Source organism: Pseudomonas sp. 2725 (assembly GCF_050434585.1).
Taxonomy (GTDB): Bacteria; Pseudomonadota; Gammaproteobacteria; order Pseudomonadales; family Pseudomonadaceae; genus Aquipseudomonas; species Aquipseudomonas jessenii.
The window spans coordinates 113313-228655 of sequence record NZ_JBNDIV010000003.1 but is presented as its reverse complement, the minus strand read 5'-3'; the positions used below and the strand labels follow the sequence as shown (position 1 = coordinate 228655).

Here is a 115343-nt window from a genome sequence, read left to right as displayed (position 1 = left end):
ACCTTGATCAACACCTCATCCGTGGCGATTCCTGGCGCGCAGCTTTGCAACAGCGCTTCACGCACCAGTTGAATGGAGATGGTGTCTTTTTCCGACATGGATCGCGGCAAGCCCTGTTCTTGTTCGAGTGGGGGGCATCTTAGCTGAAACAGTATCCCTGTTGATTGATCCACCGCTATCGCGAGCAAGCTCGCTCCCACACTGGATCTGCGTTGTTCACAAATGCTGTGAACACCCGGATTCCTGTGGGAGCGAGCTTGCTCGCGATGGCTTTTCTGAATTCACAGAATGCGGTAGAGCAACCGTTCGATCCGCACACGACTCACGCGCTTGAGGAACTTGGCCACGCCCGCCGGGTATTCGGCCAGGGTTTCCAGGTTCTGGAAGTGCTCGATTCGCCGGGTGTGCTGGAAGATCTCCGCCAGCTCTTTGCCACGCGGTTCCAGCAGTTCGCCATGGGGATCATCGAGCAACAAGGCGTTTTCCAGATCGAGTCGAAACGCCCGCGGGTTGAGGTTGTTACCGGTCAGCAAGGTATAGCGCCGGTCGATCCACATGCCCTTGAGGTGGTAAGTGTTGTCACCGTCACGCCACAGGTGCAGGTTCAACTGCCCGCTGTCGATGTTGCGCTGATGACGCTTGGCAAACCGGCGCAAGCTGATTTCGTACAGGTACGGCAGCGCCGAAATGACCCGGAACGGTTCGCTCGGCGGAATGTAGAAGTCGTTGGCCGTCTTGTCGCCGACCACGATGTCGATCTTCACCCCGCGGGCCAGCGCGCGGTTGATCTCGCGGATGATCGCCAGCGGCAGGTTGAAGTACGGTGTGCAAATGGTCAGCTGCTGCTGGGCGCTGGCGATCAGTTCGCAGATCACCCGGTTCAGCGGATTGTTCTTGCCGACGCCGAGCAGCGGGCTGACGGACAAACCGGTCCTGTCGGTGGTGCCCTGCGTGGTGTCGTACGCCGCGTGCTTGAGGCGGCTGCGCAGGTCACCGATGTCATTGCGCAGGCTGCGGGTGGTCGGCAGGTTTGGCAGGTCGAGGCGGTGCACCGCTTTGGAAGCCACCAGGCCGTGCTGCACCAGATGTTGCATCGAATCAGCCAGTTCACGATTGTGCAGCAGGTGATAGCGGTCGTAGCGGTACTTGTCGAACTTGTGCAGATACACGTTGTTCAGGCTCGCACCGCTGTAGATCACGCAGTCATCGATCACGAAGCCTTTAAGGTGCAACACACCGAACAGTTCGCGGGTTTGTACCGGGACGCCGTAGATCGGCACTTCGCTGGCATGGGTGCGGGTCATTTCCTGATACCAGGCGGAGTTGCCCGGTTGCTTGCCGGCACCGATCAGGCCGCGCTGGGCGCGCAGCCAGTCGACGACCACCACCACGTCCAGTTCCGGACGCGCCAGTTTGGCGGCGTGCAAGGCATCGAGAATTTCCTGGCCGGCTTCATCCTGTTGCAGGTACAGCGCAACGATGTAGATGCGCCGGGTCGCGCTGGCGATTTTCTCCAGCAGGCAACGACGGAATTCGGCAGCGCCGCAAAGGACGCCAACGGCATCGGCCGTCAGCGGAAAACTGCGCAACTTGGGCAGCAGGGAGCGTTTGAAAAGCGACGGCATAGGGCTCGCAATGGGTCGAATCCGAAGAACCAGAGAGCTTACACCATCGATGGGTTCGGGTCTTGTTACTGTCTGTAATGACGCCATCGCGAGCAAGCTCGCTCCCACGGAAAAGCGCGCGTCAAAGTGTGGAAGCGGGCTTGCTCGCGAAGACCATTTGTCAAACGCCACAAAAAACCGATTGACCAAGGAGAACGATCATTCTACTGTTTGCAGCATGAACGAAATCACTAGCAACGACACACGCAACATCATTCTGGATGTCACCGAAAAGTTGATCTACAAAAGCGGCATAGCCGCCACTGGCATGGATCTTCTGGTGAAAACCGCCGGCGTCTCCAGAAAAAGCATCTACCGCTACTTCGCCAACAAGGACGAACTGGTGGTGGCCGCCCTGCAACGCCGGGACCAGCGCTGGATGCACTGGTACAGAGGCGCAGTCGGCCAGGCACAAACCCCGGCCGAGCGACTGCTCAACCTGTTTACCGTACTCAAATCGTGGTTCGCCTCCGACGGTTTCCGCGGCTGCGCGTTCATCAACACCAGTGGCGAAACCGGCGACCCGCAAGACCCGGTGCGCCTGGTCGCCAAAGAACATAAACAGAAGCTGCTCGACTACGTGTGCGAGCTGTGTACCGAACATGGCGCCGAGGATCCGCAACTGCTGGCCAAACAGCTGCTGATCCTGATCGACGGTGCCATTACCGTGGCGCTTGTCATGGGTGATCACAGTGCCGCCGATAATGCGCAATGCATGGCGCGAAAGTTATTGGACCTGTAGCAACCTGATCAAGCTCGACTGTTGTTTTAACTTTAACTTGATACGGAGACTTTAAATGTCTAATGCCGAAGTTCGTCCGCCATTACCCCCTTTCACCCGTGAATCGGCCATTGAAAAAGTTCGCCTGGCCGAAGACGGCTGGAACTCCCGGGACCCGGAGCGGGTGTCCCTGGCCTATACCCTGGACACTAAGTGGCGCAATCGCGCCGAGTTCGCCTACAACCGCGAAGAAGCCAAAGGCTTCCTGACCCGCAAGTGGGCCAAGGAGCTTGATTATCGGTTGATCAAGGAGCTGTGGGCGTTCACCGACAACCGAATTGCCGTGCGTTATGCCTATGAATGGCATGACGACTCGGGCAACTGGTTCCGCTCCTACGGCAACGAAAACTGGGAGTTCAACGAGGATGGCCTGATGGCCCGCCGCTTCGCCTGCATCAACGACATGCCGATCAAGGAAAGCGAGCGCAAGTTCCACTGGCCGCTGGGTCGTCGACCTGACGATCATCCGAGTTTGTCGGATCTGGGCTTGTAATTCAGCTTCACGCTAAACCCTGTGGGAGCGAGCTTGCTCGCGATAGCGGTTGTACATTCAACAGATCTGTTGCCTGTCACACCGCCATCGCGAGCAAGCTCGCTCCCACATTGGTTTTGTGTTGTACAGATGAGTAAGATGCTGCCCTTCCCTGCAGCCCTTTCTGCACCCGCCGAATAAGCCGATCCCATGCCTTTCGAACTCAGCGTTGACCTCTCCACCCTGGCCATCCTGGCCTTAGTCGCTTTTGTTGCCGGTTTCATCGACGCCATCGCCGGTGGCGGTGGGCTGTTGACCACCCCGGCCTTGTTGACCGCCGGCCTGCCGCCGCATCTGGTGCTGGGCACCAACAAACTCAGCTCGACCTTCGGCTCGGCCATCGCCAGCTTCACCTTCTACCGCCGCAAGCTGTTCCACCCCGCGCAATGGATTCATGCCATCGTCGGCACCCTGGTCGGAGCGCTGACCGGTGCGGTGGTCGCGCATTACCTGCCGGCGGAATGGCTGAACAAGATGCTGCCGGTGATCGTCTTCGCTTGCGGTGTCTATCTATTGTTTGGCGGCACGCCAAAAGCGCCACTGGACAGCGAGGCACCGATCAAGAAAAAGTGGCAGTCGACCCAAGGCTTCAGCCTCGGCTTCTATGACGGTGTGGCGGGTCCCGGCACGGGCGCGTTCTGGACCGTGAGCAGCCTGCTGCTCTACCCCATCGATCTGGTGAAAGCCAGCGGTGTGGCACGCAGCATGAACTTCGTCAGCAACGCGGCGGCGCTGTCGATCTTCATCTTTTCCGGTCAGGTGGACTGGATCATCGGCCTGTGCATGGGCTTGTCGTTGATGGTCGGCGCCTTCTTCGGCGCCCGCACCGCCATCAGCGGCGGCGCGAAATTCATTCGTCCGGTGTTCATCACCGTGGTGCTGGGGCTGACCGTGCGCCTAGCCTGGCAGCACTGGTTCAGCGTGGCCTAAGCGCCGCGCCACGTAGACGTCGATCAGGTAACGGGCAATCGAGCGTGACGCCGGCAACGGCGGCAGCTCGTGCACGTTGAACCACTGGGCGTCCTCGATCTCGTCTTCCTGACAGACGATCTCGCCACCGGCATATTCGGCGTGAAAGCCGAGCATCATCGAGTGCGGGAACGGCCAGCACTGGCTGCCCATGTACTGGATGTTCCTGACCTCGATGCTCACCTCTTCGCGAACTTCGCGAATCAGGCAGTCCTCGGCCGATTCGCCCGGCTCGGCAAACCCCGCCAGGGTGCTGTAGACACCGCTGACAAAACGCGGTGAGCGCGCCAACAGCACTTCATCGCCTCGGGTCACCAGTACGATCATGCTCGGCGAAATCCGTGGGTAGCTGCGCAGATCGCACGGCTGACAATACATCGCCCGCTCGCGTGGCACCTGGGTCATGGCCTGACCGCAGTTACCGCAATAGCGGTGTTCACGGGCCCAGGTGCCGATCTGTGCGGCGTAACCGAGCACCTTGTAGAGCGTGTGATCGCCTTCGAGCATGAACGCCCGCAGGCCTTTCCAGTTGCAACCCGACACTTCGCTGTGACTGCGCAACTCCAGCAGATAGACCGGCTCGCCATCGAGATGACCGATGCCATGCTCGGCAAGAATCGACAGGTCCTGGCGCTTGAGCCATTCGCGAGCGAACAGTGCGCCGTTGTCATCGAACAGAAAGCCTTCGGGGCTGCGCGCGATGGCCCAGCCGCCGGGTTGATCGGTGTCCAGTACTGCGGTGGTCCAGCGAGGAATCATGGTTAATCAATCCAGAAATTCGGGTTTCTGTTTGCTCATATGGGCGGCCATGGCCACGCGCAGATCGGTGGATTGCAGCATGGCGGCGTTCCAGGTGGCGATGTATTCGAGGCCGTCATCGATGCGATGGTCGCGCATGTAGCTGATCATTTCCTTGGTGCCGGTGACGGCGATCGGCGACTTGCTGGCGATTGCGTAGGCAATGCCCATGACGCCGTCGAGCAGGCTGGCGTTGTCGCTGTAGACGCGATTGACCAAGCCCATGCCTCGCGCTTCGTCGGCGCCGAAGGTGCGACCAGTGTAAGCCAGTTCCCGCAGCATGCCGTCACCGATGATCCGCGGCAAGCGTTGCAGCGTGCCAACGTCGGCGGCCATGCCGATGTCGATTTCCTTGATCGAAAACTGTGCGTCCTCGGCGGCATAACGCATGTCGCAGGCGGCAATCAGGTCGATGGCGCCCCCCAGGCAGTAACCCTGAATGGCCGCAAGCACCGGTTTGCGGCAGTTATCGACTGCATTGAAGGACGCTTGCAGGGTGAGGATCTTGCGCCGCAACAGGCGCGCATTGCGTCCGACGTCCTTGCCCAGCTCATTGGCCACACCGGCCAGCATCATCAGGTCGATCCCCGAGGAAAAATGCTTGCCTGCCCCGCTGAGGACCACCACGCGCACTTCATCGGTGTCGTCGATCCACTGGAAGATCTCGACGATCTCGCTCCAGAACGCTGCGTTCATCGAGTTGATCTTCTCCGGGCGGTTGATCTGTACGTGGGCGATTTTATCGACCAGCTCGACGTTGAACGCGCTGTATTGAGACATGCCAATGATCCTTTTGCGGGCAAAAATGAGGCCCGAACTATAACAAGGCATCAACGTGGGCAGTAAGGCAGCGGTTCGGCCAAATGCGGGACTCAAACCAGTGCACCAGAACAGTGCGCCCCTGATAAATCGTGTCGCACATTTATATGACTGCCCAGTGACTTTTTGAGGCCAAAACGCAAAAAAACATGCACTTCGTCGGGGCGTTTGCACCTAGATCAGGCACGTCCGTACCGCTACAAACCGATTGTCGAACAATTTTGCCATCCGGCCTTTACCGCTCTAAGTTCTGGCCTAGACTCATTTTCTCGAAGCGAAACCGGTCGGTCACAAAGTGGAAAAATAGTCGAAACTTTTTCCAATCCCGATCGGTCCTCTGACAAGAAGGTGCGTTGCGACTGGTGCAATCCTTGCAATGGCTCATTCACCCCTTTTGCTTCGACGCATTGGGCAGCGCTTGCTCACTGATGCGTAGCGCGATTGCGCCCGGCCACAGCAATTGGCCATGAAACACCGTTTGCCAGACCTAAGAATTAGATCAACAACACGGGAGATTCATATGATCAGTACGGCTTTGGAAATACAGGGAGAGCGTGCTCATCAGGTCGGCGAATCGAGCGCCGCAACTGCCGCAAACACCCAACCCGTCGGCGTTCCTGGCACCAGGACGCTGACTCCGGCAGCCAACCAGAATCCGAACCGTAAAAAAGTGTTGTTCGTCACCTCGGAAATTGCCGACCTGGTGAAGACCGGTGGCCTGGGCGACGTTTCTGCAGCGCTGCCACGGGCCATGGCCCATCTGCACGATGTGCGGGTACTGATCCCGGGTTACCCGCAGGTGCTGAACAGCGAAAATCCGATCCATATCATTGGCGAGCTTGGCGGTCATGCTGCGCTGCCACCGTGCAAGATCGGGCGCATGGACATGCCCGACGGTCTGGTCATTTACGTACTGATCTGCCCCGAACTCTACGAGCGCGAAGGTTCGCCCTACGGCGCCAACAACGGCCGCGACTGGCCGGACAACCATATCCGTTTCGCCCGTCTGGGCCTGGCGGCGGCCGATATTGCCGCCAACCTCGCGCAGATCCATTGGTGCCCGGATCTGGTGCACGCCCACGACTGGCCGGCCGGCCTGGCCCCGGCCTACATGCACTGGCGTGGGCAGCGTACGCCGACGCTGTTCACCATTCACAACCTGGCCTATCAAGGCGTGACCAGCCTGGGCTCGTGCCCCGAACTGGGCATTCCCCATCACGCGCTGCAACAGGAAGGCATGGAATTCTACGGCAAGATGTCGTTCCTCAAGGCCGGCATGGCCTATTCGAGCCACATCACCACCGTCAGCGCAACCTACGCCCAGGAAATCACCACCCCGGATTTCGGCTGCGGCCTGGACGGTTTCCTCGCCGCCAAGACCCAGCAAGGCCTGCTCAGCGGCATTCCCAACGGCATCGATGAAAGCTGGGATGCGGCGACCGATCCGCACCTGTTCTGCCCGTTCAACATCGGCGACTGGGATGGCAAGGCCGTTAACGCTGCCCATGTCCGCGAGCTGTTCGGTCTGGAAGATTCCCAAGGGCCGCTGTTCGCCGTGGTTTCGCGCCTGGTCTACCAGAAAGGCCTGGACCTGACCGAAGCGGTGTCCGAGTACATCGTCAAGTCCGGCGGCCAGATCGCGATCATCGGCCGTGGCGAACCGGAAGAAGAACAGTCGATGCGCCAGCTTGCCCTGCGTTTCCCCGGGCAGATCGGCGTACGCATCGGCTTCAACGAAACCGACGCCCGGCGCATGTTCGCCGGCAGCGACTTCCTGCTGATGCCTTCGCGTTACGAGCCATGCGGCCTGAGCCAGATGTACGCCCAGCGCTTCGGTTCGTTGCCGGTGGCGCGCAACACCGGTGGCCTGGCCGACACCATCGAAAACGGCGTGACCGGTTTCCTGTTCGATGAATCCACGGTGCAGAGCTACCAGGAAGCCCTGAGCCGCGCGTTCAAGGTGTTCGCCTTTCCCGACCTGCTGCACGCCATGCGCTGCCGGGCCATGGCGGCGCCGTTCAACTGGTGCAAGGCGGTCGAACCCTACGCCGAGCTCTACGAACAGCTTGTGGCTAAGGCATTGGGGAAATCGCACAAACAGTAAGAGGCTTTCAAGATGCCGTTACGGACCCTTGAGACCTGGCCCCACGGCGCAATCATGCTGGACGCAGAGCACACGCGATTCGCGTTGTGGGCGCCAGATGCGTTCTACGTCAGTGTCGAACTGGAAAATGGACAGTCCTTGCCGTTGCTGCCCCAGGCCGACGGCTGGTTCGTGAGCAACATCCGATGCACGGCGGGCACGCGTTACCGCTACAGCATCGACGGCGAACTGGAAGTGCCCGACCCGGCCTCCCGCGCTCAGGCCGGCGATATCGACCGGCACAGTGTGGTGGTCGATCCGCTGGTCTATGCCTGGCAACACAGTGCCTGGCTGGGACGGCCATGGAACGAAGCGGTGATCTACGAACTGCATGTCGGTGCGCTCGGCGGCTTCAGCGCCGTCGAGCAGCATCTGGCGCGGCTGGTCGAACTGGGTGTCACCGCGATCGAACTGATGCCCGTCGCGCAGTTTCCCGGTGAGCGCAATTGGGGTTATGACGGCGTCCTGCCCTACGCGCCCCAGGCGTCATACGGCTCCCCCGAGCAGCTCAAGCACTTGATCGACACCGCCCACGGCCACGGCCTGGCGGTGATTCTCGACGTGGTCTACAACCACTTCGGCCCGGATGGCAATTACCTGCATCGTTATGCCAAGGGCTTTTTTCGCGAAGACAAACACACGCCGTGGGGCGCGGCCATCGACTTGCGCCGTCGCGAAGTACGGGACTTCTTCATCGAAAACGCCTTGATGTGGCTGCTGGAATACCGTTTCGACGGTTTGCGCCTGGACGCGGTGCACGCCATCGAAGACCCGGATTTCCTCCAGGAACTGGCACGACGGGTGCGCCAGCAGACGGGCCCGACGCGGCATGTGTGGCTGATGGTGGAGAACGAACACAACCAGGCCAGCCTGCTCGAACAGGGTTACGACGCGCAGTGGAACGATGACGGCCACAACGCCCTGCATGTATTGCTGACCGGGGAAACCGACGCCTATTACGCCGATTACGCGCAAAACCCCACCGAACAACTGGCGCGCTGCCTGAGCCAGGGTTTCGTGTTCCAGGGCCATCTCAACCGCCATGGTGTGGCGCGGGGTGAACCCAGCGGGCATCTGCCGCCCAGTGCATTCATCCTGTTTTTGCAGAACCATGACCAGATCGGCAACCGGGCCTTCGGCGAGCGCCTGCATCAACTCGCCCACCCGCAAGCGCTGCGGGCCGCCACGGTGCTGCTGCTGTTGTCGCCGATGATTCCGCTGCTGTTCATGGGCGACGAATTTGCGGTCGAGCAACCCTTCCTGTTTTTCACCAGCCATCATGGTGAATTGGCCAAGCAGGTTCGCGACGGCCGGCGCAGCGAGTTCGCGGCGCTCAGCGCCTTTGCCGACCCGATCCTGCGCGAACACATTCCGGACCCGAATGATCCGCAGACGTTTGCAGCGTCCCGCCCGGTCCTGCCATCGACCGGCCATTGCGAGATGCACGACCTGTATTGCCGCCTGTTGCAGATCCGTCACCGGCACATCATCCCGCGCCTGCCGGGCGCCCAGGCACTGGGAACCGATGTGCTGGGCGAAGGCGCGGTCAGTGCATCCTGGCGCTTGGGCGATGGCAGCCAGCTGCGCATTGACCTGAACCTCAGCGCCAGGCCTGTAGTCCATACCTCACAGACCGATGCCATGCGCTTGTTCGAATACCCGCCACAGAACCCCGACCTGCCGGCTACAAACACTCTTGCCCCGTATTGCGCGCTCGTCAGCCTCGCCGCCGCAGTCCCCTTTGCTACCTCGTTTGGAGAGCGTCCATGAGTGATGCGCAACTGGAAATCCTGGCCAGCCGTGCCGGCCTCGCCGTCGACTGGATCGACGCCAACGGCCGCCCGCAAAAAGTCGCGCCGTCCGTGTTGCGCAACGTGCTGGCCGGCCTGGGCCACCCGGCCGGCAGTGCCCAGGAAATCGACGCCAGCCTGCTGGAACTGCAAGAGGCGCAACAGACCCATCATTTGCCGCCATTGATCACCGCCGATGCGGGGATGGGCCTGGACCTGGCGCGTTTTTTCGAGCCCGGGACCCCATGCGAAATCCACCTGGAGGACGGTTCGCGGCTCAACCTGAAACTGGACGCCAACGCGGTGCTGCCGGGGCTGGTACCGGTCGGCTATCAACAGATCAGCATGGACGGACAAAACTTCACCCTGGCCGTGGCCCCGGCCCGTTGCTACAGCGTGGCCGATGCCGTGGACAACCCGATCCCCCGAGCCTGGGGCCTGAGCGTGCAGTTGTATGGCCTGCGCCGCCCCGGCGACGGCGGGTTTGGTGACACCCAGGCGCTGGAGGACCTCGCCCGGGTAGCCGGCGAGCGTGGTGCCGAGGCGCTGGCGATCAGCCCGCTGCATGCGATGTTTTCCAGTGATACCCAACGCTACAGCCCCTATTCGCCGTCCAGCCGTTTGTTTCTCAACAGCCTTTACTGCGCCCCCGGCACCATTCTCGGCGAACGCGCGCTGCGTACCGCCATCGATGCAACCGGGCTGGCCATTGAACTCAAGGCGCTGGAAGAGCGTCCGCTGATTGACTGGCCGGCCGCCGCCGAAGCCAAGCATCGGCTGTTGCAGTCGCTGTACGAAGGTTTCGTCCAGGGTGAACACCCCTTGCACGAAGACTTCAGCAGCTTTCGTCACGCCGCTGGCGAAGCGCTGGAAAACCACTGCCGCTTCGAAGCCATCCAGGAGGCACGCGCCGCCCGGGGTGAACACCTCGACTGGCGGCAGTGGCCCGAACCCTGGCGCAACCCGCGCAGCGCCGAACTGGCGGCATTCGCCGAAGAGAATGCCGGGCGCATCGGCTTCTTCGCCTTCTGCCAGTGGCTGATCACGCGCTGCCTGGAGCGCGCGCAAACCGCCGCCCGCGCCAGCGGCATGAGTATCGGCCTGATCGCCGACCTGGCCGTTGGCGCCGATGGCGGCGGCAGTCAGGCCTGGAGCCGTCAGGACGAACTGCTCGCGTCCCTCACCGTCGGCGCGCCACCGGATATTCTCAACCGCACCGGCCAGGGCTGGGGGATTTCCGCGTTCTCCCCTGAAGGCCTGGTGCGCAATGGTTTCCGGGCCTTCATCGAAATGTTGCGGGCCAACTTCGCCCACTGCGGCGGCTTGCGCATCGATCACGTCATGGGCTTGCAGCGTCTGTGGGTCATCCCCAACGGTTCGCCGCCAGCCGACGGCGCTTACCTGTATTACCCCGTGGACGATCTGCTGCGTTTGCTGACCCTGGAATCCCATCGTCACCAGGCCATCGTCCTCGGCGAAGACCTCGGCACCGTGCCGGACGGCCTTCGGGAAAAACTCATCGCCCGTTCGATGCTGGGCATGCGGGTATTGCTGTTCGAACAGGACAACACGCACTTCAAGCCGATCCTCGACTGGCCCGACAACGCCCTGGCCACCACCAGCACCCATGACCTGCCGACCCTCAACGGTTGGTGGCATGGTCGCGATATCGACTGGAATGCCCGGCTCGGCATGGTCGATGCCGGCGGTGAAATCGAATGGCGCCAGCACCGCGAACGCGAGCGCGAAGGCCTGCGTCGGGCGTTGAGCCAGGACCCGCAGAACTTCCGCGAAGAGTCCCACGAAACCGACCAGGTGCTCGATGCCAGCGTGCGCTTCCTCGGTCATACCCGGGCACCCTTGGTGCTGCTGCCCCTGGAAGATGCCCTTGGCGTCGAACAGCAAGCCAACCTGCCCGGCACCACCGACACCCACCCCAACTGGTCGCGGCGCTTGCCCGGTTACAGCGAAGCCCTGCTCGATGGAGCGGATGCCGCACGACGCCTGGAATTGCTCGCCTGCGCGCGGCTCCAGGCGGCCGAGCGTGATCGATGACCCAGGTGCCGACCCGACCACTGCGCGCCACCTTGCGCCTGCAATTTCACAAAGGCTTCACGCTCGAAGATGCGGTGCCACTGGTGCCGTATTTCGCCCGCCTCGGCATCAGCCATGTCTACGCCTCCCCGCTATTGCGCGCCCGCGCCGGGTCGATGCATGGCTACGACGTGGTGGATCCGACCAGGGTCAATCCGGAACTGGGCGGTGAGGCGGCGCTGAACAGCCTGGTCAGTGCTCTGCATGGGCACAACATGGGGTTGATCCTCGACGTTGTCTCCAACCATATGGCGGTCGGCGGCAACGATAATCCCTGGTGGCTGGATTTGCTGGAGTGGGGACGCCTGAGTCCTTACGGAGAGTTTTTCGATATCCAGTGGCACTCATCCGACCCGTTGATGGAAGGCCAGTTGCTCCTGCCGTTTCTGGGCAGCGACTACGGCGTCGCGTTACAGGAAGGCACCCTGCCCCTGCGATTCGATGCCTGGCACGGCACCTTCCATGTCGAGCACTACGAACACCGCTTTCCCATTTGCCCCAGCGATTACGGGGAGTTGCTCAGGACCGATGCACCGCTCGATACGCAACAGGCCGAACAACTGAAAAACCTGGCCGATCGCTTCAGCACCCTGAGCTACCAGACCGACGCCCACAGCCTGGCCCTGCCATTGAAAGCAGAACTTCGCGATCTGGTCAGCGATCCGGCCATTGCCCAAGCCATTGAGCAGCACCTGAACAACTACGTCTCACTGACCGGCGAAGGCTTCCAGCGCCTGCACAACCTGTTGGAACGCCAGAGCTATCGCCTTGCCAGTTGGCGCACCGCCGCCGATGACATCAACTGGCGGCGCTTCTTCGATATCAATGAGTTGGGCGGACTGCGCGTCGAGCGTCCCGCCGTGTTCGAAGCCACCCACGCGAAGATCTTCCAACTGGTGGCTCAAGGGCTGATCGACGGGTTGCGCATCGACCACATCGACGGCCTCGCCGACCCGCGGGGCTACTGCCGAAAACTGCGCCGCCGGGTCGACAGCCTGTCAGCGGGCCGCCACCTGCCCATCTATGTGGAAAAGATCCTCGGCGAAGGGGAAACCCTGCATCGCGACTGGTCGGTGGACGGCACCACCGGCTACGAATTCATGAACCAGTTGTCACTGTTGCAACAGGATCCGCGGGGCGCGCAGACACTGGCCGAACTCTGGCATCGTCACAGCGAGCGGCCCGCCGACTTCTGCCAGGAAGCACAACTGGCCCGTCAACAAATCCTCGGTGGTTCCCTGGCCGGAGATTTCGAAAGCGTCGCCCAGGCCCTGCTGCAAGTGGCCCGGGACAACCTCATGACCCGCGACCTGACCCTCGGCGCCATTCGCCGGGCCTTGCAGGCGCTGATCGTGCATTTCCCGGTGTACCGCACCTACATAGGCCCCCTTGGCCGTTCAGCCCGGGACGAGGCGTTTTTCCGCCAGGCCATGGACGGTGCCCGCCAAACCCTGGGCGAAGCGGACTGGCCGGTGCTCGACTGCCTGGCCGGCTGGCTCGGCGGTGAACCCTGGCGTTCGCGCCCGGCCGGGCGTGAACGCAAGCGTCTGAAGCACGCCTGCGTACGTTTCCAGCAACTGACCTCGCCGGCGGCGGCAAAATCGGTGGAAGACACCGCGCTCTATCGATCGGCCGTCCTGCTCTCGCGCAATGACGTTGGCTTCAACACCGAACAGTTCAGCGCACCGGCCGCCGACTTTCATCAGGCCTGCATCGAGCGCCTCGACACCTTCCCGGACAATCTGCTGGCCAGCGCCACCCACGACCACAAGCGCGGCGAAGATTCACGGGCGCGGCTAGCGGTACTGAGCGAGCGCAGCGCCTGGTACGTCGACCAGATCGGCCTGTGGCGCGCCCTCGCCCGGCCCTTGCGCATCGACGATCAAATGCCATCGTCGGGCGATGAAATGATTCTGTACCAGACGATTCTCGGCAGTTGGCCGCTGGAGTTGGGGATCGATCATCCGCCGTCCCTCGAGGACTATGCAAAACGTATCTGGCAGTGGCAACGCAAGGCCCTGCGTGAAGCCAAACTGCAAAGCAGCTGGAGCGTGCCCAATGACCCTTACGAGCAAGCGACAGAGGACTTCATCCAGCGCCTGTTGCTCAGCCCCGAAGGTGAGCTGTTGCGTACGGCCCTGGCCAAGGCTGCCCGTTCGATTGCCGCCCCCGGCGCACTCAATGGTTTGGCGCAAACCTTGCTGCGCATGACCGTGCCCGGCGTGCCGGATTTGTATCAGGGCAACGATTTCTGGGACTTCAGCCTGGTCGACCCGGACAACCGTCGTCCCGTGGATTACGCCAGCCGCCAGCAGGCGTTGCAGCAAGCGGTGGACCTGCCGGACTTGTTGCAGAACTGGCGTGACGGGCGCATCAAGCAAACCTTGATTGCGCGCACCCTGGGCCTGCGCGCCGAGCATGCCGAGCTGTTTCGGCGTGGCACCTACCAGGCCCTGGAAGTGGTGGGCAGCGAGGCCCATCGAGTGCTGGGATTTGTCCGTGAACGGGAGGGGAAACGCGCCATTGTGATTGTGCCGATACGTTGTGCCGATCTGCTGGAAAACGGTGCCGAACCACAGGTCCACGCGCCGCGGTGGGGCGAAACCCGGGTCAAACTGCCGTTCGCCGACCCTGACGAACATCTGCAGGGACTTTTTTCCGGCATCACAGTCACAAAACACAGGGAGCTGTTGATCAGCGCCGCGCTGGGGGATTTCCCGGTCAATCTCATTATTCAAACTACCCACACTTGAGTTCAGTTCAGGAGCATTGCGATGAGTACCGACGAAAAACGCATCCGCGAATTTGCCTATCAGATCTGGGAATCCGAAGGAAAACCCGAAGGCCAGGAAGCCCGCCACTGGGAGATGGCGTGCAAACTGGCGGACGCCGAAGCCCTGGCCCCGAAAAAACCGGCCAAGGCTGCCCCGAAAACCCCGGTCAGCAAAACGGCCAATGGCAAGGCTGGCGATGCCAAGGTCGCCGCGCCAAAAGCCAAGGCCAAACCGGCAGCGGCTTCAAAAGTGGTCCCACCGGGGGAAAAGGCCGTCGAGAAAAAGCCCCGGGCTGCGCGAAAACCGCCAGCGGTTTGACCCGCACAGCGTTTGCCCTGATTGATTTCGTGGCACACCTGTTCGCCCCGAAAAACACCTGTAGGAGCGAGCTTGCTCGCGATAGCGGAGTTTCAGCCAACATGGATTTGAATGTTGAACCGCCATCGCGAGCAAGCTCGCTCCTACAGGTACCCCGTTTACAGGAGTACCTATGACCAGTCCGAAGAAAGCCGCCGCGCCAGCCCCTCGTGCCGAAACCACACGAATCCGCGAAGGCCTGCCCTTTCCGCTGGGTGCCACCTGGGATGGACTGGGAGTCAACTTCGCCCTGTTTTCCGCCCACGCCACCAAGGTTGAACTGTGCCTGTTCGACGACGCCGGCGAAGTGGAACTCGAACGCATCGAACTGCCCGAATACACCGACGAGATTTACCACGGCTACCTGCCCGACGCCCATCCGGGGTTGGTTTATGGCTATCGCGTCTACGGTCCGTACGACCCGGCCAACGGCCATCGCTTTAACCCCAACAAACTGCTGATCGACCCTTACGCCAAACAACTGGTGGGCAAGTTGAAATGGTCCGAAGCGCTGTTCGGCTACACCATCGGCCACCCCGACGCCGACCTCAGCTTCGATGAGCGGGACAGTGCGCCCTTCGTGCCCAAATGCAAGGTCATCGACCCGGCGCACACCTGGGGCCACGATCATCGTGTCAGCGTGCCGTGGGACAGGACGATCATCTATGAAACCCATGTGCGCGGCTTCAGCATGCGTCACCCTGCCGTCCCCGAGAATCTACGCGGCACCTTTGCCGGGTTGATGGTCGATGAAGTGGTCGAGCACATCCGCAAACTCGGTGTGTCGACCGTGGAGCTGCTGCCGATCCATGCGTTCGTCAACGACCAGCATTTGCTGCACAAGGGCATGACCAACTATTGGGGCTACAACAGCATTGCGTTCTTCGCCCCCGACCCGCGGTACCTGGCCAGTGGCAAGATTGCCGAATTCAAGGAAATGGTCGCGCACCTGCACGAAGCCAATCTGGAGGTGATCCTCGACGTGGTCTACAACCACACCGCCGAGGGCAATGAACAAGGCCCGACCCTGTCCATGCGCGGCATCGACAATGCGTCCTACTACCGCCTGATGCCCGATGACAAACGCTTCTATATCAACGATTCCGGCACCGGCAACACCCTGGACCTGAGCCACCCGTGCGTGCTGCAAATGGTCACCGACTCCCTGCGCTACTGGGCCACGGAAATGCACGTGGACGGCTTTCGCTTTGACCTCGCAACCATCCTTGGGCGCTATCACGACGGTTTCGACGAGCGCCACAGTTTCCTGGTGGCCTGCCGCCAGGACCCGGTACTGCGCCAGGTCAAACTGATCGCCGAGTCGTGGGACTGCGGCCCCGGCGGTTATCAGGTCGGCAATTTTCCGCCGGGCTGGGTCGAGTGGAACGACAAGTTCCGCGACACCGTGCGCGCCTTCTGGAAAGGCGACGACGGGCAACTGGCGGACTTTGCCAACCGCCTGACCGCTTCGGGCGAAATGTTCAACCAGCGTGGCCGGCGGCCTTACTCATCGGTCAATTTCGTCACCGCCCACGACGGTTTCACCCTCAACGACCTGGTGTCCTACAACGACAAGCACAACGAAGCCAACGACGAAAACAATCAAGACGGCAGCAACAACAACCTGTCCTGGAACCACGGCGTCGAAGGCCCCACCGACGATCCCGAGATCAACACGCTGCGCCATCGGCAGATGCGCAATTTCTTCGCCACCCTGCTGCTGGCCCAAGGCACGCCGATGCTGGTGGCCGGCGACGAGTTCGCCCGCACCCAGGACGGCAACAACAATGCGTACTGCCAGGACAGCGAGACCGGCTGGGTCAACTGGGACCTCAGCGACGACGGCAAGGCCCTGCTCAAGTTCGTCAAACGCCTGATCAAATTGCGCCTGACCTACCCGGTCCTGCGGCGCGGGCGTTTCCTGGTGGGCAATTACAACGAGGACATCGGCGTCAAGGATGTGACCTGGCTGGCGCCGGACGGTACGGAAATGACCACCGAGCATTGGCACGATGCGCACAATCGATGCCTGGGCATGCTGCTCGATGGCCGCGCCCAGGAAACCGGCATTCGCCGCAAAGGCGTCGACGCGACATTGATGCTGGTGGTCAACGCACATCACGACATCGTCAATTTCCGGCTGCCTGAAGTGCCTGACGGCGGTTTCTGGACATGCATGATCGACACCAACCAACCGTCGATCCGCGGCCAGGAGCGCTTTGAGTTTGGCCACGAGTACTCGGTCACCGGCCGTTCGTTGCTGCTGTTCGAATTGCAGCATGAGGAAGAAGAGTAAAAGAGACGCCAGGTATTCATAGCCGTGACACCGCAGGGCGGAAATATCATTGCGGACAACTTCACGACGCGACGAATAGCGTTACATGAGCAATACTCGATTTGCGGCAATCCAGGGTTTGGCTTGTCGCGCCGCTATCCACCAGCCCTCAAGGGTCTGCCGGGCTTGTCCCATGCACGACTGAAGGCGACGCAGAACAAGGACGTATCCACCATGAAACCCGTTTCCCTGAGCGAAGTCAGCCTGCCCTCACAGATCTGGAACAGCGCCCCGCAACTGGACAGCATTCCGGTCATCAACACCCAATCCCTGGTACCCACCGGCGCACGCGTGGTGCTCATTGCCCCGCACCCTGGCGATGAAGTCGTGACCTGCGGCGGCCTGCTGCAATTGCTCAGTAACCTGGGCCACCCGCTGCAATTGATCTCGATCACCGACGGCAGCGCCAGCCATCCGGGGTCACAGCAGTGGTCGGAAAAACGCCTCAGCGTGTTTCGTCCCCAGGAAAGCGTGGAAGCCATACGTCGACTCGGGTTGCCGATGCACAGCCTGAAGTGGATTCGTGGCGGGTTTACCGATAACGCGCTGGCGGAACAGGAAGATCAGATCGCCCGATTCATCACGCGCTACCTGCGCCCAGGTGATGTGGTGTTCAGCACCTGGCGCCAGGACGGCAATGTCGACCACGACACTGTTGGCCGCGCGAGCGCCAGGGCGGCGGCCAATATCGGGGCCTCCTACAACGACGTACCGTTCTGGGCCTGGCACTGGCCGGCACGGGACCGGGAGCTGATTCCCTGGCACCGTGCCCGCAAGGTGCGCCTCGATACCTGGACCGTCGCCCGCAAGAGTCACGCCACCCACGCCTACGCCAGCCAACTGGACGGCGAACCGGCCATCGGCCTCGCGCCGTTGCTGCCCCGGCCGCTGCTGGAGCGTATCCGTTTGCCTTATGAAATTGTGCTGGTTTGAAAACGCAGCCCATTGGACTGAACTGCCTGCTATCGCATCAGTCGCATACATAAGCAGCCCTGAGTCAGAGGAGTGCATGTGGCCAGTCATTCAAAACCGCAGGTAACCGAATCAATGCCATTGAACACGCCCCCCGCGATTCATCGGCTTCGCGTGCTGACGGTCAACACCCATAAGGGTTTTACCGCACTCAACCGGCGCTTCATCCTTCCTGAATTGCGTGAAGCGGTGCGCAGTACGTCGGCAGACCTGGTGTTCCTGCAAGAAGTCGTCGGTGAGCACGACCGCCACTCCTCCCGCTACAACGATTGGCCACAAACCTCGCAATATGAATTCCTCGCCGACAGCATGTGGAGCGACTTCGCCTATGGGCGCAATGCCGTCTACCCCGACGGTCACCATGGCAATGCCCTGCTGTCGAAATATCCGATCCGCGAGTATCGAAACCTGGATGTTTCCATTACCGGCCCGGAACGCCGTGGCTTGCTGCACTGCGTGCTGGACGTACCGGGTCATCGCGAAGTGCATGCGATCTGCGTTCACCTCAGCCTGCTGGAAAGCCATCGTCAGCTGCAATTGCAGTTGCTCTGTCAGCTCCTCGAGTCCCTGCCGGATGATGCGCCGGTGATCATTGCCGGCGACTTCAACGACTGGCAGATGCAGGGCAATGCCACCCTTGCCCGCCGCGACTACTTGCACGAAGCCTTCGAACGCCACCTGGGTCGTCCTGCCAAAACCTACCCCGCGCGGTTTCCCTTGCTGCGCCTGGACCGCGTCTACCTGCGCAACGCCAGCAGCCATGAGCCGCAAATACTGGGAAACAAGCCGTGGACGCACCTGTCCGACCATTTGCCGCTGGCGGTGGAAGTGCATCTCTGAATCACGGCCATTCATTGCCAGGTGTCGGCGTCGATAGCACCGGCCCCTTCGCGAGCAAGTCGAATCGTCGCACCGCCGCTCCCACACTGGATTGATGCCGTACTCAAAACCAGTGTGGGAGCGAGCCTGCTCGCGAAAGGCAGCAACGCGGCTCTGGATCAGCCCTGCGGCCTTAACATCAACACCGCCAACGGCGGCAAATTCAGCACCAGTGACAACGCCTGGCCATGGCTCGGCGTTTCCTCGGCAACCGCCCCGCCACTGTTGCCGTAGTTGGAACCGGCATAGATGGACGAGTCGCTGTTGAGCACCTCGTTCCACTGCCCGGCAAACGGCACCCCGACGCGATAAGCCTCGCGTGGCACGGGCGTAAAGTTGGCCACCACCAGCACCGGTTCGCCGTCCTTGCTCCAGCGCAACCACGCATAAACGCTGTTGATCGCGTCATCGCCGATCAGCCATTGGAAACCCTGCGGCACGTCGTCCTGCTCATGCAGCGCCGGCTCTTCGCGGTACAAGCGGTTGAGGTCGGCCACCAGTTTCTGCACCCCCTGGTGCTCGGGGTATTGCAGCAGGTACCAGTCCAGTTGCTGGTCATGGTTCCACTCGCGCCACTGGCCGAACTCGCAGCCCATGAACAGCAGTTTCTTGCCCGGATGCGCCCACATGAAACTCAGGTAGGCCCGCAGGTTGGCGAATTTCTGCCAGCGGTCGCCTGGCATCTTGTCGATCAGCGAGTGTTTGCCGTGCACCACTTCATCGTGGGAGATCGGCAGGATGAAGCGCTCGGACCACGCATATACCAGGCCGAAACTCAGTTCGTTGTGGTGATGGGCGCGGTACACCGGGTCCTGCTGGATGTAATGCAGCGAGTCGTGCATCCAGCCCATGTTCCATTTGTAGGCAAAGCCCAGGCCGCCCTGTTGCGTGCCCTGGCTTACACCGGGCCATGCGGTGGATTCCTCGGCGATCACCAGCGCACCGGGCGCTTCGAGGGCCACCACGTCATTGAGGTGACGCAGGAAGTCGATGGCTTCCAGGTTCTCCCGCCCGCCATGGCGGTTCGGCACCCACTCGCCGGCCTTGCGCGAGTAGTCGCGGTAGAGCATCGAGGCCACCGCATCGACCCGCAGGCCGTCGACGTGGAAATGCTTGAGCCAGTGCAGCGCCGACGCCAGCATGTAACCATGCACTTCGGTGCGACCCAGGTTGTAGATCAGCGTGTCCCAGTCCTGATGGAAACCTTCCTGCGGGTTGCCGTACTCGTACAGCGCCGTGCCGTCGAACTGGGCCAGGCCGTGGGTATCGGTGGGGAAATGCGCCGGCACCCAATCGAGAATCACCCCGAGTTCGGCCTGGTGGCAGGCGTTGATGAACGCGGCGAACTCGTCCGGCGTGCCATACCGCGCACTCGGCGCGAATTGCGACAACAACTGATAACCCCACGAGCCGCCGAACGGGTGCTCCATGATCGGCATCAGTTCGATGTGGGTGAAACCGAGGTCTTTGACATAGGGAATCAGCCGCTCGGTCAACTCGGGCCAAGTGTACTGGCGGGCCACTTCGCCCAGATCGTCCAGCTCGCATTGCCACGAGCCGGCGTGCAATTCGTAGATCGACAACGGCGCCGTCACCCGCTGGCGGTCACCACGGGTCATCATCCAGTCCTGATCCTGCCAGTCGATGTTCAAGGGTGAAGCGACTTTCGAGGCGGTGTCCGGTGGCAGGCTGGTGGCCAACGCCACGGGGTCGGCCTTCAACGGCAGGATGCCGTGGGCGCCGAGAATCTCGTATTTGTAGGTGTCCCCGGCTTGCAGGCGCGGGATGAACAATTCCCAGACGCCTGTGGGGTGACGCAGGCGCATCGGGTGCCGGCGCCCGTCCCAGACGTTGAAATCACCGACCACCGACACCCGCCGGGCATTCGGCGCCCACACGGCGAAACGCACGCCGTCGATGCCGTCCACGGTTTTCAGTTGCGCGCCCAGGCACCCGCTGAGGTCGCGGTGATTGCCTTCGGCAAACAGATACAAATCCATTTCGCCCAACAACGGACCGAAGCTGTAAGGATCTTCTGCCGTTTGCTCGCCGCCGGCCCAACGGGTACGCAGCAGATACGCTTGCGCACGTTCGAAATGCCCGACAAACAATCCCGGCGTCTCTGTGGCTTCAAGTTGGCCGAGCTCTTGTCCGGTATCCCTGGCCAGCACCTGCACACTCAAGGCACCCGGCAGATACGCGCGAATGAATTGCCCGCCAGCGCCATCAGCGTGGGGGCCAAGAATCGCAAAAGGATCGATATGCTCAGCGCGCACCAATGCGTCGATATCCCGCGCCCTGGGCAGCAGCGCTTCTTTGTGATGACCCTGTTCCTTGTTCGAGACACTCATGACTACTCTCCACCAAGATCGGAAAAGGGTTTAAGCCCACTCAATAATCCATATAAACCGTGCAACGGCACGGGCAACCAGGCGGGGCGATTTTCCGCCTCATAAGCCACTTCATACGCCGCCTTCTCCAGACCGAACAACGCCAGCGCGGCATCCTCGCCTTCGGGATCTTGCCATGCATGGGCAAGACTAGCTGCCGCCAGCCGATAAGCGTCGACAAATGCTTGCCGCGCCTCGCTCAAGTAGCGATCGGTGACCCGCAAGCGCGCGGCATCGGCCGCTGCGGTGTTATCGACGCTCTGCACGTTGATCGCCATCGCCGCCGCATAGTCGAAGGACCGCAGCACGCCGCTGACATCCTTGTACGGGCTGTGTTTGCCCCGTCGTTCATGCAATGGCCGGGCCGGTTCGCCTTCGAAGTCGATCAGGTAGGCATCGCCCTTGATCACCAGCACCTGCCCCAGGTGCAGGTCGCCGTGTACACGAATGCGCAAGCCGCCCGCGATCTTTTTGCCCAACGCCTGTAAATGGCCGAGGATGGCTTTCTTGTTGTCCAGTAAACGACCGACCAGGGTCTGGTCCGCCGGGTCAAGTTGATGTTTATGCTGCTTGAGCAAGTTCAGCGCGCGCTCGATTTGCGCCGCGACATCCTTGGCCGAGGCCAGCGCCTCCTTCTGCGTAGTGACCTGGGGCAAAAAGTCCGGGTTGGCACTCGGCGCCGCCAGCACCTGGTGCATTTCCCCCAGACGCTGACCAAGCATAGCGGCGAAATCTTTCAGTTCGCCGAGCGCGTTGTAATGCTGTTCCTGCTCGGACACGGCGTCGGCCAGTTCATCACGAAGCGCCCGTTCGAGGTTGTTCTGGGTCCATTCCCAGGCGTCGCCCTGATTGCTCAGGTAGCCTTGGGCGATCATCAGCAAATTATCTTCACCCGCCCCGTCCCGGCGCACCACGGCCCCCAGCAATGGTGAAATATTGCTGAACCCGGCTTGCGTCAGGTACGCGCTCATTTCCAGCTCAGGGTGCACGCCGCAGGCGACCTTGCGGATCAGCTTCAGCACCAGGCTGTTGCCGATCACCACCGAGCTGTTGGACTGTTCGGCCGACAGGTAACGCACCGGCGACTCGGCATTGAGGCCGAGTTTTTCCAGTTCGGCGGTGGACTCGAAGCGAATGTCGCCATCGCTGGAGGCCAATACGGTGCCGGCCTGAATGCCCTGCAATACGGCATGCACAAAGGTGTCCAGGCTGAAGGCATCGGTGATCAGGCCGACCTGGCGCCCACGCCGTACCCGCGACAATGCCAATTGCTGCGGCAAGGGAGTACCGACCTGATCTTCCGAGATAAAACCGAACGGCAACTGGTAGCGGCTGCTCTGGCCACCGCTGGTGACATTGATCTCGCTGAACAGCACCGGGTGCTGCGGATCGCCGAATCGCACGCCATAGGCCAGTTCGACCTGTTCGATGGCGGCGTCCTTACCTGCGAACCAGCGGCGGTTCTGCAACCAGTTGGGCAGGATGCTTTGCTCCAGCGTGGTGCGTGACGGCGCTTCGAGCAGTTCCTCCATGCGTTTTTTCAGTACCAGCGTGGTGAAGTCCGGCAGGCTCTGTGCGGGTTCCACGTGCCAGCTCGGCATCTGATTTTCCGCGGCGAGGCCGAACCAGTAAAAGCCGTAAGGCGCCAGCGTGAGGAGGAAATTGAGCTGGCCGATGGGCGGGAATGCGTTACCCCCGAGCATTTCCACCGGCACCATGCCGACGTAGGCCGACAGATCCAGCTCGGCGGCCTGGGCGCTGCGCGACACGTTGGCCACGCACAGAATGATTTCGTGTTTGCCGTCCACCCCGGTGTATTCACGGGTGTAGGCCAGAATCCGCCGGTTGCTGGGCGACAGCATCTTCAACGTACCGCGCCCGAAGGCCTTGGAATGCTTGCGCACGGCAAGCATGCGCCGGGTCCAGTTCAATAGCGAATGCGGGTCGCCAGCCTGGGTTTCGACGTTGACCGACAGGTAGCCGTATTGCGGGTCCATGATCGGCGGCAGCACCAGACTCGCCGGGTCGGCTCGGGAGAAACCGCCGTTGCGGTCGATGGACCATTGCATGGGCGTGCGCACACCGTCGCGGTCGCCGAGGTAGATGTTGTCGCCCATGCCGATCTCATCGCCGTAATACAGGGTCGGCGTGCCGGGCATGGACAGCAGCAGGCTGTTGAGCAGCTCGACCCGACGGCGGTCGCGTTCCATCAGCGGCGCCAGACGCCGGCGAATCCCCAGGTTGATCCGCGCCCGGCGGTCGGCGGCATAGTAATTCCACAGGTAATCGCGTTCCTTGTCGGTGACCATTTCCAGGGTCAGCTCATCGTGGTTGCGCAGGAAGATTGCCCATTGGCAGTTGGCGGGTATATCCGGGGTCTGGCGCAGAATGTCGGTAATCGGGAAACGATCTTCCTGGGCCAGCGCCATATACATGCGCGGCATCAACGGGAAGTGAAAGGCCATGTGGCATTCATCGCCGTTCAGGCCTTTCTTGTCGGTGTCGCCGAAGTACAACTGAGTATCTTCCGGCCACTGATTGGCCTCGGCCAGCAACATGCGGTCGGGGTAGTTGGCGTCGATTTCCGCACGGATCTTTTTCAGGACGTCGTGGGTTTCCGGCAAGTTCTCATTGTTGGTGCCGTCGCGCTCGATCAGGTAGGGAATCGCGTCCAGGCGCAAGCCGTCGATGCCCATGTCGAGCCAGTAACGCATCACCGACAGCACCGCTTTCATGACTTGCGGGTTATCGAAGTTCAGGTCCGGTTGGTGGGAGTAGAAACGGTGCCAGAAGTATTGGCCGGCGACCGGGTCCCAGGTCCAGTTGGACTTCTCTGTATCGAGAAAGATGATGCGGGTGCCATCGTATTTTTGATCGTCATCGGACCACACGTAGAAGTCCCGCGCCGCCGATCCGGGTTTGGCCTTGCGCGCCCGCTGGAACCACGGGTGCTGGTCGGAGGTGTGGTTGATGACCAGTTCGGTGATCACCCGCAGGCCGCGTTTGTGCGCCTCGGCAATGAAGCGCCTGGCATCGGCCATGGTGCCGTAGTCGCTGTGTACGCCCCGGTATTCGGCGATGTCGTAGCCGTCATCGCGCCGTGGCGAGGGATAGAACGGCAACAGCCAGATGGTGTTGACGCCCAGGTCGGCGATGTAATCGAGCTTGGCGATGAGGCCGGGAAAGTCGCCAATCCCGTCGTTGTTGGAGTCGAAATACGATTTGACGTGGACTTGATAGATCACCGCGTCCTTGTACCAGAGCGGGTCCTTGATGAACGTGGCTGCCTTGGGTTTCTTCGCCATGTGCAACTCCTGGTGAATTCGACTTGGCCACAGGCTGAGGATCCCCTGTGGTGAGGATGCTTACCTGTGGCGAGGGGGCTTGCCCCCGTTCGGCTGCGAAGCAGTCGTCAATACAGCGACTTGGTGTGTTGGAAAGAAAGAGCGGGGCCGCTTCGCGACCCAACGGGGGCAAGCCCCCTCGCCACAGGCAGCCCCCTCGCCACCGGCAAGCTCGCTCCCACAAGTTCAGCGTCTACGCGGTAATGCGCCAAATCCCGAACGGCTGGTAAGCCGGGTCGATCCGCATGAACTGCTGCTTGCCGTGCCAGGTCCAGCGATGACCATTCATCAAATCTTCGCCCTGGGTGCTGGCGTAGTCAGGCAAGCCCATGTCCCACAACGGCAACTCGAAGTTCGCTTCCTGCACGTTGTGCGGATCGAGACTGACCGCCACCAGAATGAAATTGACCCCATCGGCGCTGCGCTTGCCGAAGTACAGGATGTTGTCGTTCCAGGCGTTGTAGACCTTCAGGCCCAGATGCGTGTGCAACGCCGGGTTCTGCCGTCGGATGCGGTTGAGCTGGGCGATCTCGGCAATGATGTTGCCCGGCGCATTGAAGTCCCGCGGGCGGATCTCATACTTCTCGGAATCGAGGTATTCCTCCTTACCCGGTACCGGTGCCGACTCGCACAACTCGAAACCCGAATACATGCCCCACAGGCCCGAGCCCATGGTCGCCAGCACGGCGCGAATGAGAAACCCGGGACGCCCGGATTCGTGGAGGAACGCCGGGTTGATGTCCGGTGTATTGACGAAGAAATTCGGCCGGTAGCATTCTCGCCACGGCGATTCGTTGAGTTCGGTGAAGTAGGTCGCCAGTTCGGCCTTGGTGTTACGCCAGGTGAAATAGGTGTAGCTCTGGGAGTAACCGACCTTGCCCAGGCGCGCCATCATTGCCGGGGTGGTAAAGGCTTCGGCGAGGAAGATCACCTCGGGGTACAGCGCCCGTACATCGGCGATCAGCCATTGCCAGAACGGCAACGGCTTGGTGTGCGGATTATCGACGCGAAAGATCTTCACGCCCTCCTCGACCCAGCCCACCACGATGTCGCGCAGTTCCACCCACAGGCTCGGAATCGCCTCGGGGGTATAGAAGTCGACGTTGACGATGTCCTGGTATTTCTTCGGTGGGTTCTCCGCATATTTGATCGTGCCGTCCGGTCGCCAGTTGAACCAGCCGGGGTGTTGCTTGAGCCATGGATGGTCCTGGGAACACTGGATGGCAAAATCCAGGGCGATTTCCAGACCATGGGCCGCGGCGGCCGCCACCAGTCGGCGAAAGTCTTCGCGGGTACCCAATTGCGAGTGAATCGCCTCGTGCCCGCCTTCCTCGCCACCAATCGCATAGGGGCTGCCCGGATCATCGGGACCCGCCGTCAGCGAGTTGTTCGGGCCTTTGCGGTAGCTGCGCCCGATCGGGTGGATCGGCGGGAAATACAGCACATCGAAACCCATGTCCTGGATCATCGCCAGCCGCGTATGCACGTCATTGAAGGTGCCATGGCGCGTCGGGCTGTCGGTGATCGAGCGCGGGAACAATTCATACCAACTGGCGAACTGCGCCAGTTCGCGCTCGACATCCACCGGGTACTCCGGGCTCAGGCTCAGGTAGGCGCGATGATTGACGCGGGCCATGAGATCGGCGCTACGCGGGTGCAAAAACAGTGCGACCTGCTCGGTTTCGAGCAGTCCTGACAGTTCATGGTGCAAGGCCGCCAGTTGCTCGCTGAGTAGCCCTTCGCTACGTTCGGCAGCCTGCTGGACATGAATCCGCCCTTCCTGCAATTCCAGACTGACGGGTACTGCCGCCGCATGCTTCTTTTCCAGCTCATGGCAAAAACTGGCGAACTGATCGATCCAGGCTTCGATACAGAACAGATAACGGCCCTGGCTGTCGACCCGGAACTGCCCTTGCCAGCCGTTATTGCCCAGGTCGTTCATGGCCGCGCTTTGCCAGGCGTCCTCGTCCTCGGCCCGCCAGCGCACGCGCACCGCCAGCTTGTCATGCCCGTCGGCGAAGACCTTGGCCGTCACCACCACGTCCTGCCCCACCACGGCCTTGACGGCGAATTGTCCGCCTTCAAGGATCGGCATGATGTTTTCAATGACGATACGCGGCAGCAACAACGCCTGCGACAGCGGCATGTGCGGGTTGTAGCTCAACTCAGTCGGTTTTTCAGCCGTCATCGAGCCTCTCTCCTTACGCCCCATGGACGCGCTTGTGTCTGGTCGCCACCCCGCCGGGCAATCCGCCCCGGGATGCACTCACTTAGGTTCCGAGCGACAGCCGCCGGGAAAGTTTCATCGGCAATTATCGGAATCAAGTCCTTCGCGCCGCGGTCAACCAATCAGTCCACCTACTTAAGCACGACTCACGCCATGTGCCACCGGAGGCTTGAACAATGAACAATCCATTCCCGGCTGAAACCCCCGATCCCAACATCGACAACCCGGTGATCCCACCCAGCGATCCGCAACCGGTGCCCGAACAGGATCCGCCCGGCACGAACCCGCCACCAAGGGAAGAACCGCCAACGACGATGCCGCCGGTGATTGTGCCCCCTGAATGACGACAGTTGATCGCTCCCATACTGACGGGGAACGATCTCATTGGTGATCCTTGTCGATCAGTTTCACAATCCCCGGCATCACACTGAACACTCCCAGCGCCAACAACGTACTGAACACCGCCGTCGCCTCCCGGCCCAGCCCGGCCGCGACGCCGATGGCGGCGGTCATCCACAGGCCGGCGGCGGTGGTCAGGCCCTTGACGTGCCCCTCATCGCCGTCGCGGTTTTTCAGGATAGTGCCAGCCCCCAGGAAGCCGATCCCGGCAATCACGCCCTGCACCACCCGGCTCATGGCATCGGCCTGTGAGCCGGACATCTGCGGCACCAACACGAACAGCGCCGCCCCCATTGCCACCAGCATGTGGGTGCGCACGCCGGCGGCCTTGCCCTGGTGTTCACGCTCGAACCCGAGAATTCCGCCCAGCACCGCGGCCATCAACAGGCGCACGGTCACTCGCGTCAATTGCGAGGCATCGCCAATGTCGGCGAACTCGCCTTGCAGCGTCACCCAGACTTCGTGCCACCAAGTGTTCATGGGATTGTCCTTGTGAGGGGCCATGGACGGTGGACCGCAGCGACCATTAATCAGTTGCACAGAACGATGACCGGCGGTTGCGGCCTGAAACTTTAGTTTCCACTGAAAAAAGGATCCCGCCATGACCGTACGCATCGAGAACCAGACCTGCTTTTTCACCACTGAAAATGGCGAACTCATTCGTCTGTGTCCCGACGTGACCATCATCACCGACGGTGCCATGGCCATGTCGGCAGTGGACATCGAAGGCGAGCGCATCTACATCACGGAAGCCGAGGCCGACGCCTTGACCGTCGCAGGCGCGGTGGATGGACGCCGGCACCTGAAAGCTACCGACAGTGGTTCGGTGATTTGACCGGGTTTGATCCGCACTTGCCGCCGCTGCTTTGCAAAGCTCCATGGACCCTGCAGCGGTGGCTGCTTCAAGTTGTCGCAGTCCGTGCAAACATGGCCATCTGATCCGCTTTTTAATGCAATACCTGAGTCTGTTATGCAAACAGATCGCCGCTCATAGTGCTCATGCCTGATGGAGGCTGATGAGCGAATGACCATGAGCGAAAGAATCCCCGTCCGAACCGTAGAAACATTCGAGCCTTCGCGCCCCAAGATGAAGGCCAAATCCAGCGACAACCTGATCCACACCCGCAGCTTCACCGGGCTATACCGCAACCTGCGCATCAGCGGCGCCGGTTTTCTGTTTGTGCTGTTTTTCGGCACCGTGTGGCTGAACTGGGGCGGCCGCCAGGCGGTGCTCTGGGATCTTTCGCAAAGCAAGTTCCATATCTTCGGCGCGACCTTCTGGCCACAGGATTTCATCCTGCTCTCGGCGCTGCTGATCATCGCCGCGTTCGGCCTGTTTGCAATCACCGTGTTCGCGGGCCGGGTCTGGTGCGGCTACGCCTGCCCACAAAGTTCATGGACCTGGATCTTCATGTGGTGCGAGAAGCTCACCGAAGGCGAACGCAACCAGCGGATCAAGTTGCAAGCCGCGCCGTGGGGCCTGAACAAGCTGATGCGCCGCGCGGCCAAGCACACCTTGTGGCTGGCCATCAGCCTGCTGACCGGCCTGACCTTCGTCGGCTACTTCACGCCTATCCGGCCGTTGGCCGAAGAGCTGCTGACCTTCCAGATGAGTGGCGTCAGCCTGTTCTGGGTGCTGTTTTTTACCGGCGCCACGTACATCAATGCCGGTTGGCTGCGTGAAGCGGTGTGCATGCACATGTGTCCCTACGCGCGGTTCCAGAGCGTGATGTTCGACAAGGACACCCTGACCATTTCCTACGACGTGGCCCGCGGCGAGAGTCGTGGCCCACGCAAGCGCGAAGTCAAACCGGCCGAGGTCGGGCTGGGTGATTGCATCGACTGCCAGCTATGCGTACAGGTCTGCCCCACCGGCATCGATATCCGCGACGGCTTGCAGATGGAATGCATCGGTTGCGCGGCGTGCATCGACGCCTGTGACTCGATCATGGACAAAATGGGCTACGCCCCAGGGTTGATCAGCTACACCTCCGAGCATCAGTTGCAGGGTGGCAAGACGCACCTGCTGCGCCCACGTCTTGTCGGCTACACCGCCGTGCTGCTGGTGATGATCGCAGCCCTGGTGATGGCGCTGGTGGAACGACCGATGGTGTCCCTTGATGTCAGCAAGGACCGGGGCCTGTTCCGCGAGAACAGCCAGGGGCAGATCGAAAACATCTACAGTCTGAAGGTGATCAACAAAACCCAGCAGCGTCAGGACTATCAATTGAGCCTGGTGGATGCCGATGATTTCCAGTTGCAGGGCAGGACCGAATTCAGCCTGGCGCCGGGCGAAATTGTCGATGTGCCGGTGTCGGTGGCGATGCTCACGGAGCGTCCGGCCAGCAGTTCACAGAGCCTCGGCTTCAAGGTGGTCGACAGCGATGACCCTGGCGTCTACAGCGTGGCGAAGAGCCGGTTTGTGGCGCCAATGAATCGCTGAGCCTTTAAGATGCTGACCTTGGTGAAGTGCAGTCTTGTTTTGGCAATGCAAGCCCCCTCGCCACAATTAATCGAACAGACTCCATTGCGGGACACCGATGAAACGCTACGAAAAATTCGCCGACGACATCGCAGAACTGATCCGCTCCGGCGTCCTGGGTCCCGGCCAGCGGGTGCCGTCGGTGCGCTACGCCAGCCAGACCTACGGGGTCAGCCCGTCGACGGTGTTCCAGGCCTATTACCTGCTGGAGCGTCGCGGCCTGATCCGCGCTCGGCCGCGCTCCGGCTATTTCGTCAACGCCCACGCACCCCGGCCGTTTTCCGAGCCGGTGATCAGCAATGAGGTCAACGAGTCGACGGAAGTAGACGTCAGCGAACTGGTGTTTTCGGTGCTCGACTCGATCAAGGACCCGAACACCGTGCCCTTCGGCTCGGCGTTCCCCAGCCCGACGCTGTTTCCCCTGCAACGTTTGTCCCGCTCTCTGGCCAGCGCCAGCCGCGACATGGATCCGCGCATGGTGGTCACCGACATGTCGCCGGGCAACCCGCAACTGCGCCGGCAAATCGCCCTGCGCTATATGGTCGGCGGGCTGATGTTGCCCATGGAGGAACTGCTGATCACCAACGGCGCCCTCGAAGCCTTGAACCTTTGCCTGCAAGCGGTGACCGAACCCGGCGATCTGGTGGCCATCGAAGCCCCGGCGTTCTACGCCTGTCTGCAAGTACTCGAACGCCTGAAACTCAAGGCCGTGGAAATTCCCGTGCACCCGCGCGATGGCATCGACCTTGGCGTGCTCGAGCAAACCCTGGAGCGGCATCCGATCAAGGCCTGCTGGTGCATGACCAGTTTCCAGAACCCCATGGGCGCGACCCTGCCCGAGGCCAAGAAACAGCAGCTTGTGGAATTGTTGCGGCGCCACCAGGTGCCGCTGATCGAAGACGATGTCTACGCCGAACTCTATTACGGCCAGCAAGCCCCGAAACCGGCCAAGGCCTTTGATACCGAAGGCCTGGTGATGCACTGTGGTTCATTCGCCAAGAGCCTGGCCCCTGGCTACCGCATCGGCTGGGTGGCTGCCGGGCGTTACGCACAGAAAATCGAACGGCTGAAACTCATGACCTCGCTGTGCGCCTCGATGCCGGCCCAGGCGGCAATCGCCGATTACCTGCAACACGGCGGCTATGACCGGCACCTGCGTAAATTGCGCCACGCCCTGGAAGACCAGCAAAGCGCCATGCTCGCCGCCATCGCCCGCTATTTCCCGGCGCAGACGCGGGTCAGTCAACCGGCCGGCGGGTACTTTCTGTGGCTGGAATTGCCGCAGCAGATGGATTCGTTGAAATTGTTCCAGATGGCATTGGCGCAAGGCATCAGCATTGCACCGGGGCCGATCTTTTCACCGACCCAGCGCTTCAGGAATTGTATTCGGTTGAATTACGGCAGCCCGTGGACCGAGGACTCGGAGAAGGCGATGGAGACGTTGGGGCGGATTGTGCGGTCGTTCTGACAGCGCCATGTCGTTTTATAAATTGCTATCGCGAGCAAGCTCGCTCCCACAGGTTTCTCTGTACACACAAGATTTGTGAGCACTTGAGATCCACTGTGGGAGCGAGCTTGCTCGCGATGAGGCCAGCGCAGACAACGCTCGTCTCAGGAACTAACGCCCACCACCAAGATCAACAAAAGTCCCCGTCGCATAAGAAGCCTTGTCCGACAACAACCAGACAATCGCCTCCGCCACTTCATCCGGACGGCCGCCCCGCGCCATCGGAATCGCCGATTCCAGCTTGCTGACCCGATCCGGATCGCCGCTCAAGGCATGGAAATCGGTGTAGATGTAACCCGGACGCACGGCGTTGACCCGAATCCCCTCACCCGCCACTTCCTTGGACAGGCCGATGGTGAAGGTGTCCAGCGCGCCTTTGGACGCTGCGTAATCCACGTACTCGTTGGGCGATCCCAAACGCGAGGCGACCGACGATACGTTGACGATGCTGCCGCCCTGCCCGCCGTGCCTGGGCGACATGCGCAGGATCGCGTGCTTGGCACAGAGCATCGGCGCCAGGACGTTGGTTTTCATGATTTTGAGAATGCGGAACTCGGACATCTCGTCGACCCGGGACTTCTGCCCGACGGTGCCGGCGTTGTTCACCAGCGCGGTGACCCGCCCCAGTTCACTGTCCACCCGATTGAACAGCGCGATCACTTCGTCTTCGATGCTGACGTCGGCCCGTACCGCAATGGCTTGCGCACCGAGGGCGCGGACTTGCTCCAGCACGCCGAATGCAGACTGTTCGTCCGCCTGATAGTTGATGCAGATCCGATAGCCCTGCGCGGCGGCCAACAGAGCGGTGGCGGCACCGATGCCGCGGCTACCGCCAGTGATGACGATGACTTTGTCCATGCGAGCTTTCCCCCAATCAAAGCTTAAGCGGTCGGGGGCAAGAATAACCGCCATTGGCGGTTTTTGCATGGCTTCACATCAGCTGTCATGTCATCGACATCTCGCGCCTGGCACTGGCTTTCAACTGCTCGACCAACTGCTCCCCGCGATGGATTTCCACCATGAAACCTGCGGCCGGCAGCGGATGCCCCAGCAGGTAACCCTGCAACGAATCGCAGCCGAGCTGAGTCAGGAAGTCCTGCTGCACACCGGTTTCCACGCCTTCGGCGACGATGCGCAACCCCAGCGCTTGCCCGAGGGCGACGATGGCCGAAACGATGGCGGCGTCATCGCTGTCGCGCTCCAGGTCCCGGACAAAACCGCGGTCGATCTTCAGCTCGTTGGCCGGCAGGCGCTTGAGGTACATCAAGCTCGAATAGCCGGTACCAAAATCGTCGATGGACAGGTCGACACCCATTTCCGACAGTTCCTGCAGCACCGTCATGCTCGCATCGGCATCGCTCATGGCGGTGGTTTCGGTGATTTCCAGGGTCAGGCTGTTGGGTGGCAGATGGTGCGTCGCCAGCGCCCTGGCGACGCTCTGGACCAGCCCGGCATGGCAAAACTGAATGGCCGAAAGGTTCACCGCGATGCGCCAGTCGGTGTAGCCCAGCACGTACCACTCGCGCATCTGACGGCAGGCTTCGTTGAGCACCCACTCGCCGATCGGAATGATCAGCCCGGTTTTTTCCGCCAGTTCGATGAATTTGTCCGGCAACAGCATTCCTTGAGTCGGGTGTTCCCAGCGCAACAAGGCCTCGGCGCCCACCGGCCGGCCATTGGCGGCGTCGAACTTGGGCTGGTAATGCAGGCTGAACTCCTGCTGTTCCACGGCATTGCGCAGATCCTGCAGCAATTGCAGCTGTTTGCGGGCGTTGTTGTTCATCGAGACATCGAAAAAGCTGTAGCCGTTTTTACCCGCGCCCTTGGCGTGGTACATCGCCGCGTCGGCGTTCATCAGCAGTTCGTGGGCGGACTGCCCGTTACCCGGGTAGAGCGCGATGCCGACGCTGGCGGAAATGTGCAAATCATGTTCGGCAACCCGGAACGCGCGCGCGATCAACCCGACCTGACGGGCCGCCAGGTTCAAGGCGTCGTTCTGTTCGCTCAATTGCACCAGCAACACGAACTCATCGCCGCCGATCCGTGCCAGGGTGTCCTGGCTGCGCAAGTCTTCGCGCAGGCGCAGGGCCACTTCGCGCAACAACAGATCACCCATGTGGTGGCCGAAGGCATCGTTGACCGGTTTGAAACCGTCCAGATCGATGAACATCAGGGCAAAGCACCCCCCTTCTTCCCGGACCCGCGACATGGCCTGATCGATTCGATCGGCGAGCAACGTCCGGTTCGGCAGCCCGGTGAGGGTGTCGTGCAGGGCCAATTGGGTCAGTTCACGGTTGGCCTCGGTCAGCGACTGGGCCAGGCTCGCGGTGCGAGCCTCCAGGCGTGCATCGAGGATCGAGGTCAGCAGGGCAATGCTCAGCACCGCCAACGTGGTGATCAGCACCAGGTTGTCCAAGCCATTGCCGCTCAATCCATTGACCGCCGCGCCACAGAAACTGCCGTCGGCAAAGCGTGCGGCGGCCATCCCGGTGTAGTGCATGCCGACGATGGCGATACCCATGATCACGGCGGCACCACCACGGATCAGACGGACATAAGGCGTGTGCTGGCGCAGATGGAAAGCGATCCACAATGCTGCGCCCGAAGCACCGACAGCGATCAGCAGCGAGGCGCCGAACAGCGTCGGGTCATAGTCGATTCCCGGTTGCATGCGCATGGCAGCCATGCCGGTGTAGTGCATCGCGCTGATGCCGGCGCCCATGACCAACGCACCAAAGGCCAGTTGCCAGGCCGGCAATTGCGGCTGGCTGACCAGCCACAGCGCAAAGCCGCTGGAGAGCACGCCGATCAGCAACGACAACAGGGTGATGGTCCCGTCGTACCCCAGGTCGATCGGCAACTTGAACGCGAGCATGCCGATAAAGTGCATCGACCAGATGCCGATGCCCATGGCAACGGCCCCGCCCGCAGTCCACAAATGCACGGCGCGGCCTTTGGCGGTGGCAATGCGTCCGGTCAGGTCGAGTGCGGTGTATGAGGCGAGAATCGCTACACAGAGCGAAATAATGACCAGGGTGGGGGAATAGCTGCCGATGAGCATGGAGACTTCTCGCGAAAGCCCCCTTGTTAATGGCTTTCATTCTCGGGTGGGGGCAAATGCGGCGATTGTACTGATTCCAAATGAGAACGCACTCACAAAATGAGCAAAGGGCCATCAGCCCGATGAAACGCTTGTTTTAAGGTTTTACATTAACTTGCTTCAAGCTGCCGGCACCTGACAAAACCTGTGGGAGCGAGCTTGCTCGCGATAGCGGTGGGTCAGGCAACATCCATGCTGAATGTGACGCAGCCATCGCGAGCAAGCTCGCTCCCACAGGGATTACGCTATCGGTTTTCGCTCACCTCAAGCTGCCCGTCCCAGCCACCCCCCAACGCGGCAATCAACTGCACACTGGCTATCAGGCGGCTTTGCAACAGGTCCAGGTTGCTGCGTTCATTGTTCAGCGCCGCCGCCTGGGTCACCACCACATCGATGTACGCGATCAAACCGGCCTTGTACTGGTTCTGGGTCAGGCGCAACGATTCACGGGCGGCATCCAGTGCCTGTTGGCGCACGACGGCTTCATCCTCAAGCACCTTGAGCTGCACCAGGTAGTTTTCCACTTCGCGGAATCCGTCCAGTACGGTCTGGCGGTACTTGGCCACCGTTTCGTCATAGGCCGCTTCACTGCGGTCGACTTCCGCCGAGCGCTGGCCACCGTCGAACAGGGTCATGGCCAATTGCGGTCCGACCGACCAGAAGCGGTTCGGCAGGCTGAACAAGTCTTTCGAGGTACTGCTGCTGTAACCACCGTTCAAGCTCAGGGTCAGGTCCGGGTAATAGGCAGCCTTGGCCACACCGATGTTGGCGTTGGCGGCCATCACCGAGCGCTCGGCCGAAGCGATGTCCGGGCGACGCTCCAGCAACTGCGAAGGTAGCGCCAGCGGTACTTGCGGCAATTGCGGGATGTCCTGGCTTTGCGCCAGGCTGAACTCGGCCGGCGGCAGGCCGATCAGCACAGCGATGGCGTTCTCGAACTGGGCGCGTTGCCAGATCAGGTCGATCATATCGGCTTCGGTGCTTTTGAGCTGTGTCTGGGCCTGGGCCACCGCGTCCTTGCCCGATACGCCTGCGCGGTACTGGTTTTCGGTCATCTTCAACGAACGCTGATATGCCTCGACCGTGTCCTGGAGCAAGCGTTTCTGGCCATCGATCACGCGCAGTTGCAGGTAATTCTGCACCAGCTCCGACTGTTGACTCAGGCGCATGGCCGCCAGATCGGCAAAGCTTGCCTGGGCATTGGCGGTGTCGGCTTCGAGGCCTCGGCGCAGCTTGCCCCATACGTCCGCTTCCCAACTGACGCCCGCCTGGGCCGAGTACGTGTCGCGAATACCGCTGGACGAACTGCTCAGGCTGGAACTGCTGCTGCCGGTGCCCTGGCTTGAACGGTTCTTGCTGACGTTCAGGTCCACCGTCGGGAAAAACGCCCCGCGTGCACTGCGCACCAAGGCCTGGGCCTGGCGGTACTGCGCTTCGGACTGGGCGACGGTCTGGTTGGCGCTGTTGAGTTTTTCGATCAGGTCGTTGAGCTGCCGGTCGCCATACAACTCCCACCACGCGCCACGCGCCAGGGCATCACTCGGGTTGGCCTGACGCCAGCCCTCCGCTGCCTTGTACTGCGCAGGCTCCGCGGTTTGCGGGCGCTGGTAATCCGGGCCGACGGCGCAGGCACTGAGCATCGCCACGCACAGTGACAGGCTCAACAGGCGCGAGCCTCGAGCCGTGATCAGCGGTGCAGCCAGGTTGAAAAGCGAACGGTCAGTCATAGCGGAGTTTCCAGAGCAACATCAGTACGCACCCCGCGCCATTTATTGAAGCGATGGCGCAGGTTGTCGAGATAGAGGTAAACCACCGGGGTGGTGTAAAGCGTCAGTACCTGGCTGAAGATCAGCCCGCCGATGATGGTCAGGCCCAGCGGCTGGCGCATTTCCGCCCCTTCGGCGCGGCTCAGCAGCAACGGCAAGGCACCGAGGATCGCCGCCAGGGTGGTCATCAGGATAGGTCGCAAACGTTGCAGGCAGGCGCTGCGGATCGATTCCAGCGGTGCCATGCCCTGGTTTCGTTCCAGTTGCAACGCCAGGTCGATCATCAGGATCGCGTTTTTCTTCACCACGCCGATCAGCAGAAACAGCCCCAGCAACGAAATCAGGCTGAACTCGCCGCCCAGCGCATAGATCGACAGCAACGCGCCGACCCCGGCCGACGGCAGGGTCGAGAGAATCGTCAGCGGGTGAATGTAGCTTTCGTACAGCACACCCAAGACCAGATACACCGCCACCAGCGCCCCCAGAATCATCCACGGCTGACTTTTTTGGGTCGCCGCGAAAGCGTTGGCTGTGCCGGCCATTTTCGCGATCACGTCTTCCGGCAGGCCGACCTTGGCAATCGCCCGCTCGATGGCGGCACCGCCCTGCTCCACGGTCACGCCTTCGGCCATGTCGAAGGCAATGCTCTCCGAAGCAAACTGGCCTTCGTGGCTGACCCGGTCGTTTTCCAGGCTGTTTTCGTAATGGGCGATGGTCGACAGCGGGATTCGCGCGCCGTCAGCGGTGATCACCTGGACTTGCGTGAGGGTGATCGGGTCCTGGGCGTATTTCGGATTGACCTCCATCACCACCTGATACTGGTTAAGACTGTCGTAGATGGTCGAAATCTGCCGCTGACTGTAGGCGTTGTTCAGCACCGCCGTGACCATGTCCATGTCGACACCCAGGCGCTTGGCCTGGTCACGGTCGACGATCAGGGTCACTTGGCGGGCGCCCCGGCCTTCCCGCGCATCGATCGCCGTCAGCTCCGGCAAGGCCCTGAGCGCGGTGACGACTTTCGGATACCACTCGCGCAATGCCCCCAGATCCCCGCTCTGCAGGATGTACGAGTATTGCGAGGTGGTCTGCTCACGGCCACCACCGAATTGCAGGTCCTGGTCCGCCATGAGCATCAGTTGTGCCCCGGGAACCTTGGGCATTTCCTTGCGCAGGCGTTCGATGACTTTCTGCGCGGAAATGCTGCGCTCCTTGATCGGCTTGAGGCGCACCAGCATGAAGGCGTTGTTGGTGCCGTTATTGCCGCCAATGAACCCGGCGACGCTTTCTACCGCCTCATCCTTCAACACCGCCCGACGGAAAATCTCCATCTTCGGCTGCATCACGCTGAACGACAGGCCGTCGTCGCCGCGCACGAAACCGATCAGTTGACCGGTATCCTGCTGAGGTAAAAACGTTTTAGGAACAACCACATACAACGCAATATTCACGCCGATTGTCACGAACAGGCTGAGCAAGGTCAGGCGCTTGTGGCGCAGCACCCAGTCGAGGCTGGTGGCGTATTTGCCGACCATCCAGTCGTTGGTCCGCCGGCTCCAGCGTTGCAGGCGGTTCTCCTGCCCCGGCGTGTGCGGCTTGAGCCAGCGAGCGCAGAGCATCGGGGTCAGGGTCAACGACACCACCAGCGAGACCACGATGGCCGCCGCCAGGGTGATGGAGAATTCGCGGAACAGGCTTTCGATGATCCCGCCCATGAACAGGATCGACAGGAACACCGCCACCAGCGACACGTTCATCGACAGCAAGGTAAAACCGACTTCCTGGGCGCCGAGGTACGCGGCCCTCATCGGCCGCACGCCTTCGTCGATGTGCCGGGAAATGTTCTCCAGCACCACGATGGCATCGTCCACCACCAGCCCGGTGGCCAGGATCAGCGCCATCAGCGACAGGTTGTTCAGCGAAAAACCGTAGAGGTACATCACGGCAAAGGTGCCGACCAGCGACACCGGCACCGCCAAGGTCGGGATCAGCGAGGCACGGAAGTTACCGAGGAACAGGAACACCACCAGGATCACCAGCGCCACGGCGATCAGCAGGGTCATTTCCGCCTCGTGCAGCGTGGCCTTGATCACCGGCGAGCGGTCCATCGCCAGGTTCAGCTTGACGCTGGCCGGCAGCACCGCCTGCAACGCCGGCAGCTGGGCCTTGATCTCGTTGACCGTCTCGATGATGTTAGCGCCGGCCTGGCGGTTGATGACCAGCAGCACTGCCGCGTCGTCGTTGAAGAAACCGCTGTTGTAACGGTCCTCGACGCCATCGCTGACCTTGGCCACATCCTTCAGGCGCAGGGCCGCGCCACCGTTGTAGTGGATGATCAGCGACTCGTAGTCCTTGGCTTTTTCCAGCTGATCGTTGGCCTGGACCTGCCACAGCCGCTGATCGTCTTCCACCGAGCCCTTGGGCCGGCGCACGTTGGCATTGGCGATGGTGTTGCGTACATCGTCCAGGGCCACGCCGTACTGGTTCAATGACTGCGGTTCAAGCTCGATGCGTACCGCCGGCAACGAACTGCCGCCGATCTGCACCTCGCCGACGCCCTGCACCTGGGACAGGCTCTGGGACAGGATGGTCGATGCCAGGTCATAGAGCTGGCCTTTTTCCAGCACGTCCGACGTCAGCGACAGCACCATGATCGGCGCCTGGGACGGGTTGACCTTCTTGTAGGTCGGCATGCTGCGCATCCCGCTCGGCAGCAGGGTGCGCGAGGCGTTGATCGCTGCCTGCACTTCCCGCGCCGCGCCGTTGATGTCGCGGTCCAGGTCGAATTGCAGGATCACCCGGGTCGAACCCTGGCTGGACCGGCTGCTCATGGTGTTGACCCCGGCAATGCTGCCGAAGGAGCGCTCCAAAGGCGTGGCCACGGTCGACGCCATCACCTCGGGGCTGGCCCCGGGCAGGCTGGCCTGGACCACGATCACCGGAAAGTCCATTTGCGGCAGCGGCGACACGGGCAGCAAACCGAAGCTCACGCCGCCCAGCAGCATGATCGCCAGGCTCAGCAGCATGGTCGCGACCGGGCGCTTGATGAAAGGTCCCGAAAGGTTCATGGCTGCTCTACCGCTTCCACGGACTCAGGCTTGCGGCCCCAGCGCCGACCGAGACGGTCGAAGTACAGATAGATCACAGGCGTAGTGAACAGCGTCAGAATCTGGCTCAGCAACAGGCCGCCGACCATCACCAGACCCAGCGGTTGGCGCAGTTCCGCGCCGGAACCGGTGGCCAGCATCAACGGCACGGCACCGAACAAAGCCGCCAGGGTGGTCATCAGGATCGGCCGGAAACGCAGCAATGCTGCCTGATAGATCGCCGTTTGCGGGTCCATGCCCTGGTTGCGCTCGGCGTCAAGGGCGAAGTCGATCATCATGATCGCGTTCTTCTTCACGATGCCGATCAACAGGATGATGCCGATGATCGCGATCATGCCCAGGTCGTTGCCGCTGAGGATCAACGCCAGCAAGGCGCCCACCGCCGCCGAAGGCAAGGTCGAAAGAATGGTGATCGGGTGGATGTAGCTCTCGTAGAGCACCCCCAGCACGATGTACATGGTCACCACCGCCGCCAGAATCAGCAGCAAGGTGCTTGACAACGAAGCCTGGAACGCCTGCGCTGCGCCCTGGAACTGGGTCTGCACGCCAATCGGCATGCCGATGTCCTTCTGCACCTGCTCGATGATCTCGACCGCATGCCCCAGCGCCACGCCGGGCGCGAGGTTGAAGGACATCATCACCGCCGGGAACTGGCCGATGTGGGTGATCGCCAGTTGCGCCTGACGCTCCTCGACATGCGCCAGGCTGGACAGGCGCACCTGACCGCCATCGGTGGTCTTGACGTGAATCTGCTCCAGCGCCTGCGGGCCGATCTTCTCACCGGACTGCGATTGCAGCACCACGCGGTACTGACTGGCCTGGGTATAGATCGTAGAAATCTGCCGCTGACCAAAGGCGTCGTACAGCGCGTCGGTGATGTTCGACACCGACACACCGACCCGCGACGCCGCATCGCGGTCAATCACCAGATAGACCTGCAAGCCCTTGTCCTGCAAATCGCTGGCGACGTCGGTCAATTCCTGCCGGTCGGCCAAAGCCTCGACCAGACGCCCGCTCCACAGGCTCAGCAGCTCCGAGTCCGGCGACGACATGCTGAACTGATACTGCGTGCGGCTGACCCGGTCTTCGATGGTCAGGTCCTGCACTGGCTGCATGAACAGGCGGATGCCGACCAGTTTGTCCAGTTCCGGTTGCAGGCGGGCAATCACTTGCATGGCGCTCAGGTCGCGGTCGTTGTGCGACTTGAGGTTGATCAGCAACCGGCCGCTGTTGAGGGTCGAGTTGTCGCCATCCACGCCAATGTAGGAGGACAGGCTCTCGACCGCCGGGTCGGCCAGGATGACCTTGGCCAGTTCCTGCTGGCGCTCGCTCATGGCGGCGAAGGAAATCGATTGCGGCGCCTCGGAAATGCCCTGGATGACGCCGGTGTCCTGCACCGGGAAGAAGCCCTTGGGCACCACCATGTACAGCAACACCGTCAGCGCCAAGGTGCCAATGGCCACCATCAAGGTCAGCGGCTGGTGCTTGAGCACCCACTGCAACTTGCGCCCGTAGGCGGCGATCATCCAGTCGATGAACGCACCGCTGGCACGGTAGAAGCGGCCCTGCTCTGCTTCCTTGGGTTCACGTTTGAGCAACCGCGCGCACATCATCGGCGTCAGGGTCAGGGAAACGACCAGGGAAATCAGGATCGCCACCGCCAGCGTAATGGCAAATTCGCGGAACAAGCGACCGACCACGTCCGCCATGAACAGCAGCGGAATCAGCACGGCGATCAGCGACAACGTCAGGGAGATCAGGGTGAAACCGATCTGCTTGGCGCCCTTGAGCGCCGCGTTCAGCGGGCTGTCGCCCTCTTCGATAAAACGCGAAATGTTCTCCAGCATGACGATCGCATCGTCCACCACGAAACCGGTGGCGATGGTCAGGGCCATCAGGGTCAGGTTATTGACCGAGAACCCAGCCAGGTACATCACGCCGAACGTACCGATCAGCGACAGCGGCACGGCCACCGACGGAATGATCGTGGCGCTGGCGCGACGCAGGAACAGGAAGGTGACCATGACCACCAGGGCGATGGCGATCAGCAATTCGTGCTGCACGTCCTTGACCGAGGCGCGGATGGTCTGGGTGCGGTCGGTCAGCACCACCACGTCGAGGCCGGCTGGCAGGTTGTCGGTGATGCTCGGCAGCAGGGCCTTGATCCGGTCCACCACCTCGATCACGTTGGCGCCGGGCTGACGCTGGATGTTCAGCAGCACGGCCTGGTTCTCGTTGGCCCACGCCGCGAGCCGCTCGTTCTCGGCGCCGTCGACGATCTCCGCCACGTCCTTGAGCCGCAACGGTGCGCCGTTGGCGTAGGCCAGGATCAGGTTGGCGTAGTCCTTGGGCGACGTCAGTTGATCGTTGGCATCGAGCATCGAGACCCGGGTCGGGCCGTCGAAGTTGCCTTTGGGCTGGTTGACGTTGGAGGCGCCGATCAGCGTGCGCACATCCGACAGGTTCAGGCCGTTGGCCGCCAAAGCCTCGGGATTGACCTTGATCCGCACGGCCTGGCGTTGACCACCGGCAATGCTGACCATGCCGACGCCGCTGATCTGGGCAATCTTCTGCGCCATGCGCGTATCGACCAGATCGTTGAGCTTGGGCAACAACATGGTCTTGGAAGTGATGGCCAGGGTCAGCACCGGCGTATCGGCCGGGTTGACCTTGTTGTACACCGGCGGTGCCGGCAGGTCCTTGGGCAACAGGTTGGTCGCGGCGTTGATCGCCGCCTGCACTTGCTGCTCGGCCACGTCCATGTTGATGTCGAGGCTGAACCGCAGGGTCAGCACCGACGCGCCGCCGGAACTGGTGGACGCCATTTGCGTCAGGCCGGGCATCTGCCCGAACTGCCGCTCAAGTGGCGCGGTCACCGCGCTGGTCATGACATCCGGACTGGCGCCGGGGTACAAGGTCATGACGCGAATGGTCGGGTAATCGACCTGGGGCAACGCCGACACCGGCAGCAACCGGTAGGCGATGACGCCGGCCAGGATAATCGCCAGCATGCTCAGCGTGGTGGCTACCGGGCGAAGGATGAACAGCCGCGAGAGATTCATGCGCCGCCCTTTTTCGCCTTGTCGGTGGTCGCAGGCTCAGCCGCGTTGACCGCCGATTTGCCTTGCAGGTGTTCGGTCGGCGTGGTCGGCACGTCCTGGCTGTCGTTGACCACCTCCACATCGCTGCCGTCTTTCAGGCGGTCAGTGCCTTCCAGTACGACCCGATCGCCCGCCGACAGTCCTTCGGTGACCACAGTGTTCAGGCCGTCGCTGGCGCCGACTTTCAACTGACGGATCTTGACCTTCTTGTCACCGTCCAGGACATAGGCGAACGTGCCGTTGGTGCCGAACTGGATCGCGGCGGAAGGCGCCAGTACCACGTCTTTGAGGGTGTCGGCCAACAGGCGCACATTGACGAACTGGTTGGGGAACAGCGACTGATCGCGGTTCTCGTAACGGGCCTTGAATTTCAGGGTGCCGGTGGTGACGTCGATCTGGTTGTCCAGGCTCTGCAGCACGCCCGTGGCTTGCAGTTTGGTATCACCGCGGTCCCAGGCTTCAGCCGGCAGTTTGGCGCCGCTGCGATAACGGGCCAGCACGGTGTCAAGGCTGTTTTCCGGCAGGGTGAAGGCCACGCTGATCGGTTGGGTCTGGGTGATGATCGCCAATGCAGTGGTGTCGTTGGCCGCTACCAGGTTGCCGACGTCCAGTTGACGCAGGCCGACGCGACCGGTAATCGGGGCGCGGATCCTGGTGAATTCGAGGTTGAGCCTGGCGTCGTTGACCGCCGCCTGATTGGTCTTGACCGTGCCCTGGAACTGACCGACCAGCGCTTCGGCGGTGTCCAGGGTCTGCTTGGCAATACTGTCTTCGCGGTACAGGCCGCGATAACGCTCGACGTCGACCTGGGCGTTTTTCAGCTGCGCCTGATTCTGCAGCAAGGTGCCCTCGGCCTGAAGCAAGGCATTCTGGTAAGGGCGCGGGTCGATTTCGACGAGCATGTCGCCGGCCTTGACCATCTGCCCTTCTTCGAAATAGATCTTGACCAACTCACCGCCAACGCGACTGCGGACATTGATGGTGTTGAGCGCCGTGACCGTGCCCAGAGCCTTGAAATACAGCGGGAAGTCACCGGTGACTGCCGGAGCCACTCGCACCGGCACCGGCCCGGACGCGCCACCGAATCCCGGGCGCATCCCGCCCGACCTGCCGGTATGCCCGGCGACGGCTTTCTGCCCCGCAGCCTCTTTGGGTGCAGCGCTGCCGGGCCAAAATTTCCAGCACAGGCCAGCGATGACCAGCAGGACAAGCAGGCCGAACAGCCAGCGACGAGGACTACGGGAAGCGGAGGATTGCATTGAGTGATCAACCATTGGGCGCGTGGGCTTTTTTACATGAGGCTGAACGATAAGCACTGGCGGGTCTTAAGCAAAGCGCCTTTACCGGCAATTTACCTTCGGCTTACGTAGCAGGTGTTTTATCCAAGACACTGAATCACAAATGAAAACGGCCTGGACAGAGGGTAATGCTGCTCAATGCAGGAGCGAGCTTGCTCGCGATGGTTGTTAACGATAGCGCATGTCTACTGACGAAACGCGGCGTTCTTGAGTCCATCGCGAGCAAGCTCGCTCCTACAACAGCATTTTTGACAGCGGGGGGGTGTTAACAATTGTAAAGGCGCTTACTTATTTCAGAACAGCAAGTGCCGCGTCATAGTTCGGCTCGTCAGCGATTTCGCCAACCAGTTCGCTGTGCAGCACGTTGTCGTTTTCGTCCAGAACCACGACGGCGCGAGCGGTCAAGCCTTTGAGCGGGCCGTCGGCGATGGCCACGCCGTAGTTCTGGATGAACTCGGCACCGCGCAGGGTCGACAGGTTCTGTACGTTTTCCAGGCCTTCGGCGCCGCAGAAACGCGCCTGGGCGAACGGCAGGTCAGCGGAGATGCACAGCACGACAGTGTTGTCGACGCTGCTGGCCTTGGCGTTGAACTGGCGCACGGAGGTGGCGCAGGTCGGGGTGTCAACGCTTGGGAAGATGTTCAGCACTTTGCGCTTGCCGGCAAAGTCCTTCAGGGTGACGTCGGACAGATTGCCGGCAACCAGGGAAAAGGCTGGCGCCTTGGAACCGGCTTGTGGCAGTTGGCCGTTGACTTGAACCGGGTTGCCTTTGAGAGTGACTTGAGCCATGAACGGAGTCCTTCTGAACGTTGTGGTGGAGAATTTTGACGAGGCCGAAGTTAACCACGAAATTGTCCGACGACCTATGGCCAAACATAAATTGTCATGTATCAGCACACAAAATTGGATACACGTGCCCTCCCATACACCACAAGACCCTGTGGGAGCGGGCTTGCTCGCGAATACGGCAGCACATTCAGCATCGCCGGGACTGACAGATCGCTTTCGCGAGCAAGCCCGCTCCCACAGGGACAGCGGTGTTATTTGAGCAACCGCAACATATTGCGATGGCGCGCCTCGAAAATCCGTCGCATATAGCCATTGACCAGCAACCACTCCACCGGCGCGCCGCCAATCGCCGAATACGTCACCCGGTCGGTGTATAGCGTACCGCCCTCTCCCGCTGCTACCCGATGTTCATGACGAAAGGCACGCATCGGTCCCTTTAGCATCTCGTCGATGAAATGCATTTCACCGACTTCACGGATCACCACCGTCCAGTCCGACGGAATCACATTGAACATCCAGTGGCGAAAGCGGAATTGCCGCCCGGCTTCAATCCGCAAGTTGTTCAGATCGGTATCGCCCAGCGGGGTAATGCGTTCGGGAAAAATCCTTGGGAAATTGACGCCTTCCAGGCAGAAATCGAGGACCTGTTCGGGCGTGCGACCCGGGATGAGTGTGGTGAGTTCCAGAATTGGCATACAGAAAACATTCCTTTGATCGTTGGACAGGCGCGCCAGAAATACGGTGTAGCGAAATGGCGGTCGAAATGAAACCTGCCAAAGTGTCTGCTACGACAATTTTTTCGAGGGGCTGTCGATTTGCAACGCAGCCATTCGACCATTAAGCGAATCACTCAATTACAACGGAGACATCACCATGCGATTCATGATCATCATCAAGGCCAGCCATGATTCAGAGGCCGGCGTCATGCCCAGCCAGGAACTGCTGACCGCCATGGGTAACTACAACGATGAACTGGTCAAGGCCGGCATCATGCTCGCGGGCGAAGGCCTGCACCCGAGCAGCAAAGGTGCTCGTGTAAAGTTTTCAGGTGACAAACGCACGGTGATCGACGGCCCCTTCATCGAAACCAACGAACTGATTGCCGGTTTCTGGTTGTGGAAAGTGAAGTCCAAAGAAGAAGCCATCGAATGGGTCAAGCGCTGCCCCAACCCGATGCCGGGCACCGAGGCCGAGATCGAGATTCGCCAGGTGTTTGAAGCGGAAGATTTTGGTGCAGAGTTCACACCGGAACTGCGCGAGCAGGAACAGCGGGTTTGGGAACAGGCGAAGAAGAACTGAGGTTGACTGAACCGGCTGTTGCTTCAGTTTCCTGTGGGAGCGAGCCTGCTCGCGAAGAGGTCGTCATATCCACCACTCATATTGACTGACAGGCCACCTTCGCGAGCAGGCTCGCTCCTGCATCGGCTAGATGGCCACTTAACTTGTTTCGACAAACGCTTGATCCGTATTAACTTTTTAGTACACGAAATTAACGAGAAACTGCCCATAAAACGAAAGAATTAATCCTTCCTACTGGTTAACCCGCAGTTAACTGCTAAGTTCATCTGACGAGTCCTACAGGCTTGATCGGAAAGGGATTACGCAGTTACGGCCAGATTCAGGGGCCGTCTGCCCAATCAGCCACCAGGGAACGGGGGGATTAATGTCTAGGAATTTGCGGAAGTACGCCTTTGTATGGGTGACTTCACTCGCACCTGCTTTTTGTGCTCACGCGGATAACGCCGAGACCGCCAACAAAAGCAACAACCCGCTGAACCTGGCACCAGGTATCAACCTGCAGGATTACTACACACCCAAGCTGTTCGATACCAACGCTCACACCAATGATGCGCTGCTGCGCGGCGCCCTTCCGATGGCAGCCAATGACGTCATAGGCGTCCCGCAGTTGCTGCGCGTCACGCTCCCCGTCAGCACCCGACCCGATCCGCACAACGGCTACAGCACCGGCATCGGCGATCTGAACGTATTCGACATTTTCCTGCTCAAGACCGAAGGCGTGCAGCTGGGCATCGGCCCGCAAATCACTGCGCCGACCGCCGAGCAGGATGAACTGGGAACCGGCAAGTGGCAGGCCGGCCTGTCCGCCATCGCCATCGACTCCTCGCCACGCGGACTCCTCGGCGCACTGGTGCAATACCAGAGTTCGTTCGCCGGTGATCACGACCGCCCTCACGTGGAATCTGCGACCTTCCAGCCGTTCATCATCCATAACCTGGAAAAGGGCTGGTACCTGCGCTCCACCGGCACCTGGACATTCGATCTGAAAAACGACACGCACTACATCCCCATCGGTTTGGGTGGCGGCAAAGCGTGGAAATCCGGCACCAATATCATTAACGCCTTCGTCGAACCGCAATGGACCGTGGATCACAAAGGCGAAGGCCTGCCGCAGTTCACGCTGTACGCAGGGATCAACGTGACCTTCGGTAAATAAGGATTCTCTCTATGCACGGTGCCATTCGCGCAGCCGGTTTCAGCCTGATGACCATGTTCGTCAGTTGCGGGGTCGGTGCCCAGGACCTGGACACCCGTATCGGCAAAATCGCCATGGAGGGCGAACTGCCGACCCATGAATCCATTGCCAGACTGTATGCGGAACTGGATTTCCAGCAAGCGACTCAGAGTTACCTCTGGGCGTTGCCGCTGGTGTCTTACGCGCAATGGCAGGAAGAGTTCCGCGACAAGCTGGGCGCCCGCAGCGGCGACCTGATGGTGCTCAACAGTTACGAAGACAAGCTCGGCGTAATCACCGCCAATGCCACCACGCCGTACATCCTCGGCTTCGTCGACCTCAACGAAACCGGGCCGCTGGTGATCGAACTGCCACCCGGCCCGACTGCGGGCGGTATTGGTGATTTCTGGCAACGGTCGATCATCGACATGGGCCAGACCGGTCCGGATAAAGGCAAGGGCGGCAAGTACCTGGTACTGCCACCGGGCGCCGAGCCGCCGGCCGATGCCGGTAAATATTACCTGGCCAAGTCGGAAACCATGAATGTGCTGGCAGGTTTCCGTGTGCTCGACCCGGACCCGGCCAAAGGCAAGGCACTGGTCGAGCAATTCAAGATGTACCCGTACGCCAAAGGCGCCGAGCCGACCAAGACCAAACTGCTCTCCCCCGCAGGCAAAGCCTGGTCCGGCACCCAGCCGCGAGGCCTCGCATACTGGGAACGCTTGCACCAGATCCTCCAGAAGGAACCGGTCAACGAACGCGACCGTTTCTACATGGCCATGCTCGCCAGCCTTGGGATCGAGAAGGACAAGCCGTTCAATCCCACCGAAGCCCAGCGCAATGCCCTGGAACAAGGCGCGCAGGTCGGTGAGCTGATCGCCAAGGCCAATACCTTCGCCAAGCGTTTCCCCGGTGCCCAGTACTGGCCGGACCGGCAATGGGACACCGTGCTGAACATCGCCGAGCCATCACAGCGCGTCGCCTACTATGACCAACTGTGGGAACGCAGCGCCTGGTTTTACGAGGCAGTGACCAACACCAAAGGCATGGTTTCGAAAACCCCGGGGCTGGGCCAGACCTATCTCGGTGCCTACACCGACGCCAAGGGCAACTGGCTCGACGGCGGCAAGAGCTATCGGCTGCACGTCGGCGCCAACCCGCCGGCCAAGCAGTTCTGGTCAATGACCGTGTACGACATCGCCAGCCGCTGCCTGATCGACAACCCGCAGCGCAAGGCCGATTTGTCGTCCCGTCAAGATCTGAAAAAGAACGCCGATGGCTCGGTGGACCTGTACTTCGGTCCGACCGCGCCACAAGGTTTCGAGAGCAATTGGGTGCAAACCCTGCCGGGCAAACACTGGTTCAGCTACTTCCGCCTGTATGCCCCGACCGAAGCCTATTTCGACAAGAGCTGGAAACTCGACGACATCACGGCCGTTGAATGACGCCCGGACATTCACCAAGGAAGTACGATGAATAACCGCAATCTGCTGCTGACCGGCCTGACCCTTGCCCTGAGTACCAGTGCCTGGGCCGACTTCACCGCCACCCCGGAAGAAGCCCGGGGCATTGCCAGGGAAGCCTATCTGTACGGCTTCCCGGTGGTTGAGATGTACAAGACGCTCTACACCCAGGCCGTGGACAGGAAGAGCCCGAACTTCAAGGCGCCGTTCAACCAGATCGGCAACACGGCCAAGGCTTTCACCGCCAGGGACACCGCGTTCGTCACGCCGAATGCCGACACGCCCTACTCCTTCGTCTGGATGGATTTGCGCGCCGAGCCGGTGGTGCTGACCCTGCCGGCCATCGAAGAACACCGCTACTACTCGGTGCAGCTGATTGATGCCTACACGCAGAACTTTGCGTACCTGGGCACCCGCAGTACCGGCAACAACGGCGGGCACTTCATGGTCGCCGGACCGAACTGGCAGGGCCAACAACCGCTGAACATCGACCGTTTACTGCGCAGTGAAAGCAACATTGCCTATGCGCTGTATCGCACCCAGCTGTTCGATGAAAAGGACCTGGCCAAGGTCAAGCAGATCCAGAAGGGTTACAAGGTTGAAAGCCTGAGCCATTACGACAAACGCAAAGCCCCGCCTGCCGCGCCGAAGATCGACTGGCCAAAACCCACGCCGACCATGAGCGAAACCCCGGACCTGTTCCGTTACCTGAACTTCATGCTGTCGTTCGCTCCGGCCCAGGATGTCGAGAAGGACCTGCTTGCGCGCTTCGCCAAAATCGGTGTCGAAGCCGGCAAGCCGTTCAAGCTGACCGACCTCAGCGCCGAGCAACGCAAAGCGCTGGAGGACGGCATCAGCGATGCCAAGGCTGAGTTTGCCGAGTTCAAGAAGACCAAAGTCGATACCCACGAGGTCAGCAGCGACGATCTGTTCGGCACCCGCGATCACCTCAAGGGTAATTATCTGTACCGCTACGCTGGCGCCAACATGGGGATCTTCGGCAACTCCGCCGAAGAGGCCAACTACATCGGTTATTTCGTCGACAAGGACGGCAAGCCGGTCGATGCGTCGAAAACCGACTACACCCTGCACTTCGACAAGGGCGCCCTGCCCCCGGCCGATGCGTTCTGGTCGCTGACCATGTACGACGGCAAGAACAAATTGCTGGTGGCCAACCCGCTCAATCGCTACCTGATCAACTCGCGCATGCTGCCCGACCTCAAGCTCGATGCCGACGGCGGCCTGACCCTGTACGTGCAGCACAAGGCACCGGCCAAAGACCTGCAAAGCAACTGGCTACCAGCCCCGGGTGGTCCGTTCTACGGGATTTTGCGTTTGTATCTACCAAAACCGGAAGTCACCAACGGCCAATGGCACATGCCGTTGCTGACCCCTGTCACCCCAAAACAATAAACGGAGTCAGGCATGTTCAGGCCTCTCGTAGTGCGCCCCTTGTTGGCGCTGTGCATGGTCAGCGGTAGTCCATTGGTACTGGCGGCCGAGGGTGGTGTCGGTCGCCCCATCACCGGGCAGCAAGTGTTTTCCAACGCAGGGATCGTGCCCCCGGAGCCGGGTTGGGTCATGTCCCTGACCAGCATCTGGTACGACGGCGAACTCAAGGGCAGCGCTCAAGTGCCGATCGTGGGTGCCATCAGTACCGGGCTGGACATGAAGGTTTCCTACACCATGGCCAACTTCACCCATGTCTGGGACACCGGCAAGGGTCCCTGGAACTACGCCTCGGCCATAGGCGTGCCAGTGCAGTACACCGACATCACCGCCAACGTGACCGGCCCCCGTGGCCGTACCCTGGGCACCTCGGACACCGGCACCCAGTTCGCCGACATGCTGGTGACCCCGATTGCGGCCGGCTACCACTTCGACGAACTCAACCACATCTCGTTCTCGCTACCGATCTACGTGCCGACAGGCGCGTACAACGTCGATCGCCTGGCCAACCCCGGGCAGAACAATTACACCTTCATGCCTACCGTGGCGTTCACCCACCTGGATGGCAAGGGCGGCGAATTCACCCTGTCGAGCGGCCTGGAGTTCTACACCGAGAACGACGCCACGGATTATCGCAACGGCAACATTTTCACCCTCGATGCACTGTGGACCCACGGATTCGGCAACGGCTGGAACGCCGGCATGGTGGCAGGCTATATCCAGCAGCTCACCGATGACTCCGGATCCGGCGCAACCAGTGGCTTTCGCGGGCGCTCCGTGGGCGCTGGCCCAACAGTGGGCTGGACCGGCAAGTTCGCCGACGCCCAGGCCAATATCAGTGCTCGCTGGGTCCCGGAGTTCGATACCAAGAACCGACCTGAAGGCAATGGTTTCAGCATCAATATGACCCTGGCGTTTTTCTAGGAGACCCCATGACCGCACTCAACGACCTCAATGCCCTGCAAGCCAGCATCGCCGAAGCCGTGCTCGGCCAGGATCAGGCCATTCGACAAATCCTTGTGGGCCTGCTGGCCAACGGTCATCTGCTGCTGGAAAGCCTGCCCGGCCTGGCCAAGACCCGCACGGTGAAAGCATTGGCCAAACACCTGGACGCGAAGATGAGCCGCATTCAGTTCACCCCGGATTTGCTGCCGTCGGACATCACTGGCGCCGAGGTGCTGCATCAGGTCGAAGGCAAGAACGAAATCCGCTTCCAGCCCGGCCCGCTGTTCGGCAACCTGATTCTCGCCGACGAAATCAACCGTGCACCGGCCAAGGTCCAGGCGGCGTTGCTCGAAGCCATGGAAGAACGCCAGATCACCGTGGCCGGCAACAGCCATGCGCTGCCGGAACTGTTCATTGTGGTAGCGACTCAGAACCCGATCGAACAGGAAGGCACGTACCCGCTGCCGGAAGCGCAGATGGACCGCTTCCTGATGAAAGTGTTGCTCGATTACCCGAGCGCGGAAAACGAAAGCCAGGTGCTGCGTCTGCTGCGCGAAGAAGAACAGGCCCTCGGCGCCAGGACCGCTGCGGTGCAGGGATTCTCGTTGTCTCAGGACGTGGTGTTCGCCGCGCGCCGAGAAGTCAGTGCCGTGCACGTCTCCCCGGCCATCGACCGTTACCTGATCGACCTGATCAACGCCACTCGCCACCCTGTCGATTACGACGCCGACCTCGGGCGCTGGATCAGCATCGGCGCCAGCCCTCGCGGCGGCATCGGTCTGGACCGCTGCGCCCGGGCGGACGCCTGGTTGCAGGGCCAGGATTTCGTTTCTCCGGACAACGTCCGCGCCGTGGTGCACCCGGTGCTGCGCCATCGTCTGCAACTGAGCTACGACGCGGTGGCCGATGGTGTGAGCGCCGATCAGGTGCTCGACCGTCTGCTCGATAAAGTGGCGATTCCTGCGTGAACACCGACGGCCTGGTGTATGTCTCTCTGGCGCAGTTGATGGCCCTGGAGTTCAAGGCCCGCGACCTGAGTTTTCTGGCGCGTCAGCCCCAGGGCAGCATCCTGGCCGGCAACCACGCTTCACGCTTGCGTGGTCGGGGCTTGAACTTCGATGAACTGCGGCGCTATCAGCCCGGCGATGACCTGCGTCACCTCGATTGGCGCGCATCCCTGCGCACCGGCAAACCGGTGGTACGGACATTCACCGAAGAGCGCGACCGCCCGGCGCTGATCCTCGTCGACCAGCGCATGTCAATGTTCTTTGGTTCGCAACGCAGCTTCAAATCCGCGGTCGCCGCCGAGCTCGGCGCCCTGGCGGCGTGGATGGTGTTCAACGCCGGCGACCGCGTCGGTGGACTGGTCTTCAACGATCAACGCATCGACAGCATCGCCCCGCTGCGCAGCCGCAAACGGATCGAAGCGCTGTGCAGCCGCATCGCCCAGCAGAACCAGGCGCTCAATGCCGCCAACCCGGACGCCGAGGGCGAAGACCAGCTCGACAAGGTCCTGCAGCATTGCCTGGCCGTGGCCGGTCACGATCACCTGATCTGCATCGTCAGCGACTTCGCCGGGGCCGGCGAACGCACCTTGCAACTGATGCGGCAACTGGCGGCGCACAACGATGTAATTGCCATGCAGGTGTATGACCCGCTGGCGCTTAACCTGCCGAAAAACGGCCGCGTGCTGGTCACCCAGGGGCAATTGCAGGTGGAGCTGGCGGTGGATCGGCAACAGGTGCACCAGCCGCTTGGGGATTTTCTCAGCGGGCGGCTCAAGGATGTCGCGACTTTGCTGCGCCGCAGCCAGGTGCCACTGATGATGTTCAGCACCGCAACAGAAGCCGACGAACAACTGCGCGCCGAACTGGGCAAGCTTACCGGAGGGCGCCGATGAATCCCGCTATCCCGAGCATCGACCAGCTCAAGGAAATGGCGCTGCCGGTGCCGGTCAGTTATGCACCGCAAACCTGGGGGTGGTGGGCGTTGCTGACGTTGTTGATCGTTACGTTGGTGGTGACCGGTGCGCGGCGCTACCGGCAATGGCGGCGCGATCGCTATCGGCGCGAGGCGTTGGTGCGGCTGGAGGAATTGCAGCAGCGCAGCAATGACCTGAGTGCGTTGCGTGAGCTTCCGGAGCTGCTCAAACGGGTCGCGATCTCTATGCCTTACGCAAAACCTGTGGGAGCGAGCTTGCTCGCGATGGCGTCCGGTCAGTCACCACCACCTTTGATTGCAAGCTCGCTCCCACAGGACTCTCCAGCGGGGTTGGGGAAAGAGGACTGGCAGGCATTTTTGCAGCGGCACAGTAAACAGCCGCTACCCGTCGACTTCAGCCAACAACTGTCGCTGCTGGCCTACGCCCCCGACGCAACATTGCGGGCCATGCCCAATGAACAGCGCCAACAGCTGTTCAGCACCTGCAAAACCTGGGTGGAGCGCCATCATGTGGCAGCTTGATTACCCTTGGCTGCTGATCCTGCTGCCGCTGCCGTGGTTCGGCTATCGCTACCTGTCCGACTACCGCGAAGCGCGCAGCGCCGTGCGTGTACCGTTTTTCGGGGCGATGAGCCGCGCCGTCGGCCAGGCACCGAGCCAGGCCGGCACCCGCAGCAACGGCTGGCAATTGCTCCTGAATCTGCTGGTCTGGGCACTGCTGCTGGTGGCGGCGAGTCGGCCGGTGTTGGTGGAAAAACCCATCGAGCGCCAGCAGCCGGTGCGGGACCTGATGCTGGCCATCGACATTTCCCAGTCGATGGAAACCACCGATTTCACCGACGCCAACGGCCAGAAAATCAATCGCCTGGCCGCAGTCAAGGAAGTGGTGCACGGGTTCATCGACAAACGTAAAGACGATCGAATCGGACTGATCGTGTTCGGCACAGGTGCCTATCCACAGGCACCGCTGACCCTCGACCACGCCAGCCTGTCGCTACTTCTGGACGACACCGGCATCGGCATGGCCGGCCCCAACACCGCCATCGGCGACGCCATCGGCCTGAGCCTGAAACTGCTGGCCCAGGCCCACGAGCAGGAAAAAGTGCTGATCCTGCTCACTGACGGCAATGACACCAGCAGCGCCATTACCCCGGATCACGCGGCCGCCATGGCCGCGGCCAAAGGCGTGGTGATTCACACCATCGGCATCGGCGACCCGACTGCCGAGGGCGAAGCCAGGGTCAACCTGCAAGGCTTGCAGGACATTGCCCAAGCCACGGGCGGGCGTTTCTTCCGCGCCGAAGACCGCAACGCCCTGGATCAGGTCTACAGCACCCTGGACAAACTCACCCCGCATCAGGTGAAAACCCTCAGCCACCAGCCCAAACGCGACCTGTTCTGGTGGCCGCTGGGCGCTGCCATTGCCCTGCTGGCGCTTTATCACCTGGGCGCCCTGCTGCTTCCACGGCTGATGCTCGCCCGTCAACGGCAGGAAGCCTGACATGGACATCAACCTCAGCGACTTCCATTTCCTGCGCCCACTGTGGCTGTTGCTCGCGGTGTTCGGCGCATTGCTGCCATTGCTGTGGCGGCGCAACCAGGACCTGCAACGGCGCTTGCGCAGCAACATCGCCGCGCACCTGCTGCCGCATCTGCTGATCACCCCGCAGGACCGGCAACGCCTGCGTCCCGTGCACCTGGTATGTGCACTGCTGGTACTGGGCGCCATCGCCGCCGCCGGGCCGACCTGGGAACAGGATCGGCCGGACTTTCTGGAAAACCGTGCGCCGCTGATCATTGCCATCGACCTGTCGCCCTCCATGGACGCCAGCGACGTTCCACCCAGTCGCCTGGAAGCGGTCAAGCACAAGCTCCACGACTTGATCCAGCGCCGCGCCGGTTCGCGCAATGCCTTGATTGCCTACGCCGGCAGCGCGCATCTGGTGTTGCCCGCCACCGACGACCCGGCGCTGCTCGATACGTTCATTCAGGCCCTGAGCACCGACCTGATCAGCAAACCGGGGAAAAATGTCAGCGCGGTCATCGATCAGGCCAAGCGCCTGCTCGCCGCCGAGAAAACGCCCGGCACCCTGCTGTTGATCACCGATGGCGCCGACATCTCGGCACTGGCCGGGCTGGACAAGCAACTGGCAGACAGTGCGCTGCAAGTGCTGATATTGGCGGCCGGCAGCAGCGACGGCGGGATCATCCGCGATGCCAGCGGCCAGCCACGCACCGACAGCGACGGTCGCCCGCAACTCGGCAGCTTCGATCAGGACGCCCTCAAGCAGTTTGCCTCAACGCTGGACGCCCCGCTGGGCAGCCTGACCCTCAACGATGACGATCTGGACTGGATCGAACTGCACGCCGAGCAGCACTTCCAGGCAGCCAGTGACGAGCAGCGCGAATTGCACTGGAAAGACGCCGGTTACTGGCTGTGCTGGCCGCTGTTGTTGCTCGCCTTCTTCAGCGTACGCAAGGGCTGGAGCCTGAACTGGATGGCTGGATTCCTGCTGGTCGTGAGCCTGGGCCTGCAACCGGCGCCGGCACAGGCCAACGCACTGACCGATGCCTTTTTCACCCGCGACCAGCAAGGTCGCTGGGCCTTCGAACATGAGCACTACCCTCAGGCAGCGGCGCTGTTCGTCGATCCGTACTGGAAAGGCGTGGCCGCCTACAACGCCGCCGATTTCGATCTGGCACTGGCCAGCTTCGCTCGGCTCGATACACCGCAGGCGTATTTCTACCTGGGCAACATCTACGTGCGCCGCTTCAAGTTCGATCAGGCCATCGCGTCCTATACCCAGGCGCTGAAATTGCAACCGCAGTTCCCGGAAGCCACGGCCAACCTGGCCCTGGCCATTGCCTTGCAGAAAGACACCGAAAGCGCCGAGAAAAACACGCCAGAGGTCAAACCCGACGAAATCAAGATGGACAAGGCGCCGGGTAAAGGCCAAAGCAAAAAGGTGGAGACCCAGCAAGCGGCCTCGGATGAGCAATGGTTGCAGAATCTCACCACATCGCCGGCGAAATTCCTCAAGCAGAAATTCAGCTTGCAGGATCAGGCGGGGGTCAAGCCATGACCTACCTTCAGGACCGAGTCGCTGCCATCGCGGGCAAGCCCGCTCCCACATTTGATCCAAGCACCCCACAAATCCACTGTAGGAGCGAGCCTGCTCGCGATGGCGCCAGATCAATCACCACAACACTCTGCGCCCTGCTCATTAGCCTGATCAGCCTCAACACATTCGCCGCCGACCCTCAGTTGAAAGTCCAGGCCACCCTGCAACCCGCCGACCCCGTCATGGTCGGCAGCCTGGTCAAGTTGCAACTCGATGTCTTCACCGACTCCTGGTTCACCAGCGCCCCCACCCTGCCCGACCTGAAACTGCCCGGCGCATTGGTGATGCCACCGGACGGCCATGCCCAGCACATCAACCAGACCTTCGACGGCCAATCCTTCAGCGGCATGCGCTACAGCTACCTGATCACCCCGAGCCTGGCCCAGGGCTTCGACATTCCGGCACTGACGGTACAAGCCACACCGGGTCAGGCCAGTCACGAACTCAGCGCCCAAAGCCAGCCTTTGCACTTCAACGCCGCGCAACCACCGGGGTTCCAGCCCGGTGAGGCAGTGCTGGTGGCTCAAGGGCTGCGGTTTACCCAGAAGACCGTCAATTCGGCCACGCCGCTGAAGGTCGGCGACAGCATCACCCGGGAACTGACCTTGCAGGCCGACGGTGCCCTGGCCATGTCACTGCCGACACCGACGCAGGATGTCATCAAGGGCCTGAGCCGCTACCCGAAAGCACCGCAGATCCGCAATCTGGATGACGGTCGCGGCAACTTCAATGGCGGCCAGCGTATCGACAGCGTGACTTATCGAATCGACACCGAAGGCCACTACAGCCTGCCATCCGTCGAAATCAAATGGTGGGATGCCAGCAGCCAGCAAACCCGCACGGCCACGGTGCCTGCCGTGACCTTCGACGCGGTGGCCAACAGCGCCTACAAGCCGGTGTTTTCCATCACCGAAGATCTGAAAAAACTCGGCCAGCAGAATCGCCTGCACCTTTCCGGGCACTGGTTCGGACTATTGACACTGGTGTTGGCGGTAATGGCACTCGGCTGGTTCAGTCGCCCGCTCGTACACCGCACGCACCTCAAGTGGCAAGCCCGACGCCGCGCCCGACATGCCGCCTGGCTGGAGTCCGCCGACTACGCGTGGCGGCAGATCCCGCCGCAGATCGAAGGCAAACCGGTGCAACTCAGCGCCCTGTACCTGTGGACCCGACGCAGCCGCCGGGGCCTGAAACTGACCGGCCTCGGCCCGCGCCTGCAAACCTTCCTGCGCGCCTGTTATGGCCGCGAACCGGACAAAGACCAGGCGCTGCGCCAAATCAGGGAATCCTTGTCTACGCTGCATAGTCAGGCCGAGCGTGACAGGGAATCAGTCGCACCTGCCCTGCGCCCACTCAACCCGGTTCACGAGAAGGAATTCCCATGACAAATCCGATGACGTTTCGCCACCCGGGCTTCAAGTTTTTGCTGACCCTGGCCTTGAGCCTGCCGCTGCTGGTGCAGGCAGCCGAGCCACTGCCCTCCTGGAACGACGGTCCGTCGAAAAAACAGATCATCGAGTTCGTGCAGACGGTCACCGATCAAAACAGCAAGGACTTCGTCAAACCCGAGGACCGCATTGCCGTGTTCGACAACGACGGCACCTTGTGGAGCGAGCAACCGATGTACTTCGAGTTGCTGTTCGCCCTGGAAGAAGTCAAACGCACCGCGCCGCAGCACCCGGAATGGAAAACCACCCAGCCGTTCCAGGCCGTGCTGGAAAACGATCACAAGGCACTGGCCGCCACCGGCATGGAGGGCCTGCTGAAGATCTTCGGTGCGACCCACACCGGCATGACCACCGAAGCGTTCGATGACTATGCCAAGACCTGGCTGAGTCAGGCCAGGCATCCGAAAACCGGCAAGCCGTACACCGAAATGATCTTCCAGCCGATGCTGGAGATGCTCGACTACCTGCGCGGCAAAGACTTCAAGACCTACATCGTCTCCGGTGGCGACACCGGGTTCATGAGAGCCTTCGCCGAGAAGGTCTATGGGGTACCGCCCGAGCAGGTTATCGGCACGACCTTCGTTACCAGCTTTGAATACAAGGATGGCAAGGCGTCGATCCTGCGCACACCGAAACTGGCCCACAACGACGATGGCCCGGGCAAACCGGAAAGCATCGACGCGGTGATCGGTCGTCGGCCAATCCTCGCCTTCGGCAACTCCGACGGCGACTTGCAAATGCTCCAGTGGACCGCCGATGGTCCCGGCAAACGATTCATGGGCCTGGTGCATCACACCGACGCCAAACGCGAATGGGCATACGACCGGCAGTCGCAGATCGGTCGTCTGGACAAGGCCCTGGACGAAGCAAACAAGCGTGGCTGGACGGTCGTCGACATGGCGTCCGAATGGCGTCGTATCTACCCGTTCGATGCCGCCACTTCCGAGCAAGTGCAATAAAAAGACGTTACGCAGGACCGCAATAAACGTTTGTCGCAGCACGCGACGCAAGTGAGCATAAGGAGCCAGTCAGATGACTCGCATACGTAAGTGGATACCGAAACTCGCCCTGGTGGCGACTACGGTCATGGCGTTTTCGGCAACCGCCGGGGCCGCTGAGAAACCCAACATTCTCGTGATCTTCGGCGACGATATTGGCCAGACCAACATCAGCGCCTACTCCATGGGCGTGGTCGGCTACAAGACTCCGAACATCGACCGGATTGCCAAAGAAGGCATGATGTTCACCGACTACTATGCGGAGAACAGCTGCACCGCCGGCCGGTCGACATTCATCACCGGACAGTCGGCGCTACGTACCGGGCTGTCGAAAGTCGGGATGCCGGGTGCCCCGGTCGGCCTGCAAAAACGCGACATCACCATCGCCCAGGCCCTCAAGTCCCAAGGCTACGCCACCGGTCAGTTTGGCAAGAACCACCTGGGCGACAAAGATGAATACCTGCCGACCAACCACGGATTCGACGAATTCTTCGGCAACCTGTATCACCTCAACGCCGAAGAAGAACCCGAGCGTCCGTACTGGCCCAAGGACGACCCCGCGTTCGTCAAGGCCTACTCGCCGCGCGGCGTGATCCACAGCTTCGCCGATGGCAAGATCGAAGACACCGGCCCGCTGAACACCAAGCGCATGGAAACCATCGACGACGAAACCACCGCCGCCGCGCAGGCGTTCATCGAGAAACAGGCCAAGGCGGACAAGCCGTTCTTCGTCTGGATGAACACCACCCGCATGCACTTGTTCACTCACGTGCGTGAATCGATGAAGGGCCAGAGCGGCATGCCCGGCAACGATTATGCCGATGGCATGATCGAGCACGACGGCGACGTCGGCAAACTGCTGAAAACCCTCGATGACCTGAAAATCACCGACAACACCATCGTCGTCTACACCACCGACAACGGCCCGAACCAGTTCTCCTGGCCGGACGCGGCGACCACGCCGTTCCGTAACGAGAAGAACTCTAACTGGGAAGGTGCGTACCGCGTTCCGGCGATGGTCCGCTGGCCAGGCAAGATCAAGCCGGGCGAAGTGTCCAACGAGATGTTCTCGGGCATGGATTGGTTCCCGACCTTGCTGGCCGCCGCTGGCGATGCCGACGTGAAAACCAAGCTGCTCAAGGGGTGGGCACCGACTTCCGGCGGCACCAACTTCAAGGTGCATCTGGACGGTTACAACCAACTGCCCTACCTGACCGGCCAGGCGCCCAAAGGTGAGCGCAAGGAGTTTTACTACTTCAACGATGACGGCGTGCTGGTGTCGATGCGCTTCGACAACTGGAAAGCCGTGTTCTGCGAACAGCGCGCACCGGGCGGCTTCAAGGTCTGGAGCGAACCGTTCGTATGCTTGCGCGTACCGAAGATCTTCAACCTGCGCATGGACCCGTATGAACGTGCCGACGTGGTTTCCGACCAGTATTACGACTGGCAAACCAAGAACGTCTACCTGGCGGCTGTAGCCGTCGAAAAATCGGCAACGTTCCTGCAGACCTTCATCGAGTATCCACCCAGCCAGAGACCGGCCAGCTTCAGCATCGACCAGATCCGTGCTGCGGTAGACGCCAAGATCGCTGAAAAAATGAAAGCTGCACAGTAAGACCGCTGGACCGCCGCTCGCCTTCATTGGCGAGCGGTACTGTTTCCGAGTTGGGACCGTATTGGCCCCAATCGCGGGCAAGCCCGCTCCCACATGGATTTAGTCGTACCGAAGATCCAGTGTGGGAGCGGGCTTGCCCAAGATGGGGCCCGTACAGTCGCAGTTTTCTTGAATTGCAAAGGCAATCCGCAATGACCTCACGTGTCGCCAGCAAATCGTCGGCCATACCTGCCCCGCAAGTCGCCTCCCCGGCACTGTTGATCCCTGCCCTGCTGCTGTTTGTCTCCGGCGCCGCGGCGCTGGTGTATCAGGTGCTGTGGATCAAGCAGTTGTCGTTGGTCGTAGGCGTCGAGGTCTATGCCATCACCACCGGGATCAGCGCGTTCTTTGCCGGGCTGGCCCTGGGTGGCTTGCTGTTCGGGCGCTGGGCGGACCGGATGCAGCAACCGGTTGTGCTGTACGCCGGGTTGGAAGTGCTGGTGGCCGTGCTCGGTGTCTCTGCAACCTTTGCCATGAGCCTGGCGGCCAGCCCGTTTGCCTGGCTGGAAGCACACGTGGGCTTGCTGGCCTGGGTGCTGCCGTTCGCGTTGGTGGGTATTCCCGCCCTGTTGATGGGCGGCACCCTGCCGGTGCTGGTTCGCTCCCTGGCCACTGACCCGCAACACCTGGGCAAGGCCGGCGGGCAGCTGTATGCGGCGAACACCGCCGGGGCCATCGCCGGCACCCTGCTCGCCGCGTTCGTGCTGATTGCCACCCTCGGTGTGCGCGGCAGCGCGCTGGCCGCCGCCATGCTGAACCTGCTGGCCGCCGCAGGGGCCTTGTGGTTCCAGCGCCAGCGCTTGGCACCCGTCGATGCCCCGGTGAAACATCACACTGAAAAAGCCCCCGACCGCCTGGCCCTGTGGCTGTATTCCATTGCCGGTGGTGTAGCCCTGGGTTACGAAGTGGTGTGGTCGCAATCGATCGTGCAATTCATGAGCACCCGCACCTACGCCTTTGCCGTGGTGCTGGCGACTTACCTCACCGGCTTGTTCCTGGGCAGCATGCTGCTGGCCCGTCGGGTCGATCGCCTGCGCGATCCCTGGGGGGTGTTCGGCGTGCTGATTGCCGCAGCCGGCGCGATTGCCTTGCTGGAAGTGGCGTTGCTCGGACGCTGGCTGGTGCTCGCCCAGACCCTGGCCGAATCCTGGGTATTGTCATTGGGCGGCAGTGAACTGGCTGGCATGAGCACGCGGTTTGCGGTGGCTGCCTTGAGCATCGTGTTTGTGCCGACCCTGTTGTTGGGGGCTGCGTTCCCCTTGGCCCTGCGCTTGAGCGTCGGCGGCGAACAGGTGGGGCGCCATGTCGGCGAAGTCGTCGCGTTCAATACCCTTGGCGGGATTGTCGGCGTGATGCTCTGCGGCTTTGTCCTGATCCCGATGCTGGGTCTGGTACGGACCCTGGGCCTGCTGGCGCTGATTGCCGCCGGTATCGCGTACCTCGCCGTGCGCAAGGGCCATGGTGTGAAGAAAGGCCGGCGTCAGGCGGTGATTGCCATCGGCCTGGTGTCCCTGGCGCTCGCCGTGTTCACGCCGGTCAACAAGCTCGCCAGCCTGCTGCCGGGCGCGCGCAATGGCACGCTTACGTTCTACGAAGAAGGCCGTGGCGGCACCGTCGCCGTGGTCACCCAGGGCAAGGGAGAAAGGGCATTCCAGCGTTTGTACATTCAGGGCGTATCCAATACCGGTGACGCCATGCCGTCCCTGCGCTACATGCGGATCCAGGCGCTGCTGCCCCTGCTGATCCACAACGGTGAGCCGCGCTCGGCACTGGTGATCGGGTTCGGTACCGGCATCACCGCGGGCGCCCTGACCCGCTATCCCGGCCTGGAACATCGCGTGGTTGCCGAACTGCTGCCTTCGGTGGTCAAGGCAGCCCCCTTGTTCAAGGGCAATTTCAACGCCGCGGCCGATCCGGGGGTCGATGTGCGCTTGCGTGACGGTCGCCAGGAACTGCTGCGCAATCCGCAGCGCTACGACCTGATCACTCTCGAGCCGCCACCGCCCTCCGCTGCCGGCGTGGTCAACCTGTATTCCCGGGACTTCTATCAATTGGCCGCCAGCCGTTTGCACAACCAGGGCCTGGTCGCCCAATGGCTGCCGCTGCCGACGCAGAACATCGACGACTCGCGCTCACTGGTGCGCAGCTTCCTCGACGTGTTCCCGTACGCGACCCTGTGGACCAGCGAATTCCACGAGATGCTGCTGGTGGGTTCGATGGAGCCGATTGAACTGGATGCGGCGAAGATCAACGCGCGCTTCCAGCAGGACAGCGTTCGCAGCACCTTGCAGGATGTCGGCGTCGGTTCGGCCGCAGCATTGCTCGCAACATGGGTGACTGATCGTGTGGGGCTTGAACGCTTCGCTGGCGATGCGCAACCGGTGACGGACGATCAACCGCGCATCGAGTACGCACCCTGGGTTCGCTCGAAAGAGATCAGCCGCGTGTTGCCCGCCCTGCTCGCCCTGCACCAGTCGTCAGCCGTGTTGAACGCCGACGCCGGGTTCATCGAGCGCATGAACACCCAGCAACAACGCCTGATGCAGTTCTATCGGGCGAGCCTGCATGCGTACGACGGAAACCGTGACGCTTGGGCCAGGGATATGCGCGAGGTGATGCGTGGGGATTCGGGGAATCCGTATTACCGGTGGTTTGTCGGGGAGTGACGTGGCGCCTGACAGATCGCCTTCGCGGGCAAGCCCGCTCCCACAGGTTCGGTGTCGATCACAACATTTGTGCACGACACAAGACCTGTGGGAGCGAGCTTGCTCGCGATGGGGCCATCAGCCTCAAAACAATGCCATTTGACACACGCCGACCATCCGGCAAAGCTGCATCGAGCGCCATCGAGCGCCATCGCGCGCCGCAAGGCAATCGCACCTGGACCATGGAAGTCGTAATGCCGAAGCATAAAAATAAAGCTGCAACCCCAAACCCTGATTCGCAACCGACCCTGATCAACCGTTATCTGTTCCCTGTCACCATCGGCATCCTGCTGCTGGCTGTGGCGGGTATTGGCTGGTTTTTGCTGGGCAGTACACCGACGCCGCTCAAACCAGTCCCGGTCAGCGCGCCTGGCGTGCAACCGGCCAAACCGCAACCGGTCGCTGTCAAGCCTGCGAAAATGGTCGATGAGCAACAATGCCAGGGCTGCCACGGCGAGCAGGTCAAGGACTGGCAAGGCTCCCATCACCAACTGGCGATGCAGCAAGCCAACGCGGACACCCTGCTCGGCGACTTCAACAACGTCACCTTCAAGGCCGAAAAAGAGACCACGGTGTTCTCGCGCAAAGGCGACGAATTCTGGGTCAACACGCCGGGTATCGATGGCAAGAATGCCGATTTCAAAGTCGCCTACACCTTTGGCATCGCCCCCTTGCAGCAATACCTGATCGAAGTCGGCGAAGGCCGGCTCCAGGCCCTCGGCGTGGCCTGGGATACCGAGAAGCAGCGCTGGTTTCACCTCTATCCGGGTCAGGGCGTGACCTTCAAGAACCCGTTGCACTGGAGCAAGCCGAGCCAGAACGCCAACTTCATGTGCGTCGAGTGCCACACCACCGGTTACAAGCGCAATTTCGATGCGGCGAAAAACACCTTCGACAGTCACTGGAACAGCCTCGGTGTCGGCTGCCAGGCCTGCCATGGCCCGGCGTCCAATCACCTGGAATGGACCGCGAAGAAAACCGACCTGATCCACGTAGGCTTTGCCGTCGACCTCAAGGACAAGAACGCCACCGCCGAAATCGAAACCTGTGCCCGCTGCCACTCTCGCCGCGCGCCCCTGGACGATGGCTACACGGTCGGCAAACGGCTGATGGATGACTACCTGCCGAGCGTCCTGACCCGCGAGTTGTACGCACTGGACGGCAAGATCAAGGACGAAGTGTTCGAGCACGGCTCCTTTGCCCAGAGCAAAATGTTCGACAAGGGCGTGCGTTGCAGCAACTGCCACAACCCCCATAGCACTCAGTTGAAGGCACCCGGCAACGGCGTTTGCCTGCAATGCCACAACACCGCTGGCAAAACCACCGTGGAAGGCGTCGACGGCAAGGGCCTGCAAGCGAAAAACTACGATTCCATCGAACACACTCGCCACACCATGGGCCAGCCGGGTTCGCAGTGCGTGGATTGCCACATGCCCGGCAAGTTCTACATGGGCAACGACTTGCGGCATGACCACAGCTTCAGCATTCCCAATCCTGAGCGAGCAAAGAAACTCGGTACGCCTGACGCCTGCCTGACCTGCCACAAAGGCAAGGCCGGCGACAAGGTCACCGAGCAGTTCAAGCTGTGGAACACCGCCAACGCCAGCGCGGTACAAGCCCCTCGCTACGACGAAAGCCTGTGGCTGATTCGCAACGGCCAGCCCGGCGCCGCGCAGGCGTTGTTCGAGCAACTGCAACGCAGCAACCTGCCGGCGATTCAGCGCGCGACGCTGCTGGCCGAACTGCCGGCGTACCCGAGCGAACAGGCGTTGAAACTGGCTACCAGGGACCTGGGCAACCCGGCGCCACAAGTCCGCGAGAGCGCGGTGCGGGCGGTCAGCGCCTTCCTGCCGCCAGCGGAGCGCGCGCCATTGCTGACGCCGTTGCTGAGTGACCCGGTGCGGGCTGTACGCATCGCCGTCGCCCGGGACCTGCTCAGCGCGGCACGCAATGGCTTGGGCAGCGCCCAAGACGCCTGGAATGCCGCCATTGCCGAGTACGAAGCGGTGCAAAAAAGTCTGGCCGAGCGTGCCGAGGCCAACCTGAACCTGGCTATGCTCTATCAAGCCAATGGTCGCAGCGCAGAAGTCGAAGCTTTGCTGCGTACCGCCCTGCAGCGCGATCCGGACTTCTACCCGGCACTGGTCACCCTGGTGCAATGGCTGGAGGCCAACGGTCGCAGTCAGGAAGCCCATGCCCTGCTGGCGCAAAGCCTCAAGGACCACCCCGACTCTGGCCTGTTGCAACACACCCAAGGCCTGGCGCTGATTCGTGCGGGCCAGGCCGCTCAAGCCATGCCTTACCTGCGCAAGGCCGCGCAACTGGAACCCCAGAGCGGGCAGTTCGGCTATGTGCTGGCAGTGGCCCTGCATGACAGCGGCAAGATTGACCAGGCGTGCGCCGAACTGGAACGGCTGTTGAAGGTGCAGCCGGCCAATCGCAATGCCCGGTTGTCGTTGATCCAGTATTACCTGGACAACGGGCAGGAGCCCAAGGCGCAAGTGCTGTTGCAGGGCTGGAAGAAAATGAACATGGGGGATCCGGCGTTGAAGTGACGGGAGATTCTTGTAGGAGCGAGCTTGCTCGCGATGGCGTTACAGGCGACGCGTTTATCCAAAAAAATCGCGTTTTCGTTGACGTCCATCGCGAGCAAGCTCACTCCTGCAGGGACCGAATTCAGCGGCGCCTGAACAACGGCCGCGGCTCAATCACCGAACGCCCGTACAACACGCTCATCCCCGCCAATCCCTTCAATGCATCTTCTGCGGATTTGTCTTCACGCACGGCAAAGCTGTCGAAACCGCATTGGCGCATGTGGCTGAGTTGATCGCGCAAGACATCGCCGATGGCGCGCAACTCACCGGCCCAACCCAATCGCGCACGCAGCAGATACGCCTGGCTGTACCCGCGGCCATCGCGAAAGCTCGGAAAATCCAGGGCGATCAAGGGCAGTTGGGTAAACCATGGCTGAAGGCTTTCCACTTCATCGTCCGGCCCCAGCCACACGCCGTTTTGCGACGGGTTTTCCAGCCAACGGCTCAGCGGCAGAATCGTCGCACCCACGGGCAGCGGTGCTTGCGGGTCGCGCACGAGCTTCCACGGATCATCCGCGACAATCCGCGCCACGCCCGCTTCCAGCCGCAACAGATTGTTCATGCCGACACCTCCAGCACTTTCGCATAGACCGCCTCCTTGAACGGCTCTAGCCCGATCCGTTGGAAGGCGTCAACGAACAGTTCTTCGCTCTCGCGATAACGCACGAAGGTGTCGATGATGCGCTCGATCACCTCGGGCACTTCGGTGGAGCTGAAGGACGGGCCAATGACCTTGCCCAACGCGCTGTTCTTGCCCTGGGCGCCGCCGAGGGTGATCTGGTACCACTCGGAGCCGTTCTTATCGACCCCCAGAATGCCGATGTTGCCGATGTGATGGTGACCGCAGGCATTCATGCAGCCGGAAATGTTGAGGCTGATATCGCCCAGGTCGTGCAGGTAGTCGAGGTCTTCGAAGCGTGCGGCAATAGCCTTGGCGATGGGGATCGACTTGGCGTTGGCCAGTGCGCAGAAGTCACCACCCGGGCAGGCGATGATGTCGGTGAGCAATCCGGCGTTGGCGCTGCCCAGATTGTGTCCGCAGGCCAGGCGCCACAGGGTGAACAGATCGGCCTTGGACACGTCCGGAAGGACGATATTCTGCTCATGGGCAATGCGGATTTCACCGAAGCCAAAGCGCTCGGACCACTCGGCCACCGCCTCCATCTGTTCGGTGGTGACATCGCCCGGTGGCGCAGCGCTGCCGGGCTTGGTCGACAACACCACGCTGGCATAGCCCGATATTTTGTGCGGCTGCACGTTACGCTGCACCCAGCGAGCGAACGCCGGGTTTTCGGCCAGGTGCGTGCCGAAATCGAGACTGGTGTCGGACAGATCACGATAGGGCGGTGCGACGAACGCACTGGCCACCCGCTCGAACTCGTCAAGGGTCAGTTGCGCGGGGCCGTCCTTGAGGAACTGCCACTCTTCTTCCACTTCCCGGGCGAAGGCCTCGATGCCCAGGGCTTTGACCAGAATCTTGATTCGCGCCTTGTACTTGTTGTCCCGCCGGCCATGGCGGTTATACACCCGCAGCACCGCCTCTACGTAAGACAGCAGGTGCTGCCACGGCAAGCCTTCGCGGATCTGCACGCCGAGGATCGGCGTGCGCCCCAGACCGCCGCCTACCATGACTCGCAGGAGCATGTGCCCTTCGGAGCCTGGGTAAAGATAAAGGCCGATGTCATGCATCATGATCGCCGCGCGGTCCTGCTCGGCCGAGCAGATGGCGATCTTGAACTTGCGCGGCAGGAACAGGAATTCCGGGTTGATGGTCGACCACTGCCGCAGAATTTCCGCCAACGGTCGCGGGTCAATCATTTCGTCGGCCGCAACCCCGGCAAAGGCTTCGGTGGTGATGTTGCGCACACAGTTGCCGGAGGTCTGGATCGCATGCATTTCCACCTCGGCCAGGCGTTCGAGGATCGACGGCACCTGGGCCAGTTCGATCCAGTTGAACTGCATGTTCTGCCGGGTGGTGAAATGGCCGTAACCGCGATCGTAATCCCTGGCGATGCTCGCCAACGTACGCATCTGCCGGGCACTCAGCGTGCCGTAGGGAATCGCCACTCGCAGCATGTAGGCATGCTTTTGCATGTACAGGCCGTTCTGCAGGCGCAATGGCAGGAACTCTTCTTCGTTCAGCTCACCGGCCAGAAAGCGCTCGACCTGATCACGAAACTGCGCAACTCGTTCGAGCACCAATGCCCGGTCGTAGTCGTCGTACTGATACATCTGGCTACCTCATCAGAATTAGGCACAGAACCCTGTAGGAGCGAGCTTGCTCGCGATGGAGGTCAACGAAAACGCGAACCTCCTGGATAAACGCGTCGTCCTTGACTCCATCGCGAGCAAGCTCGCTCCTGCAGGGGGCGCAAGTCGGGCTCTGCGGCTCGTTTCGAGGTAACGACTATGAGCTTGCGGCGCAGTACGTTACAGATTCACTTGAACTCTAAAAAACCGTATCAGATCACGGTGGACCTCCGCAGGAGTGCCGAAAAATCTGATCCGCACAAATGAATTTTTCCTGAGTCTGTTTTGTTTTTACCGGTGTTTTTACAGTGCACGGCATTGCAACCGAGGAAGCATTGACCATGAGCACAACAACTATCGGACAGGCCTATAACTACAAGGTCGTCCGCCAATTCATCGTGGCGACCGTAATCTGGGGCATCGTGGGGATGGCGATGGGCGTGTGGATCGCCTCGCAACTGGTGTGGCCGCAGATGAACCTGGACCTGCCGTGGACCACCTTCGGCCGCTTGCGCCCGCTGCACACCAGCCTGGTGATTTTCGGTTTCGCCGGCAGCGCGCAATTCGCCGCCAGCTATTACGCGGTGCAACGTACCTGCCAGGTACGGCTGTTCTCGGACACACTCGCTGCCTTCACGTTCTGGGGCTGGCAGTCGGTGATTGTGGTGATGTTGATCACCCTGCCGCTGGGCTACACCACCACCAAGGAATACGCCGAAATCGAATTCACCGGCGCGGTGTGGATGACCGTGGTCTGGGTTGCGTACGCCGTGGTGTTCTTCACTACCCTAGTGCAACGCAAGACCAGACACATCTACGTCGGCAACTGGTTCTTCGGTGCATTCATCGTGGTCATCGCCATGTTGCACGTGGTCAATCACCTGTCGATTCCAGTCGACTGGTTCAAGTCCTATCCGGTGTATTCCGGGGCTACCGACGCCATGGTGCAATGGTGGTACGGGCACAACGCCGTGGGCTTTTTCCTGACCACCGGTTTCTTGGGGATGATGTATTACTTCGTGCCGAAACAGGCGGGCCGGCCGGTGTATTCCTATCGCCTGTCGATTGTGCACTTCTGGGCGCTGATCACCCTGTACATCTGGGCTGGCCCGCACCACTTGCACTACACCGCGCTGCCGGACTGGGCGCAGTCGCTGGGCATGGCCATGTCGCTGATCCTGCTGGCGCCGAGTTGGGGCGGAATGATCAACGGCATGATGACCCTGTCCGGTGCCTGGCATAAGTTGCGCACCGACCCGATCCTGCGTTTCCTGGTGTTGTCCCTGGCCTTCTACGGCATGTCGACCTTCGAGGGGCCGATGATGGCGATCAAGACCGTCAACGCCCTCTCCCACTATACCGACTGGACCATCGGCCACGTGCACGCCGGAGCGCTGGGCTGGGTGGCGATGATTACCTTCGGTGCGACCTATCACATGGTGCCGAAGGTATTCGGGCGCGATCAGATGCACAGTACGCCGCTGATCAACCTGCACTTTTGGCTGGCGACCATCGGCACCGTGCTGTACATCGCCTCGATGTGGGTCAACGGCATCACCCAGGGCCTGATGTGGCGCGCGATCAACGATGACGGCACGCTGACCTACTCCTTCGTCGAAGCCTTGCAGGCAAGCCATCCGGGATTCGTCGTGCGTTTTGCCGGCGGGGTGTTCTTCCTCAGCGGCATGCTGCTGATGGCCTACAACGTGTGGCGCACGGTGCGGGTAACGGACGTGGCGATGGCCGAACGCGAGGCGCGGTTTGCCTGATGATTGAAGTCATATTGAACATTCTGGGTGTGGCATTTTTGTGGTTCGCCGTCGAGTATTGTCTGCGCCACCAGACCGCCGAGAGCCTGGACGATGCAAGCCTGATCCCGTTTGCGGATGACCCGGAAGTGGCGCGGCGGGTGGAATTGGCGACCGGAAAAACCGTTAGAACACTGCCGCCGCAAGAGGCGAACCCGGATTGGGAAACCCTCGATATCTGATGTGGCACCGATTACTGTGGGAGCAAGCTCGCTCCCACAGGGTTGTATGTCGAGATTTCAGGCACGCTCCCGGGGAATCAGGCTTTGCAGTTGTTGCGCCAGGAAGTTTGCATCGAACTCAAAAGTGTCCGGGTCTTTCAAGCCATTGGTCTTGCGCCACTGCCAGCCAGTGGATGGCGGCAGGCACACCAGTGACACGCTGCCATAACGTGCTGCTGTAAAGCCCATCACCGCCACGGAAATCTGCCCGCCGACACCCATCACCTCCGGCACGAATTCCACCGGTTTGCCAGTGATCAGGATGCTCAGCTTTTCGGTCTTGAACGGAGAGCTCTCCACCGGAACACTCGGCCCCGACGCGACGTACACTTCGCGGTTCACTACGAGCAGGTCAGGTGCCTTGACCGGTTCCAACCACTGCTGGATCTGATCGAACAGCGCACCAATGCGCTTCGCCCACTCGGCCGATTGCGACTCGAACACTTGCTTTTTGTGCGCTTCGCTTTCGGCGTAGTGGCGAAGCATTTCGCCCAGTTGCTGTACATCGTCCATAGCGGTGTTCCTTTGGTTGAAACGGTGTTGCGGACATTAAGCATGGCAGATGCGCGTGGCGGGCGTACGAGTAAAAGCGTGAGCGGTACTGCCACCGCCGGACTGAATGCGCAGGAGGCGGTGGCCTTCGCCCTGGGCGACTGACTCAACCGGCCTTGGGCGTGCGGCGCAGGCGCGCCATGCTCAAGGTGTCCACCAGCACGCCGTCACGCACGGCGTAGTCGCGGAACAGGCCCTCGGTTTCGAAGCCGAACTTGCGGTACAGGGAAATGGCCGCTTCGTTGTCGGCATACACCGAAAGCTCGATGCGCTGCAGATTCATCCAGTTGTCGGCGATATCCAGCGCCGTCGCGAGCAGCTTCGAGCCCACACCCTTGCCCTGCCACGCCACTGCAACGCCCATGCCGAAACTGCCAGCATGGCTGCGACGAATGCGTGAGAACTGCTCCAGGCCAATGTTGCCGATGACCGTGCCTTGATGCAGGGCCACCACTTTCACCAAGCGTTCGTTATCCAGCGCCAGGCGACTGCGCCAGAGTTCGGTGGACTGAAACGGCATTTGCAGGGTTTGACGGGCGATGGCCGGGTCGTTGTACAACGCCGCAACGCCTTCGATATGGGATTCGTTGAAGCGTTCGAGGGTAATGACGGGTTCGGTGGTTGGCATGGGTGAATCATCCTTGAAGCAGACATGGCCGTTCACTCTACAACGCGACCTTCGCGTGTGGCGAGAACCAATGTGGGAGCGGGCTTGCTCGCGAAGGCGGTTGACCAGTCGTCTTCAATGTCGGATGTGATGGCGCCTTCGCGAGCAAGCCCGCTCCCACATTTTAATCATGCTCAGCTTTCGAACCACTCCCGGCGCTCGCTGAAAGTGTTTTCGATCAATTCGACGAACATCCGTACCTGCTCGTCGTCCCCGGAATCAGCATTGACCGCCATCCACACCTGACGCCGCATAGGCTGGTCAAACAGGCCCGGCAAGGCAATCAGCCCGCGGTCGAAGTGGCTCATGTAGTGCGGCAGCAGGCCGATGCCGGCACTGCAACGGATCATCTCCAGCATCAGCTCCCAGGATTGCAGTTGCACCACCCCGGCCGGGCGCTGCTCCACCAGCGTATTCCATGGCCGGAAGCTCTCAACCTGGCCGTCCTGCCGCCATTGCACCAGGAGAAAATCGGCCAGGTCATCCAGGCATTCCGGCCTGGAGGCAACCCGCGAGTAGCGCTTGGCAATGTGCGGCAGGTAATCGAGTTGCGCCAGGCGCCGGGGTTCGGTGGTGGCAAAGCTCGGTCCCGGCAACGGCGATCCGGTCTCGCCCAGCCACACCACCACGTCGGCGCTGACTGCCTGCAAAGCCAACTCGCTGTCGAGCGTCATGATCTCCAGCCGAACGCTGGCGTTGCGCCGCAGCAGTGCAACCAGGTCACGTCCGAGAATGTCATGCAGGATCGAATCCGCCACGGCCAGGCGAATCAACGGCTGCTCGACCACCGGCAAACCGCGCTCATGGGCCAGGGCGATCAATTGTGCGTGCAAGCGCAAGCCATCGCGGCTGAGGCTCAAACCATTGTCGCCATGGTTGAACAGCGAACATTGGAGCTGCGTTTCCAGCAGCACCAGTTGCCTGCGCAGGCGGGTGGTCTTGATGTTGAGACTGCGGGCGGCCTGCATGAAGCAACCGCAACGGGCGCTGACGGTGAAACACAGCGCCAGTTCGGGGTCGATAGCCGCCGCCAGCTGGCGCCAGGACGCGTTTTTATCAATAGCTACACGATATTCCGCAGCCCCCTGGTGGGCGCTGGCTTCCATGAATGACATCGAGGACTCCCTGTCGATCTGACACTGACAGGTGCATCCTGCGGATCGTTCATGAACCTGCTGTGACAATGACTCAGGCGCTGGGTGTCTGCCGAAAGCTCACGGCCAGGCGATTCCAGCTGTTGATGGTGGTAACGGCAATGGTCAGGTCGACCATTTCGCTTTCACTGAACTGCTCCCTGGCTTGCGCGTAGACATCGTCCGGCACATGGCTTTCGGAGAGCAAGGTGACCGCCTCGGTCCAGGCCAGCGCGGCTCTTTCCCGAGGATTGAAAAAGTTGCTGTCGCGCCAGACCACAATGGAATACAGACGCCGGTCGCTTTCGCCCAGGCGCCGTGCATCCACCGAGTGCATATCGGTGCAAAAGGCACAGCCATTGAGCTGCGAAGCACGAATCTTGATCAGGTGCAGCAGGCCCTGCTCGATACTCAGGCTGCTGGCCAGGGCCTCCATGGCGATCATGGCTTTCATCGCTTTGGGCGACGCGCTGTAGTAATCCAGGCGGGGGTTCATGGGGCGATCTCGTGCAGGCGTGATGTGAACTTCACGGTAGTCGCTGGCTCGGGGGCATGACAGATCCAATCAGGCGATTTCCCCGGGGACCACCGCCGCCAGACCAATTGACGGTTTTTCCACTGCACAACTTCTGTACCACAAGCGGATAGGGGTAATCTTGCGCGACGCACACGCGCCCAACAGCCCCGGAGCCTCGCCGGTATGGAACTACATGTTGTCATCAACGGTCGCAAGGACCTGGCCGGCCAGCTGTACAACCAACTGCGCAGCGCTATCGAGTCCGGTCGCCTGACCGCCGGGACACAACTGCCCCCCAGCCGCTTGCTGGCCGAACAACTGGGTATTTCGCGCAAGACCATTTCCGACACCTACGCCCAACTGACTTACGAAAACTTCCTCACCGGGGTGGTCGGCAAAGGCACCTATGTCAACGCGCGCTCATCGAAGGTGCAGCGTAAACAGAACCACACCGAACTCGGCGGCTTCGAGGTGATCGAGTACTGGCGCAACCTGCCGGTGTTTCTGCGTCATCCGACCCTGGAAGGCTCGCTGCGCTACGACTTCATTGGTGGCGCCACCAGCAAGGGCCAGTTTCCCCAGGATGACTGGCGGCGCTGCACCTCTCATGCACTGCGCCAGATTGCCGGTTCCAAGGGCTTATACAGCCAGCCCGAGGGCTTGCCGGCGCTACGTAACGCCATTGCGCAGCACATCGCGTTCTCCCGCGGGGTCAATTGTCAGGATGAGGATGTGGTGGTGTGCAACGGCGCGCAGCAGGCGCTGGACCTGATTGCCCGGGTGCTGATCAGTCCGGGCAGCCTGGTCGCCATGGAAGACCCCGGCTACCCGCCGGCGCGCCTGCTGTTCGGCACCCATGGCGCCACGGTCATTGGCGTACCGGTGGACGCCGAAGGCATTGTGGTGGACCAGATTCCTCGAGGCACGCGCCTGATCTACGTCACCCCGTCGCACCAGTTCCCGCTGGGCATGCCGATGAGTCAGGCGCGCCGGGAAGCACTGCTGGCCAAGGCCCATGAGTTGGGTGCGATCATCATCGAGGACGACTACGACAGCGAGTTCCGCTATGAAGGCCGCCCCACCGATTCCCTGCAAAGCATGGATGAACGGGGAATCGTCGCGTACGTCGGGACGTTCTCCAAAACCCTGTTACCGGAACTGCGGCTCGGCTACGGGATCCTGCCGCCGGCGATCCTCGAGGCCGTGGTGCGCGCCAAGCAGCTCACCGACCTGCACACCTCGACCCTGCCCCAATGGGCGCTGGCCAAGTTCATCGCCGAAGGTTGCCTGCTCAAGCACATCCGGCGCTGCCATACGATCTATGCCGGGCGCCGTGAGCGGATCCTGGCGCGCATGGCCGGCGATCTTTCGCCCTGGCTGGAGGCGGTACCGTCCACTGCCGGCTTCCACATGGTGGTGATGTGCAAAGTGCCGATGGATATTCCATTGGTGATCGAACTGGCGAAAAAAGTCGAAGTCGGGCTATATGCCATCGACAGCTTTTTCTATCAGGAAACGCCCAGGGCCGGGCTTTTTTTCGGTTTTGGCGCCATCGAAACCCTCGACATCGACATCGCCCTGGACCGATTGCGCGACATCCTGCAGCAAGTGGCCTGACGGATTGGCCTGCGGTTTTATCCGGGGATTGGCTATTGGCGGTCCCGGGGGCCGGGCCTATCCTGCATAGGCGTTATCCCTCAATGAGCAGGATTCGTCCGGCCTGATTCAGGAGTGTGAGCAATGTCCCATGAAGTGATCAATACCGTACAGGTACAAGCCGCCGCCGGGCGCTCGGATGAACTGGGTAAGCAACTGCAAAAGATTGTCGAAACCCTGCGTGAACTTCCCGGGTGCGAATCCTATATGGTCGACCGCTGCCCCGAGGACACCAATCGCTGGACCGTCAGCGCCCACTGGCAATCGGAAGAGGCCATGCGATCGCATTTCAACAGCCCGCAAGTCCAGGGTTTCATCGACCTGATCGATTGCCAACTGGCCAACTCCGTCGACTTCAACAGCTTTCCGATCCGCTAGGCCCCCCCTTGTAGGAGCGAGCTCGCTCGCGATGGTCGTCAACGATAACGCGTGCTTCCTGGTTAAACGCGGCGAATCTGAATCCATCGCGAGCAAGCTCGCTCCTACAGAATTACCCCCCGCTGGAGCGAGCTGCCCAGACATTGGTCCCCTGGCCTTCCCGAATATTGGCTGTTTGATTGCCCCTCGCGGCGGACTAGATTGGTTCCTGACCACTTATCCAACGCAGGTAATGAACCATGAACGTTTTGCGCTTCTGTGCCGCTCCCCTTGTTGCCCTGACCCTGGCCGTCGGTGCCCCGGCATTCGCCCATGAAGCCGGTGACCCCTCGGAAAAAGTCACGGTATTGCAGGACCACATGCTGAAAAACGTGCCGGGCAAAAAAGCGCTGATGATCGAAGTCGACTACAAGCCCGGCCAATCGTCCATTGCCCACAAGCACGACGGTACAGCCATGGCCTACGTCCTTTCAGGGTCTGTCACCTCTCACGTGAAAGGCGAGAAAGCCGTGACGTACAAGGCGGGCGAATACTGGTACGAAGCAGCCGGCTCCGAGCATCTGGTATCGAAAAACGCCAGCGTTACCGAGCCTGCCAAGTTGCTGGTGTTCATGGTGTTGTCGCCGGACGAACAGGTGCTGGTCCCCCTGAAAAACTGATCGCTGATCGAATAGCCATAAACAAACACGCCCAAATTTGCTATTCGGGCGTTTTTATTTCCCGGGGCAATTAACCCGACTTATTTAAATCAAACAAAACTATAGGTCGACTGATATCCACGCAATCGGCTATTTCATTCTGCGCTTCCCGTTTTAGTCTGGAGCAACTGCCGATCAATTCCGGCAGTTTCAACTTCCTTACTGATGTTGTTTCACTGGAGTAACACAATGAAACTTGCATTTGTCAGTACGCTTACCCTATCAGCTGCGCTTTTGGCTGGCTGCTCGGTTCCCACCGCACCCTCTGCGGGGCCTTCGCTGGAAAGTGTGTTCACCGAACCGGTCGGCCGCAGCAACGCGACTCGTATTCCCAACGGCAGCAATGTGGCCTTGGGTGTGGTGTACAGCCAAAACACCCAGGCTAACCGTGCCTATCTACAGGATTACCAGGCCAATGCCGGCACGGGTTTCGGCCAGAGCCTGCTGGTACGGGAGATCCACGACGCCTACGTCGCCACCTCCAAACCCGACCTTGCGGTGGATTGGGTCAAGGCCTCGCTTCAACGGCAATTCGGATCGGTCACCGTGTACCCGGACATGCAGAGCCTCAAGGCGGCGAAACCGGATGTGGTAGCCATTGTCGACAGCCGCAGCCAATTGATCACCTCGCGCAGTTCGGACGTCGAGTCCAAAGTCAGTGCCGATTTCTATGACAGCCACTTCAACTACATTGGCACCGCACAAGGTTATGACGCCAGAGCGCTCAGCCCGGTATGGGCGGACTATAAACGCAGTGAAGAGATTGTTGCCGATATTAACGAGCAACAAAACGTGCAAGTAAGGGCATTGCAGAAATTTGACCAGTCGCTCAGTAATTTATTGACCAGCCCGACAAGTAACGTCTCGATGATCCACCAGACCTCAGAGCGGAAATTGTATTAAGACTAAGGCAGATAATGTGAGTAAACCCTGACCAGGACAGGAAGGGTTTGCTCACAATTAATCAAAACCATGACTTTAGATTAGCGCTATCTTTAGATCCGCGTTAAAGCGCGACCAACCATTTTCTACAGACAGGGAAGTCTCAATGACTAAAGACCAGGAAAGATCCTTCATTGCCCGCATCAAGTGCAATGGAGTAAACATGACATTTTTTGACCAGATATTGAGCTCGAGGCATTTTGAACCTCAGAGACTCAAATCGCCGATCCCGCCAAATATAGTGTCTACCTTCGAAGCCTATGAACCTGCAAGCCGAGAACTGCTCCCTGTAGGTGGCAGAAAAAGGCCGGCCATGGTCATCCACTTCTGGTGTTATGACGACTACTACAACATGCAGATTTTGAGCGAAGCCTACTATCAAAAATATTTTAGCAAGAACGAACATGGCGTCCTGGGCGCCTTCCCGGCCGCCGGCGGTGATACCACCTCCTTCAATTTGCTGGACAGCAATCAGCAAATCATCACGCTTGATGATTTGAGCGGTGACACAGCCACCGTTCACTTGAAAGCACGCAACGCCGCCATTATCAAAAAAGAAATCTGGCGTGATCCGGCGTACAGCAGGTGCTTCACCGACAAGTCCGGCGACATTGCCACGTTCGAGCTGGAAATTCTGGAAAGGCAGGTCTCTTCGCCCGCAAGCTCTACACCCTACAGCTGAGTTCCAAACATGGGCCGGCGTATTGGCTTGCCCCTTGAATGAAAAAAGCCCCGCATCTCTCGATGCGGGGCTTTTTCATTCAACGCCTGATCAGGCAGCCGGTTCCAGCTCGGCGGCGGCGACGGCGGCAGGCACTACCGCTTGCCCACTCAACGCCAGGTCCAGCAGTTCACGGTTGGCCACCGCGTACATGGCGTAGTCGGTGCCGCTGGCGGCACGGATTTCCACCAGCATGGCACGCCAGCGTTCGATCATGCCTTCATGCTGCTGCATCCACAGGTCCAGGCGTGTTTCCACCTCCTGGGAACCGTCGCCCTGTTGCAGGACCGAGATGGTGATCGCACGTTGCTGCCAGTCGACATCATCACGGAACGCTTCACGGGCCAGGGCCTGCCAGTTGTTTTCAACCGGCAGAGCGCTGATCTGTTGCAGGTACCAGGTGATGTCCAGTGCACTGCCCACGGCGAAGTAGGCCTTGGCCACGTCGGCAGGATCCTGGCCAGTCACGTCGGAAGCCTCGATGATCGGCAGCAGCGTATACAGGTGCGTGGTGCCAGCCACCATGCGCGCCAGCAACTCCGGCACACCGGCTTCGACGTACGCCTGATAACGGGTCTGCCAGGTTTCGCGGATCTCGCCACTGAGCAATTCGTCGAGTTTGAGGCCCAACGCCGCCAGATGCGGACCGAAGTGCGCGACGTCACGGGCAGCGTTCTGCTCGTTGCGACGGGCACGCAGGAACCAGCGCGTGGCGCGACGGCCCAGGCGCATCAGCTCGTCCATCAGTTCCAGTTGTACGTCAGCGGAAACCTTGTAGTCCAGGTTTTCAATCTGACGGAACCAGTGCGGGAGGTGGAAAATGTCACGCACGATCACATAAGCACCGGCCACGTTCGCCGGGCTCATGCCGGTCGACTCTTTGAGTCGTTGAACGAAGGTGATACCCATGTGGTTGACCAGATCGTTGGCGATCTGGGTGCTGACGATTTCGCGCTTCAGACGGTGACGACGCATCGCCGCGGAGAACTTGCTCACCAGTGTTGGCGGGAAAGCGGTTTCCATGTCGCGGGTCAGGTAGTCGTCGTCCGGCACCAGGGAGCCCAGCAACTGCTCCTTGAGGTCGATCTTGCTGTACGAGATCAGCACCGACAGCTCGGCACGGGTCAGGCCATGACCTTCGGCGATGCGCTCGTTGATCGCTTCTTCGGCCGGCAGGAACTCGATGGCGCGATCCAGCTTGCCGCGACCTTCCAGGTCGTTCATCAGGCGCTTGTATTCGGCAATCCGCGGCAATGCACGGCGGGCTGCCAACGACAGGGCCTGAGTCTGCTTGTAGTTGTTACCCAGCACCAGACCACCGACTTCGTCGGTCATGCTCGCCAGCAACTCATTACGTTGCTTGTCGGTCATGTCGCCGGCCTGAACCACTTCGTTGAGCAGGATCTTGATGTTCACTTCGTGGTCGGAGCAGTCCACACCACCGGCGTTGTCGATGAAGTCGGTGTTGGAACCGCCGCCATTGAGGCCGAACTCGACGCGACCCAGTTGGGTCATGCCCAGGTTACCGCCCTCGCCCACGACTTTGCAGCGCAGTTCGTTGCCGTTCACCCGCAGTGCATCGTTGGCCTTGTCGCCGACATCGGCGTGGCTTTCGCTGCTGGCCTTCACGTAAGTACCGATACCGCCGTTCCACAACAGATCCACCGGTGCCTTGAGCAAGGCGTTGAGCAGTTCGGTCGGGGTCAGCTTGTCGGCCTGGATATCGAAGCGTTCCTGCATTTGCGGGGAAATCGCAATGCTCTTCGCGCTACGGGAGAAGATGCCGCCGCCTTCGGACATGAGGCTGGTGTCGTAGTCCGACCAGGCCGAACGTGGCAGGTCGAACAGACGCTGACGCTCGGCGAAGCTCGACGCCGGCTCAGGGTTCGGATCGATGAAAATGTGCAGGTGGTTGAACGCTGCGACCAGTTGCAGCTTGTCGGACATCAGCAAGCCGTTACCGAACACGTCACCGGCCATGTCGCCGACACCGACCACGGTGATGCTGTCTTCCTGGACATTGATGCCGCGCTCGCGGAAGTGGCGCTGTACGCCGACCCACGCGCCCTTGGCGGTGATGCCCATTTTCTTGTGGTCGTAACCGGCCGAACCACCGGACGCAAACGCGTCACCCAGCCAGAAACCGTAGTCGATGGCGATGCCGTTGGCGATGTCGGAGAAGGTCGCAGTGCCCTTGTCCGCCGCTACGACCAGGTACGGGTCATCGTCGTCATGACGCACGACGTTGGCCGGCGGCACCAGGGCGCCGTCCTTCAGGTTGTCGGTGATGTCCAGCAGGCCCGAAATGAAGATGCGGTAGCAGGCGATGCCCTCGGCCGCGATCTCGTCACGGCTGCCGCCCAGTGGCAGGCGACGCGGCAGGAAGCCGCCCTTCGCACCCACCGGCACGATCACCGAGTTCTTCACTTGCTGGGCTTTTACCAGGCCCAGGACTTCGGTACGGAAGTCTTCTTCACGGTCGGACCAGCGCAGGCCACCACGGGCCACGTTGCCGAAGCGCAGGTGCACGCCTTCGACGCGCGGCGAGTAAACGAAGATTTCGAACTTCGGTACAGGCTTGGGCAGTTCGGGAATCAAGTGCGGGTTGAACTTGAAGCTGAAGTACGACTTGTTATGGCCGTTGGCGTCAGTCTGGTAGAAGTTGGTGCGCAGGGTGGCCTTGATCAGGTCCAGGTAGCGACGCAGGATGCGGTCTTCGTTCAGTACCTGAACGTCGTCCAGGGCGCTGAGGATCGCGTGTTCCAGGCGTTGCTGCTTGTCTCCCAGATCTTCGCCGGTCAGCTTGCGCGCCAGGTAGAAACGGGTCTTGAACAACCGGGTCAGCTCGTGAGCGATGTCGGTGTGGTTGTTCAGGGTGCTGGCGATATAGCCCAGGTCGAAGCCCAGACGAATCTGCTTCATGTAGCGGGCGTAGGCACGCAGCAGCGCCACGTCGCGCCATGGCAGGCCGGCGGTCAGTACCAGACGGTTGAACCCGTCGTTCTCGGCATCGCCACGCACGATGTGGACGAATGCGTCCTGCAGCGTGTCGTTCAACTGCTGGATGTCGAGTTCCAGGCCTTCGGCGGCGGTGAACGCGAAATCGTGAATCCAGAACTCGCGGCCACTGTTGTGGCGCAGGCGATACGGGAACTCACCCAGCACGCGCAGGCCGAGGTTTTCCAGGATCGGCAGCACGTCGGACAGTGCCAGCGGGGTATCGGCGTGGTACAGCTTGCAGTGCAGCATGCGCTGGCCGGAAACCTGACCCAGCGGCTGGTAGAAGCTCATCACCAGCGGATTTTTTTCGTTGAGGCTCAGCAGGTGCTGCATATCGACCACAGCCGAGTGGGCTGCGAAACGCTCGCGGTAACCAGCCGGGAAGCCTTTCGGGAAGTCGGCCAGCACGTTGGTGCCATGGGCTTCACCGAAGCTTTCAACGGTCAGGGCGGCGTAGTCGTCCTGCCAGCTGCGGCAGGCCTGCACCACTTCTTTTTCCAGCAGCAGCGGGTCGATATCGAGGCGGTTTTTCGGGTCGACGCGCAGAATCAACTGTACACGGGCCAGCACGGACTCGGAGAAGAAGGTCCAGAACTCGCAGTCCGAGGCTTTCAGGCGATCCATCAGCACCTGCTGGATCTTCTGGCGCACTTCGGTGGAATAGATGTCACGCGGCACGTAAGCCAGGCAGTAGCAGAAACGGCCGTACGGGTCTTTGCGCAGGAACACGCGAATCTTGTTGCGTTCCTGGATCTGCACGATCGACATCACGGTGCTGAACAGCTCGTCCACCGGGGTCTGGAACAGATCGTCGCGCGGCAGCACTTCGAGCACCTGCGCCAGTTCCTTGCCCAGGTGAGCCTTGGCCTGGAAGCCGGAACGGCGTTCGATTTCCTCGACCTTGCGGCGGATGTACGGGATCACCCGCACGCTCTCGCCATACACCGACGAGGTGTACAGGCCCATGAAACGGCATTCCTTGATGACCTTGCCGTCGGCGTCGATTTCGCGGATCGACACGTAGTCCGGGTAAGCCGGACGGTGTACACGGCTTGGGTGCGCGGCCTTGGCGAACGACAGCAGGGTCGGTTCGCGCAGGTAGTTCACGGCGTAGTCTTCGATGCGCAGGTCATCGTAGGTCAGGCCAGCACGCAGCAGCTTGGTCAGGCCGAGGAAGGAGTCCTTGTCATAGACGATATGGCCGCCATCAGCTTCGTCGCTGACCACGAACTCTTCGTAGCCGAGGAAGGTGAAGTGGTTGCCCACCAGCCATTCCAGGAAGCTCTTGATTTCATTCTTCTCGTCGCCATCGACGGCGAACTGGCTGTTGTCCAGCTTGGTCAGGATGTCCTGGACCTTGGCCTTCATCGGCTCGAAATCGCCGACGGCCACGCGGACTTCACCGAGCACCTGCTCCAGCTCCTTGCTCAGCACATTGAGCTCGGCGGTGTTGGCGCAGCGGTCGATCTCCAGGTACATCAGCGACTCTTGCTGAATGTCGTCGCCCTGGGTGCCTTTAGGCAGGATTTCCAGCAACTCGCCCTTGCTGCCACGACGCACGCTCAGCACGGTGGTTTGCAGGGTATGGATGCTGTAGCCGCGGCGGTTCAGCTCGGTACGCACCGAGTCCACCAGGAAAGGCAGGTCGTGGTGCAGCACTTCGACCGCGGTATGGGTCGACTGCCAGCCGTGGCGTTCGTAATCAGGGTTGTAGACGCGCACTTGCGGCTGCGCGTGATCAAAGCGCTCAAGCATGCGCCATGCAGAAAGGGTGCAGCCAGCAAGGTCGGACAACCGACGCTGGGTCAGCTCGTCAAGGGAAATGATGCCGAAGAATTGTTCAGAAAACAGCGCCACTTGTGGCAGTGCCTGTTCACTGATGTGCTGCGCCAGTGCCGCTTGCAGTTGGTGCTGGAAGTCGGCTTTGCTGGCTGCGGTGAAGAACGCCATCTGTGGTACTCCGCTTGGGCTTGTTATTGATGAAAGCGTCGCGTGCAAAACCCCTTTCGGGGTGGTCCGTCACCCGGTTCCTGATTCTCGGGCAGAGGAAACAGGGTGACAGGTGGGTGAAGCTGGACGAGACACTCAGGTCACATTCACCTTCCGTGAATGGGCATCTGCAAAAACGACTGGACTGCGTGCAGCGCAATGTCTTTACGGGTGCTCATCCGTTGCGCAGCTTAACGAGTGCGGCAAGGCCCGTGCTTGCGGTGCTGCGACATATTCGGTCAACGGTACGCTGCTCAACGCATGCGCATCGAACAACACTAGCATTCGCACAGGAAAATGACGGTTTTCTGTCCGGTTTTACGGGACATGCGTACCAGAAATGACCAGTAACACTCTGGCCGTCCACGACCCGGTCATTGACACTCGGACAAGCAGAAATGTGCGCGGGCTGGCAGAATCGCCCGTTATTGCGTTTACCACGCTCGTCGAACCAGGAATTTCCCATGAAAATGAAAACTGCCCTCTTGATCGTCAACCCTTGCGACGACGAAGAAGACAACATGGCCATGCTCTGCTGCCACAGCGACCAGGGCGAAATGTTCCTGATGAGCCGCTACCCGGATGAAGACGAGCTGGAAATCACTCTGGACGGCGAGCCTTCGACCCTGAACGGCGTGAAAGTCACCCTGAGCCCTTCCCTGCTGAAGATCGAAATTGCCGCGGCTGATGCCGATGCGCTCAACGGCGACGATGTACTGGAAATCACCTTTGATGCCGACATGGTGGATATGGATGAAGTTGAGCTGACCTTGAAGAACATTCTTGAAGGCACTGGCACCTTCATTAGCCAGCTCTGAATATCAGCGCCTGTTCCGACCTCATCGCGAGCAAGCTCGCTCCCACATTTGATTGCATGCCTCAGTGACGGCGTGGTCCCCTGTGGGAGCGAGCTTGCTCGCGATGGCGTCAGTAAGCCCGCCACAATACTGAAATGGAACGAACCTCCAACAATTTCACCCATCTTTTCCCGCACTTTGCGCAAAATGCCGTTAGTCGCCACCCCCCGCGATGGATTAAAGTAACGCCCCCAGCCCTGGCGCATTTCGAACGTCCTCGGCCACCCTTTTGCAGGAACAGTCATCGATGGAACATCGTGAAGCGCTGCTAGCGCTGCGAACCTTTCTTTCAACGCAGATTCTCGGCCAGGAAAAACTCATCGAGCGATTGCTCATCGCCCTGCTCGCCGACGGCCATATGCTGGTCGAGGGTGCTCCTGGCCTGGCCAAGACCAAAGCCATCAAAGAACTTGCCGAAGGCATCGAAGCGCAGTTCCACCGCATCCAGTTCACTCCTGACCTGTTGCCGGCCGACATTACCGGTACGGAAATCTACCGCCCGGAAACCGGCAGCTTCGTGTTCCAGCAAGGCCCGATCTTCCACAACCTGGTATTGGCGGACGAAATCAACCGCGCCCCGGCCAAGGTCCAGTCGGCCTTGCTCGAAGCCATGGGCGAGCGGCAAGTCAGTGTCGGGCGCAGCACCTACGAGCTGTCGCCGCTGTTCCTGGTGATGGCCACGCAGAACCCGATCGAGCAGGAAGGCACCTACCCGTTGCCGGAAGCCCAACTTGACCGGTTCCTGATGCACGTGAAAATCGGCTTTCCCGATGCCACTGTCGAGCGCCGGATTCTGCAGCAAGCCCGTGGAGAAGCCCTGAACGGCGAAGCGAAGCCTGAGCGTCGGGTTACTCAACAGACGATTTTTGTCGCACGCAAGGAAATCCTCGGTCTGTACATGGCCGACGCCGTGGAGGAGTACCTGGTACAACTGGTCATGGCCACCCGCACCCCGGCCAAATTCGACCCGGAGATGGCCGAGTGGATCGCCTACGGCGCCAGTCCCCGAGGTTCGATTGCCCTGGACCGCTGCGCCCGCGCCCACGCCTGGCTGGCCGGGCGTGATTTCGTCAGCCCGGAAGACATCCAGGCCGTGCTGTTCGACGTGCTGCGCCATCGCATCATTCTTTCCTTTGAAGCCGAAGCCGCTGGCATCGATCAGGACCGTGTGGTCCAGCGGATTCTCGACGTCGTAGCCGTCGCTTGACCCCGATGAACGCCAGCCTGCCGCCCGAGCCGGGCATCCGTGTCAGCCTCGCCGACCTGATCGAGATGCGCCATCGCGTGCGCGAAGTGCAGCTGTTTTCCACGCCTGGCCAACGCAGCCCGCTGATCGGCCTGCACCATTCCAAATTGCGCGGGCGTGGCGTCGACTTCGATCAGGTGCGGGTCTATCAGGCCGGCGACGATGTGCGCACCATTGACTGGCGTGTGACCGCGCGCACCCAGGAGCCTCACACCAAACTGTTCCACGAAGAACGTGAGCGACCGATTTTCATCATGGTCGAACAAAGCCACCGGCTGTTTTTCGGGTCGGGCCTGATGTTCAAGTCGGTGCTCGCCGCCCAGGCCGCGAGCCTGATCGGTTGGGCAGCCCTGGGCCACAACGACCGGGTCGGCGGGCTGGTGTATGGCGACAATGAGCACTATGAAATCAAGCCTCGGCGCAGCAAGCAAAGCCTGCTGCAGTTGCTCAACCGGCTGGTGCGGGTCAACCGGTCGCTGACCACCGAGGGCGAGCCGGACCGCGACGCCTTTGGCATTGCCTTGCGCCGAGCGCGTGAGGTGTCACGTCCGGGCAGCCTTGTCATTGTGATTTGCGACGAACGCGCGCTATCGGAAAGCGCCGAGCAACAGCTGAGCCTGTTATCGCGTCATTGCGATCTGTTGCTGCTGCCGGTGTCCGATCCGCTGGATCATGCCCTGCCCGCCGCCGGCCTTTTACGTTTCGCCGAGCGCGGAGCGCAATTGGAACTCGATACGCTGAATTTCGACCTGCGCCAGGCTTACCGGGCCCAGGCTGAAGTGCGTATCGCGCGCTGGGAGCTGCTCGCGCAAAAACTGCGGGTGCTGATGATGCCGTTGAGCACTCAGAGCGAGATGGTCGAGCAATTGCGCGAATACCTGAACCCACAGAAACCAGGGAAAGGTCGATGAGCAGCCTTGATCAACTGCAACCACTGATATCCCCGCCACCGGTGGAATTCTGGCCTCCGGCACCGGGTTGGTGGTTGTTGCTTCTGTTGGTGCCGCTGATCGGTTTGGGCCTGTGGAAGCTACGTCGTTTTATTCCGGACAGGCGCCCCGTGGTGCGTGCAGAACAGCCGCTTGACCCGGTGCGTCTTGCCGCCCTGGCGGAGCTGGCCTTGATGCCCAAACCCTACGACGGTGCGCCGGCCGGTGCCTGGCTGCAGCAACTCAACGGTTTGCTCAAACGCCTGTGCCGCAACCACTACCCCTACAGCCAGAGCCACACCCTCAACGGGCGAAAATGGCTGGCGTTCCTCGACAATCGCTGCCCGGCCGCTGGCCTGACTCGCTGGATGGTGCTGGTCGAAGGCGCCTACAAACCCGAATGCAAACTCGACGACAAGGCCATCGCTGGCCTGACCCAGGCCGTCGACACATGGATTCGCAAGCATGTTTGAGTTCGCCTGGCCGTGGATTTTTGCCCTTCTGCCGCTGCCGTGGCTGATGCGCATCGTCTTGCCGGTGGCCGACAGTGGCGAACCGGCGCTCAAGGTCAGTTTCCTCAGCGACCTGGAAGGCCTCGCCGGGCGTCGCGCCCGGGCCAACCTGCCAGCATGGCGCCAGCAGGCACCGTTCATAGTGCTGTGGCTGTTGCTGCTGGTTGCGGCGGCACGCCCGCAATGGCTCGGCGAACCCTTGCCGATTGCCGCCAGTGGCCGTGACTTGCTGGTGGCGGTGGACGTTTCCGGCTCCATGGACTTCCCTGACATGCAGTGGCAGGACGAAGAAGTGAGCCGACTGGCGTTGGTCCAGCACCTGCTCGGCGATTTCCTCGAAAGCCGCGAAGGTGACCGGGTCGGCCTGATCCTGTTCGGTAGCCAGGCCTACCTGCAGGCGCCGCTGACCTTCGACCGCCACACCGTGCGCGTCTGGCTCGATGAAGCGCGCATCGGCATTGCCGGCAAAAACACCGCCATCGGCGATGCTATCGGCCTGGCCCTCAAGCGCCTGCGCTCGCGTCCGGCAACAAGTCGCGTGCTGATTCTGGTCACCGACGGCGCCAACAATGGCGGTGAAATCGACCCGTTCACCGCCGCCCGGCTGGCGGCCAAGGAAGGCGTGAAAATCTATCCGATCGGCATTGGCGCCGATCCAGAGCAAAGCGGTTCCGTGGGTTTCCTCGGCGTGAACCCGAGCCTGGACCTCGACGAGCCGTCCCTCAAGGCCATCGCCGAAGTCACCGGCGGCCAGTACTTCCGCGCCCACGATGGCAAGGAACTGCAATCAATCAAGGACACCCTTGACCAACTGGAGCCCGTGGCCCAGCAACCGACCCAGGCCCGCCCGGCCCAAGCGCTGTATCACTGGCCGCTGGCCCTGGCGCTGTGGTTGAGCATGCTGCTGCTGGCCCCCGTACTCTGGCCGGACAACCCCGTGCAACGCCTGTTTACCAGGGATCTGTTTTTGCAAACGCAATTGCTGCCTGACTGGCGCCAGCGTCTCAAACGCCTGCGCCTGCGGAGGCGCCGATGAGTGCGCTGTGGCCGTACTGGTTCCGCCCCTGGTGGCTGCTGTTACTGCCGGTGCTTGGCTGGTTGCTCTGGCAACTCTGGCACCGCAAGAAGCGCGCCGGGCGCTGGCAAATGATCCTGCCTGCGGCGTTTCACACGACATTGCTCAGCGGTGGCAGTGGACGTGACAGTAAATTGCCCTGGATCGCCCTCGGTCTCGCGTGGCTGTTGACCGTGCTCGCCCTGCTGGGTCCGGGCTGGCAGCGTGTCGAGCAGACCAGTCAAAAGCCTGCCGATCCGCTGGTGGTGATTCTCGAGCTGACCCCGGAAATGCTCGCCACCGACGTCACACCCAACCGACTCGAACAGGCACGACGCAAGGTGCTTGATCTGCTGCAGATTCGCAGCGACGCGCAAACCGCCATCGTCGTCTACGCCGGCAGTGCCCACACACTGGTGCCGCTGTCAGATGATCTTTCCACCAGCCGCAATCTGTTGGATGCACTGAAACCGTCGTTGATGCCAGCGGCCGGTCATCGCGCCGATCTGGCGGTGCTCAAGGCCCTGGCGTTGCTCGAACAGGCTGCTTTGGGCGATGGCCGGATCCTGCTGATTGGATCGTCCCTGACCGACCAGGAGCGACTGGGCATCCGTCGAGCGCTGAACGGCAAATCGACTCAATTTTTGATGCTCGGCATCGGCACCGCCGAAGGCTCGCCGATCACCCAGGAAGACGGCAGCTTCCTCAAGGATGAACAAGGCGCCATTCTTGTGCCGCGCCTGGACGAGCCCGGCTTGAAAAATTTTGCCAACGACCTGGATGGCCGCTATCGCCAGGCGCGCCTGGACGATAGCGACCTGCACGCCCTTGGCCTGCTCGACGGTCCACGCCACTTGCGCAACGACGGTCAGACCTTGCGCCTGGACACTTGGGCCGATCAGGGGTACTGGCTGCTGCTGCCACTGCTGCTGCTCGCGGCCTGCGCGGGGCGTCGCGGTTGGCTGCTGTGCCTGCCGCTGCTATTGGCGCTGCCTCAACCGAGCTACGCCTTCGACCTCGCGGACCTTTGGCTGCGACCAGATCAACAAGGCTTGCATTTACTCAAGCAGAAGCGCCCCGCCGAGGCCTCCCGACGCTTCGAAAGCCATCAGTGGCAAGGCGTGGCGCTCTATGAGGCCGGCGACTACGCAGGCGCCGCCGAGCGGTTTGCCGAAGGCGACGATGCCCACGCCCACTACAATCGAGGCAATGCCCTGGCCAAAAGCGGTGAGCTGGAGGCAGCCCTGGACGCTTACGAACAGGCACTGGAACGTCAACCGGATTTGCGTCCGGCACTGACCAACAAGGCGCTGGTCGAACGCCTGCTCAAGGAGAAAAATACTCCTCCTGAGCCAGACGCCGCCAGCAACGCCCGGCCCGAAGCCGAATCGCCGGAGCCACCGCCCGGTGTCGCCGCTCAACCCTCGAGCAGCGGCGAACCGAAAACCGAGGGGCAACCGGCCCGCCCGGGTGAGGAACAACCACCCACCACACCGCCGAAACCGGGGGGCAACGAGGTTCCGGGCAGCGAACTGGGTGACGAACAACACACCACACCGCCCTTGCGCCCGGCCACCGACAGCATCGAAGGTGAGCAGCGCCAGGCACTGGAGCAATGGCTGCGACAGATCCCGGATGACCCCGGTGAACTGCTCAGGCGCAAATTCTGGTACGAACAGCAACAACATCAGGATCAGGAAGAAACTCGATGACCCGCTTCACCGTTTTATTGCTCGCGCTGCTGCATGGCCTGTTGTTCTGCACCGTTCAGGCACAGGCAGCAGAACTGGTCGCCAGTGTTGATCGCAGTCGCCTGAGCTCAGGCGAGACGGTCGAGCTGACCCTGGAATCCAGCGATGTCACTCAGTTCGGCAAACCGGACCTGGCGGCGCTGGAGCCGTTGTTCGAAGTGCGCGGCACACGCCAGGTCAACCAGCTGAACACCCTTAGCGGAGAAAACCAGGCCACCACCCGCTGGATCGTCACCCTCCTGCCCCGGCAAAACGGCAGCGTGGTGATTCCGTCATTGCAACTGGGGGAACTGCAGAGCCAGCCGATCACCCTGCAAGTGGTCGAGAGCGCAACACCGGACAACCCGAACCAGCGGGCCGCGGTGTTCATCGATGCCAGCCTCGATCAAACCAGCGTGTACGTGCAGGCCCAGGCAGTCCTGACCCTGCGCATCTACCATTCGGTGTCGCTGTACGACGACAGCAGCCTGCCACCCTTGCAGATACCTGACGCACGCATCGAACAATTGGGCGACTCACGCACCTACGAAAAGGACATCGACGGCCTGCGCCATGGCGTGATCGAAATGCGCTACGCGATCTACCCGCAACACAGCGGCGAACTGATCATTCCGGCACAGGTTTTCAACGCCGCGCTGGTCGACCCACAACCGGTACAGGACGCAGCCCAGGGGCCAAAAGCCGGCAAGCTGATGCGCGTCACCTCGGCCGAACTGCTGTTGACGGTCAAGGCCAAACCCCTCACCTATCCGGTCGACGCGCCCTGGCTGCCTGCCCGCAGCCTGACCCTGAGCGAAATCTGGAACCCGGAGCCGGATCACACTCAGGTCGGCGATTCGCTGACCCGCAGCCTGACGGTGAAGGCCGAAGGCTTGTCCAGCACCCAACTGCCACCGCTGCCCGGCACCGACGTCGGCGGCCTGCGCCGCTACCCGGATCAACCGGTGCTCGGCAACCAGAACAGCGAACGCGGCCTGGTCGGCAGTCGTGAAGACCGCGAGGCCCTGGTGCCGACAAGGACCGGCGCCATCGAGCTGCCCACCGTCGACGTGGTCTGGTGGAACACCTTCGAAGATCATCTGGAACACAGCAGCCTGCCTGCTCGCACGCTGCACGTGGTGGCCAATCCGAGCCTGCTGGCCGACACCCCGGCCGGCGCCTCACCGGTCGATGCCAGCGTCGACAGCGAAGCACTCTGGCGCTGGAAGCTCAGTACCTTGATCCTGGCCTGCACCACCCTGCTCGGCTTTGGCCTCTGGTGGCGTGCCCGCTGGCAACCGGCGGTGGCGCGTGTCGCGCAAACCGGCCCGAGCCCGCGCACCGTGCTCGACGACCTCAAGCGCGCCTGCCAGGCCAACGACTCCCACGCCACCCGCCAGGCTCTCGACGCCTGGGCCCGCCAGCAGCCGGAAACCCTGGCCGACATGGCCGCCCGCTTCGTACCTCTGTCCGACGCCCTCGACGGCCTGAACGGCGCGCTGTACAGCGAAACCGGCCAGTACTGGCAAGGTGACGAACTGTGGCGGGCGATCAAGGCGATCCCGATGGCCGAACGGGTTCAGGACCCTGCCGGTGACAGTGGGTTGCCGCCGCTTTATCCCAAGTAAACAGCGGCCTGGCGACAAAGATGCATTTGTGGCGAGGGGGCTTGCCCCCGTTCGGGCGCGAAGCGGCCGTAAATCCGGGCGGCTCGGTGTACCAGGAAAAACCTGGGGCCGCTCCGCAGCCCAACGGGGGCAAGCCCCCTCGCCACAGGCAAGCCCCCTCGCCACAGGCAGCCGTACTCGCCACAGAACTCCCTGCCATAAGAAGTTTGGTGTGCAACCACTCCCGACCGGTTTACCAGTAAACTCTTCCCCCTTTCGCCGCCTTCATTTTTCACGCGGCCATTACCTATTTTGTAGCGGAGTTCGCCTTGCGCTTGTTTCACACCTCCGACTGGCACCTCGGGCAGAACCTGCACGGCCAGGATCGCGATTTCGAACACGGCTGTTTTCTCGAGTGGCTGTTGCGTCAATTGAAGCTCGACCAGCCGGATGTGCTGTTGATCGCCGGCGATATCTTCGACACGGTCAATCCGCCGGTCAAAGCCCAGGAGCGTCTCTACGACTTCATCGTCAGCGCCCACGAACAGCAGCCGTTGCTGACCATCGTGATGATTGCCGGCAACCACGATTCCGGCTCGCGGATCGAACTGCCCGCGCCGTTGATGCGCCGCTTGCGCACTCACGCGCTCGGTCGTGTGCTGTGGCTGGATGACGGGCAACTGGATGCCGAGCGCTTGCTGTTGCCGCTGCCGGATGCCAAAGGCAAAACCGTCGCCTGGTGCCTGGCGCTGCCGTTCCTGCGCCCTGCCGAAGTCACCGGCGCGCATCTGGGCGACAACTACCTGCGTGGCATTGGCCAGGTCCATGAATGGCTGATCGAGGCGGCGAACGCAAAGCGCAAGAAAGGCCAGGCGCTGATCGCCATCAGCCACGCACACATGGCGGGTGGTTCTGTGTCGGAAGACTCGGAGCGCAGCCTGATCATCGGCAATGCCGAAGCCCTGCCCGCCAGCCTGTTCGGGCCGAGCATCAGTTATGTGGCCCTCGGTCACTTGCACAAGCCGCAGAAGGTCAACGGCGAGGAGCGCATCCGCTACAGCGGCTCGCCGATTCCGTTGTCGTTCTCCGAGATCAGCTATCAGCACCAGATCCTCGACATCAAACTCGATGGCGAAACCCTGCTCAGCGTCGAGCCGAAACTGATCCCCCGCGCGGTCAACCTGCAACGCATCGGCCCGGCGCCATTGAGCGAGATTCTGCTGCAACTGGCGGACCTGCCGAACATCGACCTGTTGGCGGACATCCAGCGCCAGCCATGGCTGGAGGTGCGGGTGCGCCTCGATGAACCGCAGCCCGACCTGCGCAATCAAGTGGAAACCGCCCTGCAAGGCAAGGCCGTGCGCCTGGTGCGCATCGCCGCCGAGTACGCCGGCAACGGCGGCCGTGACGGTGCCGACGAAGGCAGCACGCTGATCGAACTGGACCAACTCACGCCTCAGGAACTGTTCAGCCGCGCCTGGCAGGACAACTACGGCAGCGAGGTCGACGAGCAGACCCTCAAGGACTTTGCCGAGCTGTTGCAGGACGTGCAGATGGAGAGCGAACAACCATGAAAATCCTCGCGATCCGCCTGAAAAACCTCGCCTCCCTGGCCGGGCCATTTGAAATCGACTTCACTGCCGAACCCCTGGCCAGTGCCGGACTGTTCGCCATCACCGGCCCCACCGGCGCGGGTAAAAGCACCTTGCTCGATGCCCTGTGCCTGGCGCTGTTTGGCGCCGTACCGCGCCTGAACAACACCGGGCGCGACGCCAAGGTGCCGGACGCCGACGGCGAAATCGCTACTGGCGACCCACGCACCCTGCTACGTCGCGGCACGGGTGAAGGCTATGCGGAAGTGGATTTCGTCGGCGTCGACGGCCGCCGCTACCGCGCCCGCTGGGAGGCCAATCGCGCCCGGGACAAGGCCGCTGGCAAGCTGCAGGCCAGCCGCCAGAGCTTGCGTGACATCGATCAGGATCAATTGCTCGCCAGCCAGAAAGGCGAATACAAGACTCAGCTCGAAGCCGCGCTGGGGCTGAATTTCGAACAATTCACCCGCGCGGTGATGTTGGCGCAAAGCGAGTTCAGCGCGTTCCTCAAGGCCGACGACAACGACCGCAGCGAACTGCTGGAAAAACTCACCGACACCGCGCTCTACACTCGCCTCGGTCGTCGGGCCTTCGACAAGACCAAGGAGGCCCGCGAGACGCACAAGCTGCTGCAGGATCAGGCCAGCGGGGTAACGCCGCTGTCACCCGAAGCCCGCGCGGAACTGGATGAGCGCTTCAGCCAGGCGCAGCAACAACTCAAGACCCAACAGGCACAACTCAAGCAGCTTGAACTGCAGGACACCTGGCTCAAGGACCTGCGTCGATTGCAGGACGAGCATCTGGCCGCCAGCGAACAACTGCAATCGGCGCAGACCCACTGGGAGGCCTTGGCCAGCGAGCGGTTGAGGCTCACCCGTCTCGAACAGCTGGCCCCGCAACGGCACCAGTTCGCCCGTAAAGCCGAGGTTGACGCGCTGCTGACACCCTTGGCGACGCAAATTGCCTTGCAGACGCAGCAACATGGCGAACTCGGTGAGCGCCAGACGCTGCTTGAGCACCAGCTGAGCAGCGCCCGGATCGCCTTGAGCGAAACCCAACAGCGACAAGCCGACAGCGCGCCATTGCTGCGTCAGGCCTTTGAAGCCCAAAGCACCCTCGCCCGCCTGGCCAAGGACACCGCCCTCAGCGCCGAAGCCAGGCAACAGGCGCAACAGGCCTGCACCCAGGGTCAGGGCACGATTCAGACCTTGCTCGATCAGCAAGCCCGAGGCGCCGGGGACTTGCAGCGCATCGCCACCGGGCTTGAGCAAAGCACGCATCTGGCACCGCTGAGCGATGCCTGGAATGCCTATCGCGACCGGCTGCAACAGTTGATGCTGATCGGCAATCGACTGAATCAGGGCCAGGCCGAACTGGCCAGCCTCGAACAAAACGCCGCGAGCACCGACCAGGCGCTCACCGCGCAGAAGCAGCAACTGGAGGTGCTGTTCAAGGAGGCCGGTGCCGAACCGGATGCCGTCGCCGAACAGATCGGCATCCTGGGTAGCCTGTTGCAGGACAACCGCAAGCAACTGCGCGCCGTCGAAGACCTTGCGCGCCTGTGGGCCAGCCAGCAGGACCTGGACAAACGCAGCGCCGAGCTGCAACAGCGCCAGCTCACCGCGCAGCAGGAGCGCGAACGCCTGACCCAGGACGGGGTCAAGGCCAAGGCTGATCTGAGCGTTGCCGAACAGACCCTCAACGTCACTCGCGAACTGCTGGAGCGTCAGCGTCTGGCGCGCAGTGCCAGTGTCGAAGAGCTGCGCGCGCAGTTACAGGACGATCAGCCATGCCCGGTCTGCGGCAGCAACGAGCATCCCTATCATCAGCCCGAAGCCCTGCTGCAAAGCCTCGGTCGTTTTGATGAAAGCGAACAGGCCAACGCGCAAAAGGCCGTCGACCTGCTCAAGGAAAAACTCACTGACCTGCGTGCCGAAGTCGGCGGGCTGATCGCCCAGCAAAAGGAACTGCTGCAACAGCAGGAGCAACTGGCGACCCAGCAGCAAGCCCTCGCACCGAGCCTGGAAGCGCACCCGCTGGCGGCCCAACTGCTGAACCAGGATCCCGCCAAACGCGATGCCTGGCTCGTTCAGCAAAACAGTCAGCTCAACCAAAGCATCAGCCAGGACGAGCAACGGCAGAGCGCGCTGCTCACCCTGCAACAGGATGCCGCACGCCTGACCCAGCAACTGCGCCATGCCGAAACCGCGCACCAGCAAGCGGCCCAGCACCTGAGCAATCAACAGCGCGAATTGAACAACGACCGCCAGCGTCTGGACGAAGAACTCAAGGCATTCGCCAACCTGCTGCCGGCCGAAACCCTGCAAGCGCTGCGCGTCGAACCGGCCGCGACCTTCATGCAGCTCGACCGGCAGATCGCCGAACGCCTGGCGCAACTCGAACAACAAAAGGAAGAACTGGCCGAGCAGCAACAGCGCCAGCAACACCTGGAGAAGGAACAGGATCGCCAGCAAAGCCGCGTGCAGCAATTGCAGGCCGCCGAACAGCAATTCACCGGGCTGGCCGAGCAGCAACAGGCGAGCCAGCACACACTCGGGCAATTACTCGGCGAACACAGCAGCGCCGAGCATTGGCAGCAGCAACTGGAACAGACCGTGGAACAGGCGCGTAGCGCCGAAGCCAGCACTGCGCAGACGTTGCAAAGCGTCGTCACGCAGTCAGTGCAAATCGCCGCCGAGCTCAAGGCCCAGCGGGAACGCTTGCATGCACTGGAAGGCGAAGAACTTGAGCTCGCCGGCAAGATCGGCGACTGGCGTGCCCGTCATCCCGAGCTGGATGACGGCGGCCTCGAAAACCTGTTGAGCGTCGACGACACCCAGGTCAGCGAACTGCGCCAGCGCTTGCAGCACAGCGAGAAAGCTATCGAACAGGCCAACGTCCTGGTACAGGAGCGCAACAAACACCTGCTCAATCATCAGGCACAACAGAACGGCAATCTCGATGCCGAGCAATTGGCCAGTGCGCTGATCGACCTGCAAAACCTCGCTGCCGCCAGCGAGCAACACTGCGCCGAACTGCGCGCCGAGCAGGCCGAGGACCAGCGCCGGCAGAACGCCAATCAGGCCCTGGCGCAGCAGATTGCCGACGCCTACAACGAGTATCAACGCTGGGCACGCCTGAATGCGTTGATCGGCTCCGCCACCGGCGACACCTTCCGCAAGATCGCCCAGGCCTACAACCTCGACCTGCTGGTGCATCACGCCAACGTGCAATTGCGCCAACTGGTGCGCCGCTATCGCCTCAAGCGCGGCGGCAGCATGCTCGGGTTGCTGGTGATGGACACGGAAATGGGCGACGAACTGCGCTCGGTGCACTCACTGTCCGGTGGCGAGACCTTCCTGGTGTCGCTGGCGCTGGCCCTCGGTTTGGCGTCAATGGCGTCGAGCACGTTGAAAATCGAGTCGCTGTTCATCGACGAAGGCTTCGGCAGCCTCGATCCCGAATCCCTGCAACTGGCCATGGATGCCCTCGACGGCTTGCAGGCCCAGGGCCGCAAGGTCGCAGTGATTTCCCACGTACAGGAAATGCATGAACGGATTCCGGTGCAGATTCAGGTCCAGCGCCAGGGCAACGGCCTGAGTACCCTGGAGGTGAAATGAACACGCTGTATTCCTTCCGCCGCTGCCCGTACGCCATGCGCGCACGCATGGCCCTGCGTTATTCGGGAGTGGCCGTGGACATCGTCGAAGTCAGCCTGAAGGCCAAGCCCGCCGAGATGCTCGCACTGTCGGGCAAAGGCACGGTACCGGTGCTCAGCGCCGATGGCCGGGTGATCGACGAAAGCCTCGACATCATGCGCTGGGCCCTGGCTCAGAACGATCCGCAGGACTGGTTGCTCAAGGATGATCCTGTCGCAGCGGAGCAAATCGCCCCTTTGATTGAACAGAACGATCAGGTGTTCAAGGTGCACTTGAATCGCTACAAGTACGCCGAGCGTTATCCCGAGCAGCCGATGGAGGTTTATCGCAGCGAGGGTGAGGTGTTCCTGCGCAGGCTGGATCAGTTGCTGGAAGGCCGCGACTATTTGCTGGCGGACCATCCAAGTCTGGCGGATGTGGCGTTGATGCCGTTCGTACGGCAATTCGCCCATGTCGATCGCGATTGGTTCGGGCAGACCCCTTACCTGCGCTTGCAGGCATGGCTACAGCGGCTTTTGGAGTCGGATCTGTTCACATCAATCATGAAGAAATAACCATCCCCTGTAGGAGCCAGCTTGCTGGCGATGGTGTGTCAGTTGACGCTGTGGTGCCTGACACACCATCGCCAGCAAGCTGGCTCCTACAAAGGTCCGTGGTGCGTCGAAGACTCAGGCCAGAACCTGACACATCCCGATGGCCGAGCAATCGACCTGGAACGGGCCGAAAACCACACCTTCACTCCTGATCGGTGGATTGCCGGCCAGCATGCCCTGGGCATTGGCGTTTTCGATGTTGCGGGCAATGTTGTGGTTGGCTTCGATGGCCCGTGCCACCGAGCCTGCCGAGCCCTGTCCGATCCCCAACAGGGAGGATCCGTTGGTCATGAACGCCAGGAAAGCGATGACCCAGAGTCTGTGCCCTTTCATGCGCCGACGACTCCTGCGAGTTCGGCCTGATCAACGCTGGCGTTTTGCGCACGGTGTTCAAACTGGATGCCGGGATGAGCGACCTGGATCGGCGCCTCGAAGGTGGATTGCGACTGCGCTGAAAGGCTGACCAGCAGCACCATGGCAAGGTAAAGACCGATCGCCACATAGGCGCCGTGTTTGGCAGAAGTGAGAATTGCGCTGGCCATGATGTTCTCCGCAGGCATGTTTCAATGCCCACAGAATCGATCAAAAAAGCCTGGTTAACCACTCAGGGATATCCATAGTGACCATCAACTTCATTGATCATTAAGCCAGACTATTTCAGTCTTCAATAAAACTCATCAAGCGTTCGCGCGCAGCATCCGGCTCACCCGGAACAGGGTCGGCTGCCGACAGAATGGGGGTGGAATAGAGAAAAAGTAGAACCAATGCCAGACGCGTCACCATGCTGTCGATCCTTGCCGTGAGGAGGAGTCAAAAAATCAGCGTCAATTTAAACGTATGGCAATGTGATATCAAGCGCGACATTGATGGCAAAATGATGCTGTCGCAAATGCGTTATGCAGGAGCGACATCACTCTGATCGTTTTCAACACCTGTTTTTCAACATCAGGGTCTTCGATCATCAGTGACTTCGCTCCTGCATAAAGGCAGGGCTGACGTTCAGGCTTGGGTTTTGTGATCCAGCGCGGCGTAGAAGTTGGCGCTCTGTTGCAGGTACTTCGGGGTGTAGCTCTGGGTGTGGGCTTTTTTGTCGCTGATTTCAACGTTGGCACTGGCTGGCAGCGCAACGGTGGCGGAAATGGCGGAAGCGGCGATGACAGAGAAGATGTTGAAGTTCATGGCAGTATTCCTCGGATTCGGTTGGCTTGCTTGCCCGGTGGGGCCGTGAAGCAAACTTAACCCTCGAGGGTTCGTGCCTTGAAATGCTTTGTAGCAGTACCAGATATCAGCGTCATTGATAAAAGCAGGCAGGCCCCATCAACCGGGGCCTGCGGCTTATTGACGCAGCAGAAACCTGAGGTCGCTCGGGGCATCCATCGGCAGTTTTTGCACGGTCTTGCCCAGCAGACCGGTCCTGACGTCGCGTTCGACGACGACAATCTGGTTGCTCTTCTGGTTGGCGATCAACAGGAATTTGCCGCTCGGATCGAGGCTGAATTCCCGCGGATGATCGCCCTCCACCGCCCGCCGTTGCAGCTCACTGAGGTGGCCGGTCGCCGGATCGATGGCAAACACCAGCAGTTGATTGGCCGTGCCACGGTTGCTGACGTAGAGGAACTTGCCATCAGCCGAGGCATGCAACGCTGCCGCAGCCTTGTCCGATACCGGTTGCCCGGCAGCCAGATCGACCATCTGCGTCTGTTCGAGTTGGCCGTCGTGGTAATCGAACACCGCCACTTGCGCGCTCATTTCCATGGTCAGCCAGGCGTGTTTGCCGTCGGCGCTGAACAGCAGGTGGCGCGGCCCGCTGCCCGGCGGCAGCTGCACGAATGCCGGGGTGGCCGGGGTCAACGGCAGTTCCGGGTTGGCCTTGGGGTCGAAGCGGTAGGCAAACACCTTGTCGGCGCCCAGGTCATTGGCGAACACGTATTTGCCGTCCGGCGACGGGATCGTCGAGTGCACGTGGGCCGAGGCCTGGCGCTCGGGATTGACCCGACTCGCCGGGTGGCTGCTCATCTGCACCACCGGTTTGAGCTTGCCATCGGCCGCCACCGGCAATACCGCCAGGGTGCCGCCCGGGTCTTCGGCCACCGAGTAATTGCTGACAAACAAATGGCTGCCGTCGATGCTGAGGCTGGAATGGGTCGGCTCGTTGCCCAGGCTTTGCACCTGGCTGATCAGGCTCAGCGCGTGGGTCTTGGGATCAATCGCGAAACTGCTGACGCGCCCTACCGGATCGGTCTGACCCGGGCCGTTTTCGTTGACCACGAACAGCTGTCGCTGATCCTTCGACAGGGTCAGCCACGACGGGTTTTCGCTCTTGAGCACTTGCAGGGGGCTGGCATCGATCTGTCCGGTGCGGCTGTCGAACGCCAGGCGGTAGATGCCCTGGCTTTGACCGGCTGTGTAGGAGCCCACCAGCAGTTGATAGTCCTCGGCGGATGCGAACTGAACGCCCATGGCGCCGATGCTGCCGGCCATCAACAGTGGCCAGAGGTTACGCATCGTCTTGTTCGTCTTCTTCGTTGTCACCGCTGACGACATCGCCCAGGCACACCAAACGGTGTTCACCCGAGTCACCGGTGATCAACCAGCTTTGCAGCGTAGAGTCGAAGGTCGCGGCCTGGACCTGCGCCGGAGTGAACTCCCAGTGTTTGGCCGCACGGCCATCCATGCATTCAATGTGCAGGTTATCGAACTCGTCGAGGGCGAATTCGAAGGCATGCAGCCCGTCGATCTCCACCATTCCGCAGTGTTCGAGGGCATTGAGCAAGGTGTCGGTTGGGGAAGTCATGGCAATCAATCTTTGAATGAGAAAGACGCAATGATAGCTCATGCACCCGACCAAAGTTTCACACAAACCTGTGGGAGCGGGCTTGCTCGCGAAAGCGCAGTGTCAGCCAACAGAGATGTTGAATGATAAACTGCATTCGCGAGCAAGCCCGCTCCCACAGGGGTTGTGGTCAGCCGCTAGAGTGCCTCGCGGGACGACTGCCCATCCACCAGTCGCTGGATGCGCAGCGGATTGCCGTTCTTCAGTGCATCCGGCAGCAAGCTGTCCGGGTAGTTCTGGAAGCACACCGGGCGCAGGAAACGATCGATGGCCAGTGTGCCCACCGATGTACCGCGCGCATCGGACGTTGCCGGGTAAGGCCCGCCGTGGACCATCGAATCGCAGACTTCCACGCCCGTCGGATAGCCATTGAGCAGGATGCGTCCGACCTTCTGCTCCAGCAACGCCGTCAGTCCGGCGAACCGTTCGAAGTCTTCCGGCTCGCCAATGACGGTGGCGGTCAACTGGCCGTGCAGACCATTCAGGGCGGCCATCAGTTGCGCATGATCGGCCACTTCAACCACCACCGTGGTCGGACCGAACACTTCCTCTTGCAACACTTCATCGCCATCAAGCAGCAGGCTGACATCGGCCTTGAACAGCTGCGGCTGTGCCTGATTGCCCTGTTGCGGATTGCCGGCCAGGTGCTCAATCCCCGGATGCGCGAGCAGTTTTTGCAAGCCCTGACCGTAGCTGCTCAGGGTTCCGGCATTGAGCATGGTCTGCGCCGGCTGATCGCCCATCAACCCGGCCACTTGCTGCACAAAGGCACTGAACGGCGCTGAGCGAATGCCGATCACCAGGCCCGGATTGGTGCAGAACTGGCCGCAGCCCTGAACCACCGACGCCGTTAGATCCCGGGCGACCGTGTCGGCCCGCGCCTGCAACGCCTCGGGCAAGACGATCACCGGGTTGATGCTCGACATCTCGGCAAACACCGGAATCGGTTGTGCACGGGCCGCTGCCATGTCGCACAAGGCACGACCGCCCTTGAGCGAACCGGTGAAACCAACGGCCTGAATCGCCGGATGCTTGACCAGCGCCTCGCCGACGCCACCGCCGTAGATCATGTTGAACACGCCGGCCGGCATCCCGGTTTTCTCGGCGGCTCGAAGGATCGCGTCAGCCACCCATTCAGCCGTGGCCATGTGACCGCTGTGGGCCTTGAACACCACCGGGCACCCGGCGGCCAGCGCCGAGGCGGTATCGCCGCCGGCGGTAGAGAACGCCAGCGGAAAATTGCTGGCACCGAACACTGCCACAGGTCCCAAGCCGATACGGTATTGACGCAAGTCCGGACGCGGCAACGGTTGACGCTCCGGCAATGCCCGGTCGATCCGTGCGCCGTAGAAATCACCGCGACGCAGGACTTTGGCAAACAGACGCATCTGCCCGCTGGTGCGTCCACGCTCGCCTTGAATCCGCCCTGCGGGCAACGCCGTTTCGCGGCAGACCACAGCGACAAAATCATCACCGAGGGCATCCAGTTCATCGGCAATGGCATCAAGAAACTGCGCCCGTCGTTCCGCGCTCAGGCTGCGATAGGCCGGATACGCGGCCGCCGCCGCGGTGGCCGCCGCAGCGACTTCCTGCGCTGTCGCCTGATAAAAGGCGTGAGGCAAAGCCTCGCCCGTTGTTGCATCGACACTCTGCAACTTGATGCTGCCGGCGGCGCTGCGCTGGCCGCCGATGTAGTTGTGACCAAGGATCCGGGTCATGGGTAACTCCTCAAAGTGTGCCGACGGTGCCGGGCTCGAAAGCCGCTGCGACCGGTGCGATGCCGTTGATCAATGGCGCGCCGAATTCAGCCTGGGTGATCTCGAACACGTCACCCGGTTGCGTGCGAATGCCGTCGGCAAAGGACAGGGTCGCCGTGCCGAAGAAGTGAATGTGCACGTCCCCCGGGCGCAGGAACTGGCTGTACTTGAAATGATGGAATTCGAGGTTGGCGAGGCTATGGCACATGTTCGCCTCGCCGCTGAGAAACTCGTTTTGCCACAGCACTTCGCCGTCGCGCAGGATGCGGCTGGTGCCCGCCAGATGCTGCGGCAGTTCGCCAACCCGCAGTTCCGGACCATAGCTGCAGCTGCGCAGTTTCGAGTGGGCCAGGTACAGGTAGTTCTTGCGCTCCATGACGTGGTCGGAGAACTCGTTGCCCACGGCAAAACCCAGGCGATACGGCTTGCCGTCGTGACCGATCACGTACAGGCCAGCGATCTCCGGCTCTTCGCCGGCATCTTCGGCAAACGGCGGCAAGGGAAACGGCTGGCCCGGCCTGACGACGATGCCGCCATCGCCTTTGTAGAACCACTCCGGCTGCACACCGGCTTCATCCACCGCCGGCTTACCGCCCTCCACGCCCCATTTGAAGATGCGCATGGTGTCGGTCATCGCGGTTTCATCGCCACTTTGCTGGTGCATCTTGTCCCGGGCCGAGGCGCTGCCCAGATGCGTCAGGCCCGTGCCGCTGATCAGCATGTGCGCCGGGTCCGCATGGTCCAGGGGCGGCAGGATGCGCCGTTGTGTCAGCAACTCGGCATAGTCGTGGCTGATGCCCAGCCCCAGGCTTTGCACCTGCTGCTCAAGGCTTGCGCCCGCCTCGATCGCCGCCAATGCCAGATCGCGAACGGTGCGCGCGTCCTGTACTTCTCGGACCAGGCCCGCCTCGACCACGCCGACACGACGTTCGCCGTTACTCAATTCGAACTGAACCAAACGCATGAATTTTCTCCTGTTAACCCAGAACCTGGGCAAACACGACTCCCTGTGGGAGCGGGCTTGCCCGCGATGACGGCGACACATTCAACATTGATGTGCCAGACAGATTGCTATCGCGGGCAAGCCCGCTCCCACAGGGTCCGTGATGATTTGTTGTTTCCTGTCAGGTGCGCGAAGCCCCACGTGCACTTGCTGCAAATTGATCGGCTGGCAGGACGTGTTTACGTTCCAGCAAGCGATACACCACACCGGTCAACACCAGCCCGAACACCATCACCCCCGACAGGAAGTACAGGCCCGAAGCCAGGTTGCCGGTGTATTCCTTGAGTGCGCCGATCACGAACGGACCGAGGTAGCCGCCGAGGTTGCCCACCGAATTGATCAACGCAATCCCCGCCGCCGCACTGGCACCGGCGAAGAAGCGGCCCGGCAAGGTCCAGAACACCGCCGTGCAGGAGAACAGTGCGAACGCCACCAGGCACAGCGCCGCCAGTTGCAGCACAGGCACCGACAGCCAGGCGCTGAGGAACAGGCCAATCGCACCCAGCACGTAAAGCACGGCGAGGTGGCCATAGCGGTCGTTCAAGCGGTCGGAACTGCGCGGGATGATCAGCAGACCGACGATGCCAAAGATGTACGGCACCGCCGAGACGAATCCGGTCACCAGGTCGCTGCCGCCGAACTGTTTGATCAGGGTCGGCAGCCACAAACCCAGGCCATAGATGCTCAGGGTCACCGGCAGGTAGAACAGCGCCAGCAGCAGGACGCGCTTGTCCTTGAGGGCGTGCAACGGGTTGCCGTGACGGGTCTGGCCGTAGGCATCCAGATCCTTTTTCAGCTCGCCACTGAGCCAGTCCTTTTCCCCCTGGTCCATCCACTTCACTTGCTGCGGGCCGTCCGGCAGGTAACGCAGCACCGGCCAGGTCAACAGGATCGCCGGGGCACCAATGACGATGAACAGCCACTGCCAGCCGTGCAGCCCCAACACGCCGTCCATGCCCAGCAAGCCACCGGACACCGGGCCGGTGATCATCATTGCGATGGGTTGCGACAGGATGAACAGCCCGAGGATCTTGCCGCGATGGCGCACCGGGAACCATTGGGTGATGTAGTACAGAACGCCCGGGAAGAACCCGGCTTCGGCGGCGCCGAGCAAAAAGCGCATCACATAGAAGCTGTTCGGCCCCTGGACGAAGGCCATGCCGATGGTGATGGCACCCCAGGTGACCATGATCCGCGCGAACCAGCGCCGTGCGCCGAAGCGGTCGAGCATCAGGTTGCTGGGGATTTCCAGCAGGAAGTAGCCGATGAAGAACAACCCGGCGCCAAGACCGTAGGCGGCATCGCCCAGGCCGATGTCAGCGCCCATGTGCAATTTGGCGAAGCCCACCGCGGAGCGGTCCACATAGGCGATCAGGTACAGCAGGATCAGGAAGGGAATCAGTTTCAGCGTGATGCGGCGGATAAGCCGCAGTTCCTGGCTCATGAGAACGGTCTCCGATTGTTGTTGTTATAGAACCTCGGGGGACGCCTCTCGCGAAATGTTCGCCAGGGCCATCCCTCCGTTTGAGCGGACTATATAGTAATACTATTTACTCAACAACACTTCCAAAGCGCGGAATTTGCGCTTATGTTACGCCTCAGCTCGAACAATATAGTCATACAATAAGAGAATCGATCATGTCTGATAAGAAACCCACCCTGCGCTCCGCCCAATGGTTTGGCACCGCCGACAAGAACGGCTTCATGTACCGCAGCTGGATGAAGAATCAGGGCATCGCCGACCACCAGTTCCATGGCAAGCCGATCATCGGCATCTGCAACACCTGGTCGGAACTGACCCCGTGCAACGCGCACTTCCGCCAGATCGCCGAGCACGTCAAACGCGGTGTAATCGAGGCCGGGGGCTTCCCGGTGGAGTTTCCGGTGTTCTCCAACGGCGAATCGAACCTGCGCCCTACCGCCATGCTCACCCGCAACCTGGCGAGCATGGACGTGGAAGAAGCCATTCGTGGCAACCCGATCGATGGCGTAGTGCTGCTGACCGGTTGCGACAAAACCACCCCGGCCCTGCTGATGGGCGCCGCCAGTTGCGACGTGCCGGCCATCGTCGTCACCGGCGGGCCGATGCTCAACGGCAAGCACAAGGGCAAGGACATTGGCTCCGGCACCGTGGTCTGGCAGCTCAGCGAACAGGTCAAGGCCGGCACCATCAGCATCGACGATTTCCTTGCGGCCGAGGGCGGTATGTCCCGCTCGGCCGGCACCTGCAACACCATGGGCACCGCCTCCACCATGGCCTGCATGGCCGAAGCGCTCGGCACCTCCCTGCCCCACAACGCGGCGATTCCGGCCGTGGACGCACGCCGTTATGTGTTGGCGCACATGTCCGGCATGCGTGCCGTGGAGATGGTGCGCGAAGACTTGAAGCTGTCGAAGATCCTCACCAAGGAAGCCTTCGAAAACGCCATCCGCGTCAATGCCGCCATCGGCGGTTCGACCAATGCAGTGATCCACCTGAAAGCCATCGCCGGGCGCATCGGCGTCGAGCTGGACCTGGACGACTGGACCCGTATCGGCCGCGGCATGCCGACCATCGTCGACCTGCAACCTTCCGGGCGCTTCCTGATGGAAGAGTTCTACTACGCCGGTGGTTTGCCTGCGGTACTGCGCCGCCTCGGCGAAGCCAACCTGATCCCGAACCCGAACGCCTTGACCGTCAACGGCAAGTCCATCGGCGAGAACACCAGGGACGCGCCGATCTATGGCGAGGACGAAGTGATCCGCACCCTCGACAACCCGATCCGCGCCGATGGCGGCATCTGTGTATTGCGCGGCAACCTGGCACCGCTGGGCGCTGTGCTCAAGCCGTCCGCCGCCACGCCCGAACTGATGCAGCATCGCGGCCGTGCGGTGGTGTTCGAGAACTTCGACATGTACAAGGCTCGGATCAACGATCCGGAACTGGACGTGGATGCCAACTCGATCCTGGTGATGAAGAACTGCGGGCCGAAGGGTTATCCGGGCATGGCCGAAGTGGGCAACATGGGCCTGCCGGCCAAGCTGCTGGCCCAGGGTGTGACGGACATGGTGCGTATTTCCGATGCGCGCATGAGTGGCACGGCGTACGGCACGGTTGTGCTGCACGTCGCCCCGGAGGCCGCTGCCGGCGGTCCGCTGGCCGCAGTGAAGGAAGGCGACTGGATCGAACTCGATTGCGCCAGCGGCCGCTTGCACCTGGATATTGCGGACACCGAACTGGCCGCGCGCATGGCCGATCTGCAACCGCCACAGAACCTGATCGTCGGTGGGTATCGTCAGTTGTACATCGACCACGTGCTGCAAGCGGACCAGGGTTGCGACTTCGACTTCCTGGTCGGTTGCCGTGGGGCCGAGGTGCCGCGCCACTCCCACTGACACCCCCCTTGTAGGAGCGAGCTTGCTCGCGATGGACCCGAGACCGCCGCGGGGTGTCAGGTTCCCCACGTTATCGTTGACGTCCATCGCGAGCGAGCTCGCTCCTACAGTCGACTCGCCGCGCCTGCTATCATGCGCGACACCTCTTCGCACAGGACCGTGCCGTTTCCCATGGATTACCGCAAACCCTCCGACCGCAAAAGCATGCACTCGCGCATCGTCCAGGAACTGGGCATGCAGATCGTCTCGGGACGTTTCCTGCCCGACGACAAACTGCCCGCCGAAGCGCTGTTGTGCGAAGAATATGCGGTCAGCCGGCCGGTGCTGCGTGAAGCCACCCGGGTACTGGTCGCCAAGGGCCTGGTGTATTCCCGCCCGCGGGTCGGCACCGTGGTCAAGCCGCGCAAGGACTGGCACATGCTCGATCCGGACGTGCTGCACTGGTTGATGCAGAGCAGTCCGCAGAATCAGTTTTTCGACCTGCTGACCAGCGTGCGCAGCATCATCGAACCGGCCGCTGCCGCCCTCGCCGCGCAATTCGCCACCGAAGCGGACATCGCCTCCATCGGTGAGGCCTACCAACGCATGGAAGCTGCACCGACGCCGGAGGCTCTGTTGCAGCCGGACCTGGACTTCCACAGTCGCATCGCCGATGCCACGCACAACGACTTGCTGGCCAACCTGTGCAACATGCTCTCGGTGGCCATCGCCGAAGCCTTGAAGCATTCAAACCAGCGGCCGAACCTGCATGAACTGGCGCTGCCCCGGCACAAGGCGATCCTGACCGCCATCGAAAACCGCGACGCCCTCGGCGCGCGGCATGCGACGTTGGTGCAGCTGGACGATGCCCGCAGCGCGCTGAATGTAGTGCTGGGCAGCGATCCCGCCTGATCACCAAAGAACCCTGTGGGAGCGAGCTTGCTCGCGATGGCGGCCTAATGTTCGATATCAATGCGGCTGACACTCCGCTATCGCGAGCAAGCTCGCTCCCACAGGTTCCAGGGCGAAACCATCGGGCATAAAAAAGCCGCAACCCAAGGTTGCGGCTTTTTTTGTTTCAGCTGTCGATCAGTGGGCGAACAACGAATTGCCCTTCTGCCCCGCCAGTTTCTCCGGCTTGATCAGGAACCGCGCCAGTGCCGGCAACAGCCACAGCGCACCGAACATGTTCCACAGCAACATGAAGGTCAGCATCAGACCCATGTCGGCCTGGAACTTGATGGCCGAGAAGATCCAGGTGCACACGCCGATGGCCAGGCACAGACCGGTGAACAGCACCGCCTTACCGGTGGACTTCAGTGTCTGGTAGTACGCCTCTTGCAGCGGCAGGCCGGCACGCAGGAAGCTTTCCAGGCGGCTGTAGATGTAGATGCCGTAGTCCACGCCAATCCCCACCCCGAGCGCCACGACCGGCAGGGTCGCCACTTTCACGCCGATACCCATGAAGGCCATCAGGGCATTGCCGAGTACCGAGGTCAACACCAGCGGTAGCACGATGCACAAGGTCGCCGCCCACGAACGGAAGGTGATCATGCACATGACCGCGACGCAGATGTACACCAGGACCAGGATGGTCAGTTCGGACTTCTTGATCACCTCGTTGGTGGCCGCCTCGATCCCGGCGTTACCGGCAGCGAGGATGAACTCCAGGCCTTCCTTGTTGTTTTCCTTGGCGAACTCCTGCACCGCATGTACCGCGCGATCCAGGGTCTCGGCCTTGTGATCGTTGAGGAACACCAGCACCGGCGCCACGGAACAGCTGTTGTTGTACAGGCCGTCAGCGCGGGCAATCGAGTTGTTCAGCACATCAGGGTTACGCGACAGGGTTTCCCATTTCAGGTTGCCCTCGTTCATGCCCTTGATCATTTGCTTGGACACGGTCACCAGGGAAATCGCCGACTGCACGCCCTCGGTGTTCTGCATCTTCCACATCAGCTCGTCGATCGGCGCCATGGCTTCGTAGCGCGAACAGCCTTCGGACTTGGTCTTGACCATCACCACCAACACGTCGGAGCTGGTGGAGTAGTTGTTGATGATGAAGTTGTTGTCCTTGTTGTAGCGCGAGTCCGGACGCAGCTCCGGGGCACCCTGGTCGAGGTCGCCGATTTTCAGGTTCTGGCTGTACCAAAGGCCGCCACCAAAGGCGACCAGTGCCAGCAGAATGGAAACCGGGGCCACTTTCGCGCTGGCAAAGTTCGACAACAGGCGCCAGAACGGATGCTCGCGAGTCGCGTCCTTTTTGCTGCGGTCGACGGCACGCTTGCTGATGCCGACATAGGAAATCGCCACTGGCAACAGGATCAGGTTGGTGAACACGATCACCGCCACACCGATGGATGCGCCGATGGCCAGCTCACGGATCACACCGATATCGATGATCAGCAGCGTGATGAAACCCACGGCATCGGCGAGGATCGCGATCATCCCCGGCAGGAACAATTGACGGAAGGTGCGACGCGCCGCCGTCAGGGCGTTGTCCGCCTCACTCGATTGCAGGGCGATCCCGTTGATCTTCTGCACGCCGTGGGAAATACCGATGGCGAAGATCAGGAACGGTACCAACATCGAATAGGGGTCAAGCCCGAAGCCGAAGAAGTGCATCAAGCCCAGTTGCCAGATCACTGCCACCAGCGTCGTGCTCAACACGGCGACGGTACTGCGCAGGCAGTTGGTGAACCACAGCAAGAGGATCAGGGTGATGACGAAGGCAACGCCGAAGAACATCACCACCATCACCAGGCCATCGATGAGGTCACCGACTTTCTTGGCGAAACCGACGATGTGGATCTTCACGTTCGGGTTCTGTGCTTCGAACTTGGTGCGGATCTTGTCCTCAAGCTCGTGGGAGAACTGGCGATAGTCCAGCGCCAGCAGCTTGCCCTGGTCCTGCGGGTCCGGATAGGACTCCAGCAACGGAATGTCGACGATGCTCGACTTGAAATCGTTGGACACCAACCGCCCGACCTGACCCGATTTGAGCACGTTGTTGCGCAACAGATCGAGGCTGGCCTGGGAGCCGTTGTAGCTTTGCGGAATCACTTCACCGCCGGCGAAGCCCTCTTCAGTCACTTCGGTCCAGCGAACGCTGGGGCTCCACAGCGACTTGAGGCCGGAACGGTCGACGCCGGAGATGTAGAACACCTCGTCGTTGATCTGACGCAGGGTCTCCATGTACTCCTTGGAGAAGATGTCGCCATCGGTGGCTTCCACCGAGATCCGCACGGTGTTGCCCAGGTTCGCCAGATCGTTGCGGTGCTCCATCATCTTCTGGATGAAGGGGTGCTCCAGCGGGATCATTTTTTCGAAGCTGGTGGACGGACGGATCAGCGTCGCCTGCCAGAACAGAAAAATACTGACCAGCAGGCAGATCGTGATCACTGCCGGGCGGTTGTTGAAGATCAGGCGCTCGAGGAACGTCGCCTTGTCCTGGTGATGAGTACTCAAGGAAGTCATAGCTCCGCCTTCTTATTATTAACCCGGCTCATTTGCCCGACTCGGTGCCGCTTGGCGAAGTGACGCGAACGCCGCCCTGCCCGGCCAGAACCAGATTGCCATTGCCTGCCGCAGTCACTGCCGAGACGGAAATACGGTCCGGGCGGTTGACCACCTTGAAGGTTTCGCCATTGTCACTGCTGCGAATGACCGAACCGCCGTTGCCGACGATCACGATGGAACCATCGTCGAGCAGCGTACCGCCGGACAGCCCGAACTCCAGGTCGCCACGTTCAGCCTTGAGCTCGACCTGGTCCCAGGTGGTGCCGAAATCCGTGGAACGGTAAAGATTGCCGCGCAGGCCGTAGGCCAGCAACGTATTGGACTGCGCCGTACCGATCACGCCGAACAGCGAGCCTTCGTAAGGGCCTTCGAGTTTCTCCCAGGTCTGGCCCCAGTCCGCGGAGCGGAACATGCTGCCCTGCTCACCGACGATGAACAGCCCGGCGTCCTTGACCGCGGCGATCGCGTTCAGGTGGTACTGGTCTTCGTTGTCCAGGCGGTCGCTGGCGTCTTCCCAATGCTTGCCACCGTCGGTGGTTTCCATCAGCGAGCCGTAGGCGCCCACGGCAAAGCCGCTGTCGACGTCCTTGAACCAGACATCGAGCAGCGGCGATTCGCGTTTCAGATCTTCGAATTGCTTGGTCCAGGTCGCGCCGCCGTCCTCGCTGGCGAGGATCTGCGCGTCATGGCCGACGGCCCAGCCGTGCATGTCATCGACGAAGAACACCGACGTCAGCAGGGCCCGGGTCGGGACCTTGGCCTGGGTCCAGGTAGCGCCCTGGTCATCGGAATACAGGATGTGCCCACGATCCCCGACCGCCACCAGGCGCTTGCCGGCGTGGACGACATCGAGCATCAGGCTTTTGGCAGCCTTGGCGGATTCAATGGAATAAACAACGTCGGATGCCGGCGCGGCCGCGGCCAGCGCAGGCGCCGACAGCATGGCAGAGCCCAACACCGAGAGCGCTGTGGCCAGCAACGCGAATTTGCGTAATGCCGGCGGGCGGCAGATACCCACACCCATGACAGGCTCACTCATAGACCTTCTCCCATTATTATTGTTAGGTCGTTCAACCTTACTGGGCGCCGCAAGGGTGCGTGTCCGGACCGGCTGTTTCAGAGCATAGTCCTGAAACCCGCAATCCAGAGCCCCTTCGGAAGCTGGCCTATCCTATCGGTGTTTTTTAATGTCTGACAATCGACGCCACGTTATCTTTTGTTAACCGGGGGGATGGGGGTGGGGTTCTGAATGGTTGGGTATCAGGTGGGGTGATTGCGGTTTTGGTGTTTGGTGTTTGGTGTACATATCCGTTGCTGCGGTAACGGCGGCTTTTCCAATCGGCGTACATATCCATTTCTGCGGTAACGGCTGCTGGCGGTTTCGCTCTTACAGCGAGTCCCTTTTTCAAACGCCAAAAAGGAACCAAAAGGCTTCGCCCCGGCGTACGGCACCTCGCCAAGGCTCGGTGTTCCCTCGCTACGGTGTCCATCAGGGGGCATCGCCTACGGTCTGCTTCGCGACGACCTCCTCTCGATGTGTTCGACTTCGTCGAACGGCGCTACGCGCCTAACCCCCTGATGAACACCTACGCTCGGCCTGCCGAAGGGGCGAAAGATCAAAAGCCAGATCAAGATCAAAAGCCAAAGCCAAAGCCAAAGCCAAAGCCAAAGCCAAAGCCAAAGCCGTAGATGGGGGTTCTGAAGATTTTGTGCAACCAGATAGGATTCAAGCGACTGGCAGGCCGCCATCGCGAGCAAGCTCGCTCCCACAGAAGAGCAGAGCAAAAGCAGGGCTGCGTACCCCCACGCTCTTCACCACTCATCAGGCCGAGCGTTAGCTCGCCTGCAGCTTTTGATCTTGATCCACCCGCCCCCTCGGAAGGCTGAGTGGAGGTGTTTATCCGGGGACTGGCGCGCAGCGCCGTTCGACGCAGTCGAACTCATTGCATGTAGGTCGAAGCGAAGCCGACCGGAGGGCAATGCCCCCGGATGAATACCGGAGCGAAGGAACCCCGAGCCTTAGCGAGGGGCCGTACGTTCGGGGCGAGACCTTTTGGTTCCTTTTGGGGCGTTTGCCAAAAGGGACTCGCCGTAAGGGCGAAACCGCCAGCCGCCGTTACCGAAGAAACGGATATGTACTCAATCAACCAAGAACCTGGTCGGCCCAAAGGCCGCCAAGTTCAAAAGCCAAGATCAAGCCAAACTCTTGCTGACCACTTCAAACACATCACTGGACAACTGCCCCGAAGCCCGAATCCGCTCCAGCTCCGCCTTCATCAAAGCCTGACGAGCGCTGTCGTATTTGCGCCAGCGAGTCAAAGGCGCCAACTGCCGAGAAGCAATCTGCGGATTGAAGCCATTCAACTCGATCACCAAATCCGCCAGGAAGCGATACCCGGAACCGTCAGCAGCATGGAAGTTGACCAGGTTCTGCCCGGCAAACGCACCGACCAGTGCCCGCACCTTGTTCGGGTTCTTGATGTTGAACGCAGGATGCTGCATCAACTGACGAACCCGCTCCAGACCACCAGGCAACACGCTGCCAGCCTGGACGCTGAACCACTGATCCATGACCAACGGGTTGTCCTTGAAGTGTTCGGCGAAGCTGGCCAGCGCCTTGGCCTTCTCGGCTTCGAACGGTGAATTGACCAACACGGCAAGTGCGGTCAGGCGCTCGGTCATGTTGTCGCACGAATCGAACTGCTCCAGAGTCGCAGCCACAACTTCCGGCTTGCCGCTGAGCATCAGGTACGACAGCGCAATGTTCTGCAACGCGCGGCGAGCGAAGTGCTCGGCTTCGGCCACGTACGGCGTCTGCTTCGACAACTCGCGATTGGCCTGATAACGCAGCCACAAACCTTCGAACAACGCCTCAGCCAGTTGCTTACGGGCAAATTCACGCGCCGTGTGAATCGCTTCGACATCCGCCACTTCACTGATCTCGGTCAGGTACGCCTCGCTTGGCAGAGAGAGCATTTCCGCGACCATCGCCTGATCCAGCGACTCATCCGAAAGCACCGTGCGCAACGCCGCCACCAGACGCTGATCGAGTACCAGCGCTTCGCCCTTCTGCTGCTGGGCGATCAGCTCTTGCAGCACCTGCACCGACAGTTGCTGGCCGGCATCCCAGCGGTTGAAGCCGTCGCTGTCATGCTGCATCAGGAACATCAGCTGATCACGGTTGTACGGGAAGCTCAATTTCACCGGCGCCGAGAAGCCGCGCAGCAACGACGGCAACGGTTGTTCGGCGATGTCGACGAAGGTGAAAGTCTGCTCGGCTTCGGTCACGGAAATGACCCGCGAGGTGCCTTGCGCAGTGGCTTCGCCGGACAGACGCAGGGCAATCGCTGCCCCTTTGGAATCCAGCAGCCCCAGTTCGACCGGGATCACGAACGGCAGTTTTTGCACCTTGTCCGGGGTTTCCGGGCAGCTCTGACGGAAGGTCAGGCTGTAGGTTTTCGCCGCCGCGTCATAAGACTCGCTCACCGCCAGGCGCGGTGTACCGGCCTGGCTGTACCAGCGCTTGAACTGGGTCAGGTCAACGCCATTGGCATCTTCCATGGCCTTGATGAAGTCATCGCAGGTCACGGCCTGGCCGTCGTGGCGTTCGAAGTACAGGTCGCTGCCTTTGCGGAAGCCTTCGGCGCCGAGCAAGGTGTGGATCATGCCGACCACTTCCGAGCCCTTTTCGTACACGGTCAGGGTGTAGAAGTTGGAAATCTCGATGAAGCTGTCCGGGCGCACGGCGTGGGCCATGGGGCCGGCGTCTTCGGCGAACTGGTGGGTGCGCAGGTACGCCACATCCTGGATGCGCTTGACCGTGGCCGAGTTCATGTCCGAGGAGAAACCGGCATCGCGGAACACGGTGAAGCCTTCCTTGAGCGACAGCTGGAACCAGTCGCGGCAGGTCACGCGGTTACCCGACCAGTTGTGGAAGTACTCGTGGGCGACGATCGCCTCGACCCGCTGGTGCGCGGCATCGGTGGCGGTTTCGGCCTTGGCCAGCACGGCGCTGGAGTTGAAAATGTTGAGGCCCTTGTTTTCCATGGCGCCCATGTTGAAGTCATTCACGGCGACGATCATGAAGATGTCCAGGTCGTACTCGCGACCGTAGACCTCTTCGTCCCAGCGCATGGATTTCTTCAGGCTGTTCATCGCGTGCTGGCACTTGTCGATGTTTTCCGGCTCGACGTAAATGCGCAGCGCCACGTTGCGCTCGCTCATGGTGGTGAAGCTGTCTTCGACGCACCACAGGTCGCCCGCCACCAGCGCAAACAGGTACGCCGGTTTCTTGAACGGGTCTTCCCAGGTCGCCCAGTGCCGACCCTCTTCACCGGGACCGGAAGCGATCGGGTTGCCGTTGGACAGCAGCACCGGATAACTGTGTTGTTCGGCGACGACCGTGGTGGTGAAGGTGCTCATCACGTCCGGGCGGTCGAGGTAATAGGTGATCTTGCGAAAACCTTCGGCCTCGCACTGGGTGCAGAACATCGTGCCGGACTTGTACAGGCCTTCCAGCGCGGTATTGGTTTCCGGATGGATCCGGACGCTGGTATCGACCGTGAAGGTGGTGCTGGTCGGGTGCAGGGTCAGGTGATTCTCGGTCAGCTGATACTGCGCCTCGGAAAGCTCCTGGTCGGCAAGAGTGACCGACAGCAGTTCCAGCTGCTGGCCGTCCAGCACCAGCGGCGGCAGGCCCGGGCCGCGCTCGGGGTTGCGGCGCATCACCAGTTGCGCATGGACCAGGCTGTGGTCCTCGTACAACTCGAAGGTCAGGTGCGTTTCGTCGATCAGGTACTCGGGCGCCTGATAGTCCTTGAGGTAGATCATCTTCGGTTGTTCGGTGCGCATGCTGGAGTCCTTACTGATGCACGGCGAGCTGGTAAGCCGTGTATTTACGAATGTTGATCACGCCGGTGTCGAAGATCAGGTATTGACCCTTGATCCCCATCAGCGTGCCTTCGGCAATCGGGTTCTTGTCCAGGTTGAAGCTGACGATCTTCGCCGGGTACTGCTCGACCGGGTAGCGGATTTCCAGCGGTTCGACGTCGGTCACCGGCTGGATCGCCTGCAAGCCAAATCGCTGCTGCAACCCGAGCAAGCCTTCGGCACAGCTGTCGAACAGTTGGTCGCGGACCTCGGCCAGGTTCACCGCCGCCGCATCGCCCTTGAGCAAAGCGCGCCAGTTGGTCTTGTCGGCCACCTGGCTGCGCAACAGATCCTCGACGAAACCGGACTGCTGGCGAGTCGATACGCGCATGATCGGCAAGGCCTGGCTCGCCCCCTGGTCGAGCCAGCGGGTCGGCAACTGGGTGGCGCGGGTAATCCCGACTTTGACCCCCGACGAATTGGCCAGGTACACCACGTGATCGGTCATGCAGAACTTCTCGCCCCACTCAGGCTCCCGGCAGGTGCCGGCCTCGAAGTGGCAGCGTTCCGGGCTCATGATGCACACGTCGCACTGGGCCAGTTTGGTCATGCACGGGTAGCAGTAACCCTGGCTGAAACTGGTCTTGGTCTTGCGTCCGCAATGGGTGCAGTGGATCGCGCCCAGGTATTCCAGGCGCACCGTGGTACCGATCAACGGATTGACCGGGACCTCGGTTTCGCCCAGACGAAATGCGTATTGCACGTTCGGCCCGTCCAGGCGCGCCGACATTTTGCTGATTGCACCGCGGCCAATCTCGATCAATGGATGGCATCCGACTTGAACAGAATATTCGGCACTTGAATCGACTTGGAGCTGCATTCCTGCGGGCCCATGTAGCCGGTGCGCTGGTCCTCTGGCAGGTTCTGGATTTCCCAGGCGATCATCGCCTGCAGCGACAGCTCGCGTTGTTCGGCGGTGAGCTTGCCACCGTCCGACCATTTGCCGATTTCCACGGCCAGTTTCAGGCTCTGGTAGATATCGGGGGTGATGTTCTTGATCATTTCGTTAAAAGAGGACATTGGGTCTCCGTCTCTTTATTGCATGTTCTGAATTAGGCGGCCAGTTTACGGCGGTTATACAAACCGCCCAACAAACCGGTGAAGCATCCGATGAGTAACCCGCTGACGTGGGCCGCGTTGGCGATCTCGCCGAAGCCGATCATCGAGACCAGCCCGGACAGGCACAGCAGCAACCACACCAGCATCATCACCAGCACGCCTCGCGGCAGGCGATAGGCCGGGTTTGGCGCCAGCAACTGGAAGATCCAGCAATGCCCGAGCAGGCCGTACAGTACGCCGGACAAACCGCCGAACAAGGTCGGGCCGCTGAAGAAATACTGGGCAAAGTTCGACACCAGGCTGAACAGCAAGGTCAGGCCGATCAGGTTGATACTGCCCTGGCGCGACTCGATACGCCGCCCCAGCTCCCAGTACCACATGCCGTTCATCGCCAGGTGCAGGATGCCGAAGTGGATCAGCATCGGCGTGACCAGGCGCCACCACTGCCCCGCCGCCAGGCTGTCGGCCAGTGGCGTGAAGTGGATGTATTCGCCGACCACGCGGAACTCGAGGAAGGTCAGCCAGCGCATCGTTTCAAGGTTGTCGCCCAGCATGGTCACCGCGCCGACAACCAGGCTCAGCAGCAGCACCAGCGCGGTGGCCCTGGCGTATTTCAACTGCTCGACGAACCCCGGGCGCTTGACGGTATGCGCCACCGGAATGTCCAGTTGCTGATCGGGGTCACCCGCCGGAAAACGCTCGTACAGCGCACGCACGTCTTCACTGATGTTGTCCGGCACCCACAGCACCTGCTCGCCAGCTTCCTCGCTGACCCGATGGGGCACTTGCATGCGCTTGAGCAGGGTGACGAACCCGCTCAAGTCCACCGCCAGGGGCAGACGCAATACCGCTACAGCACTCATTGCAGCACCTCCGGCCGCTCGACATCGACCCAGACGAATTTTTGCGGATCCAGGCGGGTTTCCTGATCCAGTCGGTAGGCAACCAGTTTGCCGTACAGCACTGCGCTGTAATCCAGACAGGCCAGGTTCGGCCGGATCGGTGCCGGCTTGCCGCTGCGCCAGTAATGGCCGACGAACAACAGCGGCTCATCGATGCCATAGCGCAGCAAACTGTTCTTTTCGGTGGACGACAGCGGCGTCCGGGCCACGGGTTCCGGCAGTGCATCCGGTTGGAACACGATGTCGCCGTAGGTTTTCGGATCGTCTTCCCAGAACTTGGTGCGGAAGAACGAACGCACCAGGCCGTCGCCGCTGGTCATGGTCAGGCCATGGGGCAAACGCATGTCCGTGCCGCGCAGCAGCCGGTCGAATACGGTGCAGGCAAAAGAGCCCGACTCCGCCGACGCCTGGAGAAAATGCTCGTCGACGCAGCCGTTGGGGAACAACGCCCGCAGCGGCTCGATCAGCCCGGC

General features: G+C 61.3%; 88 protein-coding genes (2 of these 88 cut by a window edge). 49 read left to right on the top strand and 39 right to left on the bottom strand.

What is annotated here, in order from left to right:
- Both ABIE16_RS08880 and pssA read right to left on the bottom strand, forming a co-directional pair.
- A protein-coding gene (locus tag ABIE16_RS08880; RefSeq protein ID WP_429521157.1) for an AraC family transcriptional regulator crosses the window boundary here: on the bottom strand, positions 1-98 show its 5' portion. It extends 919 nt beyond the left edge of the window; 98 of the gene's 1017 nt are visible here — the first part of the coding sequence; the start codon lies at positions 96-98; the stop codon falls past the left edge of the window.
- Between the two features lie 183 nt (positions 99-281).
- The gene (gene pssA, locus ABIE16_RS08875; protein WP_090455075.1) at positions 282-1625 is read right to left on the bottom strand and encodes a CDP-diacylglycerol--serine O-phosphatidyltransferase; all 1344 of its coding nucleotides are present in this window, start codon (positions 1623-1625) and stop codon (positions 282-284) included.
- Between the two features lie 217 nt (positions 1626-1842).
- Here pssA and ABIE16_RS08870 point away from each other — a divergent pair, with 217 nt between their 5' ends.
- From ABIE16_RS08870 to ABIE16_RS08860, 3 genes are all read left to right on the top strand, one after another.
- A complete protein-coding gene (locus ABIE16_RS08870; protein ID WP_429520917.1) occupies positions 1843-2406 on the top strand; it encodes a TetR/AcrR family transcriptional regulator in 564 nt (187 codons plus the stop codon).
- A gap of 55 nt (positions 2407-2461) precedes the next feature.
- Entirely contained in the window at positions 2462-2938 is a 477-nt protein-coding gene (locus ABIE16_RS08865) for a DUF1348 family protein (RefSeq protein ID WP_020799197.1), read from the top strand.
- Positions 2939-3127: 189 nt separating this feature from the next.
- Positions 3128-3907 (top strand): TSUP family transporter, encoded by a 780-nt coding sequence (locus tag ABIE16_RS08860; RefSeq protein WP_057714950.1) that lies wholly within the window; start codon positions 3128-3130, stop codon positions 3905-3907.
- Here ABIE16_RS08860 and nudC read toward each other — a convergent pair.
- Entirely contained in the window at positions 3875-4705 is an 831-nt protein-coding gene (nudC, locus tag ABIE16_RS08855) for an NAD(+) diphosphatase (RefSeq protein WP_057714951.1), read from the bottom strand. The genes ABIE16_RS08860 and nudC overlap by 33 nt on opposite strands.
- 6 nt (positions 4706-4711) lie before the next feature.
- Complete coding sequence (locus ABIE16_RS08850) at positions 4712-5524, bottom strand: crotonase/enoyl-CoA hydratase family protein (RefSeq protein ID WP_057714952.1); 813 nt, start codon at positions 5522-5524, stop codon at positions 4712-4714.
- A 559-nt stretch (positions 5525-6083) separates the two neighbouring features.
- On the opposite strand from ABIE16_RS08850, the gene glgA reads away from it, so the two are divergent.
- The 8 genes from glgA to ABIE16_RS08810 all read left to right on the top strand — a co-directional run bounded on the left by glgA (position 6084) and on the right by ABIE16_RS08810 (position 18868).
- Positions 6084-7667, top strand: coding sequence for a glycogen synthase GlgA (gene glgA / locus ABIE16_RS08845; RefSeq protein ID WP_429520916.1), 1584 nt, complete (start codon positions 6084-6086; stop codon positions 7665-7667).
- A gap of 12 nt (positions 7668-7679) precedes the next feature.
- On the top strand, positions 7680-9476 hold the full coding sequence (treZ, locus tag ABIE16_RS08840; protein WP_429520915.1) for a malto-oligosyltrehalose trehalohydrolase: 1797 nt from the start codon (positions 7680-7682) through the stop codon (positions 9474-9476).
- Positions 9473-11551 (top strand): 4-alpha-glucanotransferase, encoded by a 2079-nt coding sequence (gene malQ / locus ABIE16_RS08835; protein ID WP_429520914.1) that lies wholly within the window; start codon positions 9473-9475, stop codon positions 11549-11551. Before treZ ends, malQ begins: the two co-directional genes overlap by 4 nt.
- Positions 11548-14343 carry a malto-oligosyltrehalose synthase gene (locus tag ABIE16_RS08830; RefSeq protein WP_429520913.1) on the top strand — a complete coding sequence of 932 codons (2796 nt, stop codon included), beginning with the start codon at positions 11548-11550 and terminating at the stop codon, positions 14341-14343. Before malQ ends, ABIE16_RS08830 begins: the two co-directional genes overlap by 4 nt.
- Before the next feature lie 21 nt (positions 14344-14364).
- On the top strand, positions 14365-14682 hold the full coding sequence (locus tag ABIE16_RS08825; RefSeq protein ID WP_218495982.1) for a DUF2934 domain-containing protein: 318 nt from the start codon (positions 14365-14367) through the stop codon (positions 14680-14682).
- Between the two features lie 172 nt (positions 14683-14854).
- Positions 14855-17017 carry a glycogen debranching protein GlgX gene (glgX, locus tag ABIE16_RS08820; RefSeq protein WP_429520912.1) on the top strand — a complete coding sequence of 721 codons (2163 nt, stop codon included), beginning with the start codon at positions 14855-14857 and terminating at the stop codon, positions 17015-17017.
- Positions 17018-17230: 213 nt separating this feature from the next.
- Entirely contained in the window at positions 17231-17989 is a 759-nt protein-coding gene (locus ABIE16_RS08815; protein WP_429521156.1) for a PIG-L deacetylase family protein, read from the top strand.
- Between the two features lie 114 nt (positions 17990-18103).
- Positions 18104-18868 carry an endonuclease/exonuclease/phosphatase family protein gene (locus ABIE16_RS08810; RefSeq protein WP_349733981.1) on the top strand — a complete coding sequence of 255 codons (765 nt, stop codon included), beginning with the start codon at positions 18104-18106 and terminating at the stop codon, positions 18866-18868.
- A 158-nt stretch (positions 18869-19026) separates the two neighbouring features.
- Here the strand turns inward: ABIE16_RS08810 and glgB are convergent, their stop codons facing one another.
- The 3 genes from glgB to ABIE16_RS08795 all read right to left on the bottom strand — a co-directional run bounded on the left by glgB (position 19027) and on the right by ABIE16_RS08795 (position 26829).
- A complete protein-coding gene (glgB, locus tag ABIE16_RS08805) occupies positions 19027-21258 on the bottom strand; it encodes a 1,4-alpha-glucan branching protein GlgB (protein WP_349733979.1) in 2232 nt (743 codons plus the stop codon).
- A 2-nt stretch (positions 21259-21260) separates the two neighbouring features.
- Positions 21261-24602: a maltose alpha-D-glucosyltransferase gene (gene treS / locus ABIE16_RS08800; protein WP_429520911.1), complete on the bottom strand. Its 3342-nt coding sequence runs from the start codon at positions 24600-24602 to the stop codon at positions 21261-21263.
- A 232-nt stretch (positions 24603-24834) separates the two neighbouring features.
- Positions 24835-26829, bottom strand: a complete 1995-nt coding sequence (locus tag ABIE16_RS08795) for an alpha-1,4-glucan--maltose-1-phosphate maltosyltransferase (RefSeq protein WP_429520910.1) — start codon at positions 26827-26829, stop codon at positions 24835-24837.
- A gap of 215 nt (positions 26830-27044) precedes the next feature.
- On the opposite strand from ABIE16_RS08795, the gene ABIE16_RS08790 reads away from it, so the two are divergent.
- A complete protein-coding gene (locus ABIE16_RS08790; protein WP_167362862.1) occupies positions 27045-27212 on the top strand; it encodes a hypothetical protein in 168 nt (55 codons plus the stop codon).
- 37 nt (positions 27213-27249) lie between these two features.
- On the opposite strand, the gene ABIE16_RS08785 is transcribed toward ABIE16_RS08790, so the two are convergent.
- Entirely contained in the window at positions 27250-27747 is a 498-nt protein-coding gene (locus ABIE16_RS08785; RefSeq protein ID WP_057714964.1) for an MgtC/SapB family protein, read from the bottom strand.
- 121 nt (positions 27748-27868) lie between these two features.
- On the opposite strand from ABIE16_RS08785, the gene ABIE16_RS08780 reads away from it, so the two are divergent.
- The 3 genes from ABIE16_RS08780 to mapR all read left to right on the top strand — a co-directional run bounded on the left by ABIE16_RS08780 (position 27869) and on the right by mapR (position 31217).
- Positions 27869-28102: a DUF3203 family protein gene (locus tag ABIE16_RS08780; RefSeq protein WP_057714965.1), complete on the top strand. Its 234-nt coding sequence runs from the start codon at positions 27869-27871 to the stop codon at positions 28100-28102.
- A 195-nt stretch (positions 28103-28297) separates the two neighbouring features.
- On the top strand, positions 28298-29710 hold the full coding sequence (ccoG, locus tag ABIE16_RS08775) for a cytochrome c oxidase accessory protein CcoG (protein ID WP_429520909.1): 1413 nt from the start codon (positions 28298-28300) through the stop codon (positions 29708-29710).
- 97 nt (positions 29711-29807) lie between these two features.
- A complete protein-coding gene (mapR, locus tag ABIE16_RS08770; RefSeq protein WP_057714966.1) occupies positions 29808-31217 on the top strand; it encodes a GntR family transcriptional regulator MpaR in 1410 nt (469 codons plus the stop codon).
- A gap of 150 nt (positions 31218-31367) precedes the next feature.
- Here the strand turns inward: mapR and ABIE16_RS08765 are convergent, their stop codons facing one another.
- The 8 genes from ABIE16_RS08765 to ABIE16_RS08730 form a co-directional block, all read right to left on the bottom strand.
- A complete protein-coding gene (locus ABIE16_RS08765; RefSeq protein WP_057714967.1) occupies positions 31368-32114 on the bottom strand; it encodes an SDR family oxidoreductase in 747 nt (248 codons plus the stop codon).
- 85 nt (positions 32115-32199) lie between these two features.
- Complete coding sequence (locus tag ABIE16_RS08760) at positions 32200-34317, bottom strand: putative bifunctional diguanylate cyclase/phosphodiesterase (RefSeq protein WP_057714968.1); 2118 nt, start codon at positions 34315-34317, stop codon at positions 32200-32202.
- A gap of 284 nt (positions 34318-34601) precedes the next feature.
- Entirely contained in the window at positions 34602-36083 is a 1482-nt protein-coding gene (locus ABIE16_RS08755) for an efflux transporter outer membrane subunit (protein ID WP_223502207.1), read from the bottom strand.
- Positions 36080-39187 (bottom strand): efflux RND transporter permease subunit, encoded by a 3108-nt coding sequence (locus ABIE16_RS08750; protein WP_090455060.1) that lies wholly within the window; start codon positions 39185-39187, stop codon positions 36080-36082. Before ABIE16_RS08750 ends, ABIE16_RS08755 begins: the two co-directional genes overlap by 4 nt.
- On the bottom strand, positions 39184-42288 hold the full coding sequence (locus ABIE16_RS08745; RefSeq protein WP_429520908.1) for an MdtB/MuxB family multidrug efflux RND transporter permease subunit: 3105 nt from the start codon (positions 42286-42288) through the stop codon (positions 39184-39186). The genes ABIE16_RS08750 and ABIE16_RS08745 overlap by 4 nt, the downstream gene beginning before the upstream one ends.
- Positions 42285-43601: an MdtA/MuxA family multidrug efflux RND transporter periplasmic adaptor subunit gene (locus tag ABIE16_RS08740; protein ID WP_429520907.1), complete on the bottom strand. Its 1317-nt coding sequence runs from the start codon at positions 43599-43601 to the stop codon at positions 42285-42287. Before ABIE16_RS08740 ends, ABIE16_RS08745 begins: the two co-directional genes overlap by 4 nt.
- A 312-nt stretch (positions 43602-43913) precedes the next feature.
- Positions 43914-44414: a thiol peroxidase gene (gene tpx / locus ABIE16_RS08735; protein ID WP_057714973.1), complete on the bottom strand. Its 501-nt coding sequence runs from the start codon at positions 44412-44414 to the stop codon at positions 43914-43916.
- Between the two features lie 251 nt (positions 44415-44665).
- Positions 44666-45109 carry a polyketide cyclase gene (locus ABIE16_RS08730; RefSeq protein WP_429520906.1) on the bottom strand — a complete coding sequence of 148 codons (444 nt, stop codon included), beginning with the start codon at positions 45107-45109 and terminating at the stop codon, positions 44666-44668.
- A 178-nt stretch (positions 45110-45287) separates the two neighbouring features.
- Here ABIE16_RS08730 and ABIE16_RS08725 point away from each other — a divergent pair, with 178 nt between their 5' ends.
- The 15 genes from ABIE16_RS08725 (at position 45288) to ABIE16_RS08655 (ending at position 65167) form a co-directional block, all read left to right on the top strand.
- Positions 45288-45713 carry a YciI family protein gene (locus ABIE16_RS08725; RefSeq protein ID WP_429520905.1) on the top strand — a complete coding sequence of 142 codons (426 nt, stop codon included), beginning with the start codon at positions 45288-45290 and terminating at the stop codon, positions 45711-45713.
- 364 nt (positions 45714-46077) lie between these two features.
- A complete protein-coding gene (locus ABIE16_RS08720) occupies positions 46078-46869 on the top strand; it encodes a hypothetical protein (protein WP_429520904.1) in 792 nt (263 codons plus the stop codon).
- Positions 46870-46880: 11 nt separating this feature from the next.
- Positions 46881-48332 (top strand): DUF1254 domain-containing protein, encoded by a 1452-nt coding sequence (locus tag ABIE16_RS08715; protein WP_429520903.1) that lies wholly within the window; start codon positions 46881-46883, stop codon positions 48330-48332.
- A gap of 27 nt (positions 48333-48359) precedes the next feature.
- Positions 48360-49763 carry a DUF1254 domain-containing protein gene (locus ABIE16_RS08710; protein ID WP_429520902.1) on the top strand — a complete coding sequence of 468 codons (1404 nt, stop codon included), beginning with the start codon at positions 48360-48362 and terminating at the stop codon, positions 49761-49763.
- A 12-nt stretch (positions 49764-49775) separates the two neighbouring features.
- Complete coding sequence (locus tag ABIE16_RS08705; RefSeq protein ID WP_429520901.1) at positions 49776-50723, top strand: SphA family protein; 948 nt, start codon at positions 49776-49778, stop codon at positions 50721-50723.
- 8 nt (positions 50724-50731) lie between these two features.
- On the top strand, positions 50732-51712 hold the full coding sequence (locus tag ABIE16_RS08700; RefSeq protein WP_429520900.1) for an AAA family ATPase: 981 nt from the start codon (positions 50732-50734) through the stop codon (positions 51710-51712).
- Positions 51709-52644, top strand: coding sequence for a DUF58 domain-containing protein (locus ABIE16_RS08695; RefSeq protein WP_429520899.1), 936 nt, complete (start codon positions 51709-51711; stop codon positions 52642-52644). The genes ABIE16_RS08700 and ABIE16_RS08695 overlap by 4 nt, the downstream gene beginning before the upstream one ends.
- Entirely contained in the window at positions 52641-53207 is a 567-nt protein-coding gene (locus tag ABIE16_RS08690; protein WP_090455050.1) for a DUF4381 domain-containing protein, read from the top strand. Before ABIE16_RS08695 ends, ABIE16_RS08690 begins: the two co-directional genes overlap by 4 nt.
- On the top strand, positions 53194-54186 hold the full coding sequence (locus ABIE16_RS08685; protein ID WP_159389856.1) for a vWA domain-containing protein: 993 nt from the start codon (positions 53194-53196) through the stop codon (positions 54184-54186). The genes ABIE16_RS08690 and ABIE16_RS08685 overlap by 14 nt, the downstream gene beginning before the upstream one ends.
- A gap of 1 nt (position 54187) precedes the next feature.
- Positions 54188-55768 carry a VWA domain-containing protein gene (locus ABIE16_RS08680; RefSeq protein WP_429520898.1) on the top strand — a complete coding sequence of 527 codons (1581 nt, stop codon included), beginning with the start codon at positions 54188-54190 and terminating at the stop codon, positions 55766-55768.
- Positions 55765-57192: a hypothetical protein gene (locus tag ABIE16_RS08675; protein ID WP_429520897.1), complete on the top strand. Its 1428-nt coding sequence runs from the start codon at positions 55765-55767 to the stop codon at positions 57190-57192. The genes ABIE16_RS08680 and ABIE16_RS08675 overlap by 4 nt, the downstream gene beginning before the upstream one ends.
- Positions 57189-58214: an HAD family hydrolase gene (locus ABIE16_RS08670; protein ID WP_057714983.1), complete on the top strand. Its 1026-nt coding sequence runs from the start codon at positions 57189-57191 to the stop codon at positions 58212-58214. The genes ABIE16_RS08675 and ABIE16_RS08670 overlap by 4 nt, the downstream gene beginning before the upstream one ends.
- A 73-nt stretch (positions 58215-58287) precedes the next feature.
- On the top strand, positions 58288-59868 hold the full coding sequence (locus tag ABIE16_RS08665) for an arylsulfatase (protein ID WP_057714984.1): 1581 nt from the start codon (positions 58288-58290) through the stop codon (positions 59866-59868).
- 191 nt (positions 59869-60059) lie between these two features.
- The gene (locus ABIE16_RS08660; protein WP_429520896.1) at positions 60060-62573 is read left to right on the top strand and encodes a fused MFS/spermidine synthase; all 2514 of its coding nucleotides are present in this window, start codon (positions 60060-60062) and stop codon (positions 62571-62573) included.
- 233 nt (positions 62574-62806) lie between these two features.
- Positions 62807-65167, top strand: a complete 2361-nt coding sequence (locus ABIE16_RS08655) for a tetratricopeptide repeat protein (RefSeq protein WP_429520895.1) — start codon at positions 62807-62809, stop codon at positions 65165-65167.
- Positions 65168-65288: 121 nt separating this feature from the next.
- Here ABIE16_RS08655 and ABIE16_RS08650 read toward each other — a convergent pair whose 3' ends face one another.
- Positions 65289-65768, bottom strand: a complete 480-nt coding sequence (locus ABIE16_RS08650; RefSeq protein WP_429520894.1) for a DUF934 domain-containing protein — start codon at positions 65766-65768, stop codon at positions 65289-65291.
- Complete coding sequence (locus tag ABIE16_RS08645; RefSeq protein ID WP_429520893.1) at positions 65765-67438, bottom strand: nitrite/sulfite reductase; 1674 nt, start codon at positions 67436-67438, stop codon at positions 65765-65767. The genes ABIE16_RS08650 and ABIE16_RS08645 overlap by 4 nt, the downstream gene beginning before the upstream one ends.
- A 359-nt stretch (positions 67439-67797) precedes the next feature.
- On the opposite strand from ABIE16_RS08645, the gene ccoN reads away from it, so the two are divergent.
- Both ccoN and ABIE16_RS08635 read left to right on the top strand, forming a co-directional pair.
- On the top strand, positions 67798-69225 hold the full coding sequence (gene ccoN, locus ABIE16_RS08640) for a cytochrome-c oxidase, cbb3-type subunit I (protein WP_429520892.1): 1428 nt from the start codon (positions 67798-67800) through the stop codon (positions 69223-69225).
- Positions 69225-69446, top strand: a complete 222-nt coding sequence (locus ABIE16_RS08635; RefSeq protein ID WP_150813829.1) for a cbb3-type cytochrome c oxidase subunit 3 — start codon at positions 69225-69227, stop codon at positions 69444-69446. The genes ccoN and ABIE16_RS08635 overlap by 1 nt, the downstream gene beginning before the upstream one ends.
- A 57-nt stretch (positions 69447-69503) precedes the next feature.
- Here the strand turns inward: ABIE16_RS08635 and ABIE16_RS08630 are convergent, their stop codons facing one another.
- The 4 genes from ABIE16_RS08630 to ABIE16_RS08615 form a co-directional block, all read right to left on the bottom strand.
- A complete protein-coding gene (locus ABIE16_RS08630) occupies positions 69504-69998 on the bottom strand; it encodes a hypothetical protein (RefSeq protein ID WP_057714991.1) in 495 nt (164 codons plus the stop codon).
- Between the two features lie 145 nt (positions 69999-70143).
- Positions 70144-70665, bottom strand: coding sequence for a GNAT family N-acetyltransferase (locus ABIE16_RS08625; protein ID WP_340316321.1), 522 nt, complete (start codon positions 70663-70665; stop codon positions 70144-70146).
- 173 nt (positions 70666-70838) lie between these two features.
- Positions 70839-71819, bottom strand: a complete 981-nt coding sequence (locus tag ABIE16_RS08620; RefSeq protein WP_429520891.1) for a LysR substrate-binding domain-containing protein — start codon at positions 71817-71819, stop codon at positions 70839-70841.
- Positions 71820-71892: 73 nt separating this feature from the next.
- Complete coding sequence (locus tag ABIE16_RS08615) at positions 71893-72333, bottom strand: carboxymuconolactone decarboxylase family protein (protein ID WP_057714994.1); 441 nt, start codon at positions 72331-72333, stop codon at positions 71893-71895.
- A gap of 204 nt (positions 72334-72537) precedes the next feature.
- On the opposite strand from ABIE16_RS08615, the gene ABIE16_RS08610 reads away from it, so the two are divergent.
- The 5 genes from ABIE16_RS08610 (at position 72538) to ABIE16_RS08590 (ending at position 76710) form a co-directional block, all read left to right on the top strand.
- Positions 72538-73971, top strand: a complete 1434-nt coding sequence (locus ABIE16_RS08610; protein ID WP_057714995.1) for a PLP-dependent aminotransferase family protein — start codon at positions 72538-72540, stop codon at positions 73969-73971.
- Positions 73972-74094: 123 nt separating this feature from the next.
- Complete coding sequence (locus ABIE16_RS08605) at positions 74095-74388, top strand: putative quinol monooxygenase (protein ID WP_218496030.1); 294 nt, start codon at positions 74095-74097, stop codon at positions 74386-74388.
- Between the two features lie 239 nt (positions 74389-74627).
- Positions 74628-75047, top strand: a complete 420-nt coding sequence (locus ABIE16_RS08600; RefSeq protein ID WP_223502188.1) for a cupin domain-containing protein — start codon at positions 74628-74630, stop codon at positions 75045-75047.
- A gap of 228 nt (positions 75048-75275) precedes the next feature.
- A complete protein-coding gene (locus tag ABIE16_RS08595) occupies positions 75276-75989 on the top strand; it encodes an ATPase (RefSeq protein WP_429520890.1) in 714 nt (237 codons plus the stop codon).
- Positions 75990-76134: 145 nt separating this feature from the next.
- Positions 76135-76710: a hypothetical protein gene (locus tag ABIE16_RS08590; RefSeq protein WP_429520889.1), complete on the top strand. Its 576-nt coding sequence runs from the start codon at positions 76135-76137 to the stop codon at positions 76708-76710.
- 90 nt (positions 76711-76800) lie between these two features.
- Here ABIE16_RS08590 and ABIE16_RS08585 read toward each other — a convergent pair whose 3' ends face one another.
- Entirely contained in the window at positions 76801-81699 is a 4899-nt protein-coding gene (locus tag ABIE16_RS08585; RefSeq protein WP_090455035.1) for an NAD-glutamate dehydrogenase, read from the bottom strand.
- A gap of 503 nt (positions 81700-82202) precedes the next feature.
- Here ABIE16_RS08585 and ABIE16_RS08580 point away from each other — a divergent pair.
- The 10 genes from ABIE16_RS08580 to ABIE16_RS08535 all read left to right on the top strand — a co-directional run bounded on the left by ABIE16_RS08580 (position 82203) and on the right by ABIE16_RS08535 (position 95478).
- Positions 82203-82556, top strand: a complete 354-nt coding sequence (locus ABIE16_RS08580) for a hypothetical protein (RefSeq protein ID WP_429520888.1) — start codon at positions 82203-82205, stop codon at positions 82554-82556.
- A gap of 286 nt (positions 82557-82842) precedes the next feature.
- Positions 82843-83802, top strand: a complete 960-nt coding sequence (locus tag ABIE16_RS08575; RefSeq protein WP_057715002.1) for an AAA family ATPase — start codon at positions 82843-82845, stop codon at positions 83800-83802.
- A gap of 5 nt (positions 83803-83807) precedes the next feature.
- Positions 83808-84752 carry a DUF58 domain-containing protein gene (locus ABIE16_RS08570; RefSeq protein ID WP_218496037.1) on the top strand — a complete coding sequence of 315 codons (945 nt, stop codon included), beginning with the start codon at positions 83808-83810 and terminating at the stop codon, positions 84750-84752.
- Positions 84749-85243: a DUF4381 domain-containing protein gene (locus tag ABIE16_RS08565; RefSeq protein WP_057715004.1), complete on the top strand. Its 495-nt coding sequence runs from the start codon at positions 84749-84751 to the stop codon at positions 85241-85243. Before ABIE16_RS08570 ends, ABIE16_RS08565 begins: the two co-directional genes overlap by 4 nt.
- Positions 85236-86318: a vWA domain-containing protein gene (locus ABIE16_RS08560; protein ID WP_429520887.1), complete on the top strand. Its 1083-nt coding sequence runs from the start codon at positions 85236-85238 to the stop codon at positions 86316-86318. Before ABIE16_RS08565 ends, ABIE16_RS08560 begins: the two co-directional genes overlap by 8 nt.
- Positions 86315-88048, top strand: a complete 1734-nt coding sequence (locus ABIE16_RS08555; protein ID WP_429520886.1) for a VWA domain-containing protein — start codon at positions 86315-86317, stop codon at positions 88046-88048. The genes ABIE16_RS08560 and ABIE16_RS08555 overlap by 4 nt, the downstream gene beginning before the upstream one ends.
- Positions 88045-89694: a BatD family protein gene (locus ABIE16_RS08550; RefSeq protein ID WP_429520885.1), complete on the top strand. Its 1650-nt coding sequence runs from the start codon at positions 88045-88047 to the stop codon at positions 89692-89694. Before ABIE16_RS08555 ends, ABIE16_RS08550 begins: the two co-directional genes overlap by 4 nt.
- A gap of 308 nt (positions 89695-90002) precedes the next feature.
- Positions 90003-91247 carry an exonuclease SbcCD subunit D C-terminal domain-containing protein gene (locus ABIE16_RS08545; protein WP_429520884.1) on the top strand — a complete coding sequence of 415 codons (1245 nt, stop codon included), beginning with the start codon at positions 90003-90005 and terminating at the stop codon, positions 91245-91247.
- Positions 91244-94885: an AAA family ATPase gene (locus ABIE16_RS08540; protein WP_429520883.1), complete on the top strand. Its 3642-nt coding sequence runs from the start codon at positions 91244-91246 to the stop codon at positions 94883-94885. Before ABIE16_RS08545 ends, ABIE16_RS08540 begins: the two co-directional genes overlap by 4 nt.
- Positions 94882-95478, top strand: coding sequence for a glutathione S-transferase (locus ABIE16_RS08535; RefSeq protein WP_429520882.1), 597 nt, complete (start codon positions 94882-94884; stop codon positions 95476-95478). Before ABIE16_RS08540 ends, ABIE16_RS08535 begins: the two co-directional genes overlap by 4 nt.
- Positions 95479-95592: 114 nt before the next feature.
- On the opposite strand, the gene ABIE16_RS08530 is transcribed toward ABIE16_RS08535, so the two are convergent.
- From ABIE16_RS08530 to ABIE16_RS08490, 9 genes are all read right to left on the bottom strand, one after another.
- Positions 95593-95850, bottom strand: a complete 258-nt coding sequence (locus ABIE16_RS08530; protein ID WP_057715011.1) for a hypothetical protein — start codon at positions 95848-95850, stop codon at positions 95593-95595.
- Complete coding sequence (locus ABIE16_RS08525) at positions 95847-96059, bottom strand: hypothetical protein (protein ID WP_057716614.1); 213 nt, start codon at positions 96057-96059, stop codon at positions 95847-95849. Before ABIE16_RS08525 ends, ABIE16_RS08530 begins: the two co-directional genes overlap by 4 nt.
- A 115-nt stretch (positions 96060-96174) precedes the next feature.
- Positions 96175-96300 (bottom strand): hypothetical protein, encoded by a 126-nt coding sequence (locus ABIE16_RS08520; RefSeq protein ID WP_258536466.1) that lies wholly within the window; start codon positions 96298-96300, stop codon positions 96175-96177.
- Positions 96301-96516: 216 nt separating this feature from the next.
- The gene (locus ABIE16_RS08515; protein WP_057715012.1) at positions 96517-96696 is read right to left on the bottom strand and encodes a hypothetical protein; all 180 of its coding nucleotides are present in this window, start codon (positions 96694-96696) and stop codon (positions 96517-96519) included.
- 156 nt (positions 96697-96852) lie between these two features.
- Positions 96853-98022, bottom strand: a complete 1170-nt coding sequence (locus ABIE16_RS08510; protein WP_429520881.1) for a lactonase family protein — start codon at positions 98020-98022, stop codon at positions 96853-96855.
- Positions 98015-98353, bottom strand: a complete 339-nt coding sequence (locus tag ABIE16_RS08505; RefSeq protein WP_218496058.1) for a DUF5629 family protein — start codon at positions 98351-98353, stop codon at positions 98015-98017. Before ABIE16_RS08505 ends, ABIE16_RS08510 begins: the two co-directional genes overlap by 8 nt.
- Positions 98354-98487: 134 nt before the next feature.
- Positions 98488-100068 (bottom strand): aldehyde dehydrogenase (NADP(+)), encoded by a 1581-nt coding sequence (locus tag ABIE16_RS08500; protein WP_429520880.1) that lies wholly within the window; start codon positions 100066-100068, stop codon positions 98488-98490.
- Positions 100069-100078: 10 nt separating this feature from the next.
- On the bottom strand, positions 100079-101071 hold the full coding sequence (gene araD1, locus ABIE16_RS08495) for an AraD1 family protein (protein WP_340316286.1): 993 nt from the start codon (positions 101069-101071) through the stop codon (positions 100079-100081).
- A 160-nt stretch (positions 101072-101231) separates the two neighbouring features.
- On the bottom strand, positions 101232-102554 hold the full coding sequence (locus tag ABIE16_RS08490; protein ID WP_218496063.1) for an MFS transporter: 1323 nt from the start codon (positions 102552-102554) through the stop codon (positions 101232-101234).
- A 194-nt stretch (positions 102555-102748) separates the two neighbouring features.
- Between ABIE16_RS08490 and ABIE16_RS08485 the strand changes: the two genes are divergently transcribed.
- Positions 102749-104485 carry an IlvD/Edd family dehydratase gene (locus tag ABIE16_RS08485; protein ID WP_057715018.1) on the top strand — a complete coding sequence of 579 codons (1737 nt, stop codon included), beginning with the start codon at positions 102749-102751 and terminating at the stop codon, positions 104483-104485.
- A 171-nt stretch (positions 104486-104656) separates the two neighbouring features.
- Positions 104657-105376, top strand: a complete 720-nt coding sequence (locus ABIE16_RS08480) for a FadR/GntR family transcriptional regulator (RefSeq protein WP_032829613.1) — start codon at positions 104657-104659, stop codon at positions 105374-105376.
- Positions 105377-105553: 177 nt separating this feature from the next.
- Here ABIE16_RS08480 and ABIE16_RS08475 read toward each other — a convergent pair whose 3' ends face one another.
- From ABIE16_RS08475 to ABIE16_RS08445, 7 genes are all read right to left on the bottom strand, one after another.
- Complete coding sequence (locus ABIE16_RS08475; protein WP_407515372.1) at positions 105554-107938, bottom strand: efflux RND transporter permease subunit; 2385 nt, start codon at positions 107936-107938, stop codon at positions 105554-105556.
- Positions 107939-107966: 28 nt separating this feature from the next.
- Positions 107967-109019, bottom strand: coding sequence for a WD40/YVTN/BNR-like repeat-containing protein (locus ABIE16_RS08470; protein ID WP_154860107.1), 1053 nt, complete (start codon positions 109017-109019; stop codon positions 107967-107969).
- Between the two features lie 1154 nt (positions 109020-110173).
- Entirely contained in the window at positions 110174-112831 is a 2658-nt protein-coding gene (gene pepN, locus ABIE16_RS08465; RefSeq protein ID WP_429520879.1) for an aminopeptidase N, read from the bottom strand.
- A 10-nt stretch (positions 112832-112841) separates the two neighbouring features.
- A complete protein-coding gene (locus tag ABIE16_RS08460) occupies positions 112842-113672 on the bottom strand; it encodes a DUF2797 domain-containing protein (RefSeq protein WP_090455017.1) in 831 nt (276 codons plus the stop codon).
- Positions 113669-113929 (bottom strand): YeaC family protein, encoded by a 261-nt coding sequence (locus tag ABIE16_RS08455; RefSeq protein WP_429520878.1) that lies wholly within the window; start codon positions 113927-113929, stop codon positions 113669-113671. Before ABIE16_RS08455 ends, ABIE16_RS08460 begins: the two co-directional genes overlap by 4 nt.
- A 32-nt stretch (positions 113930-113961) precedes the next feature.
- Positions 113962-114831 carry a rhomboid family intramembrane serine protease gene (locus tag ABIE16_RS08450; RefSeq protein ID WP_429520877.1) on the bottom strand — a complete coding sequence of 290 codons (870 nt, stop codon included), beginning with the start codon at positions 114829-114831 and terminating at the stop codon, positions 113962-113964.
- Positions 114828-115343: the 3' portion of a metallophosphoesterase gene (locus ABIE16_RS08445; protein WP_371318493.1), read on the bottom strand. 459 nt of this gene lie beyond the right edge of the window; 516 of the gene's 975 nt are visible here — the last part of the coding sequence; its start codon lies off the right edge, out of view — the gene reads right to left on this strand; its stop codon occupies positions 114828-114830. The genes ABIE16_RS08450 and ABIE16_RS08445 overlap by 4 nt, the downstream gene beginning before the upstream one ends.

Bases quoted from the DNA above. Each gene is read 5' to 3' on its own strand.
- ABIE16_RS08580 (WP_429520888.1), top strand. From the start codon at position 82,203: ATGAAAATGAAAACTGCCCTCTTGATCGTCAACCCTTGCGACGACGAA.
- ABIE16_RS08780 (WP_057714965.1), top strand. From the start codon at position 27,869: ATGACCGTACGCATCGAGAACCAGACCTGCTTTTTCACCACTGAAAAT.
- ABIE16_RS08500 (WP_429520880.1), bottom strand. From the start codon at position 100,068: ATGACCCGGATCCTTGGTCACAACTACATCGGCGGCCAGCGCAGCGCC.
- ABIE16_RS08720 (WP_429520904.1), top strand. From the start codon at position 46,078: ATGTCTAGGAATTTGCGGAAGTACGCCTTTGTATGGGTGACTTCACTC.
- ABIE16_RS08740 (WP_429520907.1), bottom strand. From the start codon at position 43,601: ATGGTTGATCACTCAATGCAATCCTCCGCTTCCCGTAGTCCTCGTCGC.
- glgA (WP_429520916.1), top strand. From the start codon at position 6,084: ATGATCAGTACGGCTTTGGAAATACAGGGAGAGCGTGCTCATCAGGTC.
- ABIE16_RS08685 (WP_159389856.1), top strand. From the start codon at position 53,194: ATGTGGCAGCTTGATTACCCTTGGCTGCTGATCCTGCTGCCGCTGCCG.
- ABIE16_RS08540 (WP_429520883.1), top strand. From the start codon at position 91,244: ATGAAAATCCTCGCGATCCGCCTGAAAAACCTCGCCTCCCTGGCCGGG.
- ABIE16_RS08750 (WP_090455060.1), bottom strand. From the start codon at position 39,187: ATGAACCTTTCGGGACCTTTCATCAAGCGCCCGGTCGCGACCATGCTG.
- ABIE16_RS08810 (WP_349733981.1), top strand. From the start codon at position 18,104: ATGCCATTGAACACGCCCCCCGCGATTCATCGGCTTCGCGTGCTGACG.
- ABIE16_RS08790 (WP_167362862.1), top strand. From the start codon at position 27,045: ATGAACAATCCATTCCCGGCTGAAACCCCCGATCCCAACATCGACAAC.
- ABIE16_RS08475 (WP_407515372.1), bottom strand. From the start codon at position 107,938: ATGACTTCCTTGAGTACTCATCACCAGGACAAGGCGACGTTCCTCGAG.
- pssA (WP_090455075.1), bottom strand. From the start codon at position 1,625: ATGCCGTCGCTTTTCAAACGCTCCCTGCTGCCCAAGTTGCGCAGTTTT.
- ABIE16_RS08675 (WP_429520897.1), top strand. From the start codon at position 55,765: ATGACCTACCTTCAGGACCGAGTCGCTGCCATCGCGGGCAAGCCCGCT.
- ABIE16_RS08715 (WP_429520903.1), top strand. From the start codon at position 46,881: ATGCACGGTGCCATTCGCGCAGCCGGTTTCAGCCTGATGACCATGTTC.
- ABIE16_RS08755 (WP_223502207.1), bottom strand. From the start codon at position 36,083: ATGACTGACCGTTCGCTTTTCAACCTGGCTGCACCGCTGATCACGGCT.
- ABIE16_RS08565 (WP_057715004.1), top strand. From the start codon at position 84,749: ATGAGCAGCCTTGATCAACTGCAACCACTGATATCCCCGCCACCGGTG.
- ABIE16_RS08590 (WP_429520889.1), top strand. From the start codon at position 76,135: ATGACTAAAGACCAGGAAAGATCCTTCATTGCCCGCATCAAGTGCAAT.
- ABIE16_RS08655 (WP_429520895.1), top strand. From the start codon at position 62,807: ATGCCGAAGCATAAAAATAAAGCTGCAACCCCAAACCCTGATTCGCAA.
- ABIE16_RS08825 (WP_218495982.1), top strand. From the start codon at position 14,365: ATGAGTACCGACGAAAAACGCATCCGCGAATTTGCCTATCAGATCTGG.
- ABIE16_RS08665 (WP_057714984.1), top strand. From the start codon at position 58,288: ATGACTCGCATACGTAAGTGGATACCGAAACTCGCCCTGGTGGCGACT.
- ABIE16_RS08450 (WP_429520877.1), bottom strand. From the start codon at position 114,831: ATGAGTGCTGTAGCGGTATTGCGTCTGCCCCTGGCGGTGGACTTGAGC.
- ABIE16_RS08765 (WP_057714967.1), bottom strand. From the start codon at position 32,114: ATGGACAAAGTCATCGTCATCACTGGCGGTAGCCGCGGCATCGGTGCC.
- ABIE16_RS08605 (WP_218496030.1), top strand. From the start codon at position 74,095: ATGTCCCATGAAGTGATCAATACCGTACAGGTACAAGCCGCCGCCGGG.
- ABIE16_RS08860 (WP_057714950.1), top strand. From the start codon at position 3,128: ATGCCTTTCGAACTCAGCGTTGACCTCTCCACCCTGGCCATCCTGGCC.
- glgX (WP_429520912.1), top strand. From the start codon at position 14,855: ATGACCAGTCCGAAGAAAGCCGCCGCGCCAGCCCCTCGTGCCGAAACC.
- treS (WP_429520911.1), bottom strand. From the start codon at position 24,602: ATGGCGAAGAAACCCAAGGCAGCCACGTTCATCAAGGACCCGCTCTGG.
- ABIE16_RS08625 (WP_340316321.1), bottom strand. From the start codon at position 70,665: ATGCCAACCACCGAACCCGTCATTACCCTCGAACGCTTCAACGAATCC.
- pepN (WP_429520879.1), bottom strand. From the start codon at position 112,831: ATGCGCACCGAACAACCGAAGATGATCTACCTCAAGGACTATCAGGCG.
- ABIE16_RS08615 (WP_057714994.1), bottom strand. From the start codon at position 72,333: ATGAACCCCCGCCTGGATTACTACAGCGCGTCGCCCAAAGCGATGAAA.
- ABIE16_RS08555 (WP_429520886.1), top strand. From the start codon at position 86,315: ATGAGTGCGCTGTGGCCGTACTGGTTCCGCCCCTGGTGGCTGCTGTTA.
- ABIE16_RS08795 (WP_429520910.1), bottom strand. From the start codon at position 26,829: ATGACGGCTGAAAAACCGACTGAGTTGAGCTACAACCCGCACATGCCG.
- ABIE16_RS08635 (WP_150813829.1), top strand. From the start codon at position 69,225: ATGATTGAAGTCATATTGAACATTCTGGGTGTGGCATTTTTGTGGTTC.
- ABIE16_RS08760 (WP_057714968.1), bottom strand. From the start codon at position 34,317: ATGCTCATCGGCAGCTATTCCCCCACCCTGGTCATTATTTCGCTCTGT.
- ABIE16_RS08870 (WP_429520917.1), top strand. From the start codon at position 1,843: ATGAACGAAATCACTAGCAACGACACACGCAACATCATTCTGGATGTC.
- ABIE16_RS08610 (WP_057714995.1), top strand. From the start codon at position 72,538: ATGGAACTACATGTTGTCATCAACGGTCGCAAGGACCTGGCCGGCCAG.
- ABIE16_RS08700 (WP_429520900.1), top strand. From the start codon at position 50,732: ATGACCGCACTCAACGACCTCAATGCCCTGCAAGCCAGCATCGCCGAA.
- ABIE16_RS08725 (WP_429520905.1), top strand. From the start codon at position 45,288: ATGCGATTCATGATCATCATCAAGGCCAGCCATGATTCAGAGGCCGGC.
- ABIE16_RS08470 (WP_154860107.1), bottom strand. From the start codon at position 109,019: ATGAGTGAGCCTGTCATGGGTGTGGGTATCTGCCGCCCGCCGGCATTA.
- ABIE16_RS08600 (WP_223502188.1), top strand. From the start codon at position 74,628: ATGAACGTTTTGCGCTTCTGTGCCGCTCCCCTTGTTGCCCTGACCCTG.
- ABIE16_RS08485 (WP_057715018.1), top strand. From the start codon at position 102,749: ATGTCTGATAAGAAACCCACCCTGCGCTCCGCCCAATGGTTTGGCACC.
- ABIE16_RS08680 (WP_429520898.1), top strand. From the start codon at position 54,188: ATGGACATCAACCTCAGCGACTTCCATTTCCTGCGCCCACTGTGGCTG.
- ABIE16_RS08560 (WP_429520887.1), top strand. From the start codon at position 85,236: ATGTTTGAGTTCGCCTGGCCGTGGATTTTTGCCCTTCTGCCGCTGCCG.
- ABIE16_RS08670 (WP_057714983.1), top strand. From the start codon at position 57,189: ATGACAAATCCGATGACGTTTCGCCACCCGGGCTTCAAGTTTTTGCTG.
- ccoG (WP_429520909.1), top strand. From the start codon at position 28,298: ATGAGCGAAAGAATCCCCGTCCGAACCGTAGAAACATTCGAGCCTTCG.
- ABIE16_RS08595 (WP_429520890.1), top strand. From the start codon at position 75,276: ATGAAACTTGCATTTGTCAGTACGCTTACCCTATCAGCTGCGCTTTTG.
- ABIE16_RS08730 (WP_429520906.1), bottom strand. From the start codon at position 45,109: ATGCCAATTCTGGAACTCACCACACTCATCCCGGGTCGCACGCCCGAA.
- ABIE16_RS08690 (WP_090455050.1), top strand. From the start codon at position 52,641: ATGAATCCCGCTATCCCGAGCATCGACCAGCTCAAGGAAATGGCGCTG.
- ABIE16_RS08660 (WP_429520896.1), top strand. From the start codon at position 60,060: ATGACCTCACGTGTCGCCAGCAAATCGTCGGCCATACCTGCCCCGCAA.
- nudC (WP_057714951.1), bottom strand. From the start codon at position 4,705: ATGATTCCTCGCTGGACCACCGCAGTACTGGACACCGATCAACCCGGC.
- ABIE16_RS08455 (WP_429520878.1), bottom strand. From the start codon at position 113,929: ATGTCCTCTTTTAACGAAATGATCAAGAACATCACCCCCGATATCTAC.
- ABIE16_RS08630 (WP_057714991.1), bottom strand. From the start codon at position 69,998: ATGGACGATGTACAGCAACTGGGCGAAATGCTTCGCCACTACGCCGAA.
- ABIE16_RS08525 (WP_057716614.1), bottom strand. From the start codon at position 96,059: ATGGCCAGCGCAATTCTCACTTCTGCCAAACACGGCGCCTATGTGGCG.
- ABIE16_RS08815 (WP_429521156.1), top strand. From the start codon at position 17,231: ATGAAACCCGTTTCCCTGAGCGAAGTCAGCCTGCCCTCACAGATCTGG.
- ccoN (WP_429520892.1), top strand. From the start codon at position 67,798: ATGAGCACAACAACTATCGGACAGGCCTATAACTACAAGGTCGTCCGC.
- ABIE16_RS08705 (WP_429520901.1), top strand. From the start codon at position 49,776: ATGTTCAGGCCTCTCGTAGTGCGCCCCTTGTTGGCGCTGTGCATGGTC.
- ABIE16_RS08575 (WP_057715002.1), top strand. From the start codon at position 82,843: ATGGAACATCGTGAAGCGCTGCTAGCGCTGCGAACCTTTCTTTCAACG.
- malQ (WP_429520914.1), top strand. From the start codon at position 9,473: ATGAGTGATGCGCAACTGGAAATCCTGGCCAGCCGTGCCGGCCTCGCC.
- ABIE16_RS08505 (WP_218496058.1), bottom strand. From the start codon at position 98,353: ATGAGCTATCATTGCGTCTTTCTCATTCAAAGATTGATTGCCATGACT.
- ABIE16_RS08650 (WP_429520894.1), bottom strand. From the start codon at position 65,768: ATGAACAATCTGTTGCGGCTGGAAGCGGGCGTGGCGCGGATTGTCGCG.
- ABIE16_RS08850 (WP_057714952.1), bottom strand. From the start codon at position 5,524: ATGTCTCAATACAGCGCGTTCAACGTCGAGCTGGTCGATAAAATCGCC.
- ABIE16_RS08865 (WP_020799197.1), top strand. From the start codon at position 2,462: ATGTCTAATGCCGAAGTTCGTCCGCCATTACCCCCTTTCACCCGTGAA.
- ABIE16_RS08535 (WP_429520882.1), top strand. From the start codon at position 94,882: ATGAACACGCTGTATTCCTTCCGCCGCTGCCCGTACGCCATGCGCGCA.
- tpx (WP_057714973.1), bottom strand. From the start codon at position 44,414: ATGGCTCAAGTCACTCTCAAAGGCAACCCGGTTCAAGTCAACGGCCAA.
- ABIE16_RS08530 (WP_057715011.1), bottom strand. From the start codon at position 95,850: ATGAAAGGGCACAGACTCTGGGTCATCGCTTTCCTGGCGTTCATGACC.
- ABIE16_RS08510 (WP_429520881.1), bottom strand. From the start codon at position 98,022: ATGCGTAACCTCTGGCCACTGTTGATGGCCGGCAGCATCGGCGCCATG.
- ABIE16_RS08745 (WP_429520908.1), bottom strand. From the start codon at position 42,288: ATGAATCTCTCGCGGCTGTTCATCCTTCGCCCGGTAGCCACCACGCTG.
- ABIE16_RS08585 (WP_090455035.1), bottom strand. From the start codon at position 81,699: ATGGCGTTCTTCACCGCAGCCAGCAAAGCCGACTTCCAGCACCAACTG.
- ABIE16_RS08785 (WP_057714964.1), bottom strand. From the start codon at position 27,747: ATGAACACTTGGTGGCACGAAGTCTGGGTGACGCTGCAAGGCGAGTTC.
- ABIE16_RS08620 (WP_429520891.1), bottom strand. From the start codon at position 71,819: ATGTCATTCATGGAAGCCAGCGCCCACCAGGGGGCTGCGGAATATCGT.
- ABIE16_RS08570 (WP_218496037.1), top strand. From the start codon at position 83,808: ATGAACGCCAGCCTGCCGCCCGAGCCGGGCATCCGTGTCAGCCTCGCC.
- ABIE16_RS08515 (WP_057715012.1), bottom strand. From the start codon at position 96,696: ATGAACTTCAACATCTTCTCTGTCATCGCCGCTTCCGCCATTTCCGCC.
- mapR (WP_057714966.1), top strand. From the start codon at position 29,808: ATGAAACGCTACGAAAAATTCGCCGACGACATCGCAGAACTGATCCGC.
- ABIE16_RS08710 (WP_429520902.1), top strand. From the start codon at position 48,360: ATGAATAACCGCAATCTGCTGCTGACCGGCCTGACCCTTGCCCTGAGT.
- ABIE16_RS08490 (WP_218496063.1), bottom strand. From the start codon at position 102,554: ATGAGCCAGGAACTGCGGCTTATCCGCCGCATCACGCTGAAACTGATT.
- ABIE16_RS08830 (WP_429520913.1), top strand. From the start codon at position 11,548: ATGACCCAGGTGCCGACCCGACCACTGCGCGCCACCTTGCGCCTGCAA.
- glgB (WP_349733979.1), bottom strand. From the start codon at position 21,258: ATGAGTGTCTCGAACAAGGAACAGGGTCATCACAAAGAAGCGCTGCTG.
- treZ (WP_429520915.1), top strand. From the start codon at position 7,680: ATGCCGTTACGGACCCTTGAGACCTGGCCCCACGGCGCAATCATGCTG.
- araD1 (WP_340316286.1), bottom strand. From the start codon at position 101,071: ATGCGTTTGGTTCAGTTCGAATTGAGTAACGGCGAACGTCGTGTCGGC.
- ABIE16_RS08550 (WP_429520885.1), top strand. From the start codon at position 88,045: ATGACCCGCTTCACCGTTTTATTGCTCGCGCTGCTGCATGGCCTGTTG.
- ABIE16_RS08480 (WP_032829613.1), top strand. From the start codon at position 104,657: ATGGATTACCGCAAACCCTCCGACCGCAAAAGCATGCACTCGCGCATC.
- ABIE16_RS08520 (WP_258536466.1), bottom strand. From the start codon at position 96,300: ATGGTGACGCGTCTGGCATTGGTTCTACTTTTTCTCTATTCCACCCCC.
- ABIE16_RS08645 (WP_429520893.1), bottom strand. From the start codon at position 67,438: ATGTATCAGTACGACGACTACGACCGGGCATTGGTGCTCGAACGAGTT.